Genomic DNA, 115,343 nt, shown 5'->3' on the forward strand with positions numbered 1-115,343 from the left:
AATCGTTTGTTAAGAAAAATGAGTTATATAGTTTAAGCTGATCATCATCTATGGCATACTCCTTAACCGGAATTAATATTTTATTAGGATTTATTAGTCCCGAAAATGCTAGCCAATTGTCATTTATTTGTTCGCAATTGTTTTTAATAAGTGCTTGTCCGTCGTAGTATAAAGAAGAATCTCGGGCCTGAAGTTTTACCTTACCCTTGTATTCGAAATGGGGGCTAAGCGTAAACGATTTTTCTTCGCTAATATTTCCAAGAGCAATAGTCTGTCCGGTCGAATCTACGTCAATAACATCGAAAAATAGATTTTGTATTTCCTTATTCTCATCTTTATAGGAGTAGTTACCCGATCCGGAATACGAATTTTTACCATGAACATTTAGGGTAGCGCCAAAAAGTTTATGATATTGATTAATGGTATCGGCAATAATTTGGGCGTTTCGGAATGTTTCCATAAGTCCTCCTTTTGCAATATTTAAATCTCCTTTTTCGGGATATAATTTTGCATCGGCAACATTTAAACTTTTTACAAATTTTGCGTTAATACTACTGTCTATTGCGCTAAATGTTGCCTTTGGAGTACTAAAGCTTATGGAATCCTGCTTTGGATCAATCGATATAAAACGATTAAATGAACTTTGGTCTAAATCATCCAATTTACCTTGTTCCCATTTATCAGCTAGCAGCGATTCATCTTCTTTACCAAAATCAATACTTTGTAAATCCATGTACCATTTAAAGCTATTTATATAACTTATGTATTTGTTGGTAGGGAATTTACTGATATTATTTTTAGATGTATTTACAAAGGTTCCGCTTCGGCTTATGAAATCGATATTTGCGTTTACCGATGTGGTTTCGAAAGCGTAAGAGGTTGAATCTGCGCTTAAGATTTTAAAACTTGCTGAATCTGCGACAATACTTTTTTTATTATAGCTAAAGTAATCAGATTTAATTTCGGCGTTAACCAGTTCCATATTTCCCGAACCGCTAATTCCATCGGGCGTAATTTTTAAAGTTCCGGAGAGAGTTGCTAGCCTTTTATACATATCTAAAGGTAAAGCACTGCTTTTTACATACATTTCATCTTTATATGGAAACCATTGAGTGTAGATTTTTTCTCCGTTAATTTCCGGATTATTTAATTTTGTATCCTGTTCTTTTAGCTCAAAACTTTGTGCATTTGTATGCATTTCTTCAGGTAGGAATACAAAATCTGATGATTGGGTAACTGAGCTTAAATAATTTAAGGTTCCGCTACCTCTTAATCCTTCGTTCGAGAGTATTATTGTATCCTGATATGTTCCCTTGTTGTATGCCGAAAATCCTTCTTTAGGACTTGTTCTGGAAAAACCAAGTGAGTTGTCGTCTCGGATGGTTAATGTTTCGTTAAAGGTAGGGAAGATGCTATCCGAAACAAAAGTACCGCTTAACTGAATGTCTTTTCGATCAAAATCGTTAATATTATTTATTGTGTAAGGATCTATTTTAAAATAAAAGTCTGTTCGTTTATAAACACCATTTTGAATATTTTTATTATCGTAAAATACATAACTCGAATCGGCACTATTAAAAATCGGATACTTTGGGAAATCTTTTACTCCTGATTTATTGTTTGGATCATCGATTAATAAATCGCCTGTAATTTTTTCGATTACGCTTCCTAGTTGATTGGTGTATCGTTTTCCAAAATTACTTAAAGAGTCGACAATAACATTCATTTTTAAAGAGTCGATAAGCTTTAGGTCAATTTTAAATTTGTTGTACGAAAATTGAAAATCTTTACCATACATATCCAGTAAGCCAGCTGTAATTTTACCGTCGAATTCGAAATCACGATTCTTTTTCAGGACTATTTTTTTATGCTTAGGAAAAATGACTACATTTTGAGAATCGCTAACGGCTATTTTCTGAACACCATTAATTTGAAGATTCGAACTTCCAATAAAGAAAATTGCATCGGCTTCTTGGTCAGATGTTTTGGTGTTAAATTGGATTACATCATAATCTTGTCGACCCATTCCCGATTTTATATAATCGTTTAGTCTTTTGTGCAAGCTAATTTCATCTGTGTTTCTGTTATAGCTTAAAAATCCCTGAAAAGATAGTGAAAAAAGTTGCTGACGAATCTGGTTAATAGGCTTTTTAACATAGTTAGCATAATCTTCTGCAGTAAATGTATCTACATAAATATAGTTTGCAAATTTTCGAAGAAGCACTAGCGGATTTTGATTATCCATACCCTGAATACGCATAAAACGATTCATACTAAAATAGTTCATCGATTCGAAATGTGCCTGTCGTTTTGTGGCCGTTTGCATACTTCCGAAATGCATCATGTTTTCACTCAATTTCCAAATCAACATTTCAAAATCCATGATCAGATTGTGATAGTTGTCGAAATATGGACTTTTAGCAGTTCCTTCTCCATCTCTTATTAAATTTAGTTCTTCTTTATCGGGAAAGTATTTAAACAATAATCCAGGATGGTAAATTTGGCAGGTATCTATTAAAATTTGAATTTTCGTGTCTTTAGCGGCAATCCGATTTTTCTGAAAGGTAAAGTGTTCAGATGTAGCAATCATAAATAATGTATCGTTTCTGGAAAGCTGTATTTCTGAAGGAAATTCGGGACTCCCTTTTCCGATTAATTTTGCGCCATGAATGGCAACTGCGCCTTTGTATCGAATATGTTTATAGGGTGTTATTATTATATTATTATCGAAAGATGAAAATCGGGGATACAAAGCTTTTTCAGGTGTTTTTACCGGATTTACTTTTTCTGATAAACTTCCTTTAATTTTTTTATCGGATATTTTTGGATTGTAATAATCTACAGTATCAATAGTAAACTTCGATTTTGTAATGTTAATGGTGTATTCTTTAAAAACGGCATATTCCTGATTGGATTCTTTACCAGCTCGTTCCCAGTTAATTTTTCCTTTTTCACCAAGCCACTTTTTTTCGAAGGGAAAATAGCTTCCTTTTGTGTCGAATATTTTTGAAGTGTCGCGTTGTGCAATGCAATAAAGATCGGTATGGTTAAATTTAATACTTAATTTTTTGTTAAATAAATAGTTGAATGAAGCGTTAACAGCTTTCCATTTAACAGAATAGGATTGATTAATTATGCTGTCGTTTAACAGGTGCTGTGTTTGAATTAAAAAATCTTTTGTCTTGCTTAGTTTATTCTTTTTATTTTTAACATATTCAAGTAATCCTTTGTGCCAGTTTGTAAAATCTGATTTGCTTCTGTTTTGCTCATGAAAGATCATTAAGGTTTTAAAATAATTATAAAAATCGGGGAATGATCTCGCTCTTTTTGCTTTTAATATATCGCAAACATCATAAATATTTTGTCGCTCACTCGAGTTAATATCAGGCGATAACCAATATGATGAAAATTGTTCGGCGAATTCTTTGTAATCTTTCTTTTTGGAAGGATTATCCATAAACTTAAGTAATTCATCCTTAAATTTTACAGAGTCTCGAGAGAATGTTTTATTGGATTGTGAAAATCCCGGGAATGAAGATATTATAATTAGTAAAAGGAAAAGAAAACGGTAAAAAAGATTCATGATCAAAGAGTTTATTGATATCAATAATATGATAAGGCAATTTAACAAGTATTAAGGAAAAAGTATAAAGTACGAAGTAAAAATTTGCAAATTTAAATGTAGATTTTATACTTTAACCTTTTTTTATTGATCGTTTCTTTTTGCTTATTCTTTTATAAAACGCACTGCAACCCAGTTTTTATCTACCTTATGACTTACGTAGGTCATATTATTTTTTTCTGCTTCTTTTTGAATGTGTGGAAGATCTTCGGTATAAAATCCACTCATTATTAGTTGGCCGTTTTTAGGTAAACAGGCAACGTAATGTTTCATATCATTTACTAATATATTGCGGTTAATATTGGCTAATACTACATCATAAGTTTTTCCTTTTAATAAAGAAGCATCGCCTAAAAATACCGATATATTTTTAGTGCCATTATTCTTTATGTTTTCTAGCGAGTTGTTATATGGCCATTCATCAATGTCGATAGCATCTATTCTTATTGCATTTCTTTTAGAGGCTAAAATTGCCAAAAGACTGGTTCCGCATCCCATATCCAATACTGTTTTTCCTTCTAAATTGGTTTCCAGGATATGTTGTACCATTAATGATGTTGTGGAGTGATGTCCTGTTCCGAAGGACATTTTAGGATCGATAACAATATCGTAAGGAACTTTGGGAGTATCGGTGTGGAAAGATGCACGAATAACAACTTTATCGTCGATAATTACAGGTTGAAAATTCGACTCCCAAAGAGCATTCCAATCTTGCGATTCTATAATTTTATGGGTATAGGAAAAGTTAAAGTTGGGAAGATGGTTTATGGTAAGTTCCTCTACTTTTTTCATATCGAAAAGAGGAGCTTGGATATAAGCCTCTACAGTATCATCGGTTTGAGTAAAGCTTTCGTAGTCTACCTCTCCAAGTTCTGCCATAAGAATATCAGCAATATCTTCAGAGAAAGGAGTTATTTGGCATTTTAATTCGATGTAATCCATAAGTATATTTAGTTTGATTTTTTCTGTTTGCAAGTTATGGCTTTTGAAAAGATCTGAGAAATTTGATTAGAGAAATATGTAAATCTTTTTGCTCTAAATTTTAATATTTAAAAATTGAATAAAAGAAAAGCCGATACTTAAGTACCGGCTTAATTTCTTGTATTTGTATGCTATTAAAAAGCAGTAATAATTCCCATGAAATCTTCAGCTTTTAATGAAGCTCCACCAATTAAACCACCGTCTACATCAGCATTTTCGAATAATTCCTTAGCATTAGAAGGCTTACAGCTACCACCGTAAAGAATAGAAGTGTTGTTTGCAACTTCCTGTCCGTATTGCTCTACTAAAGTTTTACGGATAAAAGCGTGCATTTCCTGAGCTTGATCAGAAGAAGCAGTAACGCCGGTACCAATTGCCCAAACTGGCTCATAAGCCAATACCACTTTTCCAAAATCTTCAGCTGATAAATGGAATAATCCTTCAGCAATTTGGTTTTTAACAACCTCGAAATGTTTTTCTGCCTGACGTTCTTCTAAAACTTCACCAATACAGAAAATAGGAGCTAATCCGTTTTCTAATGTTAAGTTTACTTTTTTAACTAGAGTTTCGCTGGTTTCGCCGTAGTATGATCTTCTTTCAGAGTGACCTAAAATAATGTACTTACTACCTGTCGATTTAATCATAGCAGCCGAAGTTTCTCCAGTGTAAGCACCGCTTTTTTCGTCTGCACAATTTTGAGCAGCAACAGCGATTTTTTCACCTACAACTTTGTTTACTTCAGTAAGGTGAATAAAAGGAGTACCGATAACTACATCTACACCATTAAGTTCAGTGTTTTCAACAAGATCATTAATTTGTCCCGCCAAAGCAATACCTTCTTCAAGAGTATTGTTCATTTTCCAGTTTCCTGCAACAATTTTTCTTCTCATAATTGTAATCTGTTTTTTACTCCTGTTCTTGCTTGGGTTAGCAAAACAAACAAGCAAATTAACAAGAGTAAAGTTGATGTAATACTAATTAAAATTAGTTTGATATTTAATTTTTGATGTTTTGTAATTGTATAGGCAGCCAGATCTCCTTTTAATTCATTGGAACTTGGAAAATCATTAAAATGCCACTTGTCAAGAATAGTTCCTTTTTTAAGTAAGACTAGTCCCGGATTCGATCGAACAATTGTTTTTAGTTGAATTTCGTCGGTATTGTAAAATTCGAAAGGAATTTCATGATTGCTTTTAAATTCTTCTGTTTCTGATTGACCCGAAGCAGTTATTCCAATAAAAGAAATGTTTTGTTCCAAAGCAAAAATCGATAAATCTTGAACCTTAGCAATAATATCGTTGTTTATTTTAGAAATTTCTTTCGATACAAAAAGAAAAGTATAAGTTTCGTCATTTAAAACTCTGTCGGTAATATCTCCTTCATAGTCGTTAGAAATAGAGAAATCGTGGATAGGAGGTGTGTAGCCGTCTTTTATTTTGATTTGCTGAGAATCAACGAAAGTCCATGTTGAATCTTGCCATGGATAATTGGTTTCGTCGAATTCTTTAACAATACCATCTTTTTCGTATGTAAATAAACTGGTGTATTCATCGGCGGCAGCTCCTTCAGGAATAAGCATTCCTTCGGCTATGTTTGCACCTATATGATAAGGTCTAAAGTCTATTATGGGTAAATGACGATATGAATAAACCGAAATCCATAACGAAAAAATTATAGTAAAGCTTATTAATATATTTTGTTTCCAAACAGGGTAGCTTTTGTTGTCGTTTTTGCGAGCAAAGAAAATAACAAGAGTAAAAATCAGAATAATAAGATTTTTGCCAAATGTTTCCCAGTTGGTAAGTATTAGTGCATCGCCAAAACATCCACAATCCGAAACCGGATTACTAATGGCTAACACTAAGGTTAGGGGAGTAAACACAACCATAAAAAGCAAGGCTCCCCATGCTGATATTTTTCTCCATGCATTAAAAAGAAGTGCCATTCCTACTGTAAGCTCAAGTGCTGATAGTAATATGGCAAGGGGGAAAGCAATTTCTTTAAGTGCATCCATTCCGAATGCAATAAAATAATCGGTAAATTTATAGGTTGATCCCATTGGGTCAACCGCTTTTACAAAACCGCTAAAGATGAAAAGTAATCCCACCAATAAGCGACTTATAAATTGTATTGTTCTCATTGGTGTATTTATTATTTTGCGTTTTCGAATTCTAATTTTATTAAACCAAATACCGAGTAATTAATCATATCAAAGTAATTGGCATCAATACCTTCCGAAATTAAAGTTTTACCTTTTAAATCTTCTATTTGTTTGGTTCTGTTTATTTTCATCAAAATAAGATCGGTGTAAGAGCTTACCCTCATACTTCTCCAGGCTTCATCGTAATCGTGATTTTTAGCTTCCATTAATTCTTTGGCTTGCTTAAAATATTTTTCATATAACTCCAGAGCTTTTTCGTTGGGTAGTTCTTCTTCCGAGGTTCCCAATTCCAATTGGATAATGCCCATTATTCCATAATTTGCAATGGCTATAAACTCTGAGCGAATATCTTCATCAATTTTACTAGTACCTTTAATTTCAATACTTCGAATGCGCTGTGCTTTAATGTAAATTTGATCGGTAATTGAACTCGGACGAAGAATTCGCCATGCTGTTCCGTAATCGTGCATTTTTTTTGTGAAGATATCTGTACAAATTTTGATAATAGAATTGTACTGTTGCTCTGTTTTGTTCATAGTGTATTATAGAAAAATTCGCTGTAAAAATAGTAAATAAGGCTTAGCCTTGGTATTTTATTTTACTTTTGCTTGCATATTTGATCAAAAAAAATTGGTTATGCAAAATTACAAAACTAATTGTTTTAACAGCGATAATCTTTCCATTAAGTGTGATAATCGTGTAATAAATCTTGAAACTCCCTTAGTAATGGGGATTTTAAATCTTACTCCAGATTCATTTTTCGATGGAGGAAATTATTTGGATGAGGATAGTATTGTAAAAAGAGCAGCTCAAATTATAAACGAAGGTGCCGAAATTATAGACTTAGGAGCTTATTCAACTCGTCCTGGGGCTTCTCAGGTAAGTGCCAGGGAAGAGTACAATCGATTGGCGCCGGCGGTAAGTTGTATTCGTAAAAAATTCCCTGAGGCAATCCTTTCCATAGATACTTTTCGGTCTGATATCGCATCGAAAATTGTGAATGAATTTGGTTCATGTATCATCAACGATATTTCGGGAGGCACAATGGATGAAAAAATGTATGAAGCCATTGCACACTTACAAGTACCTTACATTATGATGCACATAAAAGGTACTCCTCAAAATATGCAGCAAAATCCTGAATATGAAGATTTAATGGGGGAGGTGATGAGTTTTTTTGCTCGTCGAATTAAAATTATGAATGATCTGGGTGTTTCTAATATCATATTGGATCCCGGTTTTGGTTTTGGAAAAACCATCGATCACAATTATGAAATTTTAGCAAGAATGAATGAGTTTTTAGATTTTAAACTCCCTTTGTTAATTGGTTTGTCAAGAAAATCGATGATTTATAAATTTCTGGGAGGAGATCCTTCTACAAGCCTAAACGGAACAACCGCATTAAATATGATGTGTTTAAACAAAGGAGCTTCTATTCTTCGGGTGCACGATGTTAAAGAGGCTGTTGAATGCGTAAAGCTACACTTAAAAATTATGTCGCAACTTAAATAATAATAGTATTCTTTGTTTCGATTACATTCGAATCAAGTCTTTTATTAGCATTAAATAGGATATTACTAAGTTTTACGGAAATAAATTAAGACCAGTTTAATTTACTAATTGGTATAAAATTGTAATTTTGTTAACAGACCCAATTTAAAAGAAATATATGATTACTGCATTTATAACTCTAGGACTTTTTGATATTTTAGATATTCTTCTGGTGGCTTTATTATTATATCAGGTATACCTACTTATTAGAGGGACTGTAGCTATAAATATTTTTGTAGGATTGTTTTTATTCTATTTAATGTGGTTGCTTGTTCGTGCTTTAAATATGGAATTGTTAAGTAGTATACTGGGACAGTTTATTGGAGTTGGTGTTATTGCATTAATAATTGTTTTTCAGCAGGAAATACGCAAATTTCTACTCATTTTGGGCTCTCGTTACAATGTAAATCAGCGTTTTAGTCTCGAAAATTGGTTTGCTTCCGAAGAGGAAGGAATGAAAGAAAAAGCTGTAAATTCTATTGTTTCGGCTTGTGAGCACATGTCTAAATCTAAAACAGGAGCATTAATTGTTATTGCAAAAAATACAGATTTAAAAGCGTATGCAAATACCGGAAAAATTGTTAATTCAAGGGTTTCGGGAACACTTTTAGAGACTATTTTTTTTAAAAATTCTCCTTTACACGATGGAGCGGTTATTATCGATAATAATAAAATTTTTGCAGCTCGTTGTATTCTTCCAGTAACCGATAGTACAAATATTCCGGGTAGTTTAGGTCTTCGACATCGTGCTGCCATTGGTATGAGTCAGGTTACAGATTCTCATGTAATTACAGTTTCCGAGGAAAATGGTAATATGTCTTATGTAATGGGTGGTAATATTAAAGTCCGTATAACAGGGGCCGAATTACGTACTTTTTTAGCTGGTGATTTCTCAGGTTTTATTGTTTAAAATATGAAAATAGCGATTTCAGGAAGTAAGGGGCTAATAGGCTCAAATTTATCTAATTATCTGGCTGCTAAGCTTAATGCTGATATTCTTGCAATACCAAGAGCCATGCTTTATGGTAAGACCAAAGATTTAGCAGAATTTCTAAAAGGAACAGATGCAATTATTCATCTTTCTGGTTCGCCTGTTGTTTCGGTTTGGACAAAAAAACGTATGAATATTCTTAGGGAAAGTAGGATTGTTACCACAAAGAACTTATGTCAGGCAGTCTCTGAAATGCACGTAAAACCTAGCTTATTTATTTCCACATCGGCTGTTGGAATATACGATGCTAAGAATACTCATTCTGAAGAAAATTGTTTATATGCTAACGATTTTCTGGGTAAGTTATGTCAGGATTGGGAACACGAGGCTAATAAAATGAATCGATTAAATATAAGAACCGTAATTTTTAGATTTGGTGTTGTGCTTAGTGATGAGGGGGGCGTTTTGAAGAAAATGATACCAAGCTTTCGTTTAGGTTTAGGAGCAATTTTAGGTAATGGCACACAAATGTTTCCTTTTGTTCATATATATGATGTAAAGGAAGCTTTTCTTCATATATTTTCAAATAAAACTTCAAAAGGTGTCTATAATTTAGTTGCGCCTGATATACAAACGAATTCCGATTTTACTAAAATTTTAGGCAAATGTCTTAAACGTCCCGTTTTATTTCATGTTCCTGCTATTCTTCTTAAAATAGTTCTTAAACAAGGGGCAACAGTTCTACTGAAAGGGCAAAAAGTAATTCCTCAAAGACTTTTGGATGATGGTTTCATGTTTAAATATGATACCCTGGTGAAGTCTGTAAAATCTTATTTTCCGTAAAATATTATGAAATATTAGTAACCGATTTCGGATAGTTGACAGTTTTTTTAGATATTTCTAACTGCTTTTATTATGTGTTAATCACAATGCTATTGACTTTTAGATTGTTTCGCTTTAATTTTGGTTAAACAAATATATAAAGTTGCCAAAAATTGGTATTTTTATGTATAGGTAAATAAAGATTTAATAAATTGTGTATGGGCTTAAATTTTACGCCAGAATTATTAATTGTTGACGATAGAATAGAGAACCTGAAACTTCTTCAGGCACTTTTAGAGGGAATGGATGTAAAACTGGCATTGTTTCAGTCGCCCCTAGAAGCATTACAAGAGATTGATAAAAAGGAATATGCCCTTATTTTGCTTGATATACAAATGCCCAAAATGGATGGGTTTTTACTTGCTCAAAAAATTAGGCAAGGGAAAGTTAATTCTTCAACTCCCATTGTTTTTTTAACAGGAGTATATCTCGATAAAAAAAGTGAGCAAAAAGGATATGAGTGTGGATGTGTTGATTTCATAATGAAACCATTTAATTCATCTATTCTTAAAAATAAGGTTAATATATTTTTAGATTTATACCGAAACAAAAGGCAAAAAGAATTTCAGAATAGCGAGTTAATTACAAGCTTGCGCGATAAAGAGTTATTGGAAGGTAGATTAAGATTCTTGGCTACAAATTATAGAACCATTCTGGAAGGGCAAAGTGAACTAATTCTGAAAATTAATAGTTCCCAAATTATAGAATTTGCCAATAAAGCATTTTCTGATTTTTTTAACTACTCTCTTGATGGTATCTCAAAAAATAATGTTTCAGATATTAGTAATGATTTTGCAAAATTGCTTAAAACTAGTATTGAAGAAATGAATGGCAGAAAGCAATTTGTAATTGCCGAGAAACCAATTATAAACCAATTAAATGAGTTAAAATGGTTTGAGTGGTCTGTTTTTAAGGATGTTGATCTCGATGATGTGCACTATCTTATTGTTGGTCGTGATGTTTCAGAGAAAAAATTATTGCGCGATTCCTTGCTTAAGAAAGAGATGATGATGCGGGAAACTGAAAAATTGACACAGGTTGGTAGTTTTGAATGGGATTCTTATAGCGAAATTTTTAAAGGATCTGAGGAATTCTATAAATTATACGAGATTACGAACAAAGAAATTGAAAAAGTACAGGATCTCCTTGACTTAACTATTCATCCAGAAGATGTGCTCCCTTTGAAAAGGATGTTTGATAATTTGCCTAAAAAAAATCAAAAATTAGAGTTCGAACATAGAGTAGTTTGTAATAATGATAATATAAGGCATCTTCATGTTGAGTTATATTGTGAGTATAATTCGACATCAGATGTTGTTAATTTGCATGGGTTTGTATTTAATATATCTAAAGATAAAGATTTAGAAGAGAGTTTTAAAAAGAGCCTAAGTTTACAGAAAGATGCCTATCATGACAAGACATTTCTCGAGCTTAATGAAAAGAATGAAATCATTTACATAAACGATTTTGGTTGCGATTTTTTAGAATGTCAGGATATAAAAAATACAAATGGAGTTAGTTTTTTGAATTTTATTCCTGATAAAGAAAAAGATAGGGTTGAAAGTATATTCAATTTAAAAAGAAGGAAAAAAGGTTTTGTTTTTGAAGTTATAACTATTAAAACTTATCAGCAAAAGTTAAAAAAAGTTGTTGTGGGGGCATATTCTGCTGTTAATAAGAATCAAATTATTGTAAGGGTAATTATACATTGCTTGTACGAAATTGATTCTATTGTAAATAATCCTGACGATTACAAGGATATGATACTTGCATTAAAACGTAAAGAAAAAGAATTTACGCAGAGAAATGAAAAATTAAGCAATAGGGTCGATAAAGAATTAAAAGTAAATGAATTTCAAGGTCAGTTGCTTTATAAAAAATCCGAATTAGAGTCGTTGGGTAAAATGGCACGATCGGTCGTTCATGAAATAAATCAGCCATTAACAGGTATTTCTATGGTTATGGATAATTTACTTTTACGATTATCAATGGATAAAATAGATGAAGAGTATATTCGTGAAAAGTGCTCACAAGTATTTAATGATATCGATCGGATTAAAACGTTCTTATCCCAGATTGGAATATTTAATTCATCACAAAAAGAAGATAGAAATTATTCTGTAAATGTAAATGATGTTGTTAAAAATGCCATTGATATGGTGCAGAAGCAATATAGAAACAGTAAAGTAAATGTGAAATTAGATACAGATAATAAACGTTTATTTATCTATGGAAATAAATATAAACTGGAAAAGGTTATTATCGATATTCTAAACAATTCTTATGAATCGGTTTGTGAAAAATACAAATCATTAAATGGCAAGCAAACAGAAAAATTGATTCACATAAGTACAGAATTATCCGACGATAAAGTTGTAGTTGTTATTAAGGATAACGGTTTTGGAATAGATCCAGAAAATTTAAATTATATTTTCGAACCATTTTTTTCTACTAAGCAAGAGGGAATAAGATCTGGGTTAGGTTTATATGTTAGTAAAAATATTGTTCAGAAAATGAATGGGAAGATTTCGGTAAATAGTAAGAAAAATGAATTTACAGAAATGAAATTAATTTTTCCTTATGAGATGAATTTGGAAAAAGAAATGTATTTTAAATAAAAATTAACAAAGTCCACTATATGATTTCAGTATGCAACCTGAGAATTTTAATTTTAGATGATGAACAATTGGTTAGGGATGAATTGTCTGAATTTTTGGTAGATCCAAATTTTAAAATCTTTAAGGCCGGAACACCATCTGAAGCATTTCAGATTATGGATCACAACGAGGTTCATATTGCAATTGTAGATGTTAATTTGCCAGAGATGAGTGGTTTGGATGTGTTGGATCGTATCAAGAAGGAATATTCTGAGATAGAAGTGATTATGATTAGTGGGTATAGCGAAATGGATTCTGTTATTCATTCTATGAGACTCGGTGCCTCTGATTTTTTTACCAAACCATTTCGTTTAAGTGATGTTGAGAATGCCATAGAAAGAACAAAAAAATTTGTCAACTTAAAGAAAAGTTTACAGGAGGTTAAAAGAAATTATTCGATAATTTCTAAAGAATTTTACAAAGCAATGGGTTACGAAATTGTTGGTGAGAGTCGACATATGAAAAACCTTATTAACCTTATTGGGAAAGTTGCCAAAACCGAAAATACATCGGTGTTAATAACCGGAGAAAGCGGAACAGGAAAAGAATTGGTAGCTAGGGCAATTCATTATTTAAGCAATAGAAAAGAGAATTGTTTTTATGCAGTTAATTGCAGTGCTATTCCTGAAACTTTGTTCGAAAGTGAATTCTTTGGACATACAAAAGGTGCTTTTACCGGAGCATCCGATACAAAAACAGGGTGGTTCGAGGCTGCCAATAAAGGAACTCTTTTTCTCGATGAAATAGGGGATATGCAATTAAATTTGCAGACTAAATTCTTAAGAGTATTAGAGGAGAGAAAAATAAGGAAAGTTGGATCTAATATCGAAATTCCTTTCGATACCAGAATTATTGCAGCTACAAATCAAAATTTAGAAGAATTAAATACAGAAAAAGGTTTTCGCTTAGATCTTTATCATCGAATTAGCTCATTTGTAATTCACCTTGAACCGCTTAGAAATAGAAAGGAAGATATTCCCTTATTGTTAGATTACTTTGTTAAGTATTTTAATAGAGTTATGGGAAAAACAATTAATGAAATTGATGAGGCTGTAATTCGAAAATTATTGGATTATGAATTTCCAGGAAATGTGAGAGAGCTAAAAAATATGGTTGAAAGAGCTGTAATTATATGCGAATCCAATAAATTATGCTTATCTAATTTTCAGTTGACAAACACAAAAGAGTCTGGTACTGCATATCATTTCCCTGAGGAAGAAATCCTGGATCTGGAATTGGTAGAAAAAAATTGTATTCTGAAAGCTTTAGAGAAAGCAAATAATAATAAATCTAAAGCTGCTGATATGCTTAATATTACCTGGCAATCGCTCGATAGACGAATAAAAAAATATAAAATCTGAATAAAATATAAGTCCGAAGTTTTTCGGACTTTTTTTTACCAAATGGTAAGAATATGTTATTCAAATAAAATTAAATGATTGTTTCGATATAAAACAGCTATCCGATTTTTAAATTATCCGATTGTGGATAAAATAGGAGTAAAAATCTTATCTGTTACTATTACAGTGCGTTAGCAAAAAAGTTTTATTTTTCTTAAAATATCATCTCCATTATCGGATAATTTAAATATTCTCAAACTCCCCTTGTTTTAATGTAAATGCCATATAATAAGGGGTTAATGTTGTTTGGCATGTAGATTGATAGATATATCTTGTTGTATTGATTATTTTTAATATGGATGTTTTTATATTGGAAGGAAATAAATTTAAACTACTTCCCTCATCAGGAAAGGCAATGAATATTTTATTTATCAACGAAAATAGATCATTAATTAGTGAATTAACAGAATATATTCACAGTTTGGATGCTATGGCTTTTTTTGCCGATGATATATTTGAAACTGAAATTATTCTGACGCAAACATGCATCGATTTAGTGATTGTTCCTCTTAAAGCACTTTCTAATTTGGAAATGGTAAAGTATATAAATGATAATTTTAAAAATACAAAAGTTGTTATTACTGTCGATCGAGAAGAACAAAAAACAAGTAACCGTAAAACCTTGTATACGAACTATGATTTATTGCAAAAACAATTGAGATTGTTCGGTCTAAAAAAAGCTATTGGTTCGGGATTAGATTATAGTCCTAACTAATTTTCTCTATTCACTTTAAAACCTAACCATTAATTGGTTAAAATTAGCTTGGAAATGGGAGCAACTCTAACCGTGTTGCTTCCCCAGCTTATTAAATTAAAACCTTATATCAATCATATTCACTTTAAATTTACAGTTATGAAACAAGAAATTCAAGACGATTTGGTAAGAATTAAAGAGAGACTTAGAATTCTTGATGATAAGAAAAAGAAAGTAGCCAAAATTATTGGTATTACTGATGTTTACTTATCTTATATTCTTAATGGAAAACGACCTTTAACAGCAAATGTGAAATCTAAACTTTTTGATTATCTAGGACTCAGTTAATTTTTTTCATTATGCCGTTTAACTTATCTTAAAAATCAGGTAATAATTTATTAAAAGTAAATTACCTGATTTTTTTTGATGAGTTAATATTGTAACTGCTTGAACTTTATTTTGTAAATTGGATGTAAGTAAAAGTAAATCAACGTTTAATAAAGATTAAACATTGGGTAATGTTATTAATCAGAGAGAAGGATGAAGTTGAAAAGATACATATTGTTGTTGTTGGTTTTTGGCATCCTAAATATTGCTTTTGGGCAAGGTCAGGCTGGGGTTTGGTATTTCGGAGAAAATGCAGGTTTAAATTTTAATGTAGATCCTTCGGTACCATTAACCGATGGTAGCCTGGATACCGAAGAAGGATGTTCTACTGTTTGTAATTCGCAAGGCGACTTGCTTTTTTACACTGATGGAATTACAGTTTACAATAAGAATCATGCAGTAATGGCTAATGGTAATGATTTAGATGGCAATGTTTCTGCTACTCAATCATCTATAATTGTTCAACAGCCTGGAAGCACAGTGTTATACTATATTTTTACTGTCGATGCACATCAAAATGCTCTAAGAAATGGATTGAGATATTCTATTGTTGATATGTCGATGAATGGAGGATTAGGTGCTGTAACAACAAAAAATACAATTGTAAATGGAAACGAGGTTTGCGAAAAAATTACTGCGGTAAAACATGCTAATGGAACAGATTTTTGGATTCTGACACACCTTTGGAATAGTGACGAGTTTTATGCATATTTATTAAGTTCTGCAGGAGTTTCTGCTGCTGTTGTTAGTTCTGCAGGGGTTGTGCATAATAGCGATAGACGCTCAGCTATTGGTTATATGAAAACTTCGCCTGCAGGAAATAAACTTGCAGTTGCCATTTATACGCTGGATTTAGTAGAAATTTTTGATTTCAATACGTCAACAGGAACAGTATCGAATCCTATTCAGTTAAATAATTATACAACTCCTTATGGTGTTGAATTCTCTCCTTCGGGTAATATATTATATGTTAGCTTGTATTCACCAGGAGAAATGTATCAGTTTGATATTTCTTCAGATAACCAGGCAACAATAAATTCTTCGGCGCAACTTATTGGAAATGGCTCCTGGTTTTATGGAGCCTTACAATTGGCTCCAGATGATAAGATTTATATGGCCAAAACCAATACGACAGGAACTACTGGAAGTTTAAATCTGGATGTTATCAATAATCCGGATGTTATTGGTGTCGGATGTAATTATGTTGCAGATTCAAAAAACCTGGCAGGCAGAAGATGTTGGTTAGGATTACCTAATTTTGTTACAAGTATTTTTAGTCTTGAATTTGCCTATCAATACGATTGCGAAGGTGATAATACTGAATTTACAATTACATCCGATTTAACCAATATTGCAAGTGCAAGCTGGGATTTTGCAGATGGCACCACCTTAGTGTCAAATGTAAGCCCATTTACTGTTACACATGTTTTTCCTGCTGCAGGAACTTACGATGTTAATTTAGAAGTTAGTTTAATTTCGGGGGGGATCGATGATGTTACTCAAACTGTTACTATTCGAACCTTACCAACAGCTAATGATCAAAACGAGGTCGTTTCTGAAGATACACAAGGAAGTGGAGTTGCCAGTGGTATTAATTTAACGGCTTTAGAAACAGCAATTAATGGGAGTGCCGGAATTATTTATACCTGGTACTCGGATTCTGGGCTTACAACAGTAGTTCCAGATCCTACTAATATTTCTGTAACAGATGGTCAGCAGTTTTGGGTTGAAGTAAATGATGGTGTTTGTACAAACGTAGCTGTTATTACATATACAGTTAACTCACAGCCTGAAGTGTTCGATCAAAATCCAGAGGTTTGTGAAGACACTTATAATTCGGGTATAGCTTCGAATATTGATTTAAGTTTGCTCGAGTCTGCCATTACAAATAATAATCCATATACGCTTAATTGGTTTCAGGATATTGCCTTAAGTCAGTCTGTAACTACCCCTAATAATGTAACAGTTACAAATGGAGAAGAGTTTTACGCTGAAGTATCGAGTGGAACAGGAACAAGTATTGCCACTATTACTTATACGGTTTTAACTTTGCCTGATGCTAATAATCAGAATGAAACCGTGTGGGAAGATACCGAAGGAAGTGGTGTGGCAAGTGGAATTGATTTAACAGCACTCGAAAATGCAATTAATTCTAATGCAGGTATAAGTTACATTTGGTACTCAGATGCTGGTCTAACTACTGCAGTTGCAGATCCTACAAATGTATCGCTTACTAATGGAACGCAGTTCTGGATTGAGGTAAATGATGGTTTTTGTACTAATATTGCCCTTGTTACCTATACTGTTAGTTCTTTGCCACAGGCAATCGATCAGAATTTAGTAGTTTGCGAAGATAATTACAATGCAGGTTTTGCTTCGAATATTGATTTAAGTTCCCTTGAATCTGCCATAACAAATAATAATGCAGGATCATTGGTTAATTGGTTTCATGATATTGCATTAAGTCAGCCGGTTAGTAATTATACAAATAGAACAGTTACCAATGGGGAAGAGTTTTATGCGCAAGTTACAACAGGTACAGCTACTAGTGTTGCTACTGTAACATATACGGTAGAGACTTTACCCGAAGGAAACGACATTTCTGTTCAGTTGTGGGAAGATACTTTTGGAAGTGGAACAGCCTCTGGAGTAGATTTAACATCCTACGATACTCAGGTAGCAGGAGCTAATGCTGTTGTTTGGTACGAAGATCCTGCATTTACAAGTTTAGTAACTAATTCCAATAGCTTAGTTGTTAACGATCAGGATATATTTTATGCTTATATCGATAATGGAACCTGTATAAATAGGGGAAGTGTTCAGTTTATTGTTCGATCTTCTCCCATTGCTAACGACTTAGATATAGATGTTTGTGAAGATGTATCAGGAGGTGGAACAACTTCGGGTATTGATTTAACAGCTCTCGATGCTTCAGTTAATGGTGGAACCACAAGCTCAGTTAGTTGGTATAATGATGCGGCACTAGTAAATGCAGTTGGCAACCCAAATAATGTGACAGTTACGGATGGACAACAATTTCATGCTTTGGTAGAAAGTAATGGTGAATCTAATACAGCTATTATAAGCTATACAGTTCTTCCTTTACCTCTTGCTAATGATCAAATATTAACAGATTTTGAAGATGTTGCAGGATCAATGCTGGCCCAAGCTATTGATCTAACGTCATATAATAATGCGATTACTGGCGGTCATTCGGTTACGGTCGAATGGTATCTTGATGCAGCTTTGTCTAATCTTGTCCCAACACCTGCTTCTCATGATGTAAGCGATGGAGATGTGTTTTATGTGTTTGTATCTAACGGATCTTGTAGTGATATTGCAAATGTGCAGTTTGAAGTAGTTAATACACCTGTGGCTCGTGATGTTTTTCCTGAAGTATGTGAAAATGCTGCTGGGAGTGCTAGTGCTTTAGTTGATTTAACTCTGCTCGAAAATCAGATTAATGAAGGAAATGGAGATAGTTTTTCATGGTTTTTGGATTGGCCAACAGAACCCAACGGAATGCCGGTAAATGCAATTCCAGATCCATCAAATGTAAATGTTACTGATGGAATTAGGTTGTTTGCTGCAGTAAGCGATGCTGTAAATACAAATGTGGCTGTAGTAACATATACTGTTTTATCATTACCTGATGCACAAGATATTGTTCAGGATGTATGGGAAGATACCTTCGGAACTGGATTAACAACAGGAGTGAACCTGAGTAATTATAATAGTTTAATAACAAATACTGTAGGTGCCAATATTGTTTGGTTTAACGATGCAGCCTTTACTTCGTTAGTAGTAACTCCGAGTAATGTGAGTGTTGTTGATAATGATGTTTTTTACGCTCAGGTTCAGGATCCAAATTGTGAAAATGGTGGAAGCATAACTTTTAATGTCCGTCCTTTGCCTGAAGCTAACGATCTGCAAATGCAAATTTGTGAAGAAGTACAAGGTTCCGGAAATGTTTCTTCCTACGATTTATCTCAACTTGAATCTGCTGTTAATAATGATCCAGGTACAATAAAAGAATGGTTTTTCGATTCAGCTTTAAGTTTACCAATTCCTACTCCTGTAAATACAAGCGTTAGCGATGGTGATGTTTTTTTTGTGAGAGTTAGTTTTGGTGGTGAAAGTAATGTTGGAAGAATCAATTTTACAGTAAATGATCTTCCACTTGCCCAGAATTTTTCAGTGGTTTTGTGCGAGGATGTATTCAATACAAAACAAGTTAGTGGCGAAAACTTAAGTGCTTACGAATCTAATATCTCATCTTCGCCTGGAGCTAATTTAATATGGTACTCCGATGCTTCGTTTAATACTGCCGTTATTAATGTTCAGAACATACAAGTTAATGATGGAGATATTTATTATGCAAGAATTTGGGATGGCTTTTGTGAGAATTTTGCTGAATTGGATTATACCATCACATCGCTCCCCGAAGCGAATGATGTAAGTGAAAATTTATGTGAAGATAGTTTTGCTTCTTCAACTTCTCAGGAGGTTAATTTGAATAACTATCTAAGCCAAATTACTTCCGATACTGTTGCTACAATTCAATGGTTCGAAGATGATCGTTTAAGTATTCCGGTTGCTTCGCCTGCTTCGCTAACAGTAAGCAATCAAAGTTCATATTATGCATTGGTAACAAATAATCTTTCTTGTGAGAATTCAGGACGATTAAATTTTTATGTAAATCCACTGCCGGTGGCAAATGATTTATTAATAGAATTATGTGAGGATGAAATGGGTAGTGGATTTGTTGAGGCTTATGATTTAACAGGTTTGGGTGGAGATGTATCAGATATGGGTTCTATAATCTCCTGGTATGAAGATATAGATTTACAGAATGGGGTATTTAATCCTTTGTCATATACCATTACGAATAATCTGAATTTACATGCCGAGGTATCCGACGGAAGTTGTTTAAATTCATCCAATATTAATTTTGTTGTGCACGAGAAACCTATTTTCGATTTAGGAAAAGATACTACCATTTTTTATTCCGAAAGTAAGGTGCTTAGTCCTTCAATAGATTTAAAATTTTTACCGGGAACTTATCTCTGGCAAGATGGCGCTACATCTTCAACTTATATTGCTACTCAGGAAGGTAAATATACTTTAGAATATACTGATTTGAATGGATGTGTTGGTCGCGATTCTATAATGATATTTGTAGATAGATATCGAATTTTTGTTCCCAATGCATTTACACCTAACGGAGATGGATTGAATGATACGTTTGGTCCATTAATTACCGGAGATATAGCTGGTGAAGCCATTGAAATGTATATCTACAATCGTTGGGGCGAACAGATTTATGAATTTACAGATCTTGGTGTAGGTTGGGATGGAACATACAAAGGTAAATTGGTTAGTACGGGTGTTTATGTTTGGACATTAATTATTAACGGAAAATCCAAACAAGATGGAACTGTTTCTTTAATCAGATAGTAATGAGAAGATGGAAATTTATTCATATAACACTATTCGTAATGCTTGCATTTTCTGTGCAGGCACAGGATATCGAATTTTCTCAATTCTATGCAAATCGTTTGTACTTAAATCCGGCGTTGGCTGGATCTGAATTTGCCCCGACTGCCAGTTTATCCTATCGTAATCAGTGGCCGCAAAACGATCGACCGTTTATTACATATACAGCTTCGTTTGATCAGTATGTTGATATTATAAACGGAGGACTTGGCATTCTTGTTATTCAGGATAATCAAGGGAAAGGAGCTATAAAAACTACAATGGCATCGGGTATTTATTCCTACTCACTTAATATTAACAGGGATTTATCTGTTAATATAGGTTTGAAAGCTACTTATGTGCAACGAAAACTAGATTGGCAATCTCTTATTTTTTCAGATATGATAGACCCTTTATATGGGGTTATATATCCAGGTAGGGAAATGCAGCCTGAGGATTTGTCTCAATCGTATGTCGATTTTTCAATGGGAATTGTTGCCAGTTATAAAAACTTTTATTTTGGTGGAGTTATCGATCATTTATCCGAACCCGACGAGGCATTCAATTCAAATAATACGAGTGCCATATTACCCAGAAAATATACATTACATGCAGGAGCTTCGATACCCGTTGGTTATTCAAGAGGATTAATGGAAAGTGATTACACCATATCGCCCAATATTTTATATCAAAAGCAGCAAGATTTTGAACAAATCAATTATGGTCTATATTTCTCAAGAAATAATTGGTTGCTTGGGGGGTGGTTTAGGCATAATCTTTCTTTTGATTTTGATGCAGTTATAGTATTAATGGGATATCAGATTGATAGGTTAAGAGTTGGCTATTCTTATGATTATGTGATTTCTAACCTGGTAAAAACAAATTCTGGAGCACACGAAATTTCCCTAACTTATATTTTAGGAAAATCTAAAACATCATGTTCAGGTTCTCATTACTTTAAAAAGAGAAGACGAATACGTGCAATTAAGTGTCCAAAGTTTTAGTGGATAAAAAAACATCAATGGTCAAAGAGTAAAAAATATCTATTTAACTTTATTTAACCAGTTAATAAAAGTTAAGATTTCTTAATGCACTTCGAATGTGGTGTAAAAATGTATGGTTTTTAATTTAGAAAGCCTATATTTATATACGATTGACTATTGTTTTACTGTATTTTAAATGAAAATAGACCAAAGTTTAAATAAGGGAATTGTTATTTTTATGTTGTTAATGATATTTGTGTCTGTTCAGGCTCAGGAATCAAAAAAAAGTAGAGATTCCATAAGAACTTTAAATATTCTTAAAAGTGCTTTGAATAAAACATTGGAAAGTAACAATAAAGAGGAATCTATTGGCTACGACATGGAAATTGATGGATTAGTCATGGATGAAACATTATCAAAAGTAGGGCGTGATTTTTACGATATGTTCTATTCTTTGTGGCAAGCTCCTAAAGGAGCGAAAAATTATACAATAAAAATTAAAGAAATGGTATTACCGGGTTTAGCTACCCAAATAACCATATTAGTTGATGATAATGAGATATTTAAGCAAAAGGTGCAGCCAAGATACGAAATGTTGGAACAGATGACAAAATACGCAAATCAATTAACGCTTAGGTATCTAAATAATTACGAAAAAATGAAATTACAGCTCGATGGTGATGATCAATCGGGAAGTGGAATATTTTAAACTTTAAAACCAAAATCATGAAATTTCTTAAAGCTATATTTATAATAGCATTCTTTGCATTTTTGCAGCCGTTAGATTTAGTGGCTCAGGATTTTGTATATACTCCAATTAATTCCAATTTTGGGGGAAATTCTTATAATTATAACTGGATGCTTAATATGGCTACCCAGCAAAATAAAATTGAAGATCCAACTTCCGAAGATGGTTACAATACTGACCCTTTAGACGATTTTACTACTAACCTGAATAGACAAATATTAAATCAATTATCTAGTCAATTGGTGAATCAAATTTTTGGTGAAAGTGGTGATTTAGAAACTGGAACATATAATCTGGGAAGTTATCAAGTGGGTATTTTCGAGGATGCCAGTGGTATAACTGTCGACATACAGGATATAACTAATGGAAATCGTACAAATGTTGTCATACCTAGTTACTAAATATTCGAACATTTATTAATTCTCTCTACATGTATAAATTTTTACCTCTGTGCTTTTTTGTTTTTTTAATGCTTGGTGCTTGTGTACCATACTTTAATCAACCAGTAACAGAACAGCGTGCCGAAATTGGAGCTGAAACTCCAGCAAGAAAAAATTTGGTTGGTTTACCTGAGCCCCGCGAGAAAATAGTGGCAGCAGTTTACAAGTTTAGGGATCAGACCGGACAGTATAAAGCATCGGAGACTGGAGCAAATTGGTCTACGGCCGTTACGCAAGGTACTACATCTATTTTGCTTAAAGCAATTGAAGAATCAGGATGGTTTATACCAATAGAACGAGAAGGTTTATCTAATTTGCTTAACGAACGTAAGATTATACGATCTAGTCGTGCCAATTATGCCGGAAAAGATAGCAAATCACAATTATTGCCTCCTTTATTATTTGCAGGTATTGTATTAGAAGGGGGTGTAATTTCTTATGATGCTAATGTAATTACCGGAGGCGCAGGTTTAAGGTATTTTTCGGCTGGTGGATCTGGTCAGTATCGTCAGGATAGAGTAACCGTTTATCTTCGTGCAATTTCCACAAGTAATGGGCGAATCCTAAAAACTGTATATACCTCAAAGATGATTCTTTCTCAGAAATTAGATGCCAGTATTTTTAGATACGTTAAATTTAAAAGACTACTTGAAGCTGAAACCGGATTTACATATAATGAGCCCTCCGAAATGGCGGTTAAAGAAGCCATTGAAAAAGCTGTTGAATCCTTAATTGTTGAGGGAGTTATTGAAGGACTTTGGGATCTTAAGAATCCGGAAGATATCGGTTCCGAAATAATTACGAATTATGTAGAGGAAAAAGAAACAAATCAGGAATCTGATTTTTTCGATCAGTTAATAACCAAAAGACGTCATAAATTTGGTTTAGGATTTAATACAGGATCCTGGTTATATATGGGTGACTATAGCCATACCGAAATGGAGGTAATGGGTGGGGTTTCCTTGTTGTACGATACACAATCTTTTATGCAATATGGATTTAATTTAAGCAGGGGGGATTTGGCTACAACTGAACACTTTCAGAGTACTTATAATTCTTTAGATTTTACCGCAAAGTATAGATTGTTGCCATATAAGGATTGGACTCCTTATTTAGAAGGTGGAATTGGGGTGTTTTCTCAGCATGATAAATCATCTTTCACAATAGATTTATCTAATGCAATTCATGCTCAGGCAATGTATGGCGCAGGAATTGAGTTTCTTCTTAATGATAGATTTGGTTTAAATTTTTCAGTTTTAAATCATTATATATTTAGCGATGAGGTAGATGGCTTAAAACAAGGGCATTTTAACGATTACTTTTGGGAAGGAAAAATAGGTTTGAACTTTTATTTTGATAAACTATGGGATCGTAGTGCGAAAAAGAAAAATCGAAAAGAAAAGATTAGGAAAAAAGTTAAGAAAGAATAATTGATATTAAACAATATGTATTGATTGAAGACGGGTTGAATGTAAATTTGACCTGTTTTTTTATGCGCTTAATTTAAATTTATAAGATATATTCTTTTGCTGATTTATAAGGGCTTGTTTAAGCTTTGTTTAATTTTATTTAACTATTAGATAGGTATTTATAAGTTTTGAATATTTTGATCAATATCTTTTTATGATTCGTCATTAAAATCTAATAATTAATGTAATCTAACATTATATTTCCAAATGAACTCTCTAAATTAGTTTTAGAATTAAAAACATAAATCATCAAATCGTTATTGTTTAATGTACAAAATTAATTAAAACAAACTATCGGGGAAACCCGATTTATTCACTTTAAACCTAAAAATTCAAACCATGAAAAAGATTTTATTTGTCCTTGCGACAATTTTATTAACAGGAGCGTATTCTTTCGCTCAAATCAACCAATCAAACATCAACCAGATTGGTATAGATAATTCAGCCGTTGTTCAACAGGTTGGTATTTTCAACATTAGTGATATTTATCAAGATGGATTTACGAATGATGCAACTGTCGATCAGTTGGGTATTATGAATATGTCTTTTCTTGAGCAAATTGGAGAAGGTAATGGATATTATGCCACTCAAGTAGAATCTAATTTTTCTACAGCCCTTCAATTAGGTTGGTTCAATAATGCTTATGTAGATCAAGTAGGAATGAACTCTTCTTACGTAACTCAATTTATCGCTGAATCAAACGATGCTTATGTAACTCAAAGAGGTTATTTTAATACATCTGTTATTGACCAATGGTTTAGTTATAAAGAATATGCTAACGTATTTCAGTGGGGACTTGGTAACGAAGCTAAAGTAACTCAATATGAAGGAATGTATGATGAGGCTTTAATTAGCCAATGGGGTATAGGTAACTATGCAAATATCTTGCAAGAAAGAACTTCTGATAATTATGCATTTGTTAGCCAAAATGGTGATTTAAATGTTGCTATGGTAGACCAATGGTTGGGATCTAATAATTCTGTAGAAATTGGACAAAACGGTTTTATGAATACAGCTTATGCTGACCAATTTGGAGGAGAATCAAATGTTGCTTTAATTGGACAACAAGGTAAGTATAATATGGCTTACACTGGTCAGTTAGGTGGATGGTTAAATGGAATATCTGTAAACCAAAAAGGTAAAGCAAATACTGCTAGCGCTGTTCAGTTATATGGAATGTTGAATACAACATTAATTGATCAACAAGGAAGACATAATAATGCTGTAACTACTCAAGATGGTGGTTGGGGTAACTTAATTGATGTTGATCAAAAAGGCAGATGGAATGCAGCTTCTGTATATCAATACGAAGGTGGATTAAACTGGGCTTTAGTTTCTCAACAAGGAAGACGTAATACAGCAGGTGTTTATCAAGAAAATGGTTACTGGAATACAGCTGATGTATATCAACACGGAAAATGGAATGAAGCATCTATTTATCAGTTTGATGGTTCATTTAATACTGCTGAAATAGATCAGTACAAAAAAGGAAACGACGCTCTTATTAACCAAGTAGGTGGAGAATCAACTACTGCTTATATTGGACAAGAAGGTCGCTATAATAGTGCTGAGATTTATCAGGAAAACAATATTGGTAGTTATGCAGGTATAGCTCAGGTAGGTGATCTTAATGATGCATATATCGAACAATTTGATACAGAACTTACCGCTGCTGGTATTATTCAGCTTGGTAATGGTAATGCTGCTGCAATTGGTCAATACAATTCAGATTATAGTATGGCTTTAATTGAACAAACAGGAGATTCTAATTATGCTACTTCTGTTCAAGCTGATGGAGTTATGAACAGCGCAACTACAACTCAGTTAGGTGACTATAATTATTCAACTACTATGCAAGTAGGTAATAACAATGTTGTTGATGTTTATCAAGCAGGTTACGGACATGCTTCTGTAGTTACTCAGTATGGTAATGGAAACTCAGCTTCAGTAAGTCAGTACGATGCAGGAATGACTCCAGCACCATGATTTTAATGAAATGATTTGATTGATTTATAATACATTTAACCGCCAAATTGCTGAATTAACGCAGTTTGGCGGTTTTTGCTATTTAAAGTTTTAAGGTAATTTAAACATTTGTTTAAATTTTTTTATTCTTTTTTAGATTTCTAAAGAGTTAGTTTTAAAAGAATACCGTTTAATCAATACTTATTTTGAGTTCATGTAAAAATTTAAGCTCTTCGACTTGCTTTTTCTTAATTTAGTTAAGGATCTAATTATCATTTATTAGATCATCTCAGAGCTCTTTACACTTATAGGTTAGGATTTTATTTTAATTCACTTTAAACTTTAAAAAAATCAACCATGAAAAAATTATTATTTTTAATAGTTGCCGTTGTGTTTGCAGCTTCTTCTGCATTTGCTCAGGTTAACTATTCAACAGTAGACCAGTTGGGTTTGGATAATACAGCCAATGTAATCCAGGTGGGATGGTACAACAATAGTGATGTTGACCAAATGGGAATGTGGAACGATGCTGCAGTAGACCAGGATGGATACTTTAACATGTCTGATATTAATCAGTGGATGATGGGGAATTCGGCAATGGTTACTCAATTTGGTGTTCTTAATGTATCCTATGTAGATCAAATGGGGTTGTTTAATGCAGCTTATGTAGATCAAATGGGATTGCATAATATATCCAGGATTCTTCAAATGGGTATGATGAATTTTGCAGATGTTAGTCAGTATGGCTGGTTTAATATGTCATATATTACTCAGTATGACTTTTTAAATAGTGCAGCTGTAATGCAAATGGGATTGGCAAACTTATCAGTAATTACTCAGGCTAATCACAATAATGTTGCTATGGTAGACCAGTTTGGAATGTTTAACCAAAGTGATATTGTTCAGTTTGGAGCGATAAGTAATGCAACAGTATGGCAAATGGGAGAGAGCAATTATTCTAATATTTTACAAATGCTTCCTATTTTTTCTAGTGCTACTGTATTACAGGATGGATATAGAAATAATTCTGATATCTATCAAAGAAGAGGTGCTTACAATAGTGCTTATGTAACCCAGCATGGAATGTATAATATGGCTCGCATAAATCAAATTAGAGGTGAGCTTAATAGTGCTACTATTGTTCAGCATTATATGAATAATCGTGCTAGAGAAAGACAAGTTGATGGTTATGCAAACCTAGCTTTAATTCACCAAAATGGATTTTTGAACAGGGCTTCAACCTACCAAAGAGGTGGTGAATATAATAATGCCTACATTTATCAGGATGGAGATTTCAACTGGGCTCGCGCAGTTCAGATGGCTGGAGATAATAATATGTCTACAACTCATCAATTTGGAGTTAGAAACCGTGCTTTTGTGGAGCAAATTAATGAATCTGATGGAGTAGTGGATGTTACTCAGGAAGGTTATAGAAACTTTGCAGATGTAACTCAAAGAGGCGGCGATGGTGATATGGCTACCATAGATCAGTTTGGTACTGATCAGATGGCATATATTTCACAAATAGATGGAGCAAATAATGTTGCCACAGTAACACAGCAAGGTCATTTTAATTTAGGTATAGTTGATCAAATCGGTGGCGATGGTAATGAAGCTACTATAAGTCAGGCTAAAGTTGGAAACTTTGCATTTGTTGGTCAATTTGGTGGCGGAGATTCCGACGCATTTATTACTCAGGATGGATGGTTAAATAGAGGTTGGGTATTCCAATTTGATCAAACAGGAAGTCTTGCAGAGATTACACAGGATGGTGATTATAATGTTGGAGTTATTGGACAAATGGGTGGTGTAAATAATATCGCTCGAATTCTACAAACAGGAGAAAATAATACAGCATTAACTTATCAGTGGGGTGATAATAATGACTCATTCGTAGAGCAAATTGGAAATGATCATTTTGGACAGGTTATACAGGATGGTAATGATAATTTTGCAAAAACACAGCAAGGTAATGTAGGTACTAGTTTTAGTACAGGACCATAATTATTAAAAATAATCAAGAAAGCTCTTAAATGAGTTTTCTTGATTTTATTATCTCAAATTACGAATGCTCATGATGTTAAATGTGCAATTTTTTAGCTCTGGTTTTGCACTGTTAATTTAATGGGATAAATAGTGTTGTTAACAAGGTGTTTAGTAAAGGTAAATTATAATTGTTTTTTATCATTAATAAAAAGAGAATGAATTGTTAGCTCTTGGTTTTACTTGAATAAGAGTAAAGTATCTATCAAATTGATACTGGAATTCATTACAACAATAAGTTATTGGGAATAATAGGAGCTTTGAAATTACTGAAATAGAAAACAACAATAATGATTTAGTAACAAATTCACAATAAGTCTATTTTTGAAATCAAACATTTCAGTTTAGATGTGGTAATAATGGTATTTTAAAAGTGGTTTGTGAGTACAGAGCAGGTTTAAATTGATTGGGGTGTCTTTAGGGGCATCCTTTTTTTTTAACCTTTGATGAACTTTATGTTTTTTTTATTGTATTTATAGTATTTTAACCAAAATAGTATTGGTTTTAAGTTAACTATTCAATACATTTAAAATATGAAATAAAATGTTTTAAGCTTAATGTTGAGATTTAAAATTATAGTATGCTTAATCTTTTGTTTGGTAGGATCTATAAATGCTGGAAATCAAATTAAAGAGTTTAAAACCTGGATAACAATTGAAGGTAAAATAAACAATTTAAATATTTCTGCAGAATTTCAAAATAATAGTAATAATACTATGGTGGTTGATTATATTTTGAAAATAAATAAGCAGAGTAGGGTTGCTAGTTCTTCAACATTACAAAAGGGTAAATGTATTTCAAAAGGCGGAAACACGATTTCTTTTTCAGAATCGAGAATGAATCTTTCTGCGATGGACAATCTTTATGTAAGTCTGTTTGTTTATCACAATAAGAGGTTAATTGCTCAAGATTCTGTTGTTTTCCATGGGGATAATCTGTAAATTAAGAAAAATTAAAATAGCTAACTGGAATATGAATAAATTCTATGCACTCTTTGCACCAATTTTTACATTAATCATGTCCATATCTTTATTCTCATGCAATGAGAGTACGGTTGATCCTGATTTGTATGGCTCAATTAGCGGTACTGTAAAAACATCAACCGGAAGTATCCCAATGGAAGGGGTTACAATAACAACAAGTCCTGGAACATCATCAGTAATAACAAATGCCGAAGGTGTTTTTGATATAGGAGAAGTTCCTATAGGAGATTATGCAATATCTGCAAAAAAGGAAGATTATACTTCGGAAAATATAAATATAAGTGTACGAGAAGATCAGAACGTAGTAATGGAAATTCTTATGCAGGTGGCACCACTTGATTCGAGTATTCCAGATGAAATATTTTATGTTTCGCCTCTGGATATAGAAGAAGATGAAACAAAACTTAGTACCGAAGTAAAATTAACCTGGAATAATGGTGAAACAGAAAAAGGAGATACTTTATATTTTGATGTAATTCTATTTGAAGGGGCAGATGATACAGAAGGAACTAAGTATGCTGAGAATATTTTGGATACTACCTTTACGGTTAAGGGCTTAAAATTTGAAACTACTTACTTGTGGAAAATTGAGGCTCAAAATAAAGAACTGGACAGGACCGAAGGAAAATTATGGCGATTTACTACTGAAGATTATCCATCAAATGGATACTTATTCGTAAAGGATTCTTTAGGTAGTCGCGATATCTATTCGTGGGATTTACAAGAAAATCATTTGATTCGTTTAACTAATCAGGGTGGAAGTGAGGTACAACCAAGGATATCTCCAAATGAGAAAAGTATTGCTTATTCTTCTAACGAATCAGGAGTGTATCAGATATATACGATGGATACGAAAGGTGGAAATGTAACACAGGTCACGAGTCAACCCATTGCAGGATATCATAATGATGGTATTGGTTATACTTGGTCTCCAGATGGAGATCAATTACTTTATGGACATTATGGAGATTTATATTCCATAAACTATAATGGAACTGGAGAATCAAAAATTGCTGATGCTCCTGTTGGGCGTCATTTTAAGCAATGTGATTGGAGTGACCATTTTAATTTTTCCACACAAGAAAAAATTGCGGTTTTAACTCAAGGTGAAATGCCATATGATAATGAGATTTATTTAATGGATCCTGATGGTTCTAATATGTTTTTATTGGTTGATAATTTAGAGGGAACTTTATCAAGTCCACATTTTTCACCCGATGGTAGTAAGATAATTTTTTCACTTGACAGTTTGTATGAAGATGATAACGGAAGACAGTTGGATGCAAAAATTTATAGTATTAATGTGGACGGAACCAACTTAACTAATCTGACTGGGACAAATAAAACTGCCGGAACAAATGATTTGCAGGCAAGATATTCAGAAACTGGAGGCAAAATTATTTTTATGAATGTTGCAAATGATGGTGAAGGTATTAAGTCGATTTGGACAATGGATACTGATGGTAGTAATAGAGAGAAACTAATTGACAATGCGGAAATGCCTGATTGGTATAATCCGTGAAAAATATACCATTGTAGAAGCAAGCATCTGTTTTTTTCAGGTGTTTTTTTATGCACAAAAAAAGCTTTCCGAAACCGGAAAGCTTTTGTATTTTTTAGGTAAAGCTTAAAATCTTTTTTCTTTGATTCTTGCTTTTTTACCTGTAAGTCCGCGTAAGTAGTAAATTCTAGCTCTTCTAACACGACCTCTTTTGTTTACTTCAATTTTCTCGATAAATGGAGAGCTAATTGGAATAATTCTTTCTACGCCAACATTACCCGACATTTTTCTGATGGTAAAAGTTTTAGTTGTACCTGATCCTTTAACCTGGATAACAACACCTCTAAATACCTGAGTTCTTTCTTTGTTTCCCTCTTTAATTTTGTAAGAAACACTAATAGTATCACCTGCGTTAAATTCAGGAGTTTCGATACCTGTAGAGAAAGCCTCTTCTGCAATTTTAATTAAATCCATTATTCTAATGTATTAAGGTTCACGAGCGCAATGTAAACATATTTACCTATTTCCATGTCAGAGATTACGCACGAATTCGCCGCAAAATTAATAAAAATATCTAAGCAAAAAATATTTATGCTTGTTTTTTTAGAATAATAAGAGTTCATAGGTTTGTTTGGTTCTTAGAATTGGTAATTATAAAATGTAAAATTGGTATTCCCGAACTCCAAGACGATGATTTAAAGTTTTAAATTGCGTCCTTGGTTCTCGGGATTAGCAATTCAACACGTAAAATTGGTATCCCCGAACTCCAAGATATTGATTTAAAGTTTTAAATTGCTTCCTTGGTTCTCAGGATTAGCAATTCAACACGTAAAAATGGTATTCCCGAACTCCAAGACGATGATTTAAAGTTTTAAATTGTTTCCTTGGTTCTCAGGATTAGCAATTCAACACGTAAAATTGGAATACTTAAATTCCATAGTATTGATTTGACAAATTAGGATGCTTTCCAAAATTACGAGTATAAAAAAAGGAGCCCTAAAGCTCCTTTAATCGAAATATTTTCTACTAATGAGAAGTATCTAAGACTTTAAGTTTGTCGCCAGTTGTTTTCACAATAGTTTTATAGAATTCTTTACTATAGCCAGGTTGAGTCATTTTAGGATTTTGCTTGTTACCATCTTTTTCTTTGATGTTACCATCCATGTATTTCGCAAATAGGTATCCGTAAAAATCTCTCCACTCATTAGTTAGGTTGTTACCTTGATTACAAGAGAAGTCGGTTAAGAATTCAACAGCACTATTTCTATCTGTTTTAAACATATCCTCAGCAGCTAAGTCGATAATTTTAGTAAAAGAAAGATATTTTTTCTCTAAAGACTTTTGCTTTTTAGCAATTTCAGGATGAATTGCATTGTATCTTGTATATGCAAAGTTAGTAACTTGATTGAATACCCAGAAAGCAGATTTATTAGTGAAATCCATCATCTTGCCATTACCAACAGCAAATGATTTTGGTACTCTTGTACTACCGCAATACATTGGGAAATATACCGATGAAGCAGCATCATCAACACCAAACCAGTTTATTCCACCAACAGCATCTGGTAACCAGTTTCTAGATTGAGCCACAAATGAAAAACCTGTTTGCTGTGTTGCAGTGGCTCGTTCATTGCAATAAGTAACTCCATCAACTTTCCATGTTAAAGGTCTCCAACGGTATGGATTACCATAAGGACCTGCTCCCATATCTTTTGCCATGTCTAGCTCTGTTCCTTCAAGGTGATTTCTCATGAAGTCCATCATGTCTAGTACATTAATTTTTTCATCAGGTTTAATCCACAATGGCATTCTGTTGGTTGCATAACCTTTATCATCATGTTTAATATTCCCTTTACAATAGTCGAAGTATTTATCCATACCTTCTTTTACATCGTTAAAGAAAGACCAAACTCTGATTTCACAAAATCTTGCTGCGCCAAAATCTACAGGAGCGTAAGAATCTGAAAAGCTAAAGTTTTTATTTTTACCTTCTTTAGGGTAGAATCCTTTTTCTTTGGCAAATGAAATTACATCCTTAGCATAAACGTTAGTTACTTCTGGATTGAATATTTTATTCATTTTATCAGATGAAATAGAATTTTTGCCTTCAAGAGGAAAGTTTGTAATTCTGGCTTGGTTTGCATGGCCACTTACATATCCATCAGGAATCATTCTGGCTACCCAAACAGCTCCTTTTTCACCATTTCCTTTACCGATCATTTCTAAAATCCAAACTTCATTTTTATCAGATATAGAAAAAGATTCTCCAGAACTATAGTAACCGTAAGTTTCTACTAAATCTGTCATTACTTTAATTGCTTCGCGAGCACTTTTTGCGCGTTGAAGTGTAAGATACATTAGGCTACCATAATCAATAATAGCACCATCTTGTGAGCCTAATTCTTTTCTACCACCATAGGTTGTTTCTCCAATTGCCACCTGAAATTCATTCATATTTCCAATTACGGAATAGGTGTGAGGAACTTGAGGGATTTTCCCTAGATATTTTCCTGTATCCCACTCATAAACATCTATCATAGTACCTTCGGCCCAATCAGCAGCAGGACGGAAATACAATTCTCCGTATAATACATGTGAGTCGGCAGCATAGGTTATCATGTTTGAACCATCGGTACTTGCACCACGGGTTACAAGATAATTTGTACAGGCTTGTGATGTTGTTGCCGAAAAGACGATAATTGCCATGAATAAAGAGGCAATTGCAGAAATTTTCTTCATGTTTAAATATTTTAGTGAATTCTAAATCGAATTAATTACCCGATTCTGACAAAAATAGGAAAAAAAAGCATAGATAAATGTGACAAAAGTTGTAGTCTTATAAAATTTATCATAGATACTTTATTACCAGAAAAATTCTTTTTTTACGTGAGTCGAATTTCCCAGATGATCGGTAACGGTTAAACTCAATTGATGTTTGCGTTTGGGAAGTAATCGTTTTTTATCGAAAGTGTAAAATAAGTGGTTGTTTTTAGCATCATATTCAAATAAAACCCAGGAACCATCAATTTCTCCGCGATACGATTTTATTCCAGATAATTTATCTTCAATTTTAAAAGAGAGATTTTTTTGTCCTCGTAGATTTTTTAGTTTGAATTTGGTTTTGGAAATTACAGTTGGAGCTATTGTATCCGCAACTATTGCAAAATCGCCCAATGTGCGTGTTTTTGTTTTTACCCAACCATTAATATAGACTCCTCCTGTAGTACTTAACTTTCCTTTGTTTCCTATGGCTGCAATAAGAACTTTATCTTTTAATTTATTGGGTATGTTATTGGCTTTTATTGCAAGAGTATAGTAATTGTGAATAGGAATTTTATTGTTATGAATTGAGTGTATATCCGATAAGAAATTCGAGTCCTTTTTTAAGGAGTAATTAAATTTTAAATCTGTATAAAAAGAATTATTGGGAAATTTTACCTCAAGATTCTCATTATTATAGGTGTTTTCCTCGTTGCATAGCATTAGTTTCGTGTAATTTTTGGAAGGAAAAATTTTGTTACTGCTTACTCCTCTGGCGTAAACTCTTAGTTTTGCAATATTATTTTTTGTGTCGCTGCATATAAAATCTATCTTATATTTTTCTCCATTTATAAAATTGAAAATTCCATTGTTTCTGAATTTTGTATAGATTGATAGCTTATTGTTTTTGTCTTTAAAAGTTTTATGTACTCTTCTGTTTTCAAGAATATTTAATTCATAGTCCATGTGTGAATTTATATATCTTGATTCATCAAAAGAGAACTCATTAAATGAATAATCGCTTATTAAAGTATCATTTACTTTAACTTGCATTTTATATATACCGCATTTTCCCCAGGTGTTATCTAAATAATCATTGGTATTAATAGCAAAACCAATATTACCAGCAAGTGATATTTTCGGATCAGATTTTAAATGATATGCATTGTTGTAGAATGTTACCGGGAATTTTTGTCTTACATTTTTTCCATTTACACTACTTATTGAATCTAAAGGATATATATATAAGTTAAAAATTTTAGGGGGAGTAGTATCTTTAATTTTGAATCCGAATAATAAAGGATTCAATGGATGTTCGCTTTTAGTATCACGAATTTCAAAATGTAAATGAGGACCACCCGAAGCTCCTGTATTACCAGAAAATGCAATAATTTGTCCTTTTAGTACTGGGAATTGTTCTTTTTTTAAATGTAGGTCAAGTTCAAATGATTTTCTTTGATACTGCTGGGCTTTTACAAATTTTTCGATTTGTGCATTATATTTATCTAAATGTCCATAAACTGATGTATAACCACTAGGGTGATTAATATAAATTGCATTTCCATAACCATTGGCTGAAACTTTTATTCTGCTAACATACCCATCCGCAACAGAATATACTTTTTTACCTGTCGTAAATGTTCTGATATCGATTCCGGAATGGAAATGATTATTTCGCAATTCAGCAAAATTTCCAGACAAAGTAATTGTGAAATCAACAGGGGATCTAAAAATATTTTTTTGAAATGTTTTTGGCTGTGCTTTTAAGTATGGCGAAGCACAAAAAAGTGCAATATGTAAAAGAGTGATTATGTTTGTTTTAATTAACTTCATACTAAAGATTGATTATTTGTGATTTGAGTGTCAAAATTACAAAAAAAAGCTTTTTTTTCGCTACTTCTAAAGAAAATACGAAGCAATATATTTGATAATCTTCTCAGCAATGTTAATTTTGTAAAAGAAAATTTTAATGATGGATCAGGAATCAAGAGAAATAATAATAAGTTTAAAAAAACGCATTAGCGAGCTTATTTCTTTGTACCAAAAATCCAAAAGTGAGAAAGAGTCATTAATACATGAGAAGTTAGAGCTTATGGAGCAATTAGAGACTTTAACTCGGGAAAAAGAAGAACTTGAACATCATTATAATACTTTAAAGCTTGCAAAAACTTTAGCTGCGAATAGTGAAGATTCGCATTATGCAAAGCTGAAAATTAACCGAATTGTGCGGGAGATTGATAAATGTATTGCTCTTTTAAACAGATAAATTTTGTTTATGGAAAATAAACTTTCGATAAAAGTTGGAGTAGCTGGTAGATCTTACCCTCTTAATATTGACAGAAGTCAGGAAGAGGTGATAAGAAAAGCTGCCAAAATGATTGACGAGAAAGTTATGCAATACAAACAAAGATATAAAGATAAAGATACTCAGGATTTCCTGGCTATGGCTTCTTTACAATATGTAATTAAGGTTTTAGAATTGGAAAATACAGCTGATGTTGCACCTGTTTTTAATGAATTGAAAACGATGGAGCGTGAGTTAAGTGAATTTTTAGAAAAAGAGTAAATTAAACGTTCTTTAAATAAGTAAAGTAATAACCCGCATTATTTCTTGATCTTGTACATTATTGATTTGTTTTTTTTTAGATTTTAATTTATTGAAATTTGAAAATAAGCTGTTGATAGTTATGAGTTTGAGTGATGGTGCGGGTTGTTTTATATATAATTTAGTATTGACCTAATATTCGTAATATGATTGAAATAATAATAGGATCCATTGCTTTTGTTGGCGGAGGTATCATTTCTTATTTTGTTTTGCAAAAAGCATTAAAAACAAAAAATGAGATGATTGTAAAAGAAGCTCAGACAGAAGCAGAAGTGATCAAAAAAGATAAAATCCTTCAGGCTAAGGAGAAATTTTTACAACTTAAGACCGAGCACGAAAAGCAAATAAACTCGAAGAATAATAAGCTGTTGGCTGCCGAGAATAAATTTAAGCAGAAAGAGAATACTCTTAATCAGCGAATGGATGATTTTCAGCGTAAAAAGAAAGAGGTTGATGCCATTCGAGATAATTTAAATCATCAGATTGATCTTGTAGATAAAAAATCGCAAGAGCTAGAGAAAGCAAAGAGACAGCAGGTTGAGCAATTGGAAGCTATTTCGGGAATGTCTGGAGAAGAGGCCAAAAATCAGCTGATTGATTCAATGAGAGAAGAGGCCAAGACCGAGGCTATGTCTTATGTGAATGAAATCATGGAAGAGGCAAAAATGTCTGCTAATATGGAGGCTAAAAAAGTAGTTGTTAAAACAATACAAAGAGTAGCCACAGAAACAGCAATTGAAAATTCAGTTACTATTTTCCATATCGAGTCCGATGAAATTAAAGGTAGAATTATTGGTCGTGAGGGACGAAATATTCGTGCTTTAGAGGCTGCAACGGGAATTGAAATCATTGTTGATGATACGCCAGAAGCGATTGTACTTTCAGGTTTTGATCCGGTACGAAGAGAAATTGCTCGTTTGGCTCTTCATCAATTGGTTACCGATGGACGTATTCACCCCGCAAGAATCGAAGAGGTGGTGAATAAGGTTCGTAAACAAATAGAGGAAGAAATTATTGAAACAGGTAAGCGTACTGCAATTGATTTGGGAATTCATGGTTTACATCCCGAATTGATTCGTATGGTGGGTAAAATGAAGTATCGTTCATCTTATGGACAAAATTTACTGCAGCACTCACGAGAAACTGCAAATTTATGTGCGATAATGGCAACCGAGCTAGGCTTGAATGCTAAACGGGCGAAAAGAGCAGGTTTGCTGCATGATATAGGTAAGGTGCCCGATGATGAGCCAGAATTGCCACACGCAATTTTAGGTATGAAATTGGCCGAAAAATTTAAAGAGAAACCTGATATTTGTAATGCGATTGGTGCTCACCACGATGAAATTGAAATGACATCTATGATTTCGCCAATTATTCAGGCTTGTGATGCTATTTCAGGTGCTCGCCCTGGTGCTCGTCGTGAAATTGTTGAGTCTTACATAAAGCGTTTGAAAGATCTTGAAAATCTAGCTCTTTCTCATCCTGGAGTATTAAAAACATACGCTATTCAGGCTGGTAGAGAGCTTAGAGTTATTGTTGGAAGTGATAAAGTTTCTGATAAGGAAGCGGAAACTCTTTCTTTAGATATTGCTCAAAAAATTCAAGATGAAATGACTTATCCTGGACAGGTTAAGATTACAGTAATACGTGAAACAAGAGCGATTAATTACGCGAAATAAGAATAATTTTATAATTATATATAAACCCGGTTCTAAATGAATCGGGTTTTTTATTTAAATAGCTTTGTATAGTTCCCGGAAGTTCGGCAGGTAGCTGTCTAATTTTAATTTTTTATAGACATTAATTTCGTGTTTTACGAGTTTTTTAATCAGACTGGTATTTGATGTAGGTTGGTAATATTTTGGTCGGTTATCGATGTTTTTTGCAAGAATAAGATGTTCTAATTCTTTGCAACCAAAAACATGACCTTTATCAATAGGATTAATGTAAAAAAGAACTTCTTTTGTTTTAGATGATTTTATAATATCATTTTCCACATAACAAAGTAGTATGCTACCCGGTAAATTAATTCCATAAACCGGAATATTTAGTTTTTGAGCAATAGCAGCATAAATAATAGCAATCATTACATAGTTTCCTTGCTTTTGAGATAAGACAGTTCCAATATCGCCATCCCAGTTGGTAGGATTATTAGGAGACAAAGCTTGGTAGTTGTATATATTGTAGAAAAAATGATTTAGAATTTTAATTTTTTCAAGTGCTGTGAGCTGATCATTAAGTTCAAGCCATACATCTTGTTTTATTTTTTCTATTGATTTAAATATTGGGTCGGTTAGTAGGTTCGGATTGTAGCTTTTGTTAACTAAAATAGCTCCTTCAATTAGATTTTGGGTGTCCGACTTGCCCCATTTTATCAATTCTTTTTTTACATGATTAAAATTGATCTTGTTAATGATAATTTCTAGTCGTTCCTGAAAGAGTGTGTTCTTCGATTCTAGCCATGAATCTTCTAGTTGGGGGATTACCGATACAGGTAAATTTGATAATTCTTTTTCTACTCTTTGGTAGATTTCAAAAGATGAATCATCTAATAAAGATAATAGTGCTGTGAGTTTATTCTCGTTCATAACTATATGTTTTACTTCACTAAATATAAGAAAACCCGCTAGGAAATGCAATCCTGCGGGTTAATTCTTTGAATATTAAGCAAAAACCTAATTACTCAATCTGTCAAGTACAGTTTGAATTAGACTTTTTATTGTTGGTTTATAGTCTTTGCTGGCATCTTTAGTTATTCTATTAGCAATAATTGCACAAATAGCTATGGCATTGTGACCTAACATTGCAGATAAGCCGAATATAGCCGAACTTTCCATTTCATAATTGGTGATTTTTTCACCTTTATAATCAAATTTCTCAATCTTGTCGTTTAAGTCTGGATCAAGAGTTTGTAATCTTAAAACACGACCTTGAGGGCCATAGAATCCATTCGCCGAAATGGTAACACCTTGTATCATATTATCACCATCAAGTTTTTCGATTAAGCTTTTTGATGCAGATACTACATAAGGAGAAGCTAGTTTTTTATCCCAATTAACAAAATCTTTAAACGATTTTTCAAAATCTAAATTTGAAACTTGATCGCGATCTGCATAGAAATTTAACATCCCGTCAAAACCAATTGATTTTTTCGATAGAAGAAATGAATCGACAGGAATATCTCCCTGTAAAGCACCTGAGGTACCTATTCTTACAAGATTTAAACTTTTATGTTCTGATTTAGGAGTTCTGGTTTCAAGATCTATATTAACCAGTGCATCTAATTCATTAACTACAATATCTATGTTATCGGTACCAATACCTGTTGATAAAACAGAGATACGTTTTCCATTATAAGTACCTGTGGTGGTAACAAATTCTCTATTAGATATTGTACATTCAATATTATCAAAATAACTAGCTACTAGTTCAACTCTCCCAGGATCACCAACTAAAATAACTGTTTCAGCTAAGTGTTCTGGTTTTAAATGCAAGTGAAAAACACTTCCATCCGAATTAATGATTAATTCTGAGGATTTTATTTGTTCCATATTAATTATAATTTTTAGCAAGGAGCCGAATCTATGGAAAATTTTTTAATCTTCAAATTAATTTTAATTGTTAATTTAAAAATCCTAGTTAAATATGCTAATTTAATGTTGTGTATAAATTGTATAAAATATTTTGTATAGTGATTTTATTACTATAAAATGGCTTTAATGTATTGCTAAGCAAATTGTTCAAATTTTGCTTTCTAATAAGAATTAAATTAACAAAGTATTAAAACTGCCCTTTTTAATATTATTCCCTATATTTAAGTAAAATTTGCATTTTAAGTTAAAATAATTAAATATAAAATCATGAAAAAGCAACCTTATTTTTTAATTGTACTAGCCGTTTTTGCGGTAATATTAATTTTATCTGGTTCGAGCATGTTTCTTACTTTACAACCAGGAGAACGGGGGGTTATTTTTAGGAAATTTTCGGGCGGTTTGGATAAAGAAAATGTATTTATGCCAGGCTTTCATATAATAGCTCCCTGGAATGTTATGCATACTTACGATGTTCGCGAGCAAAAAAGCGAAGAAACGATGGATGTACTTGATAAAAATGGACTATCGGTAAATATTGATGTTTCTGTTCGTTTTAATCCTATTTATAGTAAAATCGGATTCTTGCACGAGATTTTTGGTAAAGATTATATTAATCAGTTAGTAGTTCCTGAGGTTCGTTCGTCGGTTCGACAGGTAGCCGGACGATATACTGCAGAAGAAATTTATTCTACCAAAAGAAAAGAAGTGGAAGATGCTATTATTACTGAGACTTCACTAGTCTTAAAACGTAATAATATACAAATGAAGGCCCTATTAATTCGTTCTATTAATCTGCCAGAAAAGATTAAAATTGCAATTGAGAGTAAATTGCAACAAGAGCAAGAGGCTTTATCTTATCAATTTAAGTTAGAGAAAGAAAAGAGTGAGGCAGAAAGAAAAAGAATTGCTGCTGAAGGTGAGGCTAGAGCTAATAAAATTATTAACAGTAGTTTAACAGACGAGCTTTTAAAAATGAGAGGTATTGAGGCAACAATTGAATTGTCGAAATCACCAAATTCAAAAGTTGTTGTTGTTGGAGCTGGTAAAAGCGGTTTACCCTTAATTCTTGGAAATAATTAAAAAATTCAATTCTATTATTTTATAGCTGCTTGATATTTCGAGCAGCTTTTTTTTTGAATTGTTCGTTAGCGTACAGGTGAGTATCAATATCGTTCAGTTATATTTATTTGTGTTATAGTTTAAATATCATGAAATCAGGAGTTAAGATGTATTGGCACATGGTGTGTTATTTAAAAATATCAACCAAATTAATTTATGCTAATCACCATTAAAACCAAGTTTTAGTACCATGAATAGAATTCCCTTATTATTTGTTCTGATATTAAATCTATTTGCTTTGCCTGTGCAAAGTGTAAATATTGTAAAGAAAGACATTAAAGCTGTTCGCGTAATTAAAAAACCCATTATCGATGGAAAATTAGATGATTCGGTTTGGAAAGATATTCCTTTGGCTACCGATTTTGTGCAGTTTGAACCTCATAATGGAACTCCCTCTAATTATAAAACAGAAGCTAGATTTATTTATACAGATAATGCTTTAATAATAGGAATTATGATGTATGATTCCGATTCTAAAGGCATTTATAATGAATTAAGCAAAAGAGATGAATTGAATAATACTGATTATGTTTCGGTATTAATCGATCCTTTTAATAAAGGTCTTGATGCTTTCGAATTTATTGTTACACCTGCAGGAATACAATGGGATGCCAAAGTGGTGAACAGTAACGAAGATTCTAGCTGGGATGCTGTCTGGAGAAGTGGAACCGATATTAATGATGCAGGTTGGTGTGCTGAGATTGAAATACCATATTCTGCATTGCGATTTCCTGCTCAGGATGTGCAAGTTTGGGGAATTAATATTATTCGAAACATTCAAAAAGTAAGAGAGAAAATTACATGGAATTTTATTGATAAAGAAGAAGATGGTTGGGTGAATCAGAGTGGGGTACTAAAAGGAATTAAAAATGTAAATCCTCCTGTTCGTTTATCATTTACACCTTATTTTTCAACTTATTTCGATAAGTCATCAGAACATGCTTCCTGGGAAAAAAATTACCGCGGAGGAATGGATTTAAAATATGGAATTAATGAGAGCTATACTCTTGATATGATGTTGATTCCAGATTTTGGACAGGTACAATCGGATGATGAGATATTAAATTTATCTCCTTACGAAACAAAATTTGATGAAAAGAGACAGTTCTTTACTGAAGCAACAGAGCTATTTAATAGGGGTGAAATATTTTATTCGAGAAGGATTGGTGGCAGACCTATGGGTATGCACGATGTAGAGGATAACTTAAAAGATAATGAAGAAATAGTGGAGAATCCCATCGAGTCAAAAATAATTAATGCCACTAAAATATCAGGAAGAAATACGAAAGGATTAGGAATTGGTATTCTTAATGGCATGACCAGAAATACTTATGCTACCATAAGGGACAATATAACCGGAGAAACACGAAAATTAAAAACTCAGCCATTTACCAATTATAATATGTTGGTGTTCGATCAAAGCATGAAAAACGAATCGTATGTGAGTTTATTTAATACTAATTTATACGTCCCCGAAACCGATTATATTGCTAATGTTACAGGAACAGAATTTACATTAAAAAATGCAAAAAGGACTCATAAAATTGAAGGGAAAGGGATTGTTTCGCAACGCTACCAAAAGGGAGTAGCCGATGAAATAGGGCACTTTCATGAAATCGAAGTTGGAAAAATAAATGGTCAGTTTACCTGGGAGTTTTACCATAGTATAATTTCAGATAAGTACAATCCTAACGACATGGGATTTTTGAATAGTAATAACGAGATATTGAATAATTTGGATTTAAGTTATAATGTTTACAAGCCTAAAGGAGTCATTTTAGAAAGACATACTAACCTTAATTTTCATCACGAAGCCAGATATTCTTCAACACGATATTCTCGCTTTAGTATTTATTATAATTCAAGAGTAATATTTAGGGATCATACAGCACTTGGAATTTATGGTAATATAAGACCTCTTCATAATTACGATTATAATGAGCCGCGTGTAGATGGTATGAAATTAAGAAAAGGTTCTTCAGCTTTTGTTGGCCTATGGTATTCGTCGGACTATCGAAAAGCATTTGCAATTGATATTGACGCTAATTATGGCAAACGTTTTTCAACAGATAATTTAAAAACATTTTCTTTTGAGATTGAACCTCGCTATCGTTTTAGTGATAAATTTATGATGGAATATGAGTTATCCTGGGAAAGAAATATTAATGAACTGGGGTACGTAAGTAGCGAAGAAATAAATAATATAAATACCGTATACATAGGCGAAAGAAATACAGCCTATGTTGAAAATAGATTAAGTGCAAATTATATTTTTAATAACAAGAGTTCTTTAACTTTTAGAGCCAGACATTATTGGGCCAAAGCCGAATACGAGAACTTTTTTACTTTGCAAAACAATGGTAGAGTTAAAAACTCCGATTATAATGAGAATAACGATATCAATTTTAATAGTTTTAATATTGATATGGTTTACTCCTGGAGATTTGCTCCTGGAAGTGAGTTGGCTGTAGTGTGGAAAAATTCAATTTTTAGAAGCGATGATAAAGTAGCTCATCGATTTATAAATAATTTAGAAAAAACATTCGATGCAACTCAGTTAAATAGTTTGTCGCTTAAGCTGATCTATTATATAGATTATATGTCGCTAAAACGTAAATCATCTTAAATTGCATTGTATTATCGAGGGAATTTTGCAAATGCAATTTAAAAGAGAGATTAGTTAGTTAAGTAATGATGGTTAAAAGCAGTAAATGAAAATTTGCTGCTTTTATTTTTAAAATTAAATTTGTAAAAAATTATAAAATATGATACAACGAATTCAATCTTTATACCTATTGGGAAGTTTTGTGCTAATTGCTTTAATGTTCTTTTTCCCCTTAGCGAATTTAAGCACAGCAGAACAATCTTATCAGTTTTTATACAGAGGCATACCTGCGGTTTATATGGCTTATCCGGTGGCTGTTTTATTAACTATTATAGCTTTAATAAGTTTAGTAAGCATCTTTTTATTTAAGAAAAGAATGTTACAAATTCGTTTAACCATTTTTAATATGGTTTGTATGTTGGGTGCAATGGGATTGATTTATTACAGCATTAATAGTCAGGCAAAAACCTTATCGGCCATTACTGATTATAGTGTTATAAATGCATTTCCTCTGATTGCTCTTGTACTAAGCTATCTTGCATTGCGAAACATAGGTAAAGATGAAGCTATGATTCGATCAATGGATAGAATTAGATAATTAAAAAGATTATATACAATAAAAACCGGCTTTTTGAGCCGGTTTTTTTGTTTTAGATATTTTTATATTAGCTCTTTTTGCCTTTTTTCCCTTTAATTTCGCGGGTTTTCTTTTTCATTACCGAGTGTCCAAATTGTCCAACTAATTTTCCTAATTCAAAATAATATCCGTGAGAATAGGCTATTGGTCGAGCCTTACTTAATAAGAATTTTCCTGTTTTAGGATTAATAAATTTTTCGTCGGCTTGCACGTTTACTACTTCGGCAATAAACATGTCGTGAGAGCCAAGTTCTACTATATTTTTTACTTTACATTCAATGCTTAATGGCGATTCCTCTATAATAGGAGCTGAGATTTCCTTCGAAGGTCCAGGTGTTAAATTCATCTCGGAAAATTTATCAAAATCTTTACCCGATTTTACTCCACACCAATCGGTAGCATGAGCCAAATCTTTAGTAGTAAGATTAATTACAAATTCGCCCGATTTTTTTATAATATCGTAGGAGTGACGATTTTTGCGAACCGAAATATAGCACATTGCCGGATCGCTGCAAATTGTGCCTGTCCAGGCAATAGTAATAATATTATATTGTTCGGGAGTAGTGCCGCAGCTAACCATTACTGCAGGTATTGGATATACCATGGTTCCGGGTTTCCAGTGTTGTTTTGCCATTTTTTTTATTTAGGAGATGTAATCTTTGCTGTTTTTGCTGATAAAATAATGTTAATGCGGTAAATTTACAAAATATTCAGTTAAAGTATATCCACTTATTGTGTGTAAAAATGGTAAGAGGCAATTCACTCTTTTTACTTACATTTGCTAAAATAAAAAAGGCTATCAATATCCTTAAAACAACAAGATAACAATATGAACATTGATAAATTATTAACAGATGCTGAAAAGCTGGAGAAAACCGGAGACGCAAAAGCGGCATTGGAGAAATTTAAAGAGATAGTAAAGCAAGATGATAAAAATGTAGAAGCTCAATTTAAAATTGGTGAGTTACATCATCAATTGGGAGAATTACCTGCTGCTTTAAGTGCTTATTTGCGAACTACCGATTTAGAGCCCGATCATAAAAAAGCAAATGTAAAAATTGAAATGATAAAATCGATTTTAAATTTTTTTAATCCAGATTTATACAATCCTTGATTTTAATTTTTTACGATTTATAGAGAAGGGGAAAGTATTTCCAGTTTATAGACTAAGAGTTGCCAAATAGAGAAAGGCTGCTCTTTTTTTATTTTATAAATATGAAAATTTAGTTTATCACAAGCATTTTTTAGTACTTAATATTGGCTTGATATTACTAAAGTGTAAAAATAAGTTCTGCTAATTAAATTAGAAGTGTTACGTTTTATTATAAAATTATAAAATTTGTAACGTGTAATTTATAGTGTTGGTTTTGAGTCGCAAGTTTATTATTAAATCAATTAGGATAAGACTGTTTTTGAAATTATTTTTATTTTTTAGAATTTAATTTGTTGTGGACTAATCAATTTTTATTTCCCTAATTCTCGTATTTTACCTTTTTAATCAGATTTTAATGCTAAAAAGATATTCCATATTAATTTTTATTATTCTACTACAAGTTAGTAGCTCATTGAGAGCTGAGGATCAATTAAAAGTTCTTCAGCAGTTAAGCATATCAGATGGTTTGGCTCATAATGGTGTAACTGCAATAATAGAAGATTCGAATGGTTATTTATGGTTTGGTACTTACGATGGCCTAAATCGTTACGATGGTTATGAATTAAGAACATTTAAAAATTTAATTAACAAAAATATACTAACTAGTAATAGAGTAAGATCCTTACTAGAAGATAAAAAAGGAAATATTTGGGTAGGTACCGACGAAGGAGTAACGATATATAATTATTCAACAGAAAAATTTGATGAGATTTACTCTAATTTTATTGCTAACAAGGGAATAAGCGGCCCAGTTGTGCGGAGAATTATAGAAAATAAAAATCGTAATATTATTGTTTGCGCTACAGGAATGGAAGGAATACTCATATTTAATGATGATTATACTTTTTCGAAACAATATATTCCAAGCGAACGAGAATTTGGAGAAAATATTGATTTTAACGATGGAGTGATGTTGGATGATGAGAATTACGTATTTTCTGCCGAAACAGGTGTGTTTTTGTTTAATTTAAAAAAAGCAAAGTTTACCAGATTATTCGAAAAACAGATTACTTCTACAACATCAATAGAAAAGGCTGCCGAAGGATCACTTATTCTTACTCTTGGTTCTGGACTTATAATTCTTGATTATAAAAAGGAGGATGTAGAATACTCCTTTAAAATGAATTCTACTTGTTTAAAAGACAATGAGTTTAAAAATGTGTCGGTTGATAATAATGGGAATTTGTTCTTGTCTACTTTACGCAAAGGATTTGTGTTTGTTGATAATTTTGAAAAATTGAAAGCGAATACTCCTGTAAAAAAGAAAGTATATAAATTCGATTCTAAGTTATTAAGAGGAAGTTGTGTTTTATTTTCAGAACGATTTGGTGTTTGGGCAGGAACATTTAATGAAGGTATTTTTCGTTTAACAGCAGAAGAAAATCCATTTCAAGCATATAATATAGATATGCACCTAAAAATGGGTTTAAAATCGAATTTGGTAAATCACATATCTCTTTACGATACTAATAAGTTATTAATATCAGCTAATTATGGAGGTGTGGCTCTTTATGATGTGTCGAAGAAAAAATTCACACATGTACCTTTCTCAATAAGCGAAAAAGAAAGAGTGAGTATTAATGCTGCTTATGTCGATTCAAAAAATAATTTTTGGTTAAGAAAAGTTGGAGATTTAGGTCTGTGTTGGGTTAAACATGGAACAAATAAAATTCAAAAGATTGAATCGAAACTTTTGTCTGAAAATATGTTTTTAACTCGTATTTATGCCGAAGATAAATATGGCAATATATGGTGTGGTACAAATGAAAATGTATATCGAATTAAGTTGAATGAATCAGGCGATATTAAAAAAATAGAATCACTTAATAATCATCCTAGTTTTAAGAATAACAGGTTGTGGAACGTTCGATACATTTATGCCGATCCGGTTTATGACTATATGTGGATCTGTGCAGATTACGATGGGTTGTATAGAATTCCTATTGGTGTAGATGCAGACTTGAATGATTTAAAGGTTGAGCAATACTTAAAAGAGAAAGGAAATTCTAAATCATTATCAAGTAATTTTGTTACATCTATTATTCGTTTACCGAACAAAGAATTATGGCTAGGGACCGAAGGTGGTGGAATTTGTAAAGTCATAAATAATAATTCTAAACTTGAGTTTATTGCATACTCCGAAGCCGATGGGCTTTCGAATAATGTTGTTAAAAGCATTTTGTACGACGATGATAATAATTTATGGATTTCAACAAATATTGGCTTAAATAGATTTAATACCAAAGATTATAGTTTTAGGAAATTTAGCACTAAAGATGGTTTACCTTTTGACGATTTTTGGTATGCTTCATGCAGATTGAAAAATGGATTGTTATTTTTTTCGGGCTTAGATGGCTTTTGTTATTTTAACCCTAAAGATATTACTGATAGTGAAAACCTTCCGCTTGTTGAATTTGGTGATTTTAGTTTGTTCAATAAAAAAGTTTCACCTTTAGATACTTTTAGTAATAGAGTTTTACTTAAAAGCAGATTAAATGAATTAGACGAATTAGAGCTTAATTATGATGAAAATGTCTTTTCTATTGAACTAAAATCATTACATTATTCGGCAGTAGATAATCACTTTTTAAAATATCAACTTTTACCTAATGATAAGGATTGGATCGAGGTTCCGTCAAATCAGCGATTTATTGATTATAGTGGATTGCAGCCCGGAGAATATGAATTACAAGTAATTGCATCTAATTCCTTGAATCAATGGACTGATGCTCGAAAATTAAAAATTACAATCAAGCCACCAATTTGGAAAACAATACCAGCTTATGCATTGTATATAGTAATCTTAATTTCAGTAGTTTACATGATTATTATGTATGTGCTTAGATTTCAGAAACTAAACTATAGTTTACAGATTGAAAAATTAGAAAAGGATAAAAATAAAGAGGTTAATGCTGCTAAACTTCGATTCTTTTCGAATATTTCACACGAAATTAAAACTCCGATAGCTTTAATATCTGGTCCGGTCGATCTTCTAAGTGCGCGTTTTATAGGTAATAAAGATGTGAGTGAGAAATTACAGCTTATTCAGCGTCAATCAAAAAAAATATCACAATTGGTCGATCAGGTACACGATTTTCAGAGATCGGATGCCAACCAGCTTAAAATTAATTATTCCACTTTCGGATTCGATTCTTTTCTTAAGGAACTACTTAAGGACTTTGAATTTATGACTCAGAATACAGGAAAGGAACTAGATGTGTTTTCAAAATGTTCTGATGTTTATGTAACTGCCGATCGCGATAAATTGGAAAAAATTTTGAATAATCTACTTAATAATGCTTGTAAATTTACCAAAGAGAATGATAAAATTAGTGTGGAGTATACTTGCGAAGAACGTGATTTAATAGTGAAAGTTCAGGATACAGGTAGGGGAATTACAAAAGAAGATTTGCCGCAAATTTTTGAGCGATTTTATCAGTCAAAACACAAACACGCTGCTTATATTGGAGGTTCAGGAATTGGTCTTGCTTTTACCAAAAGATTAGTAGAAATGCATTATGGAGAAATTAGTGCAGATAGTATTTTGAATGAAGGAACAACAATTACGGTTCGAATGCCAATTATTGCCGAACAGGTATCTGAAGATCTAAAGAAAAAAGAAGAAGAATTATTAAGTTTAGAAAAGCAAGAGGATAATAATTCCATGATAAAAAATCGTACTGAACAAGAAATAAATGTAGAAGGAGATTTTTCTGATGCCTCGATATTTTTAGCCGAGGATAACGACGAATTAAGAAATTTTGTTGGTTCAAGTTTGTCACAATTTTTTAAAGTTAAAACGTTCATAAATGGTCAAGAGTGTTTAAATGCTATGGAAGAGGAATGGCCCGATTTAATTATTAGTGATATTTTAATGCCCGAGTTAAATGGTTTGGATTTGTGCAGGCATGTTAAAACTGATATTAAAACTAGTCATATTCCAGTAATTTTATTAACCGCTTGTACTTCTATCGACGATCAAATTAAAGGCATCCAGGAAGGTGCCGATTCTTATATTAAAAAACCTTTCGATTTACAGCATTTGGTAAAAAGAACAGAATATCTTTTAAGAAACAGACAGAAATTGCGAGAGCGATTTTTAATCGATTTTCCTCTTAAAAAGGATAAATCTAAAGCCAAAGGTGATGAGAATATTTTCTTAGAGAAATTATACAAGTTAATGGCTGATAATTTAGATAATCAGGAATTGGATTTAAATCAATTTGCTAAAGAATTATTCTTAAATAGAACACATTTTTATCAGAAAGTAAAAGCCTTAACAAATCAAACTCCCTTTGAGTTATTAAAAGCGTATAGATTAAAAAAAGCGGCAGAATTTTTAGTACAGCAGCAGTTGTCGGTAAACGAAGTGTATCTAATGACAGGTTTTAAAAGTCGCACACATTTTAGTAAACTCTTTAAAGAAAAATATAATATTACTCCGGGTAAATTTGCTTCCGAGTCTATGAAAAAGTTCTCGAAAAAAGATTCTGAGAATTAGGCCTCAGGTGTTGATATATAGAAGTGTACGGTTTGAATGCTTATATTATTTACTTCAGAGCACACCAAATATATTCTAAACTACATGAGATGATGTTCAAAATATGTCCTTTGTTTTAGTATCTATTTAGATGGTAACAATAAAGAATAATTATAGCATGTTTAGAAAAATAAAGAGTTTGGCTTTTGTAGTTTTATGCTTGGGAAGTTCGTTGATAGGAAATGCCAAAGAAGTAATAGAAATAAAGAATTCAGCTAAGGACATGACTCCTGTAATTAGGGATGTTCTTAAAGGTGTGAATGATACCGAAATCAAATTGATTTTTGAAAAAGGAAAATATTTGTTTAAGCCCGATTATGCAACTGAAAAATACTGCTTTGTTACAAATCATGAAAATGGCTTAAAAAAAATTGTATTTCCTTTCGAAGGATTTAAGTCTATAGAAATTGAGGGAAATGGAGCTGAATTTATTTTCCACGGCCAGGTTTTACCATTTTTATTCGAAAAATGTTCAAATGTTGAGGCTCGAAATTTTAGTATCGATTGGGATATTCCATTTACATTTCAAGGAGAAGTAATTGCTATAAATAAGGAAGAAGGTTGGAGAGACATTAAACCCTTTACCGAAGGTTTTTCCTGGAAACTAAAAAATGGAAGACTTATCTTTCCTAATATCGATGGATTTAATTATACTCAGGTGGGAAGCACTTTGGCTTTTGATCCTATAGAAAAACGAGTAGCTCATGGTGCATTTGATATGTTTAGTACGCCTCGTTGGATAGAAAAAAGAGAAAATGGAATTTTACGTTTTCATGAAAAACTAAAACATTATCCTCCTGTTGGCTCAATCCTAAATTCGAAAGGAGCAAAAGGTGAGAATCGATATGCTCCTGCAATTCATGTTAAATCTTCTAAAGATATTTTATTTGAAAATATTGTTGTTCATCATGCCTTAGGAATGGGATTTCTTTGTGAACGGACAGAGAATATTGCACTAAAAAAATGTGGTGTTTACTTGCCCGAAAATTCAACTAGAGTAGTTAGTATCATTGCCGATGCAACACACTTTTGCAATTGTAAAGGGCATATTTTAGTGGAAGATTGCCGTTTGGAAAATATGTTGGATGATGGTACAAATGTGCATGGAACTTATGTAGTTGTGGATAAGATTCTAGACGATAATTCATTACGTGTAAAATTGGAACATTTGCAGCAATTAGGATTCGAATTTGCTGCTAAAGGCGATGAAATTTGGTTTATTCATGCTCCATCGGTGCAGCGTGCTGATGTGAATGTAGTTAAAACTGTAAAATTCATAAATGATCGATATGTAGATTTAATATTTGAAAATAAATTGTCAAAAAATCTGCAGGTTGGAGATATATTAGAGAATAAAACATGGAATCCGACTTTTACAATGCGAGGATGCACCATTCGAAACCATAGAGCTAGAAATATTGTTTTAAAAACGCCATTGAAAACGGTAATTGAGAACAATAAACTCTCATCTATGATGTCTTCTATTTTATTTCGTGGAGAACTCTATTATTGGTTCGAATCGGGTGCAGTTAACGATGTTACAATTAGAAATAATTATTTCGAATATTGTGCATATAGTGGATCAGAACATGCAATTTTATATGTAACCCCACGATTTGGAAAGGCATTTAATCAAGATGAATTGTACGATAGAAATATAAGCTTTGAAAATAATACAATAAAAAATTTCGACAATAGAATTATATGGGCTGATAGATTAGAAGGTCTTCTTGTTAAGGGAAATAAAATTTTCAAAACGAATTCTCAAAAGTCATTACATCCTAATGCTCCATTATTTGAATTAATGAATTGCAAAGATGTTAAGATTACAAAGAATGATTATTTCGGAAATCATAAGAATATTCTTGAGGCTGATGAGGTTACAAAGAAAACGCTTGAAATAAAAGGGAATAAAGGATTTTAAAAAATTGACTAGTGCCAAGAATGAATAATTAATCGATACAAGTAAGCTGTAGTTCCTTAAAAGAGGACTGCAGCTTTTTTTATTGTAATGACTGATTTTAAATAAGGAGGATGGATAATGATGACTAAAAAAGGATATTTAATTTGTTGTATTCTGCTTTTTGCTGCTACATATCTTGAAGCGCAAACTAGCTTGTCTTCAATTTTTGGAGACCATATGGTTTTGCAGCGTAATTCTGAAGTTGCTATTTGGGGTAAAGATAAACCAGGTAAAAAAGTAAAAGTATCGGCTGATTGGGGAGAACAAGCTGATGCGATAACAGATGCTGATGGGAAATGGAGTTTGAAAATAAAAACCATAAAAGCAGGTGGTCCTTATTCTTTGGAAATAAAAGGTTCTCAAAAGCTTGAAATAAAAGATGTTCTTCTTGGTGAGGTATGGATTTGTTCTGGACAATCGAATATGGAAATGCCATTGCGAGGATTTAAAGGGCAGCCGATATATGGAAATAATGAAGCAATATCGAATTCGCATAATGATCAGCTTCGTTTGTTTACACTTGGGCGAAATATTAGTTCTTCGCCTGTTGATACTTGTGTTGGTCAATGGAGTCATTCAGCACCAGAAGTTGCAGCTGATTTTAGTGCAGTAGCTTATTTCTATGGCAGAAAATTACAAGCTAATTTAAATGTGCCTATCGGATTAATTTCTACTTCTTGGGGAGGAACTCCTGCTCAAGCTTGGACTCCAAAAGAAACAATATTAGAAGGTTTTAAAGAATTTGAAAAAGAATTGCTAGATACAGCCTCCTATTATCAGAGATCACCAACAGTTCTTTACAATGGTATGATTCATCCTATCGTTCCTTTTACAATAAAAGGTGTCATTTGGTATCAGGGTGAAGCAAACAAGAAAAATGCTGAGCAATATTCTCGTCTGTTTCCTGCCATGATTAAAAGTTGGCGAAGTATTTGGGGACAAGGAGATTTTCCTTTCTATTTTGTTCAGATTTCAACCTTGGATTGGGGAGGTGAAGACTGGGTTACTTTGCGAGAAGCTCAATTGGAAACCATGTTAACCACTCCTAATACTGGTATGGCTGTAACTCTAGATATTGGACAAGAAGATTGTATTCATCCGCCTAGAAAGAAAGAGGTTGGAGATCGTCTGGCATATTGGGCTTTAGCTAAAACATATGGTTTTAAAGGAGTGCAATGTAGTGGTCCGGTTTACAAATCGATGGAAATAAAAGAAAGTAAGGCTTATTTGCATTTCGACTTTGCACCCGATGGGGTTTGTAATATGGGACAGGAGTTAAAAGATTTTGAAATTGCTGGAGCTGATAAAGTTTATTATCCGGCTGAAGCCATAATTAAAAAAGGACAATTAATTGTGTGGAGCGATGAAGTAAAAATTCCTGTCAATGTTCGTTATGCTTGGAAAAGTTATGTGGAAGCTAGTTTGTTTAATACGGCAGGATTACCTGCATCCTCATTCAGAACGGAGAAATTTTAGCTAATTATTTAATACCTTAATGTCTAGGATTTGTAAAGGCCTTGCATTGATACTAATAACTCATAGCGACATGTCTTGTACGCAAGGAGACGAATCATCGCTTCGAATTATCTTTCTTTGAAGAAGAAACCGAAATAAAATAAAAAAAATGAAATCATTTGTTTTAAAATTCATCATCGTATTGGTAGCGCAAAGCTTTGTTTTGTCTGCTTGTGTTGATGGGCAAAATAAGAAACCAAATATTCTTTGGATTGTTGCAGAAGACTTAAATCCTAATATGGGTTGTTATGGAGACACGATCAATATAGGTCATACTCCTGTTATTGATAAAATGGCAGCAGATGGTGTGATGTTTAATAGGGCTTATGCTGTAGCTCCGGTTTGTTCTGCTTGTCGTTCTGCTTTTATAACAGGTAAAATGCAAACCACAACGGGTACGCACGAACATCGTTCAAGTCGCACAACCGATGGAGAAGTGGTTCCTGAAGAGTTGAGAATTTATTTGCCAGATGGAATGAAAACATTGCCAGAGTTAATGAAAGAGGCTGGCTATTTTACTTTCAATAGTGGTAAAGATGATTACAATTTCTTTTATGATAGAACCAAGCTTTACGATGTAGGTAATGCAAAGGATTACAAACCAGGAATGAATGGGTGGCAAGGAAATCATGCAGAGCATAATTTGTCGTGGACCGAAGATGTTTGGAGTGCGAGACCAGATAAAAACCAGCCTTGGTTTGGTCAGATAGAAATAATGGGAGGTAAAAGAGATTACAAATATGTACGTGAAGGAGAAAAGTTAGCTACTAATGATGTGCCTCTTCCTCCATATTTTCCAGATATAAAATCGCAGCGAGAAGCTTGGACACAACATTACAATGCGGGTAGAGGTTCTGATGCTCGTATCGAATTAATTTTGAAACAGCTGGAAGCTGATGGTGAATTGGAAAATACCATCGTATTCTTTTTCTCAGATCATGGAAGTCCTTCATCATTGCGACACAAGCAATTTTGTTACGAAGGTGGATTGCAGGTTCCTTTGGTAGTTATGGGAAATTCTCCATCGATTAAAGCCGGAACAAAAGTGAACGATTTGGTATCACTACTTGATGTTACGGCAACTACAATGGGTTTGGCCGGATTAGATGTGCCTGATTATATGGATGGACAAGATTTATTTGCAAAAGATTATAAGCCTGCAGAATATATTTTTGGAGCTCGCGATCGTTGCGATTTTACAATTGACAGAATTAGAACAGTACGTTCGGACAAATACCGTTACATTCGAAACTTTTGGCCAGAGCGTACGATGTTACAACCAGGTTACCGAGATTTAAAACCGATTGTTAAGAACCTTAAGCAAGCTTATGTCGATGGAAAATTAACTCCTTATCAAGAAAAGTTCTGGTTTGGTGTTCGCCCAGAGGAAGAATTGTATGATATTGAATCAGACCCAAATCAAATGAATAATTTGGCTATGGATGCTAAATATAAATCGATACTTAAGAAACATCGAAAAGTATTGAATAAGTGGATTAAAAAAACGGATGACAAAGGTCAATATCCAGAAGATCCAGCTCAATTAAAAGCGACTTATGACCTTTGGAAAAATCGCCCTCAATTTAAAAATGCAAAGGTGAATCCAGAGTACGATCAATTTAAAAAGTAATTGAATTATCTTTTTGGTTCAAATTTAGTTTCAAAAAAAATAGGATGAAAAAATACAGCTTATTATTGCTTTTATTTTTTCTTGTAACAGTTGGTGTTGCAAGAGATATAGTACCTTTTAATGCCGATTGGAAATTTGCTCGTTTTGGGCCAATGCCAGATGGAAGTATTAAGGAGGAAGTCAAAAATATTGATGATATCGATTTTGATGATTCTAATTGGCGTGAACTAAATCTGCCACACGATTGGGGAATTGAAGGGCCTTTTTGCGCTGACTTACCCAATCAAACAGGAAAATTACCATGGGCAGGAATTGCCTGGTACCGTAAGCATTTTAAATCGCAGGAATCCGATCAGGGAAAAAAAGTATATATTGAATTTGATGGTTCCATGTCGGGTACGCAAGTTTGGTTAAATGGTGGATTTGTTGGCGAATGGCCTTATGGTTATTCTTCTTTTCAATTGGATTTAACTCCCTATTTAAAAGTTGGTCAAGAGAATGTTATTGCCGTTCGCTTAAACAATAAGGCTGAATCATCAAGATGGTATCCTGGAGGTGGTATTTATCGAAACGTCCGATTAGTGAAAACGAATCCTATTCATATCGATCATTGGGGCGTTTTTGTAACAACACCTATAGTATCAGAAAAGAGTGCGACCCTTAAAATTAGTACCGAAATAAAAGGAAATAAAGCTGAATTGGAATTGCTGCACGAAATTTATGCAGATAATGATTTGTCAACGCTTATTGCAAAAACAAAAGTTGCTTACGGTGATGATGCCGATATTACTTTTAGCAATCCTAAGTTATGGGATTTAGAGCATCCGAATTTATATATTCTTAAAACGAGCTTGCTTAAAAATGGCAAAGTAATCGATACAGATCTTAACACATTTGGTGTGAGAACTATTGAATATACTGCTGATGGCTTTTTTTTAAATGGGAAAAAAGTACGAATGAACGGAGTATGTCAGCATCACGATTTAGGCCCTTTGGGAACTGCAGTAAATGTTCGTGCATTGGAACGCCAGATTGAGATTTTAAAAGAGTTTGGGACAAATGCAATTCGAACCTCACATAATCCCCCGGCACCAGAGTTTTTAGAGCTTTGCGATCGCATGGGAATTTTGGTTCAGGTAGAAGCATTTGATGTTTGGCAAAAGAAAAAAGTAGATAACGATTATGCCCGTTTGTTTGGTGCCTGGCACGAAAAAGACTTACGTTCAATGGTTCGCCGAGATAGAAATCATCCTTGTGTAGTAATGTGGAGCACAGGTAATGAAATGATTGAATTGCGAGATGGAAATGATGCGCCAATGGCTGTGATGCTTGCCGATATTATTCGATCTGAAGATACGACAAGACCAACAACTTTTGGTTGCAGTAGGCCAGAAGCCACAACAAACGGATTTGAAAAAACAGCTGATGTATTTGGATTGAATTACAAGCCACATCTTTATACAGAGATGAGGAAAGCGGATCCAAATTTGCCAATCTATGGAAGTGAAACTGCTTCTACAATTAGTAGTCGGGGAGAATACTTCTTTCCTGTTTCAGAGAATAAAAAAGAAGGTTCTGGTGGATATTTTCAGGTAAGTAGTTACGATTTTTCAGCTCCGAATTGGGCCTATCGCCCAGATATTGAGTTCGAAGCTCAGGACAGAAATCCTTGGGTTTTTGGCGAATTTGTATGGACAGGATTTGATTACATAGGAGAACCAACTCCTTACAATAAAGATAAAACCAATCTGTTAAACTTTACAGATCCTGCCGAAAAGGCAAGAATGAAAGCAGAATTGAAACGTTTGGGTAAAAATATTCCTCCACGAAGCTCCTATTTTGGGATTGTTGATTTATGTGGATTTCCAAAAGATAGATTTTACTTGTATCAAGCTCGTTGGCGCCCGGAACTGCCAATGGCGCATATCTTGCCTCATTGGAATTGGTCTGAAAGAATAGGAGAGGTAACACCTGTATTCGTTTATACATCTGGTGATGAGGCGGAATTGTTCCTAAATGGCAAATCATTAGGTCGTAAAAAGAAAGGACAATACGAATATCGCCTTCGATGGAATAATGTAGTTTATCAACCAGGAGAATTGAAAGTTGTTGCTTACAAGGATGGCAAGAAATGGGCTAAAGATGAAGTCCGAACAACAAAAAAAGCAAGTAAGCTAAATTTGGAAGTCGACCGATCAGAAATTAATGCTGATGGTTCTGATTTGTCTTTCGTTACGGTTAAAGTTTGTGACAAAAATAACTTGGTAGTGCCAAGAACGCACAACTCCGTGAAATATACAATAACGGGTCCGGGCGAAATTATAGCAGTCGGAAATGGTGATGCAACAAATCATGAATCATTTCAGGCTACCGAAAGAAAAGTATTTAATGGCTTGGCCTTGGTCGTAATTCGATCTGTAAAAGGAAAAAGTGGGGAGATAAAATTGACAGCTAAAGCCGAAGGATTGAAATTAGCTGAAACAACGATTAAGTCAGAATAAACTAACTAAGAAACTAGATACATTATGAAAAGCACTATTGTTTCATTGTTGACTGTATTTGTGATGTTGCTTACATCTTGTTCGCAGCAGAAAGAAAATTCAAAACAACCAAATATCATTTACATTTTAGCCGATGATATGGGATATGGAGATTTAAGCTGTTACGGTCAAAAGGATTTTACGACTCCAAATATCGACAAGCTAGCCTCTCAGGGAATGAAATTTACTCAACATTATAGTGGGTCAACAGTTTGTGCTCCATCACGTTGTGTTTTAATGACAGGTCAGCATACAGGACATACATCTATTCGTGGAAATAAGGAATTGAAATTTGAAGGTCAAACTCCAATGACAGGAAGTTCTGTTACCATAGCAGAAGTTTTGAAAGATGCAGGTTATGCAACAGGTGCATTTGGAAAATGGGGATTGGGATTTATTGGATCTGAAGGAGATGCAGTTAATCAAGGTTTTGATAAATTCTATGGTTACAATTGTCAGCGTATGGCCCATCGCTATTATCCTCCATATTTATGGGATAATCAGGAAAAAGATTATCTGGAAGGTAACGATTGGACGAATACTGTTACTTACGCTCCAGATGTTGTACAAGAAAAAACATTGGAATTTATCGAGGATAATAAAAATCAGCCATTTTTTGCTTATGTGCCATTAATTCAGCCGCATGCCGAGTTAATTGTGCCTACCGATTCAATTTTAGATAAATTTTTGGGCAAATTCGATGAACCATCATTAGCGGAAAATCCGCAGTCTAAAGCGTCTAATTATGGTGCCGATATCATTAAGGATAGATATTGTAAAGTGAAGAATCCAAAAGCAGTATATGCATCAATGGTATACCGAATTGATGTTTATGTAGGTCAAATAATGACAAAATTAGAGGAGTTGGGAATTGCTGATAATACAATTGTAATGTTTGCCAGTGATAATGGCCCTCACGCTGCAGGTGGTGCAAACCCTAAGTATTTTAACAGTGCTGCTGGTTTTAAAGGAATGAAACGAGATTTGTACGAAGGTGGAATCAGAACTGCGTTTATTGCAAAATGGCCTGATAAAATTAAGGCAGGTTCAACTACTGATCATGTTTCTGCTTTTTGGGATTTCTTACCTACATGTGCAGAAATTGTGGGGGCAAAAGTTGAAAATGATATTGACGGAATTTCATTTCTTCCAACTTTATTAGGGAAAGAAAATCAAAAGAAACATGAATATCTGTATTGGGAATTTAACTCAAAAGGTGGTAGAAAAGCCTTAAGAATGGGCGATTGGAAAGCTGTTTTGTATAATATCAATAGCAAAAAGAAGGAATCAAAATTAGAGTTGTATAATCTGGCTGTGGATAAGGCAGAAAAGAACGATGTGGCAGATCAATATCCCGAAATTATTGAGAAAATAAAAGGCTTAATGAAGAAAGCACATACCAATAATGAGACGTTTCCAATTTAAAAGGTCTAAGAGTTAAGATTTACAATATTATTGATATGAAGAAACTACTATTATTTATCATACTAGGACTGAGTCTGAATGTTTTCGCAGGTGAACGATTGAGTTTTAATAAAGGCTGGAAATTCAGCTTGAATGATCAATCAGGTGCAGAAGTTATCGACTACAATGATGCTGCTTGGCGTATTCTTGATTTACCCCACGATTGGAGTATAGAAGGAGAATACAGTGAAGACAATCCAATGGGAGGTCAGTGTGGTTATTTACCATCAGGAATTGGATGGTATCGCAAAACAATTGAGGTTCCCAAAGAGTGGAAAGGAAAGCATATTGAAATTGCTTTTGATGGAGTTTTTATGAACAGTACGGTTTGGGCAAATGGAAGAAAATTGGGCGATCGTCCTTATGGATGGATTTCATTCTCTTACGATATTAGCCAAGAAACTTTAAGTTCCGATTCAATAACTTTTGCTGTTCGTGTTGACAATGACAAGCAACCATCGGCACGTTGGTATACGGGAAGTGGAATTTATGCCAATACTTGGATTGATGTGAAAGAGAAGGTCCATGTTGCCAACTCAGGAATTTTTATCAAAACAAAAGGCTCTCAAGTAGAGATTGATACAGAAATACAGAATAACTTAAATAAAAAAGCCAAGTTGACGCTTCTTACTTCTATAAAAGATCAATTTGGTAAGGTCGTTGCTAGTAAGAATGATCAATTAAAAGTTGATGCTTCGGGTTCTCGTATCATTAATCAATCGGTAGAATTAGTAAAGCCTGAATTGTGGTCGTTAGAGAATCCATATTTATATACTGCTGTAACAGAAGTAAAATCGGGTAAGAAGGTTTTAGATCGTGTAGAAACTCGTTTTGGCGTTCGTGATATTGAATGGAAAGCGGAAACGGGAATGTGGATTAATGGTAAGAATGTAAAAATGCAAGGGGTTTGCAATCATCAGGATGCAGGAGCTTTAGGAGCTGCCGTGCCAGATAAAATCTTACGTTTTAGAATCCAACAATTAAAAGATATGGGTTGCAATGCCATTCGTACTGCTCACAATCCTCAAACGCCACAGTTTTATGACATGTGTGATGAAATGGGCATGTTGGTAATGGATGAGATTTTTGATGGCTGGATGAAAAAAGCGGCCAACGATTATGGTGCTCACTCCTTCGATGAATGGTGGAATCGTGATTTAACCGATTGGATTAAACGAGATCGTAATCATCCATCAATCGTAATTTATAGCGTAGGAAATGAAACTCGAGGCGAAATAGGAAAAGACTTGGTAGAGCGATGTCACCAGTTGGACAATACTCGTCCGGTAACTTCTGGTCATTCAGCTTCAGAATACATGGATGTATTGGGCGTGAACGGAAGTAGTGAGAAAATGGGCTGGTTCGATAGCATGGAGAAAGATCGTGTGTTTATTGGAACAGAAAATACCCATACATGGCAAGTTCGTGGCTTTTACAGAACCAAAACTTGGTATCGTGATGGTTACCCAAACAAACGTCAGAAATCATACTATTATCCTGACTTAACAGAAGAAGAAGTGTTTTCTTTTGACTGGACCAATGCTGTAGGGCGTAAGAATTTTAAGCAAATATTTAACTCTAGCTATGATAATGCTATGGTGAGATTAACTTCTCGTCATAATATTGAGCAGTTACGCGATATTCCATATTATGCAGGATCTTTTCGTTGGACGGGTCATGATTACATTGGAGAGGCAACTTACGTTCATGGTGGTTGGCCATTCAAATCTTTTATGGGAGGTGCTATCGATATGGCTAATTTCGAAAAAGATTTGTACTACTTGTATCAAAGTCAGTGGACCACAAAACCAATGGTTCACATTCTTCCTCATTGGACGCATCCCACATTAAAAGAAGGAACTGAAATTCCTGTTTGGGTTTATTCGAATTGCGATGAAGTTGAACTATTTTTCGACGGGAAATCTTTAGGCAAACAAAAACCGGGTAAATCACATGATAAAATGCAATGCCAATGGATGGTAGGATGGAAAGCTGGAGAATTAAAAGCCGTAGCCTATAAAAATGGTAAATCTGTTGTCGAAAAAGTAATTAGAACAGCAACAGCTCCTGCAAAAATTCGCTTATCTGTTGATGGAGAATCTCTTGCTAATAAATCGAAAGATATTGTTCAGGTTCGAGTAACTACAGAAGATGAAAAAGGTGAATTTTATCCTTACGGAGAAAATAGAACTTATTTTAAGGTAATTGGAGCGGGAAAAATTCGTGCCTTAGACAACGGAAGCCCAATTGATGTAGAAAAACATTTTGAAGCAACAAATCGAATTGCCTTTTACGGATTAACTCGTGCTTATATTGAATCAACCGATGCAACAGGAGATATAGCTCTTTTGGCATCTTGTATTTTAGGAGAGAAAAAACAAGTCACATCAAATAAGGTAAGTATCGATACGAAAGTTTTGAACTTGAGAGGAGATTTACTGAAAACAAAAATTGAAGTATTTTATACCGTAGATGGAAGCGTTCCAACGCAAAATTCAAAACGATATGTTGATGCTTTTGAAGTAGAATTGGGAACAACGGTAAAGGCTTTGGTTGTGTTAAATGGAAAAGAAATCCAGTTAATGGAGGAACGTTTTGCTAAAGATGAAGGTTTTGTTTTTGATGGAGTAAGAGTAGCGGCTAATCCAGGAGGAGATCAGGCTGAAGATGCAACATTTAATATTGCAAATGTATCTGATTTAGGAAGTGGATTTCATGGTAAGGGATATCTTGATTTTGGACGTAACAATGGGGGTTACGTTGAATGGTATCAAGAAAATGATGGTAGTCCGGGAGAGTTTGTCTTGAAAATTCGATATTCTGCTCAAGAAAAAATAAGACCTGAGTACAAAGTTTTATTAACCATTAACGGAGTAGATCAAGAAATTAAATTACCTGCAACCAAAAATTACAGGAAAAATTGGGCTGTATTTGAAGTAAAAGCTCAATTAAATTCGGGAGCAAATACAATTCGAATTACTGCATTGGAAGATGATGGTTTAGGAATTGATGAGTTATCTGTAGAATAGAACAGTCTAATACGTAAAGATAAGATGAAAAGAAGAGATTTTTTTGTAAAAGGAGCATTAGGTGTTGTTGCAACAGGATTACTTCCAGTTGTTGCAAATGCTTCTCCGGAAATTATAGATAATGCTTCGAATGATCGATTGAAGGATAATTGGTTGAATGTAGCAACAGGAAAAAAAGGAATTCCTGTACGAAAGCAAAGTTTGAATTTCGACGTTGCTGTTATTGGAGCTGGAATAGCTGGAATAGCTGCTGCAGTTTCTGCAGCTCGTAATGGAGCAAAAACCATTTTAATTCAAGACAGACCTGTTTTAGGCGGAAACGCTTCTAGTGAAATGCGAGTGACAGTTAATGGCGCTCCACAAGAAAGAGAAACGGGAATTATTGAAGAAATATTAATTGAAAATTGGGTACACAATCAACAGGAATCTTATCCTGTTTGGGACCATGTTTTGTACAATTATGTGGTTCGTGAACCGAATTTAGAATTGATGCTAAACACACAGGCAGTTGATGCTGTGATGGATGGTGATGAAATAAAATCTGCTATTTGTTGGGGACTTACCAACGAAACGGAATTCACCATAAATGCAAAGCAATTTATCGATTGCTCGGGCGATGGACTTTTAGCTGCAATTGCTGGAGCTGAATACCGTACTGGCCGCGAAGGGAAAGACGAATTCAACGAATCGTATGCACCAGATAAAGCTGATGGTTGGAAAATGGGTGATTGTATCATGATGATCTCTAAAGATATGGGACGTCCTATGCCATTTAAAGCTCCTGCTTATGCAATTCCTTTCGATCATGAGAATGCCTTTAAGGATAAACACCGCAGAATTAAGCATTTAAAAGAAGGTTTTTGGTGGATAGAGGTATCTAGCGAATTTGATAATATCGCTTTGCGCGAAGAGAATCGCCATAAATTAATGGCACATTTTTATGGTGTTTGGGATCATATAAAAAATTCAGGAGATTTTCCAGAAGCTGAAAATATTGTGTTGGATTGGATCGGTTCTATTCCTGGTCGTCGCGAATCTCGACGATTCATGGGTGATTACATTTTAAATCAGAATGATATTTTGGAAGGTTCTCATTTTGAAGATGCCATTGGTTTTGGTGGTTGGTCTTTGGATGAACACAACCCTGGAGGAATCGAGAATTTGAAAGAACCTGCGAGTTATTTTCATCAGAAATCGAAAAATATATACGAAGTACCGTATGGTATTTTATATTCAAAAAATATTAGCAACCTTTCATTTGCGGGTAGAAATGCAAGTTTAACACACATTGCGTTATCATCTACAAGAATTATTGCGACTTGTGCATTAATGGGACAAGCTGTTGGAACGGGGGCTGCAATTTGTTTGCAAAAAGGAATTAATCCGAGAGAATTACGTAAAAAGCACATCAATGAATTGCAAGAACAATTGTTACGCGATGATGTTTTTATCCCGAATCGTCCTGCTGCAGATGCTAAGGATTTGGCTAGGAAAGCAAGCCTAATTATGGGATCATCTACACTTTCTGGGGATGCTAAATTATTGGTTGATGGTGTTTCTCGTGATAGAGGGGAAGAAATTCACCATTGGGAAGCTGATGGTTTAAATGTTAACTTGCAGTTGGAATGGGAAAAACCAGTGAAAATTTCGAAAGTGGAATTAAAAGGAGACACCAATGTGTTGCGAAAAATGATGATGCATAAGAACCCGCAAAAAAATATACAAAACAAGCAGGTTTTAGATGTGCCACCAGAATTAATAAAAACAGCTTCGGTTGAAGCTCGTGTAAAAGGCCAATGGGTTGAAGTTGCCAAGATTGATGAGAACATTACACGGGTAATGAAAACCAGTTTTGATCAGGTGAAAACCACAGCAATTAGAGTGAAATTAAAAGAGACTTGGGGTTATAAAAATGCCAAGTTATATGAAATAAGATGTTATTCATAATGAAACTTAGTGTTAGGTGTTTGTTGTTGCTTCTGTTATTGATATTTGTTAAGGTATCAGTAGCAGATGCTATTTTTATACCCGAAAAGGAAAAACTTCATCGATTGGAAGTTGTTCATCCGGGTAAAGAGCACAATGCAACAGAGCAGTTAACATTAATAGAAAATACAAACAATGAGTTTTATATGGATGTTCCATCTGTATATTGTTACGATAATGTTTGTAAGATGGATACCTTGCGAATATTCTGGAATGAGATTGGATCCTACGATAGGTTTGAACTGAATAAAGGAATAGATCTTGAAAAAGCAGAAGGTGAGAAGTTTTCAAAGGCCGATTACGAAAAATTACATCGAATCTTAAAAAATGAAAAATCTGCATTCCGAAATCTAGAAATTAGTGATATCCTAAAATCTAAAAACCTTCATGAATCGGATGTTGATGCAATGTCTGGAGCTACAGCAATAGATTTGGAAGAAAATGAGTTTGTAAAGGGTGCAGTTATAACTTGTTATACTATTTGGCATTGGGCAAATAATCCCATTCAAGATAGTATCAGACGAATAAGTGGAGATGCCTTAAGTGCAGACAGATTAAATTCGTATTTGTGCAAAGATGAGAAAAGAAAGCTTTTTGCAATTCAACAAATAATCCGAAAAGGAATTTATGAGAAGAAAACAATTGATGCCATAAATCATCTGAATCTGGATAAGGATCGTAAGCTTAACAAATTAAGATTGTCTTATCTGGAAAAAGCGGATGCTAAGATTTATTTCAGTTCTCTTGTAAAGCTTTTTAAGGAAGGAACTGCTACTCAAAAATCCTTATGTCTTCAGTCTTTACGAAAAACAAACTATGCTTTTCCTGTTGGATTTTTTGAAATGTTTAGCCAGGAAAGTCTAAAATTGAATACTTATCAGGAAGTCAATTTATTTTTGAATTTACTGGAGGAAAAAGGAGCTCCATCAAATGTAATTATTGGTAATATTATCTCATTACTGGATAAAAATATTCTAATTTCCAGAAGAGCTTATTGGTATCTTTCCAATCAGAAATTAAATGCAGACCAACAAAATAGATTGGAAGCTTTTCGAAAAGAAAATAAAGATTACTTGTAAAAGTGTGTTGTCTCCCATACAATGTCTTGGGTAAACTCAAAAAAAATAAAGATTAAAAATCCTGATTTTTATTAACTACTAGCTAGTTACGACTTGGGAGTAGAATTGTTTTACGTCACCTATTTTACCTTCAGATACAAATTCTTAACACGCAAATACAAGTTTTTATGCGAATAGTAGTTTATTCGTTTATAATTTGTAATAAAAAAGAAATGATGAAAAAGTATGTACTAGTAGCATCATTATTGATGTCTTCACTATTGGGAATTGCTAAAGACAAACCAAATGTTGTTTTGTTTTTTGTTGATGATTTAGGATGGGCCGATTTAGGTTATAGAAATGAACTATTCGAAACTCCAAATGTTGATCAATTGAAAAGTGATGGAGTTGATTTTGAACGTGCATACATTGCAACTCCTACTTGTAGTCCAAGTCGTGCATCTTTATTAACAGGAAAAGAACCTGCAAGATTACAAATGCCAAGACATATTACGCATGCCGACATGACAACAGGAAGAAATACCGAAGAGTACAATTTATGGCCTAAAGATCCTGTTCAAATGCCATCTCGTAACTGGTTGCCATTGGAAGAGATTACCTATGCTGAGAAATTAAAAGAATTTGGATACTACAATGCTTTTATAGGAAAATGGCATTTGGGACACGAACCTTACCATCCAATTCATCAAGGTTTTGATGAACAATATGGAACCAGTAATTTTGGTCATCCTAAAAGTTATTACCAGCCGTTCTTTAAAGGAGATAATCCTTTGGCAGCGATTCCAAAAGACCAATATCTTACTGATGTTTTGACTGATAAAGCGGAAGATTTTATTAAAAATTACGATAAAAAACAACCATTTAGTCTTAGTGTATGGTTATATGATGTTCATGGACCACACATTGGGCGTAAAGATCTAGTTGAGCAATATAGAGCGAAGGGAATGGAAAAGCGTTATGCCGAATATGGAGCCATGATTACGGCTATGGATGAAGCTTTAGGGCGGGTAAGAACTGCTTTAAAAATGAGAGGTATTGCCGACAATACTGTAATTTTATTCATATCCGATCAAGGAGGATATTTTACTAATTATCCTTTAAGAGGGAAAAAGAATGGTGGAAATACACTAGGTGAAGGTGGTGCCAGAGTGCCATTCATTATGTATTATCCTGGTGTAACCAAAGCGAATACAACCTGCGATGTGCCCATTCAAACTTTGGATGTTTACCCAACTTTAGTTGAAATAGCTTCTGGTAAAAAGTGTACCGATACACAAATACAAGGTAAGAGTATTCTTCCCTTGATTAAAGGAGAAAAATTTGAGGAAAGAAATTTATATTTTTTTCGCTCTTACGAGGATCAATATGCAGCAATTATTTCGGGTGATTGGAAACTGATAAAATACCATAGTGGATTGAAACAATTATACAATATTAAGAAAGATCAAGGAGAGGTAAGTGACTTAATTTTTGTGAATCCGACTATTGCTAAAAAACTAGCGAAAGAACTAGATGCTTGGGAAAAAGAAGCACTTGCAAATGCAGTTAGTGCAGAGGATATTAAGAAGTAACTATCTGTTGAGAGAATAAAATTTAAGAATCAAACAATAAATTAAAGTTTAAATATACCATGAAAAATTGCTTTTTGATATTTGTGATTTTCATTTCAGCATTGGGATGTAAAGCTCAAGAAAAACCAAATATTATTTGGTTAATGGCTGAAGATATGAGTTTGGATTTGGAATGTTATGGCATGCCAGCCGTAAAGACTCCAAATTTGAATAAAATGGCCGAGCAAGGTGTACGATTTGATAATTGCTTTGTGACGAACCCAATTTGTTCGCCTAGTAGATCAGCAATGATGGTTGGAACTCATCAGTTAAAAATAAATGCTCAGAATCACCGTAGTAATCGTGATGTTCCATTGAATGAGAATTTTAAGCCATTTACATCTTTATTGCGAAATGCGGGTTATACCTGTATTTTAGGAAATCATTCTGTAATGAAAAAAGGGCGTAAGATCGATGTGAATTTTCAGCATAAAGCAATTGGTGAATGGGATGGAAAAACACAATTTGGTTTATTCGATAAGTATGATAATTTCGAAAAAGAAGATCAGCCATTTTTTGCTCAAATTCAATTACTAGCAAGTCATCGTGGTGATTGGTGGGATGAGGTGAGAAACAAGTCTACTCATCCGGTAAATCCAGATTCTGTAGTACTACCGGCATATATGGCAGATCATCCAGTTGTTCGATTAGATTGGGCAAAGTATTTGGATCAGATTGAATTTTTAGATCATGAAATTGGCGGCATTTTTAAAGAGTTGGAAGAAAAAGGAATGGCTCAGAATACCATAGTAATTTTTATTGGAGACAACGGCAGATGCAATATTCGTGGTAAAGGCTATTTGCAAGATCCCGGATTACGAATTCCTTTTATTGTGTATTCTCCCAACGGATTGCCAGGGGGTAAAATCAGAAAAGATGTTGTTGAATCTATAGATATTACTGCAACAGTTCTTGATTTTGCAGGTATTGAAGTTCCAGATTATATGACTGGAAATCCAATTTTTAAGAAGGATTTTGAAAGAGAATATGCTTATGCAGCTAGAGATTTATGGGACGAAATTCAGGAAAAAATTCGTGCAATAAGCACTGATGAATGGAAGTACATTCGAAATGATAAACCTGAGCTTCCTTACGATGCTCATCAAGCTTATTTGGAATTTTATCGTCCAGCAGTTCATATCATGAGACAGCTAAATAAAGAGGGGAAACTAACACCAGAACAAGCGTTTTTCTTTGCTGACTCAAAACCGAAGGAAGAATTGTATAATCTAAAGAATGATCCTCAAGAGTTGAATAATTTAGCTGAGAATGCTAAATATGAAAAGATTCTCAAGAAAATGAGAAAAGAAACTGTAAAGTTTGATAAGCTAAATAAACCAGTAAGTGATGTTTTTCACCCTGTTTATCCTGGAGCTGTTGATGTATTAGAGTATGTGAAAAAGGAAAAACCTGAATTGTATCAGCAAATGTTAGATGGAGTTGAAATAGGATTTCATTCAATGAGCAGCGAATACAAAAAATCGAAGAAGAAATAGAAAATTAGCTTAGCTATTAAGTTTAATTAATGCCGGATAGATTATTGCATTGGCTAGTATATAATACGCAATAATTCAGTTCGGCATTTTTTTGTCTTTTTGAGTAACTGGCAAAATATCAGGGTTTTGATTTTTTGTGTTTACTTGTTTTAAACTTGAGAATACATTTATTTTACTTAGAGTTACGATTTGCCTTACGAAAAACAGAATATTTGTAAATAAGCTTTTACTAAAAAATAAACATTATGAATTTTAAAACCATTGCGGCAGTTTTACTCTCGCTTAGTATTCTTGCCTTGGCTTCTTGTACGAATAAAGCCAAAAAAAAATCTGATAAAGAACCCGAAAGCAAACCCAATGTTGTTGTTATCTATTTAGATGATTTAGGATATGGTGACTTAAGTTCTTATGGAGCTACCGAACTACAGACTCCAAATATCGATGCTTTAGCAAAAGGTGGTGTTCGTTTTACTAACGGATATGCTTCTTCTGCAACTTGTACTCCTAGTAGATATGCTATTTTAACAGGAACATATCCATGGAGAAATAAGGATGCGAAAATTCTTCCGGGAAGTGCTCCTTTATTAATTAAAACCGACCAGCCAACATTACCTAAAATGATGAAAGCAAATGGATATCATACCGGAATTGTTGGGAAATGGCACCTAGGCTTAGGATCTGGCAATGTAAATTGGAATAAGCGTGTTTCTCCAGGCCCAAACGAAGTAGGTTTTGATTACTCATATATTATGGCTGCTACTCAAGATCGTGTTCCAACTGTATTTATCGATAATGGAAATGTGGTAGGCTTAGATCCTAATGATCCGATCGAAGTTAGTTACAACAAAAATTTTGAAGGTGAACCAACAGGTATTGATAATCCGGAATTGCTAAGTATGAAATGGCATCATGGTCATAATAGTAGTATTGTTAATGGCATTCCACGTATTGGATTTATGAAGGGTGGTGAGAAAGCAAAATGGAACGATGTAGATATGTCGGATCAGTTTTTAGCTAAAGCTCAGCAGTATGTAAAAGAGCATAAGAATGAGGCATTTTTCTTGTATTATGCATTACAGCAACCGCACGTACCGCGTACTCCAAATCCTCGTTTTGTTGGAAAATCGGGAATGGGACCTCGTGGCGATGTAATTTTAGAAGCAGACTGGACGATTGGAGAATTTATAAAAACATTAAAAGAAGAAGGTATTTTAGAAAATACTTTAATAGTATTCTCTAGTGATAATGGCCCGGTGCTAAATGATGGTTATTTTGATGATGCAGTTGAAAAGTTAGGAAAGCATAAACCTACAGGAGTATTACGTGGTGGAAAATATAGCTTATTTGAAGCCGGAACTCGCGTCCCATTAATTACCTATTGGAAAGGTAAAATTAAGCCACAAGAATCAGATGCTTTGGTTTGCCAGATGGATTTAATGGAATCTATTGCCAAATTAATTGGTGTAGATGCTCCCGATACCGATAGTCAGGATATGTTGGATGTTTTTATGGGGAAAAGTAAAAAAGGGAGAGAGAGCTTAATTATTGAAGCTACCTCAAGAACTGCTTTTCGAATGGGTGATTGGTTAATGATTCCTCCATATAAAGGAAAAGCTATCAACAAAAAGGTGAATATTGAGCTAGGTACTGCGCCCGAATTTCAATTGTATAACTTGAAAGAAGATATTAGTCAGCAAAATAATCTGGCAGATACAAATCCTAAAAAGTTAAAAGAGATGCTTGATGCTTTTATTGCTGTTCGTGGTGAAGAGTATTCAAATATTCAAAAAATTGAACTTAAGTAATACAATGTAAAAATCGATAAAATGTATAGAATAGTAATATTGTCATTCCTGATGTTTTTTCTTTTTTCTTGTAATGAGGGAAAAAATGAGAAGTCTCAGATTAAACGTAAGCCTAATATTGTATATATACTTGCTGATGACCTTGGATATGGAGATTTAAGTTGTTATGGACAAAAAAAATTTCAGACTCCTCATATCGACAAACTGGCTAAACGTGGAATGAAATTTTCTCAACACTATTGCGGATCGGCCGTTTGTGCGCCATCTCGTTCTTCATTACTAACTGGAGAACATACGGGGCATACCCCTATTCGTGGAAATAAAGAATTATTACCAGAAGGACAAATTCCAATTCCGGCAAGTACATTAACTCTTGCTGAGATGTTTAAAAGTCAGGGATATACAACAGGTATGTTCGGAAAATGGGGGTTGGGTTTTACAGGAACCGAAGGCGATCCTAACAAACAAGGGTTTGATGAGTTTTACGGATACAATTGTCAGAGAATGGCACATCGTTATTATCCTCCTTACCTTTGGCATAATCAGCAAAAGGAATACTTAGAAGGTAACGACTGGACAAACACTGTAACTTATGCACCTGATAAAATTCAGGAAGCAACTCTTCGTTTTATTGAGAATAATAAGGATAAACCATTTTTTGCTTATGTACCATTTGTTTTGCCACATGCCGAGTTAATTTCTCCTAATGATTCGATTCGAAAAATGTTCGATGGTAAATTTGTAGAAAATAATGCTTATGAGGTAAGTGAGCCTTATGCTTCGGATTATGGTCCTACTATTGAAACTTACAAATATTGTTCTCAAAAAGCTCCTTATGCAAGTTTTGCAAGTATGGTAACACGTATGGATTTTTACGTTGGACAAATTGTAAGTAAACTCGAAGAGCTTGGAATTACCGATAATACCATTGTAATGTTTGCAAGTGATAATGGTCCACATCAGGAAGGAGGTGCTAATCCTGAATTTTTTAATAGTGCTGGTGGATTGCGTGGTGTAAAACGAGATTTATACGAAGGTGGTGTGCGTACGCCATTTATAGTAGTATGGCCTGGTAAAGTAAAAGCAGAAAGTAAGTCCGATCATGTATCAGCTTTTTGGGATGTTCTTCCTACTTGTGCTGATATTGTAGGTGCAAAGCAGCTTTCAAATATTGATGGAATTTCCTTTCTTCCTGAGTTGTTGGCTGAAGGAAAGCAAAAACAGCACGAATATTTATATTGGGAGTTAAATGTAAAAGGAGGAAGAAAAGCTCTTAGAATGGGCAAATGGAAAGCTGTTATTTATAATCTTACAAAAGATAAACCTGGAGAATTTGAGCTTTACGATTTGTCTGTGGATGCTAGTGAATCAAATAATGTAGCCAAAAGTCATCCCGATCTTGTTAGCCAGATGAAGAAAATAATGAAACAAGCTAGAAGTGAATCAGAAATATTTCCTTTTAAAGAAATGATTGATTGATGTAATAAGTTAGTGATTAGTTACAAATAGAATGAAAATTCTGCTTTAAGGCTTGTCCAATTTAAATTGGACAAGCCTTAGTTTTTAGTTTTCTGGTGGCTTAAACTAAAAATGTAAATTTATTAATCGAAAAAATATCTTTCTATAATATAAATGCATATGTATCGTTAATTACTTGTAAAATAGATGTTTGCATGCGTGTTGTTTTGTGTGTTTTACCGAATTGTACTTGTGGATACATTTAATTTACTATGGTTCTCACCATTTTTTCTTAAAGATTTAATATTTGTATTAATCACAATTCGCAATGGGATAGGAGAGATAAATATTGCGAAAATCTTAATCAAATTATTAAAAAAGGGAATGAAAAGCACTACTACTATATTAGCAATCTTGTTATTTATAATGATATCGTTTGCGAGTTGTATAAATCAATCAGAAGATGGAGGTACGATAACATTCGGAACCGAAATTCAGCAAGATGCCACTGCTGCTGTATTGGCTCGAATGATGAAAGCTAAGGATGAAGCAATATCAGAAATCAAATTTGAAAAAGGAACATACCATTTCTATCCTGATAAAGGTTTAGAAGAGTTTTGTCACATTTCGAATCATTGTGATGTAATGATACGAACAGCTTTTCCTATTCGCGATTTTAAAAAACTAACAATCGACGGTCAAGGTTCAAAGTTTATATTTCATGGCATCATGATTCCTTTCTTAATTGATCACAGTAAAAACATCACGGTTAAAAATTTATCCATCGATTGGTATGAGCCTTTTCATAGTGAAGGATTAATCATTGCAAATGATGAAGTGAAGAAAACTTTTGATATGAAGATATCAGAAGAATACCCATATGAGATTCGAAATGGTCAGATCTATTTTATTAAAGAATACTACGAGCATAATCTTGGACAAACGATTCTTTATGATCCTGCAAGAAAAGCGATCACTTTTAATACAGAAAAGTATACGAATTTAACTACCGTTAAGAAAGCTAAAGTTAGAAGAAACTTAGATCGAATCCATTACAAATATGAAGTAGATTTTCGAGGACCTGAGTATAAAAAACTAGGAAGAGAAGATCGTTTATTTGTTGAGGAGTTGAAGCCAGGAGTTGTACGTATTCATAATCATGGTAAAAAGTTGCCTCAAGTAGGGATGATATTAAGTGCCAAAGGAGAACAAGGATTTAATCGTGTTGCTCCTGCGTTTAGACTAACTCATACTTATGGTTTTAATGCGAATAATGTAACTGTTCATCATGCAGGAGGAATGGGTTTGATTGCTGAAAATTCTGCTGACCTTGTTCTTGATGGCTTTAATGTGACTCCATCAAATGGTCGTATGGTTTCAACAACAGCCGATGCAACTCATTTTGTAGGATGCAGAGGAAAAGTAATTCTAAGGAATTGCACACTCACCAATCAGTTAGATGATGCATCGAATATTCATGGTACTTATCAGAAAATTGTTGATGTATTAGATGATTATAGAATTGGTGTACGTATGGGGCATTCGCAGCAACAGGGTTTTGTTGTTGGTATTCCCAACGATACTTTAGGTTTGGTTCGATTAAGTAAATCTTTTCAGCCATATCATAACCTTACAATTAAGAGCATTCAGTATATAAATGGCAGATATCAAATTATCACCTTGAACGAAAAACTTCCTAAGACTGTTAAAGAAGGCGATTTAGTTGAAAATTTATCTGCATATCCCGAATTATTAGTAGAGAACTGTAATATAAGCAATAACAGAGCTCGCGGTTTACTACTTTCAACACCAAAGAAAAGCATTATTAGAAATAACTATTTCAGCACCGAAATGGAAGCAATTCTAATTCCTGTTGAAAGTGGACATTGGTACGAGTCGGGTAATGGTTCCAATATTATAATTACAGATAATGTATTTCAAGATTGTAATCACAGTGGTTTGAATCGAGGTATTATTCGTTTCGAAACAGATGATGATAATGAAAATATAGCATTTCATAATATTGAGATCACAAATAATAAAATTAATCAGTTCGACAATTGGATATTAGAAATTACAAATACCGAAAAACTATTATTTAAAGGAAATACAATTACCAATTCGGGTACCTTTCCAAAGCTTTTTCCAGAAAACCCAGCAATAACAATAAAGGCATCAAAAGACATTGTTTTCGAAGGAAATAAATATTCAGGCGATGCTAAGAAAATACTGGTAGCTGATAAGTCTCTACCGAATTTAATATTTAACTAATCTATAATCTAAAAAGAAAATGAAAACAACTTTATTTAAAAATCAATATGATACAAGCTAATGTAATGTGTTTATAAAATCAGGACAAGTGTATGTTAAGAATGTATAATTATTGCGAGTCGATTTTATTATTAATATCATATCTTAAGCCTGAAAAAACAGAGGATTATTGGAAGTAATGCAAATGTTTGCATCTCATAAGAACTTTACATCAATGGGAATGCAAAATTTAAGAATTAATACCTAAATCAAATGAAAAATCAAATGATAAATTTAAATAAGAGTCTGGGGCGATATTTGCTCTTTACTTTATTTGTTATACTGTCTTGTAGTTTTGGAGTAAAAGCTCAGGAACTTGTGGTGAAAGGAGTAGTTACTAGTTCCGAAGATGGATTGTCTCTTCCGGGAGTTAGTGTTGTAATTAAAGGAACAACTATTGGAACAGTTACAAATTTCGATGGTGAGTATTCTATTAATGCTGCAATGGGTGATGTTCTTCATTTTAGCTTTATTGGAATGAGCGATCAGGATATTACCGTTTCAAAAGCCGAATTAGATGTTGCAATGAGTGCCGATGTGGTTGGACTTGATGAGGTAATTGCAATTGGTTACGGTACTACTACCAAAAGAAAATCGGTTGGAGCAATTTCTACCATGAAAGCTGAAAAATTAGAACAAACACCATTTACAAATGTAGGTAGTGCTTTACAAGGACAGGTTGCAGGTTTAGTCGTTGAAAATAGTGGTGGAGGACCAGGTTCAACGCCTTCAATATCGATTCGTGGTGGTGGTACGCCTTTGTTCGTAATCGATGGAGTAATTTCGTCGGAACAGGATTTTAATGCTTTAAACTCAGATGATGTTGAAACAATTAGTTTTTTGAAAGATGCTGCTGCAACTGCAGTTTATGGATCGAGAGCGGGTAATGGTATTGTTTTGGTAACATCAAAAAGAGGTAAAGAGGGTAAACTTAAAGTAAACTACTCTTATAATTACCAGTTGAGTGAGCCAACTACGTTGCCTGATATGCTGAATTCTTATGATTTTGCTCTGCTTCAGAATGCAGCAAGTAAATATGATGGTACAGTTCCTACATTCTCTGATGAGCAATTAGAAACCATCAAAAATCATAGTGATTTAGATGTCTTTCCAGACAATAATTGGCCAGATTTAACCTTAAAGAATTTTGCGACAGAGCAACGCCATAATTTATCTCTTACAGGAGGTAGTGAGAAAACGAATTATTTTATTTCTATGGGTTACATCGATCAGGGTGGAATCTTAAAAAGTGATGCTACTGATTACAGTAGATTTAATATTCGAAGTAATGTAAATACAAAATTCGATAAGATTGGTTTGGAAATTGGTGTTAATATTAATGCTAGTTTGGAAAAATATAAAGAGCCTTCTGTAGGAATGTATAGTATTTGGCGTGCTATAAATCAGAATACAAGTCCATTGTATCGTGCTTATAATTTAGATGGTACATTAGCTGGAGGTGGTAATGGTGATCATCCAATAGCAATTTCAAGTAAAGATGCGGGTTATAAAAAAACAAGGGATAAATTTATTAATGCTCAGTTTAGTGCCAAGTGGAAAGTTCCTACTATTAAAGGTTTAAAGGTAGGTGTTATGGCTAACTATCGCGATGGCGACGGTTGGGAGAAAACCTGGACTAAGAATGTGCCACTGTATATGCAGGATGGATCTTTAATGACACAGCCATCACCATCTTTAAATGTTGGGTCTTATTACAAAGATAAATTGTATTTAGAGTCCAGTCTTAATTACTCGAATACTTTTGGGAAACATGGTGTTGATGCAACATTTGTTTACAATCAAACAACAAGCACTACTGAGAATATGTCTGCTTTTCGTAGAGATTTTCAGTCAGGAGGAGTTGATCAATTATTTGCTGGTGCAGTTGAGGGAAAAGATAATTACGGAAATGAATCAGAGTCAGCCAATGCAGGTTATGTATTCAGAGTTAAATATGATTACGATTACAAATACATTTTTGAGTTAAGTGGTCGTTACGATGGAAACGATAACTTTGCTGAAGGTAACAAGTGGGGATTTTTCCCTGCAACCTCAGTTGCTTGGAATGTTTCTGAAGAAAACTTCATGCAAGATCTAAGTGATAAAAACATTCTTAATAGTTTGAAATTTAGAGCTTCTTACGGAGAAACTGGTGTTGTTAGTGGTGTTAATCGCTTTGGTTATATTCCAGTTTATAATTTGGAATCAAGTATTTATAATATTGATGGAAGTATGGTAAATGGTTATTCAGAAGGTGATTTAGTAAATCCTGATGAGTTAACATGGTACACAAGAAAATCATTTAATACTGGTATCGATTTTTCTTCGCTTAATAATAAGTTGAGTGGATCGTTTGAGTATTTCTTCTATAAAACAACAGGTTATTTAGTAAGTCCTAAGGATACTTATTCTCAGGCTTTAGGAAAAGATTTACCTCAAATTAAATCAAATTCAGAACACCGTAGAGCAGGTTATGAAATCTCGCTTCGTTACAAAGGAAATGCTGGAGAGTTAAAATATGAGGTAGGTTTTAATTATTCATACTTTAATCAATTGTGGAAACAGTTAGACACCGAAGATGAGGCAACATTATTGAATCCTTATACCAGAATTACAAATAAAAAAGATTATTGGAATGGTGGATTAGTTTACTTATCTGATGGTTTGTACCAGAATTCTGATGAGATCTTAAATTCATCTCGTTTGCCAGGTTCAACACAAACACAAGGTGGCGATATTCGTTACCAGGATGTGAATGGAGATGGTAAAATTGATGAGCAGGATAAGAGAACAGTTGATATGCCTTCTCAACCTCATGGAAACTATGGTATCGATTTTAAATTGAACTACAAAGGATGGTCTATGAGTGGCTTATTCCAGGGTACAGGAGATAGATATTTGGCATTTGATAATTTTATGGTTGTGGAAGCAAAACGACGTACCTATGATTATCAGTTAGATTATTGGACACCAGACAATCCAGATGCATTATATCCAAGAGTATCTCACATGGAAGGTGTGAATGGTGGTAACAATAGTAATGCAGATAATTTGTCTGACTTTTACTTGAAAAATGCCAAATATTTCAGATTGAAAAATTTACAAATTGGATATGATTTAAAACATAAAGTATTGGCCAATGTATCTTGGCTTTCAACTTGTAAGTTATATGTAAGTGGTACCAATTTGTTTACCATATCTGATGTGAAAGATTATTTTGACCCGGAACAAAAATCATTGAATGGAGTTATGAATTACGGATATCCGGTACAGCGCACTTATTCTTTCGGTATTAATGTTGGATTTTAATAAAAACTGTAAGCAATGAAGAAAATATTATTATATATCGTATTAACAACAAGCATGCTTATGCACTATTCGTGTAGCGATGACTTGTTAGACACCAAACCACTTGATAAGTTTACAAGTATAGATGTTTGGAATGATGTAAACCTTGCACAAGGGTTTATTTATACAACTTATGCTTCGGTTATTCCCGAATTATATGTCAATCCTGGAGACCCTCAAACTAGATTTGGTGGCGTTGGTAATGATGATTATACAGATAATGTCCTTACCCGTAGATCAATAAAAGTAGCTCGTGATTTAATCGATAAGTATTTCGATGCAGGTTGGGCAACTAATAATTCATATTATTGGTATAAAAAGGCTCCATCTGGAAATAAAAATCCAATAAAAAAGAATTCTTTCGAAGTAATTAGAGATTGTAATTTAATTATTGAAGAGGTTACAAAATCAGAAGGAATAGCAGAGGTTGATAAGCCTGCTTTAATTGCACAGGGTAAAATGCTTCGTGCATTAATCTACTATACTAAAGCTCGTTTGTTTGGTAAATATGTGATTGTTGATAAGGTTTTAACTCAAGAAGATGAATTAAAATTAGCTCGTACTTCAACGATTAAGGAAACTTACGATTTTATTATCAAAGACCTTCAGGAAGCAGCAGTTGATTTGCCAGGTGAGGCAGGAACTGGACACCTAACAAAAGGAGCTGCTTATGCCATGTTGGCCGAAATATCTTTACATGGTGCTGCTTATATCGAAAGTGGTAAAGAAGATTATTACCAAATATCTAAGAAAGCAAGTGAAGATTTGTTTGCTTTAGGCTATAGTTTAGAAGATGATTATGAGTCCCTATTTAACGATTATGATACAGGTCTTAATTCTAATGAGATGATTTTAGGATTATACAAGCATGCTGATGCGACTTGGTATCAAATGACTTTAATGCAGGGAATTGTTCCAAATATGGAACCTGCAAAAACCACAGGAACTCCTGCGCTTAAAGAACCATTTTTAGGATGGACAGAAATTTGGCCTTCGTGTAGTTTAGTTGATGATTATTTGGTAGCTGATATTGATGGTGTCGCTAAAAAATGGAACGAGACTTCTTATTATCAGGATTTTGTGACCAATGGAGGATATGTTTCACATGCCATTTATAATGAACATCGTGATGCTCGTTTTTTCGCATCTATTGTTCAAGATTCATCGCAGTTGTTCGCAAATACAGTAACAACAAGAATTGGTGGAAACTTACATTATGCGGAAAGTACAAAAGGTACCAACCGAGCTACACCATCGGGTTACTATATGCGAAAAGGTATTTACGATGTAGATGATTTTAAAGCTATTGTCAACACAAATTATCATCAGAGTATTACTCGTTTAGGTAGAGCTTACTTGAATTATGCAGAAGTATTGTTACGATTAAATAATACAGCTTTAGCAATTGAGTATATCAATAAAACCAGAACAACTCATGGAAAATTACCTGCTTTGGCAACTGGTTTAAGCTTAGATGAGGCTTGGAAGTATTACAAAATTGAGCGTAGAGTTGAGTTGTTTTTCGAGAATGACAGATATTGGTCTCTATTGCGTTGGGGAAAAGAAGATGGTGGCGGAGTTATTTCAGAATTGAATGATACCAAACACACTTTCTTTGAAATAGCTGCCGACGGTAAAAGTTTTGAAGTTAAAGATGTATTTTTAAGTGCAGCAAATCACGAGAAAAGATTTTCTACAAAACGTTATCTGTTCCCTGTTCCTCAAAAGGAAAGAGACTTAAATGAATTATTAGATCAGAACCCTGGTTGGGAGTAATCAAAAAGATAGAATACTATGAAAAATTTAGTGAAATATACAATCATTTTATTCAGCATGATACTATTTACATCATGTCTGGAATCGGGATTAGACGATTTGCCAGCTTACGAAGAAGCGAATATTACAAATTTTAAATTTGAATATCGCTGGATGGGAAAAAATGGCGATAACGATCAACTTAATGTTTATCAGATGGAAGTAGCCAATACAATTGATACAGTTGCTAATACAGTAGATTGTGTGATTACAGTTCCTGCTGTTTCAGATGATTTTCCTGCAGAACAGAGAGATTTGGTTGAGTTAACTAATCTTGTTGGCTATTGTAGCATCTCTAATGCAGCAACAATATCGCCTGTTGGAGATGCTCCCGTTCTTGGAGAAATTAAAGATTATAGTGGTTCAGATTTGAAATATGAAGTGGTTGCAGCTAATGGAACTGCTAAAATATGGACTTTAACAATTTCTGAATTTATAAAATAGTTTTGTAAAAATATGAATTATATTTTTGGGCCATCCATTTATGGATGGCCCTTTTTTTTGTGATAATATTGTTAGTTTTAAATGTTTTAGTATGATGCTTGATTGGGAATGGTTAAGTGTTATTAAATGTATAAGATGTTGTGTAATTTTTTTTAAGTTTTGATTTTAGAACAAAACTTTTACATTTGTTTTTATAACCACGATATCCAGACTAACCAAAATTCCTCTAATGAGAATTGATTCTAAAATCAAATTACGCGAAATAGACTTTAAGAAACTTTTTGATTCTTATTTTCCATCATTGTGCATATTTGCTCATAAATTTGTTAAAGATGAAGATTCTGCAAAAGATATTGTACAAGAAGTATTTGTACGAATTTGGAAGTCTGTAGAGACATTTGAATCTGAAAAATCGATGAGAGTGTATTTTTATATGGCAACAAAAAATGCTTGTTTCGATTATTTAAAAAAAGAACAAAGAAGAAGAATAGATGGTGATATCAACGAAGAAATTTATATTTACGATAACACTGTAGAGAATGAGATTGTGAGAGAAGAAGTTTATTATCAATTAGAGACTGCCATAAATTTATTGCCACAAAAAGCCCAGAGAGTAATCCGTTTAAATTTAAATGGTCTTTCCAATAAAGAAATTGCTGAGGAACTCGATGTATCGGTAAATACTGTAAAAACTCACAAAATGCTTGCTTTTAAAAAAATAAGAGAGCTGTATGGAAATGAATATGCCATTCTACTATTAATTGAATTTTATCAATTTTTGAATTAAGTTTTTGCTATAAGCTGATTTTAAATTCAATAAGATTTCTTAAGCTAATAGATATCAATATTCTAAAGATATTTATCGCGTAAAACCAACTACAATTAAAGAAATATTTTCTCAGGAATTTTTAACCTCAAATAAGATTTGTTAAAAAAATATAATTTTTTTTCACCCCTATTTCAAAAACTGTCGTCTGTTGAATAAAAGGGGGTAGGTAGAGATACCGTAAATAAAACTAATTAATGAATAATCAAATAAACAAAGCACTGGATATTAGTAAGATTCTTTCTTTACATGTAAGTGGAGAAGACTTGGGTATGGAAGAAAGAAAACAACTTGATGAATGGTTAGCTTATTCTGAATCAAACAAAATTTTATTGAGTGAACTGCAGAATAAAGAACTGGCAAAGAGCAGGAGGGAAGTACTTTCTCGTATTGATATGGATAAGGAGTGGGCAACATTTCAACAATCTATTAAGAAAGAGAAAAAACTTGTTAAGCTAAATTGGATAAACCTGCTAAAATATGCAGCCGTAATTGCTTTGCCAATATTACTTGCTACTTATTTGTTTTTAGAAGTGGATACTCAACAAAATTATGTGTCTGATATTCCTGTAGAAATTGAGCCTGGTGTTAAAAGAGCTCAATTGATATTAAGTAATGGAGAAAAAATTGAATTAGATGAAAATAAAAAAGATTTAACCAATGGGGAGCTTAATGTTAAGATTGAGAATAAAAATCAATCATTAAATTATACCAGTCTGAATAGTGAAGCAAAAGAGCTTCGCTTCAATCATTTGTTAATTGGAAGAGGAGAGGAGTATCAATTGATCTTATCAGATGGAACCAAAGTTTGGTTGAATTCTGAATCGAAATTGAGTTACCCTACTCGATTTGCATCTAATATTAGAGTGGTTGAGCTGGAAGGAGAAGCTTATTTTGAAGTAACAAAAAACAAAAAAGCTCCGTTTATTGTAAAAACAAAACAGATGGATGTGGAAGTTTTGGGAACGTCTTTTAATGTTTCGGCTTATCAGGACGAAGATAAAATGAAAACTACTTTGGTTGAGGGAAGCGTAAAGGTTGTTACAAATTATGGAATTACAGAAGCTAAAATTATAAAACCAGATGAACAAGCCATATTCGATGTGAACTCTAATAAAATGACTATTGGAGCAGTAGATGCAAAAATGTATGGGCGTTGGAGAGAAGGGGTTTTTGCTTTCGAGGAAGATAATTTGGACGAAATTATGCGAAAATTAGCTCGTTGGTATAAGGTGAGAGTATTCTTTCAGGATGATGAAGCAAGACATTATCAATTTTCTGGAAAGCTGCCACGATTCGAGTCTTGTAATGAATTGTTAGATATGATTGAGAAGACAACTAATGTGACATTTGAGGTTAAAAACAATGAAAATATTATTGTAAGAACAAAATGATAAAACCATTATAAATAAAATACCGGAACATAGTACCAGTATGTTCCGGCTATTTAGAATTAAACATCCATAAGGATGATTGTCGAACCCTAAACATTACAAATTTATGGAAAAATTTGAATTGTTTCGAATATCTAAGCTTTTTGGTATTCGGACGAAATGGCTAATTGCTATGAAAACATTTGTATTATTATTTTTTGTATTTAGTATTCAATTGAATGCTAGTGTTCTATCTCAGCAAAAGGTGAGTTTGAACATGAGTAATGTAAGTGCAAAAGATTTGATTAAAGAAATCGAGGCGCAAACTAACCTTGGCTTTATTTACAATTTAAGTGAAATTGAAAAACTAGATGGAATTTCAATAGAAGCAGAAGAACAGACAGTAAAAGATGTGTTGGATGAAGTTTTGGAAGGTACTGATTTAACTTATGAATTAGATAAGTCGGTAATCATTATTATGCCTAAGCCAGCTGAACCCGTAAAAAAAGAGCAACAAGAAGTAAAAATACTTAAGGGGAAGATAACAGATGCAGAAGGAGTTGCTTTGCCTGGTGTTTCTGTTGTTGTTAAAGGTACAAGTACAGGTGTTGCTACTAATATTGATGGAGAATACAGTATTGAATTAGATAGTGATAAAGCTGTTTTAATTTTCTCTTTTGTAGGTATGTTACCACAAGAAATTAACTATACAGGGCAAGTTATACAGAATGTTACTTTAAAAGCCGATACAGAACAAATGGCCGAAGTTGTAGTAACTGGTTACCAAACAATTTCTAAAGAACGAGCAACTGGTGCGTTTGAGAAGGTCTCTGCTAAAGCTTTGGAAGAAAGATCAACTTTAAATATTATAGATAAACTGGAAGGGCAAACTTCGGGTGTTTTATTCGAGAATGGAGCCATTACTATTCGTGGAGCTTCCTCTATGAATGCAAGTACTACTCCATTAATCGTTGTGGATGGATTTCCAATCGAAGGTGATTTAGAAAGTTTAAATCCTAATGACATTGAAAGTATGACCATTTTGAAAGATGCTGCAGCAGCCTCAATATGGGGAGCCCGTGCTTCTAATGGTGTTATTGTAATTGTTTCTAAAAAGGGAAATGATAAAGGACATACTAAAGTAGAGTTTTCTTCTACTCTTTCGATTACTCCCGAACCAGATCTATACAGTCTGAAAAGAGCGTCTACGGAATCATTTTTAGAGTTAGAAAAGCACTTTGCTGATAATGGATGGAAAGAACTTGCATCTCCATGGGCTTTGAGTCAACCAGCTTATAACGAAGGATTGGATACCTATTTGAGATATAATGATGGTCAGATGACAGAAGCAGATAAGGATGCTATCATCAACCGTTTAAAAGGCATCGATGTTCGTGATGAGTATGCTGATTTATTTTTAAGAAAAGCGGTTCGTCAACAATATCATTTGTCTGTGAGTGGTGCTACAGAAAAATCTAATTATTATGCCTCATTAAGTTATGATGATAATAATGCATGGATGAAAGGAAGTGATAACGATCGTATTGTTTCTAATTTAAGAATACAAACAAAGATATCCGACCGAATTAGTTTTAATGCAGGTATCTCCGCTACAATAAGAAATGCTGAAAATAATGGTGCAGGTGGCTTAAGCTCACTAGCTCAATATCAGCAAATTTTGGATGAAAATGGTGATTATATTCCTCAGCCTTGGACCTATTCTCAGGCGGGAAAGGAAACTCATGCAGCAGCCAATAATTCTCCTTACGATTGGACTTATAATGCATATCAAGAGTTCGAAAATAAAGATAATTCTGTAAAGAATGTTGATTTAAGAATGCAGGCTGGTTTAAATATCAAATTGATTAAAGGTCTTGCTTTTGAAGGTCGTTACCAATATGAGTGGGGTAATTCAAAAAGTCAAAACTTGTATAATGAGGACACATATTATGTGCGTAATCAAGTAAATACTCGAGCTCATATAGGAAGTGATGGTGAAATGGTATATCCAATTCCAATGGGAGACGCACGAGCAGATGCAAATATATATACCAAATCTTTTACAAGCAGAGCGCAATTAAATTTCAATAGATCTTTCAATGATGGCAAACATCAGGTATATGCAATAGCAGGTACAGAGCTTCGCCAGACAGAGTCTGAAAGTTCTAATATGACAAAGTTTGGCTACGATCCTGTTAGCTTGCAATTTAAGCGAATGAATTACGACACCGATTACCCAAGAGCTTTTTCTTATTGGCCTTCTAAAATTAATGATAACACTTCATTTTCGTATTTGAAGAATAGATATGCTTCTTATTATGGTAATGCCGGATATACTTTTGATGAAAAATATACGGTAACCGGTAGTGTACGTTTAGATGATTCTAATTTATTTGGAGCTAGTAAGGAGTATCGTAATGTTCCATTATGGTCTGTGGGTACAAATTGGCAAATGCACAAAGAGGATTTTATAAATCTTGATTTTGTTAATCGCTTAACACTGCGCATGACTTATGGTACAGGTGGTAATATTGATAAATCAACCAGCCCATACTTAACTGCTTCAATTGGTCAAGATTATCAAACACAATATAACTTTGCTTATATCAACAATCCAAAAAATCCTAATTTGAGATGGGAAAAAACTTCTACAGCTAACTTTGGTCTTGATTACGCACTTTGGAACAATAGGGTTTCTGGATCTATTGAGTACTATAATAAGCAAAGTGTTGATTTGTTAGGAAACGTATCCTTAAATGCAATTTACGGTTTTGATTCTGCATTAATGAATTTTGCTGAAATGTCTAATAAGGGGATTGATTTTTCTGTAAATGTTGGAATTCTTAATAAAGATCTAAAATGGAATGTAATCACGAACTTTTCTTACAACAAAAATAGAGTTGAGAAAGTGGAGTTGTCAGATGAGTCGGTTAGTGGAGCTATCAGTAGCTATTCAGGAGCAGCATCTGCTAGAGTTGGTAAGCCATTGAATCACCTTTACTCTTACAGATGGGCAGGACTTTCTTCGGAAGGAATGCCTCAGGTTTATAATGAAAAAGGAGAAATTATAGATCATAACACTGAAATTGAAGATGTTGAAGGTTTAAAATATGAAGGAACCACAACTCCGAAGTATTATGGTAGTTTTAGAAATGTGTTAAGTTATAAAGGACTACGATTAAGTATGTTGTTTACTTATAAGTTGGGATATAAATTTAGAACACCAACTATTAATTACAGCGCGTTGAAAAGTAATTTTACTTTAAACGAAGTTCATGAAGATTTTGATAATAGATGGAGAAGTGCAGGTGACGAAAATACAACCGACATTCCTGTTTTACCTAATGATGATACCGTTATTGGAGGGTATTGGGGTACTTATACGCTATATGGAAGTCATAATGTAAAAAGTGCATCACATATCAGATTTAATGATGTAGTTCTTTCTTACGATTTACCTAAATCTTGGTTTAAATCTATTGGACTTAATGCTCTAAATATAGGTGCTCAGGTTAGAAATTTAGGGGTGATAACTTTTAATGATTCTGATATTGACCCAGAATATATTGTAGGAGTTAATGGTTTTGGAGAAAGAAAACCAGAATATACATTTAGTTTGAAAGCTAGATTTTAATTGATAGTAATCTGGAAGTTGTGGCTTCACAACTTCCGATAAAAAATATTACAAATGAAAAATATTATATATTTATTGATTCTAGTCGTTTTTGCCACTTCGTGTGATGACTGGATGGATATTGAGCCGAAGGGAAAAGTTATTCCGTCAAAAGTAGATGATTATAGACTTTTATTAGATGATACGCAAGGCTGGGGAGGTACAGCTGTTACGGATGCTCCCGACATTGACCTATGGTTATCGGATGATATTGATTTAAGAGATGATTTAATTGGCTCTTATTATTCTGAATATCAACCAAGAGCATATCGATTTGAGGATCATATCTATTTGCAATCAGAAGAAGATGGAAGCATGAATAATGCTTATGCAGGAATTTATCTTTTCAATACAGTTATAGATGAAGTACTGGGAACAACTGGAAATGAAGAGGAAAAAAAGAAGTTATATGCTGAGGCAAAGGTTCATAGAGCTTTTGCATATTTAAAATTGGTAAATATCTATGCAAAACAATACGATCCTACTAGTGCGGCTACGGATTTAGGTTTGCCTATGCAATTAAAACCAGTGTTAGAGGGTAGTTTAACAAGAGGAAATGTACAGGAGGTATATGATTTAATTCTTGCCGATTTAAATGAGGTGTATGAGTATTTACCTGACACTCAAATTGAATTGTGGAGACCCTCTAAAGCTTCTGCTAGTGCATTATTAGCTAGAACTTATTTAATAATGGGAGATTTTACAAATGCTCTTAAGTATGCTGATATTTCTTTGGGTTTATATACTTATTTGACAAATTATAATGATTTACCTGCCCATAATTGGTATCCTGATTTGCTTGATTTTGGACAAAGATACCTGAATAAAGAGCAGTTATTATTGAAGAATCCATTGTCAGATTATTATATGATGTATCCAAGTCAAGAGTTTATGGACTTATTTGATCAGGATAATGATTTACGTTACACAGGTAGGATAACGAATGAATGGGCATCTCCGGGTACTAGTCTGTATTATTACTATTATGGTAACACAGGAAGTTCGTATGGATTAACAGTTCCAGAAATGTTGCTAATTAGAGCAGAGTGCAATGCAAGAAGAGGTTCTGCTGGTATTAGTGCTGCTATGGATGATATCAATTTGATTCGTCAAAATAGAATAGCAACGGCAGCCTATGCTCCGCTAACTGCTACTGATGCTACAGAAGCATTAGCTTTGGTTAAAGAGGAAAGAAGAAGGGAATTAGCATTTATGGGACATCGTTATACTGATATTCGTCGTTACAATGTATACGATAACGCAAATATCTCTATTGTTCATTCCGTAAATGGTGAAAACTTTACTTTAGCTCCAGGCGATAACAAATGGGCTTTACCTTTTGCAAGAAAGTACATAAATAAAAATCCAGAAATCGAACAAAATCCTCGTTAGTAATAGCGAGTAATTGAATATTATTAGTCCCGGAATTATTTCCGGGGCTATACATCTATGTCCATCTATTGGAAACTTCGGTTTTATTTTATCAGTCCAAAAAGGAGCTAACCACTTTACTGAGATTTTTTAGTATTAATATTAATTTATTTTATCATGAAGTTTTTTAAACTATTTGTCTTAATGGCATTGGTAACGCTATTCTCATGTAGTAAGCAAAATGACAATTGTATTATAAAAGGTCAACTATCTGGTGGAGATGGGGATCTTGTGATTTATCCGTATCAGGAAGTTTATTCGAAACAAGAGTCTGATAGCTTAACTTATAAAGCTACTATAAAAGATGGTACGTTTGAATTGGAACTGGATTCAGAAAAGGCTAGTAGATCAATACACATAAAAATTGGTAAGGATTATAAAAGTTATACTATGTTTTCAGAGCCAGGTGTAATAAAAATTACGGAGAAAAATGGAGAATTAGTTGCTGAAGGCTCCGCTGTTAATGATCAATATCAACAATTATTGGAAAAGTTAAACTATAAAGCTTATGATAATTTAAAATATAAGAAAATGTTGAGCTCTGAAGAGCAGAAGCTTGTAGATCAGTACAACTCTAAACTTTGGGAATTGACCAAAGAATATCCGAACAGTGTTCCATTAAGTCAATTGTTCTATGAAAAATATTGGGGAGCAGATGTTGAAACATTAAATAAAATCATTAACTCCTTCTCAAAAGAAATTCAGGACTCTTACTACATTAAACGGATGATTGAAAGAAAAGCCAATCAGCAAAGAGTTTCCATTGGTAAACAGGCTCCGGATTTTTCTTTAAAATCAGATAAAAGTGAAGTTATTTCGCTTTCTAAGTACAAAGGAAAATATCTGTTGGTAGATTTTTGGGCATCGTGGTGTAGACCGTGTAGAGCAGAGATCCCAAATGTGAAGAAAATTTATGAAGACTATAAAGCTAAAGGATTAGAAGTTTTAAGCGTAAGTACCGATTCAGATGAGAAAGCATGGTTAAAAGCCGTAGATCAGGAGCAAATGCCTTGGGCACAGGTTCGTGATACCAAATCTGTAAGTAAAGCCTACAATATTACGTATATTCCAATGATTTTCTTGATGGATTCAAACGGAAAAATCATTGATAAAGGATTACATGGTGAAGGATTACGAAAAAGAGTTGAAGAGCTTTTTAAGTAACAAACAACATACATTATATGGAAAGATCAGTTTAGTAAATTGGTCTTTTTTTTTGCCTAAAAGTAAGGGTGATTAATACCATATTACTAGTGAAATAAAGAATACTAGTGTTCCAAATTATAATTCTTAGGTTAATTAAGGTTAAAAAGCCATTTTTCATTCATACGACCCGAAATAATCACAGTCTGTAGAGTAGAAGTAAGTTTAATTCATTAATTCAAATTGAAATGAAAAAAATATTTGGGGTAATTATCGCATTGTTTATTTGTAGTAGTGCATTTTCTCAAGGGATAAAATTTGAGCATGGGACATGGGCAGAAGTGAAGGCTAAAGCCAAAACAGAAAATAAAATAATTTTTGTTGATGTATATACATCTTGGTGTGGACCATGTAAAGTGTTGGCAAAAACAGTTTTTACTGATTCTAATGTAGGTGAATATTTGAATAAAAATTTAATTTCTTTTAAAATTGATGCCGAAAAAGGAGAAGGTCCTGAATTTGCAAAAACTTATGAGGTAAAAGCTTTTCCAACTTTATTATTTATTAATGGGGATGGTGAATTGGTACTAAAAGCAGTTGGAGGAAAGTCGGTTGATGAGTTTATAGCATTGGCTAAATCGGCAAATGATCCCAAAAAACAATTGCCAGTATTGGCAAAAAAATACAATGCAGGCGATAGAGATGAGCAAACTGTATTAGCATACATTGCTGCTTTAAAAGAAAGTCAAGGAGCATATTCAGAAGTTATCAAAGAATATTTGAAAGAGTTAGGGCAGAATAAATGGAAATCACAGGCTGTATTTGAAATTATATCAAAGTATATGGATGATCCTAAAGATATGGCTTTCTCCTATTTTGTAAAAAATAAAAAGGCTTACGAAAAATATGCGGACAGGAAAGATATTGATGATGCTATTTTCAATGTCTTTAAAATGAACTTAATCAAGAGAGTAAATTCAGAAGGAGTTCAAATTATTGAGGAATTAACAGAAACTAGCAAAGTTGTTGAAGAGCCTTTACGTACACATATCACGAATTATTTCACTGTAGTTTCTAGTCCAATGGAAGCTTATGCAAACAAAGAATTTCGTGCAACAGTAGATAGTCATATTCAGAATTATGCCATTGCATGGGAGATAAATAATTATATCGATTTCATGCTTTACCAAAAGAAGAATGAAGACATTCCTGAAGAATTGAAATTGGCTGAAAAGTGGTGTTTAAAAGGTATTGAATTGGAAGATAATGTGAAGTGGAGAACCAAATACATTACTATTCTTTTGAAGCAAGGGAAAAAAGAAGAGGCTGAAAAGTTGGTAGTAGAAGAATTTAGTAAATCTCAGAAGGATATTAATAAATCCACTAACAAAGTGAACGCTTTATATGAAAGTGCACGTGCATTAGTAAAGGGAGAATTATTTACTATTCCGATGGCTGCAAAGAAATCGGAAGAATGGATTCGCCAAGCACTTAAAATAGAAGATAATCTAAATAATAATAGTGTTTTGGTAAGTGCTTTGTCTGCTCAGGGAAGACATCAGGAGGCTGCTAAAATCATTACTAAAATTGGTGCGATGGATTTGACCGAGCATGAACAAGCTTATTTAAAGCAAGTGAAGGCTTATAATGAATCAATGCTAAATACTTCAAAATAATCTGAATATGAAAAAGATTTTAGTATTACTAGTCGCTACTTTTATGTGTTCTGGTTTATTTGCACAAGGTATTGAATTTGAGCATGGAACCTGGGCAGAAGCTAAAGCAAAAGCAAAGGTGGAAAATAAATTAATTTTTGTTGATGTATATACCGATTGGTGTGGCCCATGTATGCGTATGGCGGCCAGTGTTTTTAAAGATTCGAACGTTGGTGAGTATATGAATAGCAACTTTATTTCGATGAAAATTGATGCCGAAAAAGGTGAAGGAGTGGCGTTTGCGAAGGAGTATGCTACTAAAGCATTCCCAACCTTATTGTTTATAAACGGTGATGGAAAAGTAGTTTATAAATCGGTAGGTGGAAAAAATAGTGAAGAGTTTATTGCTCTTTCTAAATTGGCTAACAACCCAAACAAACAGTTAGCTACACTAGAAGATAAATACAATAGTGGAAATAGAAATATGGAAACTGTTCTTGCATACATAGCTGCCTTAAAAGAAGCTCGTAAGAATTATGCCGAAATTATTTCTAGCTATCTAAATGAATTAGGAGATAAAAACTGGACATCAGAAACTGTTTATGAAATCGTTTCTAAATATATGGATGATTGTACCAATCCTACATTTATTTATTTCTTAAAGAATAGAAAGGCTTACCAGCAATTTGCTTCCCAGAAAGATATTGATGCTGCTGCATTTAATGTTTTTAAAATGAACTATATCAATGCGGTTTATGGTAAAATCAATTTACCAGCAGATAGCGTAATCGAAAATGCTAAGAAAGTTGATGAACCACTTCGAACACATTTGGCTAATTATTTTACAGTTGCTAAAGGAGGAGATTTTGGTAAGAAAGAATATCGAGATATTGTGGATTGTCATGTGACGAATTATGCAACGGCTTGGGAGATTAATGGTTATATAAATTTTATGCTCTATAATAAAAAGCCAGAAGATATTCCTGAGGAATTAAAAATGGCTGAGAAATGGTGTCTGAAAGGGATGAATTTGGAGAATTCTACCGAATGGCGCACGAAATATATCAATATTCTGCTTAAGCAAGGGAGAAAAGATGAGGCTATAAAATTAATAAAAGAAGAATTGCCAAAAGCCCAGGAGGAAATAAATAACTCATCAAATAGGGCGAATACTATGGCTACTATTGCAACAGCCTTTGTTCAGGGAGAGATTAGTAAATTTCCAATGGCTGCTCAAAAAGGTGAAGAATGGATTAAAGAAGCTTTAAAATCAATTGATTCCTTTACTAATAACACTGTTTTGGTAGCTGCATTGTCGGCAAATGGTAAAGCTGATGAATTGAAACAAGCCATATCAAAATTGGAGAAAATGGCTAAAAATGATATGGAAAAAAGATATGTTGAATCTTTGAAAGATTATCCATCAAAGATGACAAAAGAGAAATAAAATTATTTAAACATACTGATTTGCTTTCTCTTGTCGATCAGTATTGTTTTAGCTTATATTTTATCGAAATAAATAACAAAAATATTGAATATGAATTATTTAAAAGTAATTGCCTTTTTAATGCTTACAGCATTATTTGCTTGCAATAAAGTTACCGATAAATGTATTATTGAAGGAGAAATATCAGCTCCAAGTGGAAAAATTACGATTTATCCTTATCAGGAAGTAAAATCGATGGAAGAGTCTGAGAAATTAAGTTATCATGCAGAGATTATCGATGGAAAGTTCCGCGTCGAACTAGACTCAGTTATGGCATGTAGACGCATGTATTTAAAGATAGGCGATAAAAGGAAACAATGTGAATTTTATTCAGAACCAGGAATTTTGAAACTTTCGGAAGTTGGTGGTGAATTTGAAATTAAGGGATCAAAGTTAACTGATGAGTTACTAAACTTATATAGAGAGCTTAATTATAAGCATTACTCCAGCCTTAAATACAAGCGAGATTTAAGTCCTGAAGAAATAAAAGTTAAAGAGAAATATGAAACAACATTGTGGGAATTGGTAAAGAAAAGACCCAATAGTATTCCTTTAACTTATTTGTTTAAAGAAAAATACTGGCATGCTGATTTGCCAACATTAAATAAGATAATTAGTGCATTTTCAGAAGAAATACATGATACTTATTACATTAAGTATTTAATTAACCGACGTAATAATGAAGCTAAATCTGCTGTAGGTAATATGGCACCTCAATTTGATATTAAATCATTGTCGGGCAAGGATGTGTCATTATCTGCTTTAAAGGGTAAGTATGTTTTAATTGACTTTTGGGCATCGTGGTGTGGTCCATGTCGCGCAGGAATTCCAAATATAAAAGAAATCCACAAAGCTTTTAATGACAAAGGGCTGGAAATTATAAGTATCTCGACAGATGCAGATGAAAAGGCATGGTTAAAAGCTGTAAAAAAAGAAAACATGCCTTGGACACAAATTCGAGATACAAAAAAAATATCTGCTAGCTACAATGTAACGGCTATTCCACATATCGTACTAATATCACCTGAAGGTAAAATACTTGCTAAAAATATGCATGGTAGAGCTATTTGGGACGAATTGGAAAAAGTGGGTTTTAAGTCGGATAAATAGGTTTTGATAACAATCAATATAAGAAATAGGATGAAAAAGATTTTAGTATTAGTAATAGCCACATTTATGTGTAGTGGTTTATTCGCCCAAGGAATTGAGTTCGACCACGGAACGTTTAACGAAGCTTTGGCAAAAGCAAAAAAAGAAAATAAGCTAATTTTTATGGACTGTTACACAACTTGGTGTGGTCCATGTAAATACTTATCAAAAAATATTTTCACACAGAAAGAAGTAGGTGATTTTTACAATAAAAACTTTGTAAATCTAAAAATGGATTGCGAAAAGGGTGAAGGTCCTGCATTGGCATCAAAGTATGGAGTGAGTTCATATCCAACGCTACTTTTTATTGATGGTGAAGGAAATGCTGTTCATAAATTGGTGGGTGGAATGCCTGCCGAAGACTTAATTAAAGGTGCAAAGGCAGCACTTGATCCTTCCATGCGTATTGGTACACTTAAGGCTAAATATGAAAGTGGTAATCGTGATTTAGAGTTTTTGATGACGTATTTGGGTGCGGTAAAAGCTCAATATGATAGAGAGAATATGGCTATTTTAGCTAAGGAAATTATCAAGCAAACATCTTTGGAGAAATACATGAACAAAGAGCAGTTCTATGTTATTTCTGCGGCAAATTTTCCGTATGGTTCAAAAGAGTTCGATTTTTTATTGAAAAATAAGGATAAAATAAAAGAAATGACAGAACCATATGAGTATGGATCTTTATTTGGAGGTGCTATTTATAAACATTTGGATGAGTATGCTACTAAATGTAAAGATTTAAATGAGCTTGATAAAGAAATCGAAAAGTGCAATAATCAATTTACTCTTGAAGGTATAGATGATGTTAATAAGAAATTTGCCTATACTTTCTACATTGCAAACAATCAACTACAAACATGGTATGATTTAAAGGTGGAAAATGCTGAAGCTTTAAAAGGAGATAAAAAATATGTCTACATTTATAATGGTATTTGTGATGAGATTTTAAGAACTCCTCAGCTAGCAAATTCTAAAGAGATTGTTGATCAATTTTTAGAAGCTGCTAAAAAAATTACTGCCGATCGGGAGACAGGCCTAATTATGGGTAATCTTATGTTGGCGAAGCTTTATCTACAAAAGAAAGAAAAGGCAAAAGCGTTAAATAGTTTTACTATTTTCTTTGACGAAAATGCTAAGGCTGGAGGAAACAATACGCATCCTTCCGTTTCGAATTTGAAAGTTGCTATTGATAACTTGTAAACAAGGATAGTTGTTGCAAATAAACTTTATTTGAGAGTATATTAAGAAGGCTCAGGTTTAACACCTGAGTCTTTTTTATACTGTTCTGTTATTATTTTGATTAAAATTTTAAAAATAATTTATAATGAAAATCATAAGAGTAATTTTCCTGTTAGCATTTGTGTTTATAGGGTCATTGTCACAAGTATTGGCATCTGAGAAGGCAGTAAAAGAAGATTTTAATAAGCTTATAAATATTCAAAATCAGATAAAGAAAATTTATCCTCAGATATTAGATTGTACAGTTAGTATAGGTGCAGGTTGTTCTGGTGTAATTGTTTCAGAAGATGGTTACATACTTACTGCTAGTCATGTGATTGAAATGTTTGAGAATACAAAAGAAAAAATAACTGTTAAGCTTAAAGATGGAATTGAGCGGGATGTTGAACGATTCGGCAGAAATATGGCAGGTGATTTTGCTCTTTTAAAATTAAAGGATGAGGGAAAGTGGCCATTTGCCAAAATAGGATCAAGCAGTGAATTAAATAGTAATGAACTTTGTTTGATGTTAGGTCATTCGACAGGTTATCAGGAGGGAAGACCAGCAGTTTTGCGTACTGGTTTTGTTAGAGGATTTACAAAAACTGGTTTCCTTAGAACAAGTTGTACAATGATGCCTGGAGATTCAGGAGGACCACTTTTTAATTTAGATGGAGAATTGATCGGTATCAACTCGTATTGTTGGGAAAAAGAATTTGAAAACTATTTTTCGCCAACCGATAGAATATTAAAAAACTGGGATGCATTGCTTGATGGAGGTGTACATGAGCCTAAACATCCAAATTATTATTCTAAAGAAATTGTAAAAGCAAACTTAGCAGACTCGCCGTATGTTCTTTCTAAAAGTTACGACAATTTATCTTTCGCGATAGAAGATAGTAAAAGTATAAAATCAAACATGGTGTATCCCATTTATCTGTTGAATGACGATGATCAGCTTATTATACATGCAACGCAAATTACCAAGGATGGTGTATTGGTTTCAAAGTCATCATTAATAAAGGAGAAGGCAGTTAGATGCAAACTAAAAGATGGGACCTTTGTTAGACTTGAAGTGATCGGAAGATCTGATGAGAACGACTTGGTGTTTTTGCATTCAAAAGAAATAGCTGTTGAGAATCAATTGTTAATAAGGAATAAAATCGAAATAGGCGATTTAATTGGTTTATTAAATGTAAATAATGAGGTTGATTTATCAGGTGTAATTGGTGTTGGTACAAGAAATATCCCTGTTCTTACAGCTGGAATGTTTGGAATGGAGATGGAAGGTTTAAAAGTGACCAAAGTATACGATAATAGCAACAGCTTTTTAGGCGGAATAAAAGATGGTGATGAGATAATTAGCATCAATTCAAAAGTGTTCAAGAATAGAGATGAGTATGACGTTTTTATGAAGAATACATGTCCAAATCAAATTGTCGATTTGCAAATAAAAAGAGGAAATATGGAAGTTGAAACAGAGGTAAAATTAGGTCCATTTCCTCCTAAGCAACACCCTGCCGATATGGTCGAAGTGAGTGGCAAAAAAGAAGGCTTTGCCAATGCGTTTACTTTTGATATTGCCATAAAACCAAAAGAATGTGGTTCTCCGTTGCTTAATCTGAAAGGTGAAATTGTTGGTGTATCAATAGCGCGATCAACAAGAACTTGTTCTTACGCAATACCTATTGATGTTATTTTGAACGAATACAATAAATTAAGTAAGAAGTTGAACTAATATTGTTGATTTTCTAGCTAATCATAAACAAGAGCAGCCATATTCGTGACTGCTCTTTTTTATGCTTCGCTATATTGGCTCAATTCTTGTTAAAAATGGAAAGTCGGCTTTCCCTACTTGGTAAATCCATAAAGGAGATCTATTTTTACGGCCGAAAGTTGAGACAATATAACTTAAAAAAAAACTAGAAAGAATGAGTGTTGAGAAAGAGAAAACGATAAAAGAGCGCTTTTTCAGATCCTTTTGGGTAGCCAACTCGGTGGAGTTGTTGGAAAGAGCTGCTTAATTACCGAGTTTTAATATGTAGAAAAGCAAGTTCTGTTTGGGAACTTGCTTTTTATCATATTATATTGATACGAATTTATTTTACCAAAAATAAATAACCTTTGCCTCTTAAGGTTTGAATTTCGATATTGGAATCTTCTTTAAAGTAATTGCGAAGTTTTTTAATGTAAACATCAAGAGTTCGCGAGTTAAAATAGGAATCATCGCCCCAAACGTTAAGTAATATATCCTTACGTTCTACTACTTTGCTTCCGGTTTCTGTTAATAGCTTTAAAAGTTCACCTTCACGATTCGATAAATTAATGGTTTTCGAAGGTGTTACTAACTCATATCTTTTAGGGTAGTAATTGTAAGTACTTAATTTAATTTTATCAGGCTTTATTCTTTTTTCCTGTGTGCGAGATGAGTTTTCGCTTAATCCGTGCATATTAATCTGATTTTGAATGCGAACAAGCAACTCTTCAATGCTAAAAGGCTTTCGAATATAATCCGTGCCGCCAGCTTCGAATCCTTTTACAAGATCAGGGGTTTCGGTTTTAGCCGTAAGGAAAATTATGGGAATAGTAGGATATTTATTTCTGATATGTTCACACAACTGATACCCATCTACATTAGGAAGCATAATATCCAGAACGCAAACATCAGGTGTAAAATCATTAAATTTAGACATTACCTTTGCCCCATCGGTTTCCCATATCGTATCAAAGCCTTTAAGTATCAAAGAATCATACACAATTTGGCCTAAATTAGGTTCATCTTCAACGTATAGTATTTTAGTTTTTCTCATTATAATTTTACTTTAAAAGCCATGCAATTTAAATAAAATAGATAGGAGTAGCATTATTAATTATAATTGAAATTTGAGTTTAATTTCACAGCCTTTTTCAGGCAGATTATTGGCACTTATGGAACCATTGTGTTGTTTCATAACCAAAGTAGCAAAACTTAAACCTAAACCAAAACCTTTTACATTGTGTTTATTATTAGTTGGAACCCTAAAAAAACGATCGAAAACTTTGTTTAAATATTCTTTAGGTATTCCCGGACCATTGTCTATTACAGATACATATACATGCGATCCTTCCTGCCAAAGTTTTATCACAATACTAACATTATCGCCTCCGTATTTTTTACTGTTTTCAATCAAGTTACGAACAACACCTTCAATATAAACCTGATCAATAGGAATAGTAATTTGCTGATTGGATTTGTTGTATTCAATAGTAATGGTGTCGGCATAAAACAATTCAACTGATTTTACAATTCTGGCTATGAACTCATTTAAATTTGTTTCTTCTTTTTTTAGCAAATGTTTATTCGATTCCAATTTTGAATGTTCCAAAACTCTTGATGTAAGATTATCTAAACGATTCATTTCCACAGCTACCATTTGCAGATACGATTTTGTTTTCTCTTTGTCGTCGGTTATCCCATAGTTTAAAATAGCTTCCATGGCTGCTTTTGCTGTTGCAACAGGTATTTTTAATTCATGGGTAATGTTGCTTACAAAATCGGATCGAAGCATGTTTAGTTTGGCCTGTGTAAGGTAAGAACGATAAGCAAATACCAATGCAAAAACCGATAAGCCAATTAGTACAATTCCAAATATAATTTGAGCAAGAATTTTGGAGATAAGGTAAAAGAAGTAGTTTTCGAAGTACAAAATATTTGCTTCATTGTTGTACCTGCTTGAATATGCTATAATTCCTAGCCTTCCTCTTCGCATAGTATCATTGTTTGTTTTTTCAAGCAAATAAATATCATTTCTATTAATGCTCTTTTCTTGTCCGGTTTTAATTCCAGTGAATTTACTGTTTAGGTTTTTAAGAAAGAGTTTTCTGAAAAATTGATTAGAAGTATCTTTTGGATTTTTTCTTTGGAGATATAGAATTTGTCCTGGATAGATTTGGTATGGATATCCTAATCTTAAAATTTCATATTGTCTTTCTTTTCTTAAACTATCGGGAATGATCGATTTTTTTTCTATTACATTAAAAAGAGTTTGATATGTTTTATTTGAATCTACATATTCTTTTAGGTTTTTAATATAGGCTTTTTTAAACTCGGCACTGGTTTTTTTGTTTCCAATTTTCAGGCTGTCTATATTAACAGTATCCTTGCAATTTAATGCTGGTTTAATTACATTTTGGTAAAATAGAATGAATTCTCCATCGTTTATCGATTTGTGATACAATTGAGATAATTCAATTTGTAAATTTTTCTTTTCGTTGTAATACTGACTATGCAACCAGTATCCTACAAAGGTTACCAACAAAATCATACTTAAAATCATTGGGGAAACGATTCTGTACTTCTTCTTACTTAAACGATTTTTTTGCATACAACAAATATACTGGCTTTCAATATCGATTGGGTCATTTGTTAACCTTATTTAACCAAAATACACTTATCAATGAATAGTTTTTTATAATTAACAAAGATTCAAGAGTTAGATTTGGCAGTTCGAAAAATTTGTAATAATCAGATATATCTTAATTATCTGCGGTAAAAAAAAGGCCATTCCAGAAGAATGACCTAAACATTGACTATGAAGATTAAAAGAAAATTATCTTCCTGTTGTTATGCTTTTTTACATCATCATGTAGTTGTAGTTTCCATTTGGTGGGTACATTCCTTGATGACCTCTGTGCCTTCTATTTTGTTTATTGTTTTTACCTTTTCTAAGTTTATAGCTAAAGGTTAGAATATAGAATTTGTTAAGTTTGTTCGTAAAATAGTCTGCAGTATAAAGATCTGTTACCATGTGAGTTCTTTCATCATCTTGACTTACAATATCGTATGCTGTAAAGGACAATTCGCCACGTTTGCTTTTAAATACTTTCGCAGATAATCCAAGATTTAAGTGCCAGAAACTATCTTCATCATTAGTTGAGAAATTATTTTGATAGTTATTACTTGCATTGGTTCTAAAAACTAAATTTTTATAAAAGTTCCAGTACATATTTAATGATGTGGTTTGCGAAATGTACTCAGATCCGGCACTGGAATTGTTTTTTGATTTTCTATAGTTACTTGAGCTGGTAAAAGTAAAATCTATTTTTTCGTTTATGTTAGAGCTTAATGTCATTCCATGATTGATATTCCACGAATCAGTATAAGCTCTTTTTTCGTTTACAAAAGTAGGGTTATGCATAAAACGACCTCTGGTGTTAATGTTTAGTTTTGACTTTAATTTTTTTATTGGAAAACTATAGGAAATACTTGTATTTAACATGTATTGTCCATCTAGGTTTACGGGTTTGGAAAATTGTCCGCCAGCAGGAAGAAAATACAAGTTGTTAATAGTAGTATCTTTTGCGGCCACAATGGTTTTTCTAACAACTGTATTGTTTGATGTCGATGCTATGGCATGTATCGACAGATGACTTCCTTTTTTCATATTAGAGGCTGAATAAAATGCCATTAACATGTGCGATCTGGATTGTTCAAGTTCAGAATTACCCGTTGAAATGTATAAAGGGTTGGAGAGATCTGCAACCTCCTGTAAATCATTGAGTAATGGGGTGGATGTTCTTGACATGTAATTTATGTTAATACGCTTTTGATTTTTTAGATTTAAAGAATATCGCAAATATGGTTTAAAAGAAAAGAAGTCTTTTTCGAAATTACTTTGGTTTGGAAACGACTCTTCATTTTTTAAAGTTGTAGATTCAAGATCGGCACCAAGACTAAAACCATGTTTTTTCCCTCTTAGGTTATAAGAAAATCTTCCGGCATTCTGAATGGTTTTATTTTCGAAAATATTTGTGGTTAATTCGTCTAGTTCGCTGTATGAGTTATTTACATTATCAAAATTATATCCATATTTATCAGATTTTTGTTGGCTGTAATTAAATCGGTAACCAATATTTAACTGGGCTTTTTCACCAAGAGGTTCGCTAAGCGATAAACCCGCATTAACACCTGTATTTTTCGAATCCGAATCTGAAATTCTGTTGATACTCTGACTCACATCATTGGATTCATTTAGAGTTTCGGACAATTGTTTTGCATCCGATTCATTATTGGAGTGATTAAATCCAGCGTTTAAGTTTAATGAACGTCCGTTTTCATTTAGTTTTCTCGAAAACATTAAATTTTGGCTAAGATTATAATTCTTGTTTTCAGAAGAATTCAGGTTCGAATTAAGGTTTAATATTTCACCATTTAAATAGGTTTCGGAATTTGAATTTGAGCTATTATCTCCATCTGATGCCGAAAAATTTGAGTTTAGCATCAGCATATTTTTTGGATTTGATTTAATAGTTACCCTAAGATCGGCTCTATGTTCATTATTGTCACTGCTCGAGTTTATGCTTGTATTTTGAATTTGTCCGGCAAGAGCTTCAGAAGTATAATTTCGAATATTGCTACTTATATTTTCGTACTCGCGATTGCCATATTCATAGCTAAATTCAATATCATTATTGTCTTTTGTATTTACAAAGTTAAGTCCAAATGAGTCATCCTGAATATCGTTACCATCTATACTAGTATTTCCAAAACTACTATTACTTAATTTTAATGGTGCATTTACATCTCTTGATTTTGCTGTTAATGTAATGCTGTTGTTATCCGAAAAGCTGTTTATATTTCCGTCGAAACCATATCTGTTGTCTTTACCATAGCCAGCAGCTACATCTCCAAACAGCAGTCGCTTACTTTTTTTGTTGGTTACAATGTTTAATGATTTTTTGTCTTCCTCATTTTTTTTAAAGCCTGTAAATTTTTCTTCATCGCTTTTGTATTCATAAACCTCTATGTTTTTAATTATATCGTTAGGAATGGTCGACAAAGCCTGATCAATGTTATTTCCAAAGAATTTTTTACCATCAACTAGAATTTCTGCAACTTCCTGTCCTTCAATAATAAGTTTGCCATCATTTTCATAAAATCCTGGCATTTTTGCTAATAGTTCACCGGCAGTCGCATCAGGATTTACCTTAAAAGCATCGGGATTAAAAACCGTAGTGTCTCCATTAATTTTTGTAGGAGGCAAGGTTTCTGTAACACTAATTTCCTGAAGGAATTCTGCATTCTCTATTAGTTTAAATTGGCCGATGTCAACACTTTCTTTTTCTATTGTAATGGGTTTTATAATCTCTTTATAGCCAATAAATGATACATGAAAGTTATAATGTCCGGGTTTAATTTTCATTGTAAAATCACCTGTTTCGTTTGTAATTGTTCCCAGTTTTTGAAGTGTATCTCTTTGATTAATAAAAAGAATACTTGCCCCTGGTAGTGAGCTTTCGTCTTGCGAATCAAGAACTCTTCCTTTTACGCTATAGTTTTTTTGTGCTATGGCTGATAATCCTAAAAGGATAAAAAATATAGATAGTATTGTTCTGTACATTATAGTCGTTTTTAAATTCAATTCAAAGATAAGTTACCATCGGTTCTTCTATCTTATTTCAAAGTGAAACAAGGTTAATTAAGGTTAATCGTTTCTCTTGTGTAAGGTGTGTAACTTACAGAACAATAAGATATTATATTTATATGCGTGCCATTAGTTTGTTAAAAACTGTTAAGTAATTAGTACTATCATATTTGCAATATCAGAATATGAATATTTTATTATTTAAATATGATTATAGAAGGCTTAATGAAAGAATAAGTAGGTTTATCGGGAGAGTGTATTTTTTTACATAAATTTTGATTGTTTAATAGATACTTGTAATTTCAACTTACTTTAATAAACCCATTTTAATTTAATAGAATTATGAATTTAGTTAAGCAAAATTTTAAACAATATTTAAAAAGTTTAAATATTATACATGCAGCTTTGCTTTTTGGACAAATTACATTTGCTGCTATTACTTTATTTTTAAATCAAACAAATGGTCCTAGTATTGTTGATGCTGAACTTGAAAATGTATTTTTTATACTTATTCCTGTATTATTTGTTGGAAGTTTTATTGCCAGTCAAATTATTGTTCCTAAAAGAATAGATGCAAGTAAAAGAGAAGAAAGCCTGAGTTTAAAATTGGTATCGTATAAAGGTACTCAGATTGTGAAATTTGCAATATTGGAAGGATCTGTATTTTTTACCATTATTGCTTATTTGTTATTTGGGAATTATCTGTTTATAAGTTTTGCAGGATTAATAATGATTCTTTTTGTTACCTATTATCCAAGTAAAGAGAAAATTGTAAGGGAGTTAGATCTAAATCGTTCTGAACAAGACTTATTGGATGACGATAATGTTGTGGTTGCTGAAGTTACTCGTTAATAAGATTCTCTAATATGAGAAATAATACACCGGTAGATTTCGATGGAGTTTGTATATATATATAAAATCAAAAGTAGGTGTTGCGTTAATAGTGAAAATTATTTTGGCTGGCATGAATCTTGTTTGTTGGGGAGGATTTATCGCTATTTCAATAAATATACCCAGAGAAGAGTTTTGAGGTATTTATTATTACCTTACTTCTTATTCCTTTTTTTCTAGTGTATTTTGTTGGCAGATTAACAGCCTGGAATTTTTGGGGTTCCAAATTTATTAGAATAAATATGAGGTACCTCCAGTTTCCCTTGATTAAGGACTTGATTTAAATTTTTTCCAAATTCATTTTTCCAAATACCGCCGATACAACATGTAATGGTCCGTTTTCAGAACACAATTTAAATTCACTGGTAAATAAATTACTCTGGAATCGAATTACATTACAGTTTTCCATTTCCTTTTTACTATGGTATATTTTTACAAATTTGTGAGAATCGCCTCGGCCAGCTTTGTTGCCCGATTTAAAGTGAATGTTAATGGATTGATTTGTAACTGTCCACGAAAAGGAACAAATTTCGTCAGTCTCTATATTTTTCCAGGATCCTGAAGTTATAATGCTGATCATTTTATCTGAGTTCATAGAATTTGTTTTTAAAGTATATGTTCCCCATAAGTTACGAAAAAGCACATAGAAGATCAATTTCGTGTTATAGACAAATTAATGTAAATCATAATCAAATGTTAGACTAGTGATTACAGAACATAGAATGGTTTACCATAGGCAATAGCTATTGCTTACGAATTTAAATACACAAAAGAAAAGGTTGAAATTATAGAAGGCTATAATCATTTTGCATCTTGGGCAGAAAGTGGTGGTGCATCATTTACCTATTGGTATAAAGACAATAGTGGCTATAGAAATGATAGTAATATTGATAATTAATATATAAATATATCAAACAAAAAAGACGTGAATTGATTTAATTCACGTCTTTTTTTATGCTAGTTGCTTTGGGGTTTCCAATAATTTAATTTTATTAAATCGGGAAACGCTTTTGGTTTGTATATCGATTTTTCTTCAAAAACCCGCAAGCATTCTTGCACACCTTCGCTTATACTAGGATGCGGATGTACATTCTGTTTTATATCTTTTAAACTTCCTTTTTGGGTAATTTGATAGGCAATTGAGGTGATTAGTGTTGAGGCCTGAGGTCCGGCTGCACGCATGCCCAGAATCCTATCTTTACCATCATCGCTTACAATAATTTTGATAAAACCTTCAACTGCTCGCATGGCAACAGCCCGATTTATTAATGAGTTAGAATAGGTAGCAACTTTATAAGGGATATTCTTTTTTTTACAGGCTTTTTCATTCAATCCTACGGCTGCTACTTCCGGTTTAAAGAACATTAAGGTCGACATATTAGAATAATCCAAAGGAAATTCTAAATTGCCGTAAAGAGCCTCAACAATGTATCTGCCTTGTAGTTCTCCTACAGAATACAATTGCGCATGACCAGATACGTCTCCGGCAGCAAAGATATTACACGATTTAAAATTATCGGTGGCACATGCTTCATTTATATTTAAGTAACCTCTTTCTGTGGTTTCTATACCAACATTTTCAAGTCCAATATTATCCAAATTTGGTATTCTGCCAATGGCCACCAAAGCAACATCAACTTCCAATACCTTCGAATGTCCATCCTGATAATCCAGAACTACTTCCAGAAAATCTGATTTTTTGCGAATGCATCGTAGGTTTGCAGTATGATGAATATTAACACCATTGTTCTCAAGATTCTTGGATACAAATCCGCTTAAATCATCATCTTCGTATGGAATAACTTTGTGTTGTCTATCTAATAAATGAACTTCAGTTTGATTGTAATTAGAAAATATGGTAGCAAACTCACAACCGATAATACCCGATCCTAAAATGATCATTCTTTCGGGAAATTCTTTTAGATTCATAATTCCTTCCGAGTCGATAATTCTTTCCTGATCTATTTCTACATCAGGTAATTGTCGAGGTCGTGAACCCGTTGCAATAATGAAATTTTCGCCATAAACTTTTTCTGTAGAACTTTTAGAGCTTATTTCTACAGTATGAGAATCTATAAATTTAGCCCAACCATTTTTCAGGCTTATATTTCCAAAATTGTCATGAGCTTCGGCGAAGGTTTCTATTTGCGAAAGCATTTGTAATTGTTTTTGCTTTGCGGCCTGCATAATTGTTTTTTGAACCTGCTTGTAATCTACGTTTAATCCTGAAGCACGGTAACCCCGCATTACCGATGATGCAATGGAATAGTCGCGGGAGAGTTCCCACATTGCTTTGGAGGTAAGTGCTCCGTTCATAATTCCTGTTCCCCCCAGGTGGTTAGCCTCTATTAAACAAACAGATTTTTTAAAATCTATTGCACGCATTGCTGCAGAGAAACCGGCAGGGCCACTTCCCAAAACAACAAGATCGTATTTTTCTATCTTCATAAAAATGCTTGTGTTTACTGTTTTTATGCTGAGTTATCAATTTAAATTTGAAGTTTTTTCCATGATATTAGGAAGAGTTCAGCATTCTCTATTTACCCAATTAAAATTAAGCATTAAGATAGAAATAATAATCTCAAGTTGGTAGCAAAAATATGTTTTACAGATAAAAAGTATTTTATACAAGCCATAACTAATAGAAAGAGAATAAAAATTTTGTAATATTTTGCTGAGTTGATGTACAAAGCCTTAATAAATTAGCTCTTTCTTTTTTAATTTTTCGAAGGTGTGTTTAAATAGAATTTTGTGCAGTAAGAAAGCCTCTTTTAAATTCTCATCAGTAAATTCCTGTTCGTGTTCAATGTAGTTAGCCAAATCCAGTAAAAATTCATCATCTCTAAGGTTCGGATAGTCTTGTTCTATCTTGTAGATATCTGAAAATTGCATGAATGGAATTCTTGCCAACACTATTTTTCTTTGTTGGTTGTGGCTGTCTAAATTATCAGCTTTATTATCCGAGAAATAAAAATCCTGTAAGCTATCCACAAAAAAATCATCGAAGCTTTTCATTACAATAATTCTATCTTTTCTTAAGCGAAATAATTCGCAAGAATCAGTTTCGGGTTGTAAGCTTTCTTCTTTTTCAATTGCCTTACTAATATATAAATAGGCAAGGTGAGCCAAGCCAATGTTTTCTTCTTCTTCATCAATTAAATCCCAATGAATCATCATAATAATAGATTTCCCTAATTGAGAGACAAAAGAATTTTCCCATAGAACAAAAGGATCATTTTTGATTTCCTGATAAATGCTTTTAAGTGCTTGTTTTCCGGCTCTGATTTTTCCATTTTGTCCTAATTCTATGGCTTCCGAAATTGTAGCTCTTAATTTTTCTATCTGTAAATTCATATTGGCTTTGTATTATTTTGTTCTAAAATTAGCTGCAAAGGTAAAAAAAAAGAAGCCCATAAGGACTTCTTTCTCTAACAAGAAAATTATAAATCAATTATATGATTTCGATATGTTTGTGATCTGTAATTTTTTCGCAATAATGGCATTTTAATGTAATAGGCGAATCATCAATTACTTTAAAACGTGTGGTTACTTCCTCTACATTCGTAATGCACTTAGGATTCATGCACTTAGCAATTCCCACAACTTTTTTAGGCGATTCAACTATCTTTTTTTCAATTACCTGATAGTTTTTTATGATATTCAATTTTGCATGAGGAGCAATCAATGATATTTTATTAATTTCTTCATCCTCGAAAAATTTCTCTGCAATTTTAATAATGGCTTTTTTACCTAGTAATTTACTTTCTAAATTGTTCCCGAAAGTTATAGAATTAGAGCATTTATCTAGTCCTAATATATTAATTACCTGAAACAGATATTCGGCAGGTATATGGTCGATTACAGTTCCGTTTTTAATGGCACTTACTTGTAATTCTTTTTTTGCATTCATGTTTTGATGTTCTTTTTTGCGTGAAAAATGAGATTAAAGATCAAGGGCTTTAGCTATAATTGCCTGGCGAGCATAAACACCATTTAGTGCTTGCTGAAAATAGTATGCTTTAGGGTTTGAATCTACATCTACATCTATTTCATTAACTCTTGGAAGCGGGTGAAGAATTCTTAAGTTCTCTTTGGTATTTTCAAGCATATTATTTTTAAGAATATATACATTTTTCACCTTTTCGTATTCTAAAGGATCAGCAAAACGTTCTCGCTGTACGCGTGTCATGTATAAAATATCGGCTTGGTTAATAATATCATTGAACTCGGTATGTTCTTCGTATTTGATATTATTTTTATCCATGAAAATTTTATACGCCAAAGGAATTTCCAATTCTTTTGGAGCAATAAAATGGAAGGTTGGATTAAAATGCGACATGGCCATTAACAAGGAATGAACGGTTCGTCCATATTTTAAATCTCCAACCATAAAAATATTAAGATTTTCAAGAGTTCCCTGTGTTTTGTATATAGAATACAAATCGAGCATGGTTTGTGTTGGGTGCTGATTGGCTCCATCTCCAGCATTAATTACAGGAACATCTGATTCTTCTGATGCATAACGAGCCGATCCTTCAATTGGGTGGCGCATAACTATAAGGTCGCAGTAGTTACTTACCATTTTTGTGGTATCTTTCAAGGTTTCACCTTTGGTAACGCTCGACGAGGAGGAATCTGTAAATCCAACTATTCTTCCTCCCATTCGGCTAATTGCAGTTTCGAAGCTCAATCGGGTGCGGGTAGATGGTTCGAAAAACAAAGAAGCCACAACTTTACCTTCCAATAAGTTGCAGTTCGGATTTTTTTCAAATTCGGCAGCTCTTGCCAAAACTTCCAGGATTTCTTCTTTTGTGTAGTCGTCGATCGATACTAAACTTTTGTTATCCATTGATTAAAAATTAAAAGTGTATATAAAATGATTGTCTTTTTTTAGGCACAAAAAAAAACCAACAATTACTAAATTAAATAGTAATGTTGGTTTTTTATGTAAATATTGTTCAATTGGATTATCCAAATAACAGAAAATGGAATTAATCCTTACATTGTTTTTGCTTCGAAATAAATAATGGAAAATGAATATAGGGAAGTAAAAATATTTACTTCTTTTTAAAATTTTTGCGGTTCTAGATTGAATTAATAGTCTCTCCATTCTAGATTGCAAATATAGGTATAAATTATGCTACAAATCAAATTAAGAATTAATTAATTATTAACATTTTTACTTCGATTGAAATTATTCTTTGGTAGAAATAGGTGTAGAGCACTTGTAATTAATCTATTAGGTAGTGCGAATAAAATCTGTTGTTACACTGGTAATTTTATTAAATTTATCAATAATTCTATCAACTTCGCTTTGTCGAATGCTTAATGTAATTTTACATGTTAAATTAAAATCTTGTCCCAATTGGTCTGTTTGTTCGTCTTTAATTATTTTCATGATATCATTCATAACAAGGTAGTCGAAATTAATATCATAGATATCATTAACAGTTTTATCTAAAATTTGGGCATTAGAAATGCTATCTGCGGCAGCTGTTTTATAGGCATGAATTAAACCACTAACTCCTAGTTTTGTTCCACCAAAATATCGAATAACCACAATTAATATATTGGTTAAATCATTCGAAAGAATTTGGCCTAATATTGGTTTTCCTGCAGTTGAAGAAGGTTCTCCATCATCGTTGGCACGGAATGTTTTTTTATCGGCGCCAAGCATATAAGCATAGCAATGATGTCGTGCGTCGTAATATTTCTTCTTAAGTCTTGCGATGTGTTCTTTAATTTCTTCTTCGCAAGTAACAGGGTAGGCATAGGCAATAAATTTGCTGCCTTTTTCTTTGTATAAGCCTTCAGATATTTCGGCAATGGTTTTATAAGTATCTGTACACATTAATATGGCTAATCTTATTATAATTAATTTGTAAGTATAAAAATAGCAATAAATGCCAGCACAATTCCCAATATGTTTATTTTGTTTAGTTTTTCTTTAAATATTCCTATTCCTATTAGTACCGATAGAGAAACAATACCAATATTTATGATACTAAAAACAACAGAACTGTCGAATCCTGATTTGTTTAGTGATGCAATTAGAAAATAAAGCGAACCAAAGTTAACGAGTCCTAATATGCTACCTCCAATTAGAACTTTTGGCTGTATTAATTTCGATAGCTTTTGTTTTTGAAATAGTAGAACGATAAAACCAGATATTGCGGCAATTGCAAATAAGAAAGTAGAAAACATTTCTTTACCTCCTGCGCTTAGGTGCTCTTCCTGTGCAAATTTTACAAGTGAATCTACCATTCCTGCACCAAAAAACAGCAAGATTGGAAGCCAGATGTATTTGCGATTTACATTTCCTGTTTTTCCTTTGTAAATGCTTAATAGAACTGCACTTATAGCTAGTAAAAATCCAATTATTTTTTGAATACTGATTTGTTCATTATAGTAGGCTATGGAAAATATCATAGGTAATATAAAAGACATTTTACTTGCTAATGTGGTTACAGATATTCCGGCTTTTTGAGTAGATCGTCCTATTATAAAGAATACAGCGATAAAAAGAACTCCGATTATAAGCGATAATGTAAACCATTCCTGGTGAATGAGATTCTCGATATTGAGTTTCGAATTGGATAAAAAATACCCACAAAGCGAAGCTGTTATATAGTTGATAATTATAGCGAGAAGAATGTCAACTTTAAATTTTTCGAGGTATTTAAAGGTGATAAATATTCCGGCCGAGGATAATATTGCAAAAAGTAAGTTGAGCATAGGTTTAATTTTTGTCGAAAATAAGTGAAATTTAATTTGTAGCAAAAATAAAAGCAGATTCATTATGAATCTGCTTTTTAGGTAGCAATATAGTGTAGTTAGTAAATAGGAACTACATTTTTAATTTTTTATCAATTTCGTCTATCTGTGTTTTAAATCCTCTATCAGTATCCATTAAATTGTTTACAGTTTTACATGCATGTAATACGGTTGCGTGGTCTTTGTTTCCAATTTGTGATCCAATAGAAGCTAAAGAAGCTTTTGTTAATGTTTTTGAGAAATACATAGCAATTTGACGTGCTTGAACAATTTCTCTTTTTCTTGTTTTTGCTTGTAATACATCTATTGGTAATGAGAAATGATCGCATACCACTTTTTGTATATAATCGATAGAAAGTTCGCGTTTTGTATTTTTCACTAACTTATCGATAATGCTCATTGCCAATTCTAAATTCAGCTCTTTTTTGTTAAGAGTCGATTGAGCCAATAGTGAAATTAAAGCACCTTCCAACTCTCTTACGTTATTGGTAACATTACTGGCAATATATTCAATAACTTCATTATCAAGAACAATCCCATCTTTATAGGCTTTTTGTTGCAAAATTCTAACTCTTGTTTCATAGTCAGGATTTTGAAGATCAGCAGAAAGTCCCCATTTAAATCGCGATAACAAACGATTTTCCATTCCTTTTAGTTCGATAGGAGCTTTATCGGATGTTAGAATAAGCTGCTTACCTGATTGGTGAAGGTGATTAAAAATATGGAAAAACGTAGTTTGTGTTTTTTCTTTACCTGCCAATTCCTGAATGTCATCAATAATTAAGACATCAATCATTTGATAGAAGTGAAGAAAATCGTTCTTATTATTATTACGTATAGCCTCGGTAAATTGAGTCTGAAACTTATTAGCACTTACATAAAGTACTGTTTTATCCTGGTATATCTCTTTGGTTTTTAGGCCAATTGCTTGTGCAAGGTGAGTTTTCCCTAAACCTGAATCTCCATATAATACTAATGGGTTAAAGGCAGTACCTCCAGGATTTTCGGCAACAGCAACACCTGCTGATCGAGCTAATCTGTTACATTCTCCTTCAATAAAATTATTAAAGGAATAATCAGGATTAAGCTGAGAATCGATGTGTAATTTTTTTATCCCTGGAATTACAAAAGGATTACGAATCGTTTGCTCTTCTTTATCGGAAGGCATATTTATAGGGCGATTTCTTGTATTTGTTCCATTATTTCCAGGAACAACTACCGAAACAGGTTTTGAATTCTCAATGTGATTGTTTTCCATCACAACATTGTATTCCAATTTAGCGTTATTGCCAATTTCTTTGCGTAGCGTTTTTCTTAGGATATCAATGTATTGTTCCTCCAGATACTCATAAAAAAAGTGACTTGGAACTTGTAATGTAAGAATCTGATTCTCCAAGTTCAAAGGAACGATGGGCTCGAACCATGTTTTGAAACTTATTGGAGGAACATTGTCTTTTATTACAGCCAAGCAATTATTCCAAACCTGGAAGTGATTATTATTCATTTCTATTTCAGCGTTTTAGTAAATTAGGGTGTTGCGAATTTTGCGTATGCAAGATTGTGAAAAAAAATAGGAAAAAAAAATTATTTAGCTCTTGACTTTTTAAAAACATTTATTATTGTAGTATTAATCGGCTATACAGAAATGAAAAAAAACAAAAAAATACTAACTTATTAATAATCAGATACTAAGATTGTTAATTTTTGTAAGTTTCTGGTTGATAAACTGTTCGCTAATCATACTTTTCAGTCTGATAATATTGTTTAGATTCAATATGATATAATACATAATATCAGGTTAGTTAAATGGTAGTTAAATGTGTGTTCTTAGATTAAATAGCTCAGGCTTTTAGCTGTTTTCTATTTTACTATAATTGGGACTGTTAAATTTTAGACTAATTCTCGGGTGTTATTTTTATAATGTAGGCATCCGGAAAATCTTCCTTAACTTTTTTAAGTTTTCGTATAATCTCTTTATAGTTTTTTGTGTTGCCAACAGTATATTTATATCTGCCATTGTAATAAACTTCATTTATATTTTTGTATCCTTTAAATGATGCATCTTGTAGCGGAATTTGTTTGTCGACAGACATGATTTGAACCTGATATGCAATTTTTTCTTCTTTATCTTTTTTCTTTTTTGTCTTATCAGAATTCATGTAAACAGTTTTTCCGGTATCGAATAAAGAAAAATGCATATATTTTTTAGGATTGTTTTTCAAATCGATTAACAGGTTTGTTAAACTGTTCGACGCAGCTTCAAGGTTCATATATAGGGTGTCATTATTTATTAACATTCCCATTGATCCTTTTCCAGAATTAATTTTTTCTATAATTTCATTGCTTTGTTGTAGTGCAGATTTAGCATTGTTTATGGTTTGAGTAATGTCTGCAGCTGATAATGAATCGCTAATAGATGAAAAGTTGCGCAGTATATTTGTAATGTTTTTATTGTTGTTTTTTAGATTTCCTGTAATAGAATCGACATTGGAAATAATATTTTCCATGTGTGATTTTTGGCTGCTTACAATTGTATCTAGTGTTCCGGAAGTATTTTCCAGCTTTTGAAAAGTATGTTCGATACTACTAAAGCTTTTAGTTAAGTTTTCGCGGGTATCCTTATTAAAAATATATTGAATAACTGATAGTACAGAATCTACACTCGACATTAAATTTTCGGCTTTTCTTTTAAGGGGTAGCATCTGCATACTAACTTGTTCTTTTAAATCGCCCTCGATACTTCCTGTTAGTGTATCGCCCGATTGAAGCATTTTTTTAGAATTGCCAAGCACAAGCTTAATTTCTTTCGATCCCATAATGTCGGAGCTAATAATTCGTGCGTCTGTATTTGAAGGGATTTGAAACTCATCCGAGATGCTAAATTCAACAATTAAGTTTGAACCTATGGCATCGCTAAAGCGGATCGATTTAATTTGTCCTATTTTAAATCCTCGTAAGGTCACAGGACTTGAATTTTTAAGGCCATCAACTCTTTCGTACTTTGCACAAAAAGTTTTTTCTGAGGATAACATATTAAATCCTTTAAGAAAATTGATTCCCCAAATAAGAATTACAATTGTTCCTACAACGACAAGGCCTATGATAGTATCTTTTGAGAATTTCATGAGAGAGGAAATTAGGTGATGATTATTTGTACTTTTTAACAAATGCTTTGTTTCTCTGTAAAATTAGTCATGTTTTTTTAAGTTTCTTTGCTTTTGATAGAGAAATTCGTTTTCCATTGTAAAAGGCCACAACAAAACAATCTTTAATTTTTTTTCTGATTGCTTTTTGGACTTCTACTATTTTTTGATAATTCGAAGTTGATCCTACGGTATATTTATAAGTATTATTTACTTTTCTTTCTTTTACATTGGGGATATTTTTAAATACTCTTGATGTAAGTGGAATTTTTTTTGATGATGATTTTAATTGAACACAATACTCTAGGATAGAACTGTTTGCAATTGTTGTTTCTATTATGTTACTTGGAATAGAATCTGAAACTTCCTCTGTTTTGTTTATTAGTTCTTTCTTAGAGAGAAGAACACTCGACTGTTCTACCTTGTTTTTATAATCTCTAAATGCTCTAAAAATGGCACTAGCTAAGTAATCCTGGCCTTGCTTTGTCTTAAGGTATTTTTCTTCGGTTGGATTAGATACAAATCCTACCTCAACTAAAATAGAGGGCATACTTACTTGTTTAAGTACCCAAAAACCTGCCTCGCGAACCCCTCTCGAATGTCGACCTACTCTTGTTTTAAATTGATGTTCGGTTAGTTCTGCAAGGCTAATGCTTTTGTCTCTGTTTACACCTTGCATCATATTAAATATAATATAGGAAGCCGGATTTTTAGGGTCGAATCCTTCATATTTGGTGCTATAATCTTCTTCATATTCAATTACAGCATTTTCTTTCATTGCAACTTCAAGATTCTCTTTTGTTTTATGCAAACCAAGAGTGTAAGTTTCTGTTCCGATAATTTTTGAATTATTGTTGGCATTTGCATGAATGGAAATAAATAAATCAGCTTTGTTTTGATTGGCAATCTCTGATCTCCTTTTTAAGGGGATAAAAACATCTGTTTTTCGAGTGTATATAACATTTATATCGGGAAAGTATTTTTCAATATATCCTCCTAGTTTAAGTGATATATTTAATACGATATCTTTTTCGCGGCAACTTTTTCCTAAGGCACCCGGATCTTTGCCTCCATGTCCGGCATCAATTACAACTGTTTTTAGACTGTAAGAATTATTTTGAGCAAAGGAAGTGTTTCCACAAATTAATAAAACGAATATCAGGTATAAACCTATTGATGTTCTATTAATTAGAGCTTTTAGAGTTTTGTAAATAATAATGTTCATTAGAAAAATCTTCATAAAAGAACTTAAAAAATGTTTTGAAGTACGTTTCGATTAGGGAATATAGTACTTTTATTTGTATTTTTGGCGTCTTAAGGCTGAACTGCAATAAATGTACCGTAATCAGCTTAATTATATCTTTTACAAAAATAACAGATAAAAATTGCAATTGAAATTACTACAAAAGGTTTTTATTCTTTTCGTTGGAGCAATTCTTCCATTGAACATATTTGCTTTTGAGAATAATTACCATAACTCTACCGACAAATTAATAAGGAATTTTGATTTTGTATCCTCAGATACTTTGAAGACAAATAGGCATGTATTAAAAGCAGATAGTCTTGAGTTGTCTAAAACTGATTCTTTACAGACAGATTCTACAGCAAAGAAAAAGCCACTGTTCGAAACTAAAGTTGAGTACAATTGTGACGATACAATTATTTTTTCTTTAACAGGGCAAAGTGTATTTTTAAAAAAAAATGCATTTGTAAAATATGGCGAAACCGAACTAAAAGCATATTATATAGAGCTTGATCTCGAAAAAAAAGAAGCCTATGCTTATGGTATACAGGATACTACTGGTAAGTTTATGTTTACACCTGAGTTTAAGGATGGTTCGGAAGAGTTTAATTGTAAAGAGTTAAAATATAATTTTGATACTGGTAAAGGATTGGTGAATGAAGTTATTACCGAACAGGAAGGTGGTTATGTACATTCTGAAATCACCAAGAAAATTGATGATAAAACCTTTTACCTGAAAAATGGTAAGTATACTACCTGTGATCATGAGCATCCTCATTTTTATGTAAAAATGACAAAGGCAAAAATGATAAAAGACGATAAAATTATTTCAGGACCTTTACATTTGGTGCTCGAAGATGTGCCTTTGCCTTTGGGATTGCCTTTTGCCATGTTTCCATTTACATCCTCATATTCGTCGGGTATTATCATGCCAAGTTATGGAGAGGAAGAGAATCGAGGGTTTAATTTGCGTGGTGGTGGTTACTATTGGGCAATTAACGATTATTTAGATTTGGCTGTAAAAGGAGATATTTTTTCTAACGGATCGTGGGGTACCTATGTTGAATCTAAATATAAAACACGATACAGATATAGTGGTACATTAGCAACCGAATATCACTTTAACAAGTATGGCGATAAAGGACTTGATGATTATTACGAAACTACCGATTTTGCGATTCGATGGAATCATTCGCAGGATTCCAAAGCAAATCCATACAGAACTTTTTCTGCTTCGGTAAATGTGTCTACTTCTAATAATGATAGAAATAATTCAACTTCCATACAGGAAATTACTAATAATCAAAAGCAATCGAGTATTTCATATAGTAAAAAATGGGCCGATAGCCCGTTTAGTTTAAACGCAAGTTTACGTCACTCGCAAAATAGTCGCGATACAACTATTGCCCTTACTTTGCCAAGTATGTCCTTAAGTATGACACAGATTTATCCTTTTAGGGCAAAGGGGAAAAGTACAAATTTACGTTGGTACGATAAGGTGGGAATTAGTTATTCTTCTAAACTCGAGAACCGTATTAATACTAAAGAGAGTGAGTTAATGAGCTCTTCTTTGCAGAAAGAATGGCAAAATGGGTATCAGCATAGTATTCCTATTTCTACGAACTTTAAAATTGCGAAGGACTTAACTTTGTCGCCAACTTTAAGTTATCAGGGTGTTCTTTATTCACGGTCGATTCGTAAATCCTGGGATCCGAATGCAGATGGAGGAGATGGTGATGTTCAGATAGATACAATTCAGGGATTTAAATATGCTCATAACTATTCAACAAGTGCATCTTTATCCTTAAGCCCGAAAATTTACGGGATGTATACTTTTAAGGAAAGTTCTAAAGTGGCTGCAATTCGTCACGTGATGACTCCTTCGGTAAGTATTAGTTATACTCCCGAAATAGGGGTTCCCAGAAGTAAATATTATAAAACGTATTATAATCCAAATACCGATACTGAAGTTGAATACTCCATATTTGAAGGTAGTTTGTATGGCACACCTTCGGGGGCTCAAGAATCGGGTAGTATTAGTTTAAGTTTAGATAATAATATTGAGGCAAAACTGCGAACTGCAAATGATACTACAGGCTTAGAAGATATGAAAAAAGTGAAGATTCTGGAGAGTTTGAAATTCTCTACTTCTTATAATATGTTTGCCGATTCGTTAAATTGGTCTACGATTCGAATGACAGGAAGAACCAAACTTTTTAATAAGAAGTTAGATCTTAATTTTAATGGTTCGGTTGACCCATATAAATTGAACGATTATAATCAGAAAATTAATGAATTTGGCCCGCGTTTAACGAATGCTTCTATCGACCTTGGTTTTAGTTTATCTTCTAAAGATTTAAATCCCAATACCAAGGGAAAAGAAGAGGGGGAAGATAAGCAGCCTCCCAAATGGAGAGATCCTCGTTATGTAGATTTTGATATGCCCTGGTCTTTTTCAATTGATTATGGATGGACATATTCTAAACCAACATCCAGTAAAACAATTAATCAAAATGTAGGCCTTACCGGGCAGGTTACCTTAACGCCAAAGTGGGCAC

At 33.1% G+C, this 115,343-nt stretch carries 77 protein-coding genes (2 of these 77 cut by a window edge); 53 read left to right on the forward strand and 24 right to left on the reverse strand.

Features of this window, described 5'->3' with window-relative positions; translation table 11 throughout:
* The 5 genes from ACT3CE_RS06380 to ACT3CE_RS06400 form a co-directional block, all read right to left on the reverse strand.
* Positions 1–3,583: the 5' portion of a hypothetical protein gene (locus ACT3CE_RS06380; RefSeq protein WP_444708928.1), read on the reverse strand. It extends 884 nt beyond the left edge of the window; only the first 3,583 of its 4,467 coding nucleotides appear in the window; the start codon lies at positions 3,581–3,583; its stop codon lies off the left edge, out of view.
* A 144-nt stretch (positions 3,584–3,727) separates the two neighbouring features.
* Complete coding sequence (gene prmA / locus ACT3CE_RS06385) at positions 3,728–4,564, reverse strand: 50S ribosomal protein L11 methyltransferase (RefSeq protein WP_444708929.1); 837 nt, start codon at positions 4,562–4,564, stop codon at positions 3,728–3,730.
* A 173-nt stretch (positions 4,565–4,737) separates the two neighbouring features.
* Entirely contained in the window at positions 4,738–5,493 is a 756-nt protein-coding gene (gene tpiA, locus ACT3CE_RS06390) for a triose-phosphate isomerase (protein WP_444708930.1), read from the reverse strand.
* The gene (locus tag ACT3CE_RS06395) at positions 5,490–6,743 is read right to left on the reverse strand and encodes a BT_3928 family protein (RefSeq protein WP_444708931.1); all 1,254 of its coding nucleotides are present in this window, start codon (positions 6,741–6,743) and stop codon (positions 5,490–5,492) included. Before ACT3CE_RS06395 ends, tpiA begins: the two co-directional genes overlap by 4 nt.
* A gap of 11 nt (positions 6,744–6,754) precedes the next feature.
* A complete protein-coding gene (locus ACT3CE_RS06400; RefSeq protein WP_444708932.1) occupies positions 6,755–7,300 on the reverse strand; it encodes a DUF1599 domain-containing protein in 546 nt (181 codons plus the stop codon).
* A gap of 100 nt (positions 7,301–7,400) precedes the next feature.
* Between ACT3CE_RS06400 and folP the strand changes: the two genes are divergently transcribed.
* The 16 genes from folP (at position 7,401) to ACT3CE_RS06480 (ending at position 30,894) form a co-directional block, all read left to right on the forward strand.
* Positions 7,401–8,276 (forward strand): dihydropteroate synthase, encoded by an 876-nt coding sequence (folP, locus tag ACT3CE_RS06405; RefSeq protein WP_444708933.1) that lies wholly within the window; start codon positions 7,401–7,403, stop codon positions 8,274–8,276.
* 157 nt (positions 8,277–8,433) lie between these two features.
* The gene (cdaA, locus tag ACT3CE_RS06410) at positions 8,434–9,225 is read left to right on the forward strand and encodes a diadenylate cyclase CdaA (protein WP_444708934.1); all 792 of its coding nucleotides are present in this window, start codon (positions 8,434–8,436) and stop codon (positions 9,223–9,225) included.
* Between the two features lie 3 nt (positions 9,226–9,228).
* Complete coding sequence (locus tag ACT3CE_RS06415; RefSeq protein WP_444708935.1) at positions 9,229–10,089, forward strand: TIGR01777 family oxidoreductase; 861 nt, start codon at positions 9,229–9,231, stop codon at positions 10,087–10,089.
* Between the two features lie 197 nt (positions 10,090–10,286).
* Positions 10,287–12,746 (forward strand): response regulator, encoded by a 2,460-nt coding sequence (locus tag ACT3CE_RS06420; protein ID WP_444708936.1) that lies wholly within the window; start codon positions 10,287–10,289, stop codon positions 12,744–12,746.
* A 20-nt stretch (positions 12,747–12,766) separates the two neighbouring features.
* Positions 12,767–14,146 carry a sigma-54-dependent transcriptional regulator gene (locus tag ACT3CE_RS06425; protein ID WP_444708937.1) on the forward strand — a complete coding sequence of 460 codons (1,380 nt, stop codon included), beginning with the start codon at positions 12,767–12,769 and terminating at the stop codon, positions 14,144–14,146.
* A gap of 334 nt (positions 14,147–14,480) precedes the next feature.
* On the forward strand, positions 14,481–14,900 hold the full coding sequence (locus tag ACT3CE_RS06430; RefSeq protein ID WP_444708938.1) for a hypothetical protein: 420 nt from the start codon (positions 14,481–14,483) through the stop codon (positions 14,898–14,900).
* Positions 14,901–14,954: 54 nt separating this feature from the next.
* Positions 14,955–15,227 (forward strand): helix-turn-helix domain-containing protein, encoded by a 273-nt coding sequence (locus tag ACT3CE_RS06435; protein WP_444708939.1) that lies wholly within the window; start codon positions 14,955–14,957, stop codon positions 15,225–15,227.
* A gap of 192 nt (positions 15,228–15,419) precedes the next feature.
* Positions 15,420–20,723, forward strand: coding sequence for a T9SS type B sorting domain-containing protein (locus ACT3CE_RS06440; protein ID WP_444708940.1), 5,304 nt, complete (start codon positions 15,420–15,422; stop codon positions 20,721–20,723).
* A 2-nt stretch (positions 20,724–20,725) separates the two neighbouring features.
* Entirely contained in the window at positions 20,726–21,745 is a 1,020-nt protein-coding gene (locus ACT3CE_RS06445; protein ID WP_444708941.1) for a PorP/SprF family type IX secretion system membrane protein, read from the forward strand.
* A gap of 175 nt (positions 21,746–21,920) precedes the next feature.
* Positions 21,921–22,433: a CsgE family curli-type amyloid fiber assembly protein gene (locus ACT3CE_RS06450; protein ID WP_444708942.1), complete on the forward strand. Its 513-nt coding sequence runs from the start codon at positions 21,921–21,923 to the stop codon at positions 22,431–22,433.
* A gap of 17 nt (positions 22,434–22,450) precedes the next feature.
* Positions 22,451–22,873 carry a curli assembly protein CsgF gene (locus ACT3CE_RS06455; RefSeq protein WP_444708943.1) on the forward strand — a complete coding sequence of 141 codons (423 nt, stop codon included), beginning with the start codon at positions 22,451–22,453 and terminating at the stop codon, positions 22,871–22,873.
* 29 nt (positions 22,874–22,902) lie between these two features.
* On the forward strand, positions 22,903–24,342 hold the full coding sequence (locus tag ACT3CE_RS06460) for a CsgG/HfaB family protein (protein ID WP_444708944.1): 1,440 nt from the start codon (positions 22,903–22,905) through the stop codon (positions 24,340–24,342).
* 378 nt (positions 24,343–24,720) lie between these two features.
* Positions 24,721–26,367 carry a hypothetical protein gene (locus tag ACT3CE_RS06465; RefSeq protein WP_444708945.1) on the forward strand — a complete coding sequence of 549 codons (1,647 nt, stop codon included), beginning with the start codon at positions 24,721–24,723 and terminating at the stop codon, positions 26,365–26,367.
* A 336-nt stretch (positions 26,368–26,703) separates the two neighbouring features.
* Positions 26,704–28,350 carry a hypothetical protein gene (locus ACT3CE_RS06470; RefSeq protein ID WP_444708946.1) on the forward strand — a complete coding sequence of 549 codons (1,647 nt, stop codon included), beginning with the start codon at positions 26,704–26,706 and terminating at the stop codon, positions 28,348–28,350.
* A gap of 596 nt (positions 28,351–28,946) precedes the next feature.
* Positions 28,947–29,330, forward strand: coding sequence for a hypothetical protein (locus ACT3CE_RS06475; protein ID WP_444708947.1), 384 nt, complete (start codon positions 28,947–28,949; stop codon positions 29,328–29,330).
* Positions 29,331–29,361: 31 nt separating this feature from the next.
* On the forward strand, positions 29,362–30,894 hold the full coding sequence (locus tag ACT3CE_RS06480; protein WP_444708948.1) for a carboxypeptidase regulatory-like domain-containing protein: 1,533 nt from the start codon (positions 29,362–29,364) through the stop codon (positions 30,892–30,894).
* A 105-nt stretch (positions 30,895–30,999) separates the two neighbouring features.
* On the opposite strand, the gene rplS is transcribed toward ACT3CE_RS06480, so the two are convergent.
* The 3 genes from rplS to ACT3CE_RS06495 form a co-directional block, all read right to left on the reverse strand.
* On the reverse strand, positions 31,000–31,347 hold the full coding sequence (gene rplS / locus ACT3CE_RS06485) for a 50S ribosomal protein L19 (RefSeq protein ID WP_444708949.1): 348 nt from the start codon (positions 31,345–31,347) through the stop codon (positions 31,000–31,002).
* Positions 31,348–31,899: 552 nt separating this feature from the next.
* Positions 31,900–33,612, reverse strand: a complete 1,713-nt coding sequence (locus tag ACT3CE_RS06490) for a dipeptidase (protein WP_444708950.1) — start codon at positions 33,610–33,612, stop codon at positions 31,900–31,902.
* Positions 33,613–33,735: 123 nt separating this feature from the next.
* Positions 33,736–35,466: a M23 family metallopeptidase gene (locus ACT3CE_RS06495; RefSeq protein WP_444708951.1), complete on the reverse strand. Its 1,731-nt coding sequence runs from the start codon at positions 35,464–35,466 to the stop codon at positions 33,736–33,738.
* A 136-nt stretch (positions 35,467–35,602) separates the two neighbouring features.
* On the opposite strand from ACT3CE_RS06495, the gene ACT3CE_RS06500 reads away from it, so the two are divergent.
* The 3 genes from ACT3CE_RS06500 (at position 35,603) to rny (ending at position 37,917) form a co-directional block, all read left to right on the forward strand.
* The gene (locus ACT3CE_RS06500; RefSeq protein WP_444708952.1) at positions 35,603–35,899 is read left to right on the forward strand and encodes a hypothetical protein; all 297 of its coding nucleotides are present in this window, start codon (positions 35,603–35,605) and stop codon (positions 35,897–35,899) included.
* A gap of 9 nt (positions 35,900–35,908) precedes the next feature.
* A complete protein-coding gene (locus ACT3CE_RS06505; protein ID WP_444708953.1) occupies positions 35,909–36,199 on the forward strand; it encodes a cell division protein ZapA in 291 nt (96 codons plus the stop codon).
* Positions 36,200–36,384: 185 nt separating this feature from the next.
* A complete protein-coding gene (rny, locus tag ACT3CE_RS06510; RefSeq protein ID WP_444708954.1) occupies positions 36,385–37,917 on the forward strand; it encodes a ribonuclease Y in 1,533 nt (510 codons plus the stop codon).
* A 54-nt stretch (positions 37,918–37,971) separates the two neighbouring features.
* Here the strand turns inward: rny and ACT3CE_RS06515 are convergent, their stop codons facing one another.
* On the reverse strand, positions 37,972–38,826 hold the full coding sequence (locus ACT3CE_RS06515; RefSeq protein WP_444708955.1) for a transglutaminase family protein: 855 nt from the start codon (positions 38,824–38,826) through the stop codon (positions 37,972–37,974).
* An 87-nt stretch (positions 38,827–38,913) separates the two neighbouring features.
* Positions 38,914–39,789, reverse strand: coding sequence for a nucleoside phosphorylase (locus ACT3CE_RS06520; protein WP_444708956.1), 876 nt, complete (start codon positions 39,787–39,789; stop codon positions 38,914–38,916).
* Positions 39,790–40,098: 309 nt separating this feature from the next.
* On the opposite strand from ACT3CE_RS06520, the gene ACT3CE_RS06525 reads away from it, so the two are divergent.
* The 3 genes from ACT3CE_RS06525 to ACT3CE_RS06535 all read left to right on the forward strand — a co-directional run bounded on the left by ACT3CE_RS06525 (position 40,099) and on the right by ACT3CE_RS06535 (position 44,153).
* Positions 40,099–40,911, forward strand: coding sequence for a prohibitin family protein (locus tag ACT3CE_RS06525; protein WP_444708957.1), 813 nt, complete (start codon positions 40,099–40,101; stop codon positions 40,909–40,911).
* A gap of 229 nt (positions 40,912–41,140) precedes the next feature.
* Positions 41,141–43,576: a DUF5916 domain-containing protein gene (locus ACT3CE_RS06530; protein WP_444708958.1), complete on the forward strand. Its 2,436-nt coding sequence runs from the start codon at positions 41,141–41,143 to the stop codon at positions 43,574–43,576.
* A 139-nt stretch (positions 43,577–43,715) separates the two neighbouring features.
* Entirely contained in the window at positions 43,716–44,153 is a 438-nt protein-coding gene (locus ACT3CE_RS06535) for a DUF4293 domain-containing protein (protein ID WP_444708959.1), read from the forward strand.
* Between the two features lie 67 nt (positions 44,154–44,220).
* Here the strand turns inward: ACT3CE_RS06535 and ACT3CE_RS06540 are convergent, their stop codons facing one another.
* Positions 44,221–44,826 carry a flavin reductase family protein gene (locus ACT3CE_RS06540; RefSeq protein WP_444708960.1) on the reverse strand — a complete coding sequence of 202 codons (606 nt, stop codon included), beginning with the start codon at positions 44,824–44,826 and terminating at the stop codon, positions 44,221–44,223.
* A gap of 195 nt (positions 44,827–45,021) precedes the next feature.
* Here ACT3CE_RS06540 and ACT3CE_RS06545 point away from each other — a divergent pair, with 195 nt between their 5' ends.
* The 28 genes from ACT3CE_RS06545 to ACT3CE_RS06680 all read left to right on the forward strand — a co-directional run bounded on the left by ACT3CE_RS06545 (position 45,022) and on the right by ACT3CE_RS06680 (position 95,069).
* Entirely contained in the window at positions 45,022–45,306 is a 285-nt protein-coding gene (locus ACT3CE_RS06545; protein ID WP_444708961.1) for a tetratricopeptide repeat protein, read from the forward strand.
* Positions 45,307–45,700: 394 nt separating this feature from the next.
* Positions 45,701–49,846, forward strand: coding sequence for a hybrid sensor histidine kinase/response regulator transcription factor (locus tag ACT3CE_RS06550; protein ID WP_444708962.1), 4,146 nt, complete (start codon positions 45,701–45,703; stop codon positions 49,844–49,846).
* 157 nt (positions 49,847–50,003) lie between these two features.
* Complete coding sequence (locus ACT3CE_RS06555) at positions 50,004–51,809, forward strand: alpha-1,3-galactosidase-related protein (protein ID WP_444708963.1); 1,806 nt, start codon at positions 50,004–50,006, stop codon at positions 51,807–51,809.
* Between the two features lie 117 nt (positions 51,810–51,926).
* On the forward strand, positions 51,927–53,324 hold the full coding sequence (locus tag ACT3CE_RS06560) for a sialate O-acetylesterase (protein ID WP_444708964.1): 1,398 nt from the start codon (positions 51,927–51,929) through the stop codon (positions 53,322–53,324).
* 148 nt (positions 53,325–53,472) lie between these two features.
* The gene (locus ACT3CE_RS06565) at positions 53,473–54,993 is read left to right on the forward strand and encodes a sulfatase family protein (protein ID WP_444708965.1); all 1,521 of its coding nucleotides are present in this window, start codon (positions 53,473–53,475) and stop codon (positions 54,991–54,993) included.
* 44 nt (positions 54,994–55,037) lie between these two features.
* Complete coding sequence (gene galB / locus ACT3CE_RS06570; RefSeq protein WP_444708966.1) at positions 55,038–57,494, forward strand: beta-galactosidase GalB; 2,457 nt, start codon at positions 55,038–55,040, stop codon at positions 57,492–57,494.
* A gap of 24 nt (positions 57,495–57,518) precedes the next feature.
* Positions 57,519–58,958: an arylsulfatase gene (locus ACT3CE_RS06575; RefSeq protein ID WP_444708967.1), complete on the forward strand. Its 1,440-nt coding sequence runs from the start codon at positions 57,519–57,521 to the stop codon at positions 58,956–58,958.
* Between the two features lie 35 nt (positions 58,959–58,993).
* Positions 58,994–62,026 (forward strand): glycoside hydrolase family 2 TIM barrel-domain containing protein, encoded by a 3,033-nt coding sequence (locus ACT3CE_RS06580; protein ID WP_444708968.1) that lies wholly within the window; start codon positions 58,994–58,996, stop codon positions 62,024–62,026.
* Positions 62,027–62,050: 24 nt separating this feature from the next.
* Positions 62,051–63,973 (forward strand): FAD-dependent oxidoreductase, encoded by a 1,923-nt coding sequence (locus ACT3CE_RS06585; RefSeq protein ID WP_444708969.1) that lies wholly within the window; start codon positions 62,051–62,053, stop codon positions 63,971–63,973.
* A complete protein-coding gene (locus ACT3CE_RS06590) occupies positions 63,973–65,091 on the forward strand; it encodes a hypothetical protein (RefSeq protein ID WP_444708970.1) in 1,119 nt (372 codons plus the stop codon). Before ACT3CE_RS06585 ends, ACT3CE_RS06590 begins: the two co-directional genes overlap by 1 nt.
* A gap of 167 nt (positions 65,092–65,258) precedes the next feature.
* Positions 65,259–66,662: a sulfatase gene (locus ACT3CE_RS06595; RefSeq protein ID WP_444708971.1), complete on the forward strand. Its 1,404-nt coding sequence runs from the start codon at positions 65,259–65,261 to the stop codon at positions 66,660–66,662.
* A gap of 59 nt (positions 66,663–66,721) precedes the next feature.
* Positions 66,722–68,197 carry a sulfatase family protein gene (locus ACT3CE_RS06600; RefSeq protein ID WP_444708972.1) on the forward strand — a complete coding sequence of 492 codons (1,476 nt, stop codon included), beginning with the start codon at positions 66,722–66,724 and terminating at the stop codon, positions 68,195–68,197.
* Positions 68,198–68,442: 245 nt separating this feature from the next.
* Entirely contained in the window at positions 68,443–70,002 is a 1,560-nt protein-coding gene (locus ACT3CE_RS06605; RefSeq protein WP_444708973.1) for a sulfatase family protein, read from the forward strand.
* Positions 70,003–70,023: 21 nt separating this feature from the next.
* Entirely contained in the window at positions 70,024–71,481 is a 1,458-nt protein-coding gene (locus ACT3CE_RS06610) for an arylsulfatase (protein ID WP_444708974.1), read from the forward strand.
* A 363-nt stretch (positions 71,482–71,844) separates the two neighbouring features.
* A complete protein-coding gene (locus ACT3CE_RS06615; RefSeq protein ID WP_444708975.1) occupies positions 71,845–73,731 on the forward strand; it encodes a right-handed parallel beta-helix repeat-containing protein in 1,887 nt (628 codons plus the stop codon).
* A gap of 264 nt (positions 73,732–73,995) precedes the next feature.
* Positions 73,996–77,079 (forward strand): SusC/RagA family TonB-linked outer membrane protein, encoded by a 3,084-nt coding sequence (locus ACT3CE_RS06620; protein ID WP_444708976.1) that lies wholly within the window; start codon positions 73,996–73,998, stop codon positions 77,077–77,079.
* Between the two features lie 15 nt (positions 77,080–77,094).
* On the forward strand, positions 77,095–78,894 hold the full coding sequence (locus ACT3CE_RS06625) for a RagB/SusD family nutrient uptake outer membrane protein (protein ID WP_444708977.1): 1,800 nt from the start codon (positions 77,095–77,097) through the stop codon (positions 78,892–78,894).
* A gap of 18 nt (positions 78,895–78,912) precedes the next feature.
* Positions 78,913–79,377 (forward strand): DUF5018-related domain-containing protein, encoded by a 465-nt coding sequence (locus ACT3CE_RS06630; RefSeq protein WP_444708978.1) that lies wholly within the window; start codon positions 78,913–78,915, stop codon positions 79,375–79,377.
* Positions 79,378–79,606: 229 nt separating this feature from the next.
* Positions 79,607–80,164: an RNA polymerase sigma-70 factor gene (locus ACT3CE_RS06635; RefSeq protein ID WP_444708979.1), complete on the forward strand. Its 558-nt coding sequence runs from the start codon at positions 79,607–79,609 to the stop codon at positions 80,162–80,164.
* 236 nt (positions 80,165–80,400) lie between these two features.
* Positions 80,401–81,597, forward strand: a complete 1,197-nt coding sequence (locus ACT3CE_RS06640) for a FecR family protein (protein WP_444708980.1) — start codon at positions 80,401–80,403, stop codon at positions 81,595–81,597.
* Between the two features lie 106 nt (positions 81,598–81,703).
* On the forward strand, positions 81,704–85,210 hold the full coding sequence (locus tag ACT3CE_RS06645) for a SusC/RagA family TonB-linked outer membrane protein (protein WP_444708981.1): 3,507 nt from the start codon (positions 81,704–81,706) through the stop codon (positions 85,208–85,210).
* A 54-nt stretch (positions 85,211–85,264) separates the two neighbouring features.
* Positions 85,265–86,641, forward strand: a complete 1,377-nt coding sequence (locus ACT3CE_RS06650; RefSeq protein WP_444708982.1) for a RagB/SusD family nutrient uptake outer membrane protein — start codon at positions 85,265–85,267, stop codon at positions 86,639–86,641.
* 156 nt (positions 86,642–86,797) lie between these two features.
* On the forward strand, positions 86,798–87,844 hold the full coding sequence (locus ACT3CE_RS06655) for a redoxin domain-containing protein (RefSeq protein WP_444708983.1): 1,047 nt from the start codon (positions 86,798–86,800) through the stop codon (positions 87,842–87,844).
* A 227-nt stretch (positions 87,845–88,071) separates the two neighbouring features.
* On the forward strand, positions 88,072–89,499 hold the full coding sequence (locus ACT3CE_RS06660; RefSeq protein ID WP_444708984.1) for a thioredoxin family protein: 1,428 nt from the start codon (positions 88,072–88,074) through the stop codon (positions 89,497–89,499).
* Between the two features lie 7 nt (positions 89,500–89,506).
* Positions 89,507–90,925, forward strand: a complete 1,419-nt coding sequence (locus ACT3CE_RS06665) for a thioredoxin family protein (RefSeq protein ID WP_444708985.1) — start codon at positions 89,507–89,509, stop codon at positions 90,923–90,925.
* A 90-nt stretch (positions 90,926–91,015) separates the two neighbouring features.
* Positions 91,016–92,074, forward strand: coding sequence for a TlpA family protein disulfide reductase (locus tag ACT3CE_RS06670; protein WP_444708986.1), 1,059 nt, complete (start codon positions 91,016–91,018; stop codon positions 92,072–92,074).
* 30 nt (positions 92,075–92,104) lie between these two features.
* A complete protein-coding gene (locus ACT3CE_RS06675) occupies positions 92,105–93,313 on the forward strand; it encodes a thioredoxin family protein (protein ID WP_444708987.1) in 1,209 nt (402 codons plus the stop codon).
* A gap of 124 nt (positions 93,314–93,437) precedes the next feature.
* Complete coding sequence (locus ACT3CE_RS06680) at positions 93,438–95,069, forward strand: trypsin-like peptidase domain-containing protein (protein ID WP_444708988.1); 1,632 nt, start codon at positions 93,438–93,440, stop codon at positions 95,067–95,069.
* Between the two features lie 361 nt (positions 95,070–95,430).
* Here the strand turns inward: ACT3CE_RS06680 and ACT3CE_RS06685 are convergent, their stop codons facing one another.
* The 3 genes from ACT3CE_RS06685 to ACT3CE_RS06695 form a co-directional block, all read right to left on the reverse strand.
* On the reverse strand, positions 95,431–96,141 hold the full coding sequence (locus tag ACT3CE_RS06685; protein ID WP_444708989.1) for a response regulator transcription factor: 711 nt from the start codon (positions 96,139–96,141) through the stop codon (positions 95,431–95,433).
* 60 nt (positions 96,142–96,201) lie between these two features.
* Complete coding sequence (locus ACT3CE_RS06690) at positions 96,202–97,695, reverse strand: sensor histidine kinase (RefSeq protein ID WP_444708990.1); 1,494 nt, start codon at positions 97,693–97,695, stop codon at positions 96,202–96,204.
* A gap of 249 nt (positions 97,696–97,944) precedes the next feature.
* Complete coding sequence (locus ACT3CE_RS06695; protein WP_444708991.1) at positions 97,945–100,710, reverse strand: outer membrane beta-barrel protein; 2,766 nt, start codon at positions 100,708–100,710, stop codon at positions 97,945–97,947.
* A 366-nt stretch (positions 100,711–101,076) separates the two neighbouring features.
* Here ACT3CE_RS06695 and ACT3CE_RS06700 point away from each other — a divergent pair, with 366 nt between their 5' ends.
* Positions 101,077–101,586 carry a hypothetical protein gene (locus ACT3CE_RS06700; protein ID WP_444708992.1) on the forward strand — a complete coding sequence of 170 codons (510 nt, stop codon included), beginning with the start codon at positions 101,077–101,079 and terminating at the stop codon, positions 101,584–101,586.
* 319 nt (positions 101,587–101,905) lie between these two features.
* Here the strand turns inward: ACT3CE_RS06700 and ACT3CE_RS06705 are convergent, their stop codons facing one another.
* Positions 101,906–102,220 carry a hypothetical protein gene (locus ACT3CE_RS06705; RefSeq protein WP_444708993.1) on the reverse strand — a complete coding sequence of 105 codons (315 nt, stop codon included), beginning with the start codon at positions 102,218–102,220 and terminating at the stop codon, positions 101,906–101,908.
* A gap of 150 nt (positions 102,221–102,370) precedes the next feature.
* Between ACT3CE_RS06705 and ACT3CE_RS06710 the strand changes: the two genes are divergently transcribed.
* On the forward strand, positions 102,371–102,523 hold the full coding sequence (locus ACT3CE_RS06710) for a DUF4842 domain-containing protein (RefSeq protein ID WP_444709174.1): 153 nt from the start codon (positions 102,371–102,373) through the stop codon (positions 102,521–102,523).
* A gap of 59 nt (positions 102,524–102,582) precedes the next feature.
* Here ACT3CE_RS06710 and ACT3CE_RS06715 read toward each other — a convergent pair whose 3' ends face one another.
* The 9 genes from ACT3CE_RS06715 to ACT3CE_RS06755 all read right to left on the reverse strand — a co-directional run bounded on the left by ACT3CE_RS06715 (position 102,583) and on the right by ACT3CE_RS06755 (position 112,767).
* Positions 102,583–104,073, reverse strand: a complete 1,491-nt coding sequence (locus ACT3CE_RS06715; RefSeq protein WP_444708994.1) for a dihydrolipoyl dehydrogenase family protein — start codon at positions 104,071–104,073, stop codon at positions 102,583–102,585.
* Between the two features lie 246 nt (positions 104,074–104,319).
* Positions 104,320–104,979, reverse strand: a complete 660-nt coding sequence (locus tag ACT3CE_RS06720; protein ID WP_444708995.1) for a hypothetical protein — start codon at positions 104,977–104,979, stop codon at positions 104,320–104,322.
* A gap of 97 nt (positions 104,980–105,076) precedes the next feature.
* Positions 105,077–105,535, reverse strand: a complete 459-nt coding sequence (gene pyrI / locus ACT3CE_RS06725; protein WP_444708996.1) for an aspartate carbamoyltransferase regulatory subunit — start codon at positions 105,533–105,535, stop codon at positions 105,077–105,079.
* Positions 105,536–105,568: 33 nt separating this feature from the next.
* On the reverse strand, positions 105,569–106,474 hold the full coding sequence (gene pyrB, locus ACT3CE_RS06730; protein ID WP_444708997.1) for an aspartate carbamoyltransferase: 906 nt from the start codon (positions 106,472–106,474) through the stop codon (positions 105,569–105,571).
* A gap of 390 nt (positions 106,475–106,864) precedes the next feature.
* Complete coding sequence (locus tag ACT3CE_RS06735; protein ID WP_444708998.1) at positions 106,865–107,476, reverse strand: IMPACT family protein; 612 nt, start codon at positions 107,474–107,476, stop codon at positions 106,865–106,867.
* A gap of 23 nt (positions 107,477–107,499) precedes the next feature.
* Complete coding sequence (locus tag ACT3CE_RS06740) at positions 107,500–108,360, reverse strand: EamA family transporter (protein WP_444708999.1); 861 nt, start codon at positions 108,358–108,360, stop codon at positions 107,500–107,502.
* A gap of 112 nt (positions 108,361–108,472) precedes the next feature.
* Positions 108,473–109,903: a chromosomal replication initiator protein DnaA gene (dnaA, locus tag ACT3CE_RS06745; protein ID WP_444709000.1), complete on the reverse strand. Its 1,431-nt coding sequence runs from the start codon at positions 109,901–109,903 to the stop codon at positions 108,473–108,475.
* 391 nt (positions 109,904–110,294) lie between these two features.
* The gene (locus ACT3CE_RS06750) at positions 110,295–111,524 is read right to left on the reverse strand and encodes an MlaD family protein (RefSeq protein WP_444709001.1); all 1,230 of its coding nucleotides are present in this window, start codon (positions 111,522–111,524) and stop codon (positions 110,295–110,297) included.
* 67 nt (positions 111,525–111,591) lie between these two features.
* Positions 111,592–112,767 (reverse strand): N-acetylmuramoyl-L-alanine amidase family protein, encoded by a 1,176-nt coding sequence (locus tag ACT3CE_RS06755; protein ID WP_444709002.1) that lies wholly within the window; start codon positions 112,765–112,767, stop codon positions 111,592–111,594.
* Positions 112,768–112,933: 166 nt separating this feature from the next.
* Between ACT3CE_RS06755 and ACT3CE_RS06760 the strand changes: the two genes are divergently transcribed.
* Positions 112,934–115,343, forward strand: the 5' portion of a protein-coding gene (locus ACT3CE_RS06760) for a putative LPS assembly protein LptD (RefSeq protein WP_444709003.1). The gene runs 212 nt beyond the window's last position; only the first 2,410 of its 2,622 coding nucleotides appear in the window; the start codon lies at positions 112,934–112,936; its stop codon lies beyond the right edge, outside the window.

Source organism: Marinifilum sp. RC60d5 (assembly GCF_052400665.1).
GTDB lineage: Bacteria > Bacteroidota > Bacteroidia > Bacteroidales > Marinifilaceae > JBQTGK01.

Excerpts from the sequence above, each read along its gene's own strand:
- ACT3CE_RS06750 (WP_444709001.1), bottom strand. The coding sequence starts at position 111,524 with ATGAAATTCTCAAAAGATACTATCATAGGCCTTGTCGTTGTAGGAACA.
- ACT3CE_RS06560 (WP_444708964.1), top strand. The coding sequence starts at position 51,927 with ATGATGACTAAAAAAGGATATTTAATTTGTTGTATTCTGCTTTTTGCT.
- ACT3CE_RS06455 (WP_444708943.1), top strand. The coding sequence starts at position 22,451 with ATGAAATTTCTTAAAGCTATATTTATAATAGCATTCTTTGCATTTTTG.
- pyrI (WP_444708996.1), bottom strand. The coding sequence starts at position 105,535 with ATGAATGCAAAAAAAGAATTACAAGTAAGTGCCATTAAAAACGGAACT.
- rny (WP_444708954.1), top strand. The coding sequence starts at position 36,385 with ATGATTGAAATAATAATAGGATCCATTGCTTTTGTTGGCGGAGGTATC.
- ACT3CE_RS06540 (WP_444708960.1), bottom strand. The coding sequence starts at position 44,826 with ATGGCAAAACAACACTGGAAACCCGGAACCATGGTATATCCAATACCT.
- ACT3CE_RS06550 (WP_444708962.1), top strand. The coding sequence starts at position 45,701 with ATGCTAAAAAGATATTCCATATTAATTTTTATTATTCTACTACAAGTT.
- ACT3CE_RS06415 (WP_444708935.1), top strand. The coding sequence starts at position 9,229 with ATGAAAATAGCGATTTCAGGAAGTAAGGGGCTAATAGGCTCAAATTTA.
- ACT3CE_RS06755 (WP_444709002.1), bottom strand. The coding sequence starts at position 112,767 with ATGAACATTATTATTTACAAAACTCTAAAAGCTCTAATTAATAGAACA.
- dnaA (WP_444709000.1), bottom strand. The coding sequence starts at position 109,903 with ATGAATAATAATCACTTCCAGGTTTGGAATAATTGCTTGGCTGTAATA.
- ACT3CE_RS06450 (WP_444708942.1), top strand. The coding sequence starts at position 21,921 with ATGAAAATAGACCAAAGTTTAAATAAGGGAATTGTTATTTTTATGTTG.
- ACT3CE_RS06655 (WP_444708983.1), top strand. The coding sequence starts at position 86,798 with ATGAAGTTTTTTAAACTATTTGTCTTAATGGCATTGGTAACGCTATTC.
- ACT3CE_RS06535 (WP_444708959.1), top strand. The coding sequence starts at position 43,716 with ATGATACAACGAATTCAATCTTTATACCTATTGGGAAGTTTTGTGCTA.
- ACT3CE_RS06630 (WP_444708978.1), top strand. The coding sequence starts at position 78,913 with ATGAAAAATTTAGTGAAATATACAATCATTTTATTCAGCATGATACTA.
- ACT3CE_RS06610 (WP_444708974.1), top strand. The coding sequence starts at position 70,024 with ATGTATAGAATAGTAATATTGTCATTCCTGATGTTTTTTCTTTTTTCT.
- rplS (WP_444708949.1), bottom strand. The coding sequence starts at position 31,347 with ATGGATTTAATTAAAATTGCAGAAGAGGCTTTCTCTACAGGTATCGAA.
- ACT3CE_RS06500 (WP_444708952.1), top strand. The coding sequence starts at position 35,603 with ATGATGGATCAGGAATCAAGAGAAATAATAATAAGTTTAAAAAAACGC.
- ACT3CE_RS06660 (WP_444708984.1), top strand. The coding sequence starts at position 88,072 with ATGAAAAAAATATTTGGGGTAATTATCGCATTGTTTATTTGTAGTAGT.
- ACT3CE_RS06665 (WP_444708985.1), top strand. The coding sequence starts at position 89,507 with ATGAAAAAGATTTTAGTATTACTAGTCGCTACTTTTATGTGTTCTGGT.
- ACT3CE_RS06670 (WP_444708986.1), top strand. The coding sequence starts at position 91,016 with ATGAATTATTTAAAAGTAATTGCCTTTTTAATGCTTACAGCATTATTT.
- ACT3CE_RS06400 (WP_444708932.1), bottom strand. The coding sequence starts at position 7,300 with ATGAACAAAACAGAGCAACAGTACAATTCTATTATCAAAATTTGTACA.
- ACT3CE_RS06640 (WP_444708980.1), top strand. The coding sequence starts at position 80,401 with ATGAATAATCAAATAAACAAAGCACTGGATATTAGTAAGATTCTTTCT.
- ACT3CE_RS06545 (WP_444708961.1), top strand. The coding sequence starts at position 45,022 with ATGAACATTGATAAATTATTAACAGATGCTGAAAAGCTGGAGAAAACC.
- ACT3CE_RS06635 (WP_444708979.1), top strand. The coding sequence starts at position 79,607 with ATGAGAATTGATTCTAAAATCAAATTACGCGAAATAGACTTTAAGAAA.
- folP (WP_444708933.1), top strand. The coding sequence starts at position 7,401 with ATGCAAAATTACAAAACTAATTGTTTTAACAGCGATAATCTTTCCATT.
- ACT3CE_RS06465 (WP_444708945.1), top strand. The coding sequence starts at position 24,721 with ATGAAAAAGATTTTATTTGTCCTTGCGACAATTTTATTAACAGGAGCG.
- ACT3CE_RS06530 (WP_444708958.1), top strand. The coding sequence starts at position 41,141 with ATGAATAGAATTCCCTTATTATTTGTTCTGATATTAAATCTATTTGCT.
- ACT3CE_RS06505 (WP_444708953.1), top strand. The coding sequence starts at position 35,909 with ATGGAAAATAAACTTTCGATAAAAGTTGGAGTAGCTGGTAGATCTTAC.
- ACT3CE_RS06425 (WP_444708937.1), top strand. The coding sequence starts at position 12,767 with ATGATTTCAGTATGCAACCTGAGAATTTTAATTTTAGATGATGAACAA.
- ACT3CE_RS06525 (WP_444708957.1), top strand. The coding sequence starts at position 40,099 with ATGAAAAAGCAACCTTATTTTTTAATTGTACTAGCCGTTTTTGCGGTA.
- ACT3CE_RS06740 (WP_444708999.1), bottom strand. The coding sequence starts at position 108,360 with ATGCTCAACTTACTTTTTGCAATATTATCCTCGGCCGGAATATTTATC.
- galB (WP_444708966.1), top strand. The coding sequence starts at position 55,038 with ATGAAAAAATACAGCTTATTATTGCTTTTATTTTTTCTTGTAACAGTT.
- ACT3CE_RS06395 (WP_444708931.1), bottom strand. The coding sequence starts at position 6,743 with ATGAGAACAATACAATTTATAAGTCGCTTATTGGTGGGATTACTTTTC.
- ACT3CE_RS06625 (WP_444708977.1), top strand. The coding sequence starts at position 77,095 with ATGAAGAAAATATTATTATATATCGTATTAACAACAAGCATGCTTATG.
- ACT3CE_RS06600 (WP_444708972.1), top strand. The coding sequence starts at position 66,722 with ATGAAAAATTGCTTTTTGATATTTGTGATTTTCATTTCAGCATTGGGA.
- ACT3CE_RS06515 (WP_444708955.1), bottom strand. The coding sequence starts at position 38,826 with ATGAACGAGAATAAACTCACAGCACTATTATCTTTATTAGATGATTCA.
- ACT3CE_RS06590 (WP_444708970.1), top strand. The coding sequence starts at position 63,973 with ATGAAACTTAGTGTTAGGTGTTTGTTGTTGCTTCTGTTATTGATATTT.
- ACT3CE_RS06520 (WP_444708956.1), bottom strand. The coding sequence starts at position 39,789 with ATGGAACAAATAAAATCCTCAGAATTAATCATTAATTCGGATGGAAGT.
- ACT3CE_RS06645 (WP_444708981.1), top strand. The coding sequence starts at position 81,704 with ATGGAAAAATTTGAATTGTTTCGAATATCTAAGCTTTTTGGTATTCGG.
- ACT3CE_RS06615 (WP_444708975.1), top strand. The coding sequence starts at position 71,845 with ATGAAAAGCACTACTACTATATTAGCAATCTTGTTATTTATAATGATA.
- ACT3CE_RS06705 (WP_444708993.1), bottom strand. The coding sequence starts at position 102,220 with ATGAACTCAGATAAAATGATCAGCATTATAACTTCAGGATCCTGGAAA.
- ACT3CE_RS06605 (WP_444708973.1), top strand. The coding sequence starts at position 68,443 with ATGAATTTTAAAACCATTGCGGCAGTTTTACTCTCGCTTAGTATTCTT.
- ACT3CE_RS06460 (WP_444708944.1), top strand. The coding sequence starts at position 22,903 with ATGTATAAATTTTTACCTCTGTGCTTTTTTGTTTTTTTAATGCTTGGT.
- ACT3CE_RS06720 (WP_444708995.1), bottom strand. The coding sequence starts at position 104,979 with ATGAATTTACAGATAGAAAAATTAAGAGCTACAATTTCGGAAGCCATA.
- ACT3CE_RS06685 (WP_444708989.1), bottom strand. The coding sequence starts at position 96,141 with ATGAGAAAAACTAAAATACTATACGTTGAAGATGAACCTAATTTAGGC.
- ACT3CE_RS06675 (WP_444708987.1), top strand. The coding sequence starts at position 92,105 with ATGAAAAAGATTTTAGTATTAGTAATAGCCACATTTATGTGTAGTGGT.
- ACT3CE_RS06585 (WP_444708969.1), top strand. The coding sequence starts at position 62,051 with ATGAAAAGAAGAGATTTTTTTGTAAAAGGAGCATTAGGTGTTGTTGCA.
- ACT3CE_RS06555 (WP_444708963.1), top strand. The coding sequence starts at position 50,004 with ATGTTTAGAAAAATAAAGAGTTTGGCTTTTGTAGTTTTATGCTTGGGA.
- ACT3CE_RS06595 (WP_444708971.1), top strand. The coding sequence starts at position 65,259 with ATGCGAATAGTAGTTTATTCGTTTATAATTTGTAATAAAAAAGAAATG.
- ACT3CE_RS06430 (WP_444708938.1), top strand. The coding sequence starts at position 14,481 with ATGGATGTTTTTATATTGGAAGGAAATAAATTTAAACTACTTCCCTCA.
- tpiA (WP_444708930.1), bottom strand. The coding sequence starts at position 5,493 with ATGAGAAGAAAAATTGTTGCAGGAAACTGGAAAATGAACAATACTCTT.
- ACT3CE_RS06695 (WP_444708991.1), bottom strand. The coding sequence starts at position 100,710 with ATGTACAGAACAATACTATCTATATTTTTTATCCTTTTAGGATTATCA.
- ACT3CE_RS06650 (WP_444708982.1), top strand. The coding sequence starts at position 85,265 with ATGAAAAATATTATATATTTATTGATTCTAGTCGTTTTTGCCACTTCG.
- ACT3CE_RS06435 (WP_444708939.1), top strand. The coding sequence starts at position 14,955 with ATGGGAGCAACTCTAACCGTGTTGCTTCCCCAGCTTATTAAATTAAAA.
- ACT3CE_RS06620 (WP_444708976.1), top strand. The coding sequence starts at position 73,996 with ATGATAAATTTAAATAAGAGTCTGGGGCGATATTTGCTCTTTACTTTA.
- ACT3CE_RS06735 (WP_444708998.1), bottom strand. The coding sequence starts at position 107,476 with ATGTGTACAGATACTTATAAAACCATTGCCGAAATATCTGAAGGCTTA.
- ACT3CE_RS06565 (WP_444708965.1), top strand. The coding sequence starts at position 53,473 with ATGAAATCATTTGTTTTAAAATTCATCATCGTATTGGTAGCGCAAAGC.
- ACT3CE_RS06495 (WP_444708951.1), bottom strand. The coding sequence starts at position 35,466 with ATGAAGTTAATTAAAACAAACATAATCACTCTTTTACATATTGCACTT.
- ACT3CE_RS06700 (WP_444708992.1), top strand. The coding sequence starts at position 101,077 with ATGAATTTAGTTAAGCAAAATTTTAAACAATATTTAAAAAGTTTAAAT.
- ACT3CE_RS06440 (WP_444708940.1), top strand. The coding sequence starts at position 15,420 with ATGAAGTTGAAAAGATACATATTGTTGTTGTTGGTTTTTGGCATCCTA.
- cdaA (WP_444708934.1), top strand. The coding sequence starts at position 8,434 with ATGATTACTGCATTTATAACTCTAGGACTTTTTGATATTTTAGATATT.
- pyrB (WP_444708997.1), bottom strand. The coding sequence starts at position 106,474 with ATGGATAACAAAAGTTTAGTATCGATCGACGACTACACAAAAGAAGAA.
- ACT3CE_RS06475 (WP_444708947.1), top strand. The coding sequence starts at position 28,947 with ATGTTGAGATTTAAAATTATAGTATGCTTAATCTTTTGTTTGGTAGGA.
- ACT3CE_RS06680 (WP_444708988.1), top strand. The coding sequence starts at position 93,438 with ATGAAAATCATAAGAGTAATTTTCCTGTTAGCATTTGTGTTTATAGGG.
- ACT3CE_RS06490 (WP_444708950.1), bottom strand. The coding sequence starts at position 33,612 with ATGAAGAAAATTTCTGCAATTGCCTCTTTATTCATGGCAATTATCGTC.
- ACT3CE_RS06580 (WP_444708968.1), top strand. The coding sequence starts at position 58,994 with ATGAAGAAACTACTATTATTTATCATACTAGGACTGAGTCTGAATGTT.
- ACT3CE_RS06575 (WP_444708967.1), top strand. The coding sequence starts at position 57,519 with ATGAAAAGCACTATTGTTTCATTGTTGACTGTATTTGTGATGTTGCTT.
- prmA (WP_444708929.1), bottom strand. The coding sequence starts at position 4,564 with ATGGATTACATCGAATTAAAATGCCAAATAACTCCTTTCTCTGAAGAT.
- ACT3CE_RS06690 (WP_444708990.1), bottom strand. The coding sequence starts at position 97,695 with ATGCAAAAAAATCGTTTAAGTAAGAAGAAGTACAGAATCGTTTCCCCA.
- ACT3CE_RS06445 (WP_444708941.1), top strand. The coding sequence starts at position 20,726 with ATGAGAAGATGGAAATTTATTCATATAACACTATTCGTAATGCTTGCA.
- ACT3CE_RS06470 (WP_444708946.1), top strand. The coding sequence starts at position 26,704 with ATGAAAAAATTATTATTTTTAATAGTTGCCGTTGTGTTTGCAGCTTCT.
- ACT3CE_RS06480 (WP_444708948.1), top strand. The coding sequence starts at position 29,362 with ATGAATAAATTCTATGCACTCTTTGCACCAATTTTTACATTAATCATG.
- ACT3CE_RS06420 (WP_444708936.1), top strand. The coding sequence starts at position 10,287 with ATGGGCTTAAATTTTACGCCAGAATTATTAATTGTTGACGATAGAATA.
- ACT3CE_RS06715 (WP_444708994.1), bottom strand. The coding sequence starts at position 104,073 with ATGAAGATAGAAAAATACGATCTTGTTGTTTTGGGAAGTGGCCCTGCC.